Below are 113,780 nucleotides of genomic sequence, written 5' to 3' on the forward strand. Positions count from 1 at the left end.
GCCGCTGCCCGAGGTCGACAAGTTCGTGACCGATCGGGTTGTGGAGGGTGACTACACGCTGCCTCCGACATCGCTGCTGATCGACGGTGATCCACCGAAGAAGCGCAGTTCGGCCAACGACGCGATGATCGAGGCGATCACCGAGGTCCTCGACCAGTTCAAGATCGATGCCGCGGTCACCGGGTTCACCCGGGGCCCCACCGTCACCCGGTACGAGGTGGAACTCGGTCCCGGCGTCAAGGTCGAGAAGATCACCGCTTTGGCCCGCAATATCGCCTATGCCGTCGCCACCGACAATGTGCGCCTGCTGGCACCGATCCCCGGAAAGTCCGCCGTCGGTATCGAGGTGCCCAACTCAGACCGTGAGATGGTGCGCCTGGCCGACGTCCTCACCGCGCCCTCGACGCGGAAGGACCACCATCCGCTGGTGATCGGTCTCGGTAAGGACATCGAGGGCCACTTCGTCAGCGCGAACCTGGCAAAGATGCCGCACCTGCTCGTGGCAGGCTCGACCGGCTCCGGTAAGTCCAGCTTCGTCAACTCGATGCTGGTGTCGCTGCTCTCGCGTGCGACGCCCGATGAAGTGCGGATGATCCTCATCGACCCCAAGATGGTCGAACTGACGCCTTACGAGGGCATTCCGCACCTCATCACGCCCATCATCACCCAGCCCAAGAAGGCCGCTGCCGCGCTGGCCTGGCTGGTGGAAGAGATGGAACAGCGTTACCAGGACATGCAGGCCAATCGGGTGCGCCACATCGACGACTTCAACTCCAAGGTGAAGTCCGGGGAAATCACTGCCCCACTCGGAAGTGAACGGGTCTACCGTCCGTATCCGTACATTCTCGCCATCGTCGACGAGCTGGCGGACCTCATGATGACCGCACCGCGCGATGTCGAGGAAGCGATCGTGCGCATCACGCAGAAGGCGCGTGCAGCCGGCATCCACCTCGTGCTGGCCACGCAGCGGCCGTCGGTGGACGTCGTAACCGGGTTGATCAAGACCAATGTGCCCTCGCGGCTCGCCTTCGCGACGTCCTCGCTCACCGACTCCCGAGTCATCCTGGATCAACCCGGTGCCGAGAAGCTGATCGGTATGGGCGACGGGTTGTTCCTCCCGATGGGTGCGGGCAAGCCGACCCGTCTTCAGGGCGCCTTCATCACCGACGAAGAGATCTCGGCGGTGGTCGATTTCAGTAAGAACCAGGCGGAGCCGGAGTACACCGAGGGTGTCACCGCGGCGAAGGTCGGGGAGAAGAAGGATGTCGACCCCGATATCGGCGACGATATGGACGTGCTGCTGCAGGCGGTCGAACTCGTCGTGTCCAGCCAGTTCGGTTCCACGTCGATGCTGCAGCGCAAACTGCGTGTCGGGTTCGCGAAGGCCGGCCGGTTGATGGACCTGATGGAAACTCGGGGCGTGGTCGGACCCAGCGAAGGCTCCAAGGCGCGTGAGGTTCTGATCAAGCCCGATGAATTGGACGGCCTGTTGTGGTCGATCCGCGGTGGAGATCCGAACGAGGCCCCGTCCGACGAGTAGAGCGGACTCAGTGTCCGAAAACTCAGTGTCCGAAATGTGCGATTCCGGCGCGATGTGGTTGAATGGTCAGCGACTTGGAGGGGAGTATCCCCACCTCTGTGGCAGCATCGTCAGCACGATCGGCACCATTGCCGATCCGGGGCTGCCAGTCGGTCGGACCTCGGTCCGACTCGGCGGGAGAGACCTCCGGTACCCAACGAGGTCTACCGGAGGTCTGTCTACATGCATGTCTCGCCGCTGGTCTGGGTCATCACCTGTGTGGTGATTCTCGGACTGTTCGTCTTCGACTTCTTCGCCCACGTGCGCACCCCGCACGCCCCGAGCTTCCGGGAGTCGGCCTTCTGGTCGACGGTGTACATCGCCATCGCGATCCTGTTCGGATTGATCGTGATGTGGCTCTGGGGCAGCCAGTACGGAGGAGAATACTTCGCGGGTTACGTCACCGAGAAAGCGCTGTCGGTCGACAACCTCTTCGTCTTCGTGATCATCATGGCGACGTTCTCCGTGCCGCGGGAGTTCCAGCAGAAGGTACTGCTGATCGGCATCGTCATGGCATTGGTGATGCGCGGCATCTTCATTGCGGTCGGCGCGGCTGCCATCAACACCTACAGCTGGGTGTTCTACCTGTTCGGCGCCTTCCTCATCTACACCGCATACACGCTGGTCCGTGACCACGGGCACGAGAAAGAGGTCGAGGAGGAACGCGACAGCAAGATCGTCGCGCTGGTGAAGAAGGTTCTTCCCACCACGGATTCCTACGACGGCGACAAGCTCGTCACCAGGATTAACGGCAAGCGCGTGGTCACATCGCTGCTTCTGGCACTCGTCGCCATCGGATTCACCGACGTGCTGTTCGCCCTCGACTCGATCCCGGCGATTTACGGCCTCACTCAGGAGCCGTACTTGGTCTTCACCGCCAACGCGTTCGCGCTCATGGGACTGCGCCAGCTGTACTTCCTGATCGGTGGGCTGCTCGACCGGCTCGTGTACCTGTCTTACGGGCTGTCGATCATTCTGGCGTTCATCGGTGTCAAGCTGGTGTTGCACGCCCTCCACGAGAACACGCTGGGCTTCGTCAACGGCGGGGAACACGTCGCGGTCCCCGAGATCACGACGGGAACGTCTCTCGCCGTCATCGTCGGGGTACTGGCCGTCACGACCGTGGCCAGCCTCCTCAAGACGCGGAACATGAGCTCCGTCACGTAGCGTTCACTCGCGGAACGCCGGTGGGGGCCGGTACCCGGCGGGTCAGAGACTGAACTCGCCGAGTACCGGGATCCACTCCACGATCCGGGACGCCGTCACCAGGTCGTGGACGGCAAACGGGTCGTGGGTGAACAGCAACTCCACGGTCTCCGCGTCGGCGGCGTCGACGATGATGAAGGCACCACTGCCGTCGGCGAACGGACCCGAAGACAGTACGGTCTTGCGCTCGACGAGGTCACCGAGCCAGGCCCGGTGGGCGGCACGGTGTTCGTCGCGGCCGGCCGCGGTCTCGTCCGAATAGGTGTACTCCACTACGAACAGTGACATGTTTTTCGCTCTCTGTAGATATGGAAAATTCACTCCCGGCTGGGCCGATTTCGTCCCGGATGCCGGGATTCGTCAGAGTGTGAGGAGCATCCGGGTGTTCCCGAGGGTGTTCGGCTTGACATAGCTGAGGTCGAGAAACTCGGCGACACCGGTGTCGTACGAACGGCACATTTCGGCGTACACCTCCGCGGTGACGGGTGTGCCGTCGATTTCCACGAACCCGTGTTTGGCGAAGAAATCGACCTCGAAGGTGAGCACGAAGAGTCGTTCGAGTTCGAGTTCGCGTGCGACCTCGATCAGTTTTGCGACCACCTGGTGGCCCGCGCCCCGGCCCTTCGCCTGCGGATCGACTGCGATGGTGCGCACCTCGCCCAGGTCGGCCCACAGGACGTGCATTGCGCCGCAACCGATTACAGCGCCGTCACGCTCGGCGACCCAGAACTCCTGGATGGATTCGTACAGAGTGACGAGATTCTTTTCGAGCAGAATCTTGCCGGCGTAGATGTCGATCAGACGCTTGATCTCGGGCACGTCGGAGGTTCGTGCTCGCCGCACGATCAGCTGATTGTCGGCGGTGTTCGGCGTCCGAGATGTCATGGCGTGAACATTAGCCAACAGCCCTACCGATATTCTTAGGCACGTGCCGGTACCGCCTCTGACTTCTCCCCGATCCCCAGGACGTCCAGGGGCGCAGTTCGACGCCGTGGTGTGCCGATGAGTACGCAGCGTGAGGATCGGCCTGCGGCAGACGACCCGACGGCTCCGAACCCCGCTGTCGAGCCGGCGAGTGAGACGCAGGTGCCACTACTCAACATCGCCAACATTCTGACGATCCTGCGGATCTTGCTGGTGCCGGTCTTCCTGGTCGTACTGCTGATCGGCGACGGTCACGAGCTGGTGTGGCGGCTGGTGGCGACAGGCGTGTTCGCGGTGGCGGCCATCACGGACCGGATCGACGGTCAGCTGGCCCGCAAATACGGACTGGTCACCGATTTCGGCAAGCTCGCCGATCCGATCGCAGACAAGGCGCTGATCGGAGCCGCACTGGTCGGTCTCTCTGTGCTGGGCGATCTGCCCTGGTGGGTGACGGTCGTCATCGCGGTACGTGAACTGGGCATCACCCTGCTGAGGTTCGCCGTGTTGCGCCACGCCGTCATTCCGGCAGGCAGGGGAGGAAAGCTCAAGACACTCGTGCAGACGATCGCGATCGGTTTCTACCTCTTGCCTCTTCCCGACGCCTTCGATGTCGCCGGCTGGGTACTCATGGGCGCTGCCGTGGCACTGACGGTGATCACCGGGCTCGACTATGTCGTCCAGGCCGTTCGTCTACGTGCCGGGGTCCACCGAGTCGAGATGAGGGCGGGCACCGGCGCATGACCGACCCGTTGACCCCGGGCACCCGCGTGGGCGAACTGGTGGATCTGCTGACCCGGCGCGGTGAAACGGTCGCGACTGCGGAATCGCTGACAGCGGGACTTCTCGCGGCGACCATCGCGGGCGTTCCGGGCGCCAGTAAGATCCTCCGCGGCGGCCTCGTCGTCTATGCGACAGATCTCAAGGAGACCCTTGCAGGCGTGGATCCCGTGTCGCTGGCCGCGGACGGACCCGTCTCCGCGTCCACCGCCCGCGGACTTGCCGAGGCTGCACGCGTGCGCTGCACCGCCGACTGGGGGATCGGCCTGACCGGTGTCGCGGGCCCGGACACGCAGGACGGGCACCCCGTGGGCACGGTATTCCTGGGGATCTCCGGTGCCGGTGGGCACTCGGTGCTCGAACTGCGATTGGCGGGCGACAGATGGGGAATCCGTAAATCTGCGGTTTCTGCGGCCGTGTCGGAACTCCTCGATCGCGTGCAGGAAACATCCGCAGGCTAAGGTCGGGAACCAATCGGTCCTGTTCGCGCGTTGAGTAGGCGAGACAGGTGACGGATGAAGGAGGAGCGAGATGGCGCTGCTATTGCGTGAGGCAATCGGTGACAGTCTTCGGCGCACGCGCGTTTCGCAGAGCCGGACCCTGCGTGAGGTGTCGAACAGTGCGCGAGTGAGCCTCGGGTACCTGTCCGAGGTCGAGCGGGGGCGTAAAGAGGCCTCGAGCGAGCTTCTGGCGGCGATCTGCGATGCATTGGAGGTTCCACTCTCCGATGTCCTCGTCGACGTCAGCGAGTCGCTGTCCGACCGATCGTCGGCCGAGCGTACGGCTGACGGAGCTTCGGCCGAGGTGTCCGCACGGGCCGGTTCGACGACCATCGCCCGCGACACGAGGGTCGTGATTCCCGCGCCGACGGCGCAGGCACTCGCTGCTGCGTAGCACCGCGCCCGCCGAACCGATAGATTTCACGTAACGCCGATCTCGTCTTCGGTGGTCAGACAGGCAGTCGGGGCGCAGCCCTTGTTCCGGTGCGTGACGGTCGCGCATCGGGTCGCGCATCGCGCGGCGCAACAGATGGAGGCAGGATCAAACCCATGGCTAATCCTTTCGTCAAGGGATGGAAGTACCTGATGGCGCTCTTCAATTCCAAGATCGATGAGAAGGCTGACCCCAAGGTTCAGATTCAGCAGGCGATCGAGGATGCGCAGCGTCAGCACCAGGCCCTTTCACAGCAGGCCGCGTCTGTCATCGGCAACCAGCGCCAGCTCGAGATGAAGCTGAGCCGTCAACTCGACGAGGTCGAGAAGCTGAACGCCAATGCCCGGCAGGCCGTCAACCTGGCTGATCAGGCGCAAGCTGCCGGTGACACCGAGAAGGCGATCCAGTACACCAACGCCGCCGAGGCCTTCGCTGCTCAGCTGGTCACAGCAGAGCAGGGCGTCGAAGACCTCAAAGCTTTGCACGATCAGTCGCTCCAGGCCGCCGCGCAGGCAAAGAAGGCCGTGGAGCAGAACGCGATGGCACTGCAGTCCAAGGTTGCGGAACGCACCAAGCTGCTCAGTCAGCTCGAGCAGGCGAAGATGCAGGAGCGGGTCAGCGAGTCGCTGCGTTCGATGGACAGCACGCTGTCCGCGCCCGGCAATACACCCAGCCTCGACGCCGTGCGCGACAAGATCGAACGCCGCTACGCCGACGCACTGGGCTCCGCCGAACTCGCCCAGAACTCGGTCTCCGGTCGCATGATGGAAGTGCAGCAGGCCAGCATCCAGATGGCAGGCCACAGCCGCCTCGAGCAGATCCGGGCGTCGATGAAGGGTGATGCGCTCCCTTCCGGTGGGACCGCCGCCGCCCCGGCTACCCCAGCCGCCAACCAGCAGCCTCCCGCCGCGGGCCAGACCGGCACTGCGGGTCAGTAGCCGAACACTGATCCCCATGAGTCCCACCCGAGGTGGCCGACCCGGACGTGTCGTCCGGTCGGCCACTGTCGTATCCGGCCTCGTTGGAGTGCAGGGCGCCTTGCGGGACGCCGGTGAGTCGGTCGTCGAGGCTGCTCAGCGCTTGCGTGATCCGCGCGAACGTCTGTTACGGAAGAAGCGACGCGCTCGCCGGTGGGCGCAGCGCTACGGCATCGTGTCCGGATCCTCGGCGACCGGTGCTGCGGGCCTCGCCCTCGCCGCTGCCCCCGAATGGTCGATGGTGATGGCCGGCGGCGGCGCGGTCGTGTTCGCGGTGCCGGCCGTGATGGCGCTGAACCGTTACCGGAAGCTCGACGCCGTCGTGCCGCCGCCGGGCCGCCCTGACCGACGGTCCCTTCCGTCTCCCTCCTCGGCCGCCCGGGAGCCGATGGAGCGGCTCGTGCACAGCGAGCGCGCACTCCACGGAATTCTGGGGGTGCTCGGTCGTTCGGCGTCGATCAGTCCGGATGACATCGAGGACACCCACCGCACAGCGCGGTCCGCGGCGGCCGCTCTGCACGCGGTCGCCGTCGACATCGCGGAGATGGAGAGCGCCGCCGTCGGAAGCCGGGCAGCAGCGCCGTCGCTCCACCGGGCCATCGCGTCCGCCGCCGCCCAACTCGACGACGGCGTCGATCAATTCGAGGAACTGGTAGCGGCTGCCGCCGAAGTCACGGTTCCCGGCGCGTCCGGGGCAGTGGGCGGCCTGGCCACCGAACGTGCGGAGCTGGTGTCGGCTACCGAAAAGCTGGCCGGCCTCGCCGCGGCGCTCGGCGAGATCGACGACATCGTGCGCCGATACCGCTGAGCTCTGTCATGTCTTCCCATGGCGTCGTGACCGGCGCCGCCCGGGCTCGGGGGAGTGGGGGACAACCCTGAACTTTCCCTGATCTTTGCGATGACCTGGTGCTTTACGGGCAGCCACGTGCCAGGCTGGTGTGCGTACCCGACGAGTGGGGTCCATCGGATGTCGCGCAGGAATCGATCGGGGAGATGTGAGTGGAGGAAGTCATGTTCTGGAAAATCGTTCTGGCGATCGTGCTGATCTGGATCGCGCTGGCCGTCGTCGGTGCATTGATCGAGGGCCTGTTCTGGGTACTTGTCGTCAGTGCCGTCGTGTTCGGGGCATACCTCCTGTACAAGGCGATGTCCGGATCCGGCGAGAAGTCTGACATCACACGCCTCTGAGGTGCAGTCTCGAACTATGCAACCGGTACCTGAGGACTGGCATCGCGGGCTCGTCGTCGTCGCCCACCCCGATGACATCGAATACGGGGCGGCAGCGGCGATCGCCCGATGGACCGCACAGGGCAAGGACATCCGATATGTGCTCGCGACCAGTGGCGAAGCCGGAATCGCGGGACTGCACCCTCGTGAATCGGGTCCCATCCGCGAGGAGGAGGAGCGTCGCTCGGCGGCCGTCGTCGGGGTGTCGCAAGTGGAGTTTCTCGGCTACCCCGACGGGCGGCTCGTCGAAAGTCTGGATCTGCGCCGCGACCTCGCTGCGGCCATTCGGCGTCATCGCCCCGACCTGGTGGTGACCGCACACTTCGGCGATACCTGGGGTCCCGGGCAGCCCAACAGTGCCGACCATCGCGCCCTCGGACGCAGTGTCCTCGATGCCGCAGCGGATGCCGCGAACGAGTGGATCTTTCCCGAACTGGGGGAGAGGGGACTGCCGCCGTGGCGCGGAGTGCGCTGGGTCGCGGTCAACACCATGCAACCCACTCATGCGGTCGACGTCACGGACACCGTCGATCGAGCCGTTGTGTCACTCGCCGAGCATGCACGCTATCTCGAAGCGCTGTCCGACATCCCCGTGGGAAAACAGGCGCGCGCCCAGGTCGAGGCGGTCACCGCCCCACAGCCCGGATTCGAAGCCGACCGCGCCGTCGGCTTCGACCTCTACTACTTCGAGTGACTCGGTCTTCCTGAAGCGCTGTGGCGTAGCGCAACGTGGCGGGGCTGGCGGTGGCGATGGAGGCGCAAGACTCGGACCATGACGGAAACGCCGGGATTCCCGAACTAGCGTCCGCGCCTCTACTTGACGGCCGACGCCCACAGTCCCCGGCGCAGTTTCAGTACTGCGGGCGGTGCCGAGGTGTGAACATCGCCCATACGTTACGATGTTACACACGATGTCTATCCGTAATCCTCTGTCGCGTGACGACAGCACGCCGAGCGTCGACGACGCCATTCTCGACGCAGCACGTTCCTGCATCCTCGACTTCGGGTTGCGCAGAACCACCCTGGCCGAGGTCGCGCGCCGGGCGGGGGTCAGCCGACCGACGGTCTACCGCCGTTGGGCGGATACCCGGGCGGTGGTCGCCGACCTCATGACGCGCGAGATCGCCGATCTCACCCCGGCATTCACACTCGACGAGCCGGTATACGACCAACTCGTCGACGCTGTCGTCGACGTCTCCGCGGCGGTGCGACATCATCCCCTCTTCGTCAAGATTCTGCGCTCGGATCAGGAACTCTTCACGACATACGTCCTCGAGCGCCTGGGAACCAGCCAGAAAGCGATCATCGACCGGGTGGCCCTCGCCGTGGTTGCCGGCCAGCGACAGAACTCCGTGCGCGCCGGCGACAGTCGCCACATCGCCACCATGGTGCTGCTCATTGCACAGTCCGCGGTCCAGTCAGCGGCAATGGTCGCCGAGGAACTACCCGACGATGCGCTTACCGAAGAGCTGCACCGGGCGATCGGTGCCTACCTTGCACCACCGAACCACGAGAGCGCTGGAGGACTTCGGTGACCGACGGAATTGCGACTCACCCCTCGGCGCTCCATGCCGACCGCAGGACGCGCGAACTGCACCAGCTGGCAGACGACGGGCGCGTCGACGTACTCGTGATCGGTGGCGGCGTGACCGGCGCCGGTGTGGCCCTCGATGCCGCGACGCGGGGGTTGAATGTCGTGCTCGTCGAGAAACGCGACCTCGCGTTCGGAACCAGCAGGTGGAGTTCCAAGCTCGTGCACGGGGGATTGCGCTACCTGGCTTCGGGCAACGTCGGTATCGCACGGGAAAGTGCGATCGAACGGGGGATTCTGATGACCCGGACGGCCCCGCACCTCGTCCGGGCACTGCCGCAGCTGGTTCCCGTCCTCGACTCCACCACCGTGTTCGGCAAGACCCTGGTTCGCGCGGGTTTCCTCGCGGGCGACATCTTGCGGGCCGGGGCACACACGTCGCCGACCGTCCTGCCGAGGTCGCGGACGGTGCGTCCCGACCGTGTGGCCGAGCTCGCCCCAGCAGTGCGCAGGCGGGGGTTGCGAGGCGGTCTCATCGCGTTCGACGGCCAGCTCGTCGACGACGCCCGACTCGTGATCGGTCTCGCCCGTACGGCGGCGATGCACGGCGCGAAAATTCTCACACGGACGGGCGCGTACAGGGTGACCGGCACGTCGGCCACACTGCGTGACGAGTTGACCGGGTCGGAAATGGTGATCGAGGCGCGCACGGTGATCAACGCGGCGGGGGTCTGGTCGGGGGAGATCGACCCCGACATCAGTCTCAGGCCTAGTCGTGGCACGCATCTCGTGCTGTCCGCAGGCCGCCTCGGCAATCCCACCGCCGCGCTGACCGTGCCCATCCCGGGGGCGTCCAATCGTTTCGTCTTCGCGTTGCCGGCCCAATTGGGCAGGGTGTACCTCGGTTTGACGGACGAGGCGGCACCCGGGCCTGTGCCCGACATCCCGGCCGCATCCGAGGAGGAGATCGACTTCCTGCTGGCCACGGTCAACACTGCTTTGGAGAACCCGCTGGGACGCTCGGATGTTCTGGGTACCTTCGCAGGTCTGCGCCCCCTCCTCCACACCGGCGACGGCTCGACGGCCGACCTGTCTCGCAACCACGCAGTCCTGCATTCCAGGACGGGACTCGTCAGCGTGGTCGGTGGCAAACTGACCACCTACCGCAAGATGGCGGAAGACGCGGTCGACGCCGTCGTCGAGCTCGCAGGACTGCCGGCGGGTCCCTGCCGCACTCGCGCTCTGCCGCTCGTCGGTGCGGCCTCCCCGGACGCCCTGCGAAACGTGGCCGCGCCGCCGTCGCTGATCGCCCGCTACGGGACCGAAGCCGCGCTCGTCGCCGCCGACCCGGCCATGCTGGCGCCGATTGCGGACGGGCTGGACGTCAGCCGTGCCGAACTCGACTTCGGGGTCTCGCACGAGGGCGCGCTCGACGTGGATGATCTCCTCGACCGGCGTACCCGGATCGGGCTCGTCGCCGCCGACCGGGCGCGGGCGCTGGGCGCTGCCGAATCGGCGTTCGAGACTCGGTGACAACGGCCGTGTGACACCCTGTGCTCGTGCGAGTCGCTGTGGTCGCCGGGCCGGATCCCGGACATGCCTTTCCCGCCCTTGCCTTGTGCCTGGCATTCATCGAGGCGGGCGAGGAACCGGTCCTGTTCACAGGCGCCCGCTGGATCGAGCCGGCACGGGCAGCCGGAGTGCCCACCGAACTGCTGAGGGGCCTCGCACCGCGGCCCATCGATGACGACCTCGACGCAGGTGCGCGCATCCACGGACGGGCCGCGCACATCTCCACCGAACTCTTGCCCGACCTGCGCGCGATGAACCCCGACCTGGTGGTCTCCGACATCCTCACCGCGGGCGGAGGAATGGCCGCCGAGAGGTTGGGGATCCCCTGGATCGAACTGTCACCCCATCCGCTCTACGCACCGTCGAAGGGATTGCCGCCCATCGGTAGTGGTCTCGCTCCCGGGACCGGTGTCCGCGGCCGGATTCGCGATACCCTCATGCGGGCCGCGACGGCACGATCGATCCGGCAGGGTGAGCGGCAGCGCGCGCAGGCGCGCGTCAGTGTCGGACTGCCGAACGAGGACCCGGGCCCTGTGCGCCGACTTATCGCCACCCTCCCTGCGCTCGAGGTGCCGCGACCCGATTGGCCTGCGGAGACGTATGTGGTCGGCCCGCTGTTGTGGGAACCCACCGACGAGGTGCTACCGGTCCCCGACGGCAGCGATCCGCTGGTCATGGTTGCGCCGTCCACCGCCTTCACCGGCGCCGAAGGCATGCTCGAAACCACCCTCAGCGGACTCGAGGGAGCCGGAGTGCGGGTGATCGCCTCGATCCTGGAGGGAGCGCCGACGACGGTCCCGGCCTGGGCGCGCGCCGGGCTCGGACGGCAGGACGTCATGTTGCAGCAGGCAGACGTCGTCGTCTGCGGGGGTGGCCACGGGATGCTCGCAAAGGCGCTGCTTGCAGGAGTCCCGGTGGTGGTAGTGCCCGGAGGCGGCGATCAGTGGGAACTGGCCAACCGTGCCGTCCGGCAGGGGAGCGCCGTCATCGTCCGACCACCGAGCCCGGATGCTCTTCGTGCCGCGGTGGAACAGGTGCTGTCCCACGCGGCATTCGCCGAGGCGGCACAACGGGCCGCGAAAACCATCGCCGAAGTCGATGATCCCGTCGAAGTGTGCCGCGGAGCACTGCGATGACAACCCGCCCCGCGCGCGTCCGCTAGCGTGGAAACGTGCGACTGACCGAATTTCACCAACTGGTCCGCGACGAGTTCGGACAGATGCGCGGCGACGCACTGCTCGTCGACCACGTCCTCCTCGGCCTCGGTGGCAAAACCGCCGCCGAAGCCATCGAAGAAGGCCGCGAACCGCGGGAAGTGTGGCGAGAACTTTGCGCCGAATTCGACGTCCCCCCGCAGCGTAGATGAGCGGCACCGCCGCAGTGCAGATGAGCGGCACCAGATGAGCAGCACCGCCGCCTGATCAGACGACCGGCAATCCGGGCGGCGTGTCGAACCCCGATCGCGACAATCGAACACACGTTCCCCTATGCTGGAGATGTTCGGTGGTCACGGTTCTTGTCGGTACCTGGATCTAACCTGACCGCAGAGCACAGACGAACTCGAGAATGGGGACCGACGATGGCACCACAAGCACACGATCGCGACAAGGCGCTCGACCTGGCGCTTGCGCAGATCGACAAGAACTTCGGCAAGGGCTCGGTGATGCGCCTGGGCGAAGGTGTGCGTCAGCCCATCGCTGTCATCCCGACCGGTTCCATCGCGTTGGACGTGGCCCTCGGCATCGGCGGCCTGCCCCGGGGCCGAGTCATCGAGATCTACGGCCCGGAGTCGTCGGGTAAGACCACGGTCGCTCTGCATGCGGTCGCCAATGCCCAGGCTGCCGGCGGCATCGCCGCCTTCATCGACGCCGAGCACGCTCTCGATCCCGACTATGCGCAGAAGCTCGGTGTCGATACCGATGCCCTGCTGGTGTCGCAGCCCGACACCGGTGAGCAGGCGCTCGAAATCGCCGACATGCTGATCCGTTCCGGCGCCCTCGACATTCTCGTGATCGACTCGGTGGCGGCGCTCGTCCCCCGTGCCGAGATCGAAGGCGAAATGGGCGACAGCCACGTGGGTTTGCAGGCCCGTCTGATGAGCCAGGCACTGCGCAAGATGACTGGTGCGCTCAGCAATTCGGGCACCACCGCCATCTTCATCAACCAGCTGCGCGAGAAGATCGGCGTCATGTTCGGTTCCCCCGAAACGACCACGGGTGGTAAAGCGCTGAAGTTCTACTCCTCGGTGCGCCTGGACGTTCGGCGTATCGAGACCCTCAAGGACGGCACGGACGCGGTCGGTAACCGCACGCGCGTCAAGGTCGTCAAGAACAAGGTGGCCCCGCCGTTCAAGCAGGCAGAGTTCGACATCCTCTACGGGCTCGGAATCAGCAAGGAAGGCTCGCTGATCGACATGGGCGTCGAGCACGGGTTCATCCGCAAGTCCGGATCCTGGTACACGTACGAAGGCGACCAGTTGGGCCAGGGTAAGGAAAATGCCCGAAAATTCTTGCTGGAGAACACCGACATCCGGGACGAGATCGAGAAGAAGATCAAGGAGAAGCTCGGGATCGGGGCCGACGTGACCGCTGTGACGGACGACGCTGCCCCGGTCGACTTCTAGGGAAGCGATCGTGCGTCCGACGGGCGAAGGTGGGACGGAGACGCAGGCCAAGGAATTGTGCCTGCGTCTCCTCACGGATCGTGCCCGAAGCAGAGCAGAACTGTCCGAGCGGCTCGCGAAGAAGGGCTACTCGGCCGATATCTCCGAACGTGTACTCGATCGCCTCAGCGAAGTCGGATTGGTCAATGACGCCGACTTCGCCCAGCAATGGGTCCAGTCGCGGCACACCTACTCCGGTAAAGGCAAGCGGGCGCTTGCCATGGAATTACGTCGCAAAGGCATCGGCCAGGAGCACGCCAGCGAGGCGCTCGCACAGATCGACAGCGAAGACGAACGCGAACGGGCCACCGAACTGGTCGCGAAGAAGCTGCGGACGCTTTCCGTCGACGACCGCGACCGGGCAGTTCGACGCCTCGTGTCGATGCTTGCCCGCCGGGGCTTTTCACAAGGAATGGCATTCGAGGTGGTCAAAGAACAGCTCGAGCACCTCGGCGACGATACCGACGGAATGTTCGACGACGAGTGAGCCCCGCAGCATTCCGGGAGCAGCGGCAGGGTGGGACGGCGTTCCGCCCTGCCGCTCCACATCACAGTCTCTTGTCGGTGATGTCCAGTCCCGGAACCGAGACCGCAGGGACGACCCCGATGTCCGCAGGGGGGATCGCTCCACCCTTGCGGCCGGAACGCAGTCGCTTCTCCACTCGGGTCGCCACCACGGTCAGTGTCGAGTTGAGCGCAATCATGATGATGGCCACGACGATCAACGCGGGCAGGTAGTTGCCGTAGAAGGCGCCGAGTTGCTGCCCCGAGCGCACCACCTCCACGTACCCGATGAGGTAACCGAGAGCGGAGTCCTTCAAAGCCACCACCATCTGCGAGATGATGGCCGGCAGCATCGCGGTGACGGCCTGCGGAAGAAGAATCGTCCGCATGATCTGGCCTTTGCGCATACCCAGGGCCATCGCCGCCTCACTTTGCCCCTTGGGGAGTGAGTTGATCCCTGCGCGCACGATTTCGGCGATCACCGAACCGTTGTAGAGAGTGAGACCCACGATGACGGCGGCGAGGGCCAGATACTTCGACTTGAAGACCTCGTATTCGGCGAAGAGCTGGTACGAGAAGATCATCAGAATCAGCACCGGGATGGAACGGAAAAGTTCCACGATCCCGCCGGCAATCCACCGAATCGGGCGATGATCCGACAGTCGGCCGATACCGAGAATCGCGCCGAGAATCAACGCCAACACGATCGACACGGCTGCAGCCACGAGCGTTCCGCGGATGCCGGGAATCAGATACGTGGTCCACGATGTCGACTCGACGAAGGGATTCCACTTCGCGGACGTCAGCTGTCCCTTGTCGTCGAGCGCCACGAAGACGAGGTAACCGATGCCGAGGAGGAGGACGGCCACCGCCACGGAGATCAAGCGGTAGGTGTTCCGCGCGCGGGGTCCGGGGGCGTCGTAGAGGACAGTGGCCGAATTGCTCATCGTGCAACCTCGAATCGCTTGCTCAGGTAGCCGAACAGAAGGCCCATCGGCAGTGTGAGAACCACGAATCCGAGGGCGAAGATGCCACCGACGACGAAGATTGCGGCCTCGTTCTCGATCATCTCCTTCATGAGCAGTGACGCCTCGGCGACGCCGATCACCGAGGCGATCGTGGTGTTCTTGGTCAAGGCGATGAGGACGCTACCCAGGGGTGCGGTCACGGCTCGGAAAGCCTGGGGCAGCACGATCAGGCGCAGATTCTGGGAGAACGTGAGGCCGAGCGACCGTCCGGCCTCGGCCTGCCCGACGTGCACGGTGTTGATACCGGACCGGAGCGACTCGCAGACGAAGGCTGCGGTGTAGATGCTCAAACCCAGAACGGCGAGACGAAAGTTGTTCTCGGTGAAGAAAGTCGGTGACTGTTCGGGGGCGAGAGTGACGCCCATCGTCTGGAAGAGCCCGAACGAACAGAAGATGATGATGAGCGTCAGGGGAGTGTTCCGGAAGATTGTCACGTACGCGGCGCCGACGCCGCGTGCGACGGGAATCGGCGACACCCGCATCGCGGCGAGGATGGTGCCGAGTATCAGCGCGCCGATGGCCGAGAAGGCGGTGAGTTGCACCGTCGTCCAGAAGGCGTCGATCAGCTGATCGCTGTACTTGCTCAGTAGGTCCACTTACCGTCTCCCGAGATCCCGGTGGTTGGAGTCGAACCGTGTCGGACGGCCCGCCGAAGCGAGGCCGTCCGACACGGAGAGAAAAAATACTCAGTAACGATCGACGGTCGGCGGTGCAGGCAGCGGGTAGCCGGAAGCTCCGACGGTGTCGTTGAACGCGGTCTGCCACGAACCGTCCGCGATCATGGCGTCGATGGCGTCGTTGATCTTGCCGCGGGTCTCGTCGTCGCCCTTGGCGAGGCCGATTCCGTACCGCTCCTCGGTGAAGGGTTCACCGACCACCTTCAGCTCACCCGGGTACTGGGCGGCGTAACCGGCCAGGATGATGTCGTCGGTGGTCACGGCGTCGACCGCGCCGTTACGCAGGGCCTCGACACAGGCGGAGTAGGTGTCGAACTCCTGCAGCTGCACATCCTGGGCGTACTGGTCCTTGACCTTCTGCGCAGGAGTGGAACCCGTGACCGAGCACAGCTTCTTTCCACCGCGCAGCGAATCGGGGCCCGTGATGTCGGTGTTCTCCGACTTCACCAGAAGTGACTGTCCCGCAACGAAGTACGGTCCCGCGAAGTCGACCTTTTCCTTGCGGGCGTCCGTGATCGAGTAGGTGGCGACGATGTAGTCGACCTCACCGTTCTGGATCAGGGTCTCGCGCTGCGCGGACGGCGACTCCTTGAACTCGATGTTCTCGGGTGCGACGCCCAGCTTGCCGGCCACATATTCGGCCACCTCGACGTCGAAGCCGCTGAAGCTTCCGTCGGGGTTACGCAGGCCGAGACCGGGCTGGTCGAACTTGATGCCCACGGTCAACTTGCCCTCGGATGCACTCTGAGAAGCGCTCTTCTCCTCACCTCCGCCGCAGCCGGACGCGACGACGGCGACTGCCATGACGCCGATTCCCCAACGAATCGCGCGATTGATCCTCATCGAGTTCCTCTCCATAGAAATAACGGGTTGAGACAGGGGAAGTCCACCGAAGCCCGCGAGCGGATGACCGCCCGCGGCCCTCGACTGGATCAGTGGCTGAGAATCTTGCCGAGAAAGTCCTTCGCGCGCTCCGATTCCGGAGCGGTGAAGAAGGTGCTGGGATCGGAGTCTTCGACGATCTGGCCGTCGGCCATGAACAGGACGCGATCACCGGCCTTGCGGGCGAACCCCATCTCGTGGGTGACCACGAGCATCGTCATGCCTTCCTTGGCGAGCGAGGTCATGACGTCGAGGACCTCGTTGACCATTTCCGGGTCGAGTGCGGAGGTCGGCTCGTCGAACAGCATCACCTTCGGATTCATGGCGAGCGCACGCGCTATTGCTACGCGCTGCTGCTGTCCACCCGACAGCTGAGCGGGGTACTTGTCCGCCTGATTCGCAATACCGACCCGTTCGAGCAGTTGGCGAGCGGTGGCCTTCGCATCCGCGGTGCTCTTCTTCCGGACCTTCATCGGAGCGAGCATCACGTTCTCGAGAATTGTCTTGTGGGCGAACAGATTGAAGGATTGGAACACCATGCCCACGTCCGCGCGGAGCGCTGCCAGAGCCTTGCCCTCGGCGGGCAGGACCTTGCCGTCCACTGCGATGACCCCGGAGTCGATCGGCTCGAGGCGGTTGATGGTGCGGCAGAGCGTCGACTTTCCGGAACCCGAGGGCCCGAGGACGATCACGACCTGCCCGCGCGGAACTTCGAGGTCGATGTCCTGAAGAACATGGAGGGCGCCGAAGTGCTTGTTCACCGATTGCATCGAGATCATGGACGTGGCCGTACCCGTCGGGGGTGTCGGCGTCGCATCGTCGGCTTGCGTCATAGTCGAAGACCCTATGTGGTGGAAGCGGCAGTCTCGACATTTACTCCGAGAATCCTCGGGATGTCACGGAAACTTTACTGCCGGGTGCCGACGGTGTGTCGTGGTGCACAGCGGCCCCGACGAGGCGATTTGTCGAGGCCCGTACCCTGGGAACGTGGACACGATCGACCAGAACTCTCAGCGCAGCTACGAGGTGCGCACCTACGGCTGCCAGATGAACGTGCACGACTCCGAGCGCCTGTCGGGTCTGCTCGAGGACGCCGGGTACACCAAGGCGGCCACCGGGCAGACGCCCGACCTCGTGGTGTTCAACACGTGCGCGGTGCGCGAGAACGCCGACAACAAGCTGTACGGCAATCTGAGTCATCTCGCGCCTGCGAAAGAGAAGAACCCCGACATGCAGATCGCGGTCGGTGGTTGCCTGGCCCAGAAGGACCGCGATGTCGTCGTGAAGAAGGCGCCGTGGGTGGACGTCGTGTTCGGAACCCACAACATCGGGTCGCTGCCTGCGCTGCTGGACCGTGCGCGTCACAACCAGCGAGCCGAGGTCGAGATCCTCGACGCCCTCGAGGCGTTCCCGTCCACGCTGCCCGCGAAGCGAGAGTCGGCGTATGCCGGGTGGGTGTCCATCTCGGTGGGCTGCAACAACACCTGCACGTTCTGCATCGTGCCCGCCCTGCGTGGCAAGGAAGTCGACCGCAGGCCTGGCGACATTCTTGCCGAGGTTCAGGCTCTCGTGAACGAGGGCGTCCTCGAAGTGACCCTCCTCGGCCAGAACGTCAACGCCTATGGCGTGTCATTCGCCGACCCGGAGCAGCCGCGCGATCGGGGGGCGTTCGCCTCACTGCTCCGCGCATGCGGCGAGATCGACGGACTCGAGCGGATCCGGTTCACGTCGCCGCACCCGGCCGAGTTCACCGACGACGTCATCGAGGCCATGGCGGAAACTCCGGCGGTCTGCCCGCAACTGCACATGCCGCTGCAGTCCGGCTCCGACCGCGTGCTGAAGGCGATGCGGCGTTCGTACCGGACGACGCGGTTTCTTGGCATCATCGAGAAGGTCCGCACTGCGATGCCGCACGCGGCGATCACCACCGACATCATCGTCGGTTTCCCCGGTGAGACCGAGGAAGACTTCCAGGGCACACTCGACGTCGTCCGGCAGGCCCGGTTCACCAGTGCCTTCACCTTCCAGTACTCCAAGCGTCCGGGCACGCCCGCCGCCGACATGGAGGGTCAGCTCCCCAAAGCCGTCGTTCAAGAACGGTACGAGCGTCTCATTGCACTTCAGGAGGAGATCACGCTCGAGGAGAATCGGAAGCTGGTCGGTGCCGAGGTGGAACTCCTCGTCGCTGCCGGTGAGGGTCGCAAGAACGCGGAAACGTTGCGGATGAGCGGACGCGCCCGCGACGGCAGGCTCGTCCATTTCCGTCCCGAGGGCAACATCGACGGCAACATCCGGCCCGGCGATGTCGTCACCCTGGTGGTGAGCGCGGCGGCCCCGCACCACTTGGTCGCCGACACGCCGGTCCTCACCCACCGTCGCACCCGCGCCGGTGACTCCTTCGAGAAGGGCGTCACCCCCAAGACTCCGCCTATCGGTGTCGGGCTCGGACTCCCGCAGATCGGTGCACCGGCACCACTACCCGCTCAGATGGGATGCAGCGCATGACCTCCTCGCACGACGACGATCGCACCAGCGGGGACAACGGTCCGAGCGGCGAGAGCGATCCGATCGAGAGCTATCTGAAAGATTTCGACGCGGCCGAGAAGAAGGTCGCCGGTGAGATCGACCCGGGAGTGCGGGCGCTGGTCGTCGCGATCGCTGTCGTGATTCTGCTGGGGTCCCTGACCTTGCCGCATTCCGGTGTCGCGAACGGCTGGGAGGTGTTGGTCTACGGGGACGATGCCCGCGCAGAAGTCATCACTTTGCCGTCGCGACTGTTCGTCTGGTTCGAAGTGGTGTTCGGCGTCGTCGCGTCGATGCTGGCGCTGATCACGCGCCGTTGGGCACTGGCCTGGGTTGCGCTCGCGGGAACGGCCGTGTCGATCGTCTTCGGGATGCTCGCCATCTGGACCCGACAGACTCCGGCGCCGGGTGTCGAGGCGGCGGGTCCGGGTATCGGCCTGATCATCGGCTGGCTGACCGTGATCGTACTGACCTTCCACTGGCTGAAAGTCGTGTGGAGCAGGACGGCGTTGCAGCTGGCCGCAGAAGAGGAACGCCGCGCCGCTGCCGCCGAAGCGGAGCGACGCGGCGACTGGAACGTCTGAAGACGCCGTTCTCGCGACTTACTGTCCGCTGACGGCGCCTTCCGCGGCCTCGGCCCATTCACGCCACTGCTGCGCCTGAGCGAGCGCACTTTCGGCGTCCTTGGTCTTGCCCGCCGCGGTCGCCTTGGCGGCCTGTTCCTCGAACTGGCTGACGCGTTCGCGGAACTGCGCTGCCCGGGCGAGAGCCTCGGGATCGGTGCGGCGCCACTGTTCGTCGGCGGCGTCGCGCACGCGCTTCTCGATGGCCCGTAACTTGCCCTCGAGGTCGTGCATCCGCTCGCGGGGCACCTTGCCGATGGCATCCCACTTCTCTTGCAAGTCGCGTAGCGCGGCTCGGGCAGCGTCGATGTCCTTGGTGGGATCGATGTGTCCGGCGGACTTCAGCAGCTCCTCCTTCGCGACCGCATTCTCCTCGAACTCGGCGTCGCGTTCGGAGGAGGCGGCGTTGCGCGCGGCGAAGAACATGTCCTGAGCGCCCTTGAACCGCTTCCACAGTGCGTCATCGGCTTCGCGGGGAGCGCGGCCGGCGGCCTTCCATTCGGCGAGGAGATCACGGAACGCCCCGGCGGTGGGTCCCCACTCGGTGGAGTCGGCAAGGGCCTCGGCGCGGGCGACGAGCTCTTCCTTCTTCGTCTTCGCCGCCGCCCGTTCGCGATCGAGTTCGGCGAAGTGCGCGCCGCGGCGTCGGTTGAATGCCTCGCGCGCCTTGGAGTAACGCTTCCACAGCGCATCGTCGACCTTCCGGTCGATTCCGCGAATGGTTTTCCACTCTTCCAGGATTTCGCGGAGGCGATCTCCCGCGGCCTTCCACTGTGTGGATTCCGCGCCGATCCGCTCGGCCTCGGCGGCCAGCTCCTCCTTGCGTTCGGTATGTGCCTGCCGCGACTTTTCCTTCTCGTGTTTCGCGTGCGCGGCGGCTTCGTCCGAGCCGGCGATGACGGCATCGAGTCGGGCAGCGAGCGATTCGATGTCACCGATCACCGCTGCGGTCGGCAACGATTCGGCGAGGGCGATCGCCGCGGCCTTGGTTTTCTTCGCGTCTCCGGCTCCGGAGTTGAGCCGGGCCTCGAGGAGGGCCACCTCGGTGGCGAGGTCGTCGAATCGCCGACCGAAATGTGCCAGCCCCTCGGCAGCGTCACCGGCCTGCCACGAACCGATCTGCCGTTCACCGTCGGCGGTCTTGACCCACGCGGTGCCGTCGTCGTCCACCCGGCCGAACTTGCTGGGGTCGCTCCCGGGCGGGGCTGCGACGGCGGGGGCGGAGAGTGCATGCTTCGGCGTGGGGCCCGGTTTGGGTGCACCCGGTTTCGCGGCGCCGCCCGGTTTAGGGACACTCGGCTTCGGCGTGTCGTGCTGCTCGGCGGCAGGCTCCACGGCGGGCTGTGCGTCGCTACTGTCGGTCATCGCTTCCTCATCTCTGCCGCGCGTCACGGCTGCCTGAACGCATTACCGGCTCCATACCGACCCGGCAGGGCTGGTTCCATTGAACCCGGTACGGGCTCTGGGGACTATTGAATCAGGTCAGACTGGCACCGTTGGTACCGAACGAGTGCAGGCGCCGAATCGGATGTCGGGTCCGTTCGGGCGGTCGACTAGCGTGACGCGTGTGTTCACCGCCGCAATTCTCGTGCCCTCACCGCCGCTTCTGGTCCCTGAACTGGCGGGCGCAGCGGCAGCAGAGACGGCATCGTTGAGGGACGCGGTGGCGGTGGCCGCCAAGGCGTTGTCGGCGCTCTCCTCCGAGTGGGTTGCGGTAGGTGCGGGCGCCACCACCGTCGATGTGCCTTCCGAGGCGCAGGGCACGTACCTGGGCTACGGGGTCGACGTTCGGGTCACGCTGCGGCCCGGACACGCCGAGAATCCGGACCCGGAGCTACCGCTCGCGGCACTGACAGCCGGATGGATACGCGGAACCTGGGCGCCGGACGCGGTGGTCGACGCCCGCATATTAGCCGCCGACCTGCCGGTCGAGCGGTGCGCCGAGTACGGCGCGGCACTGCGGGACTTCCTCGACCGAGATGACGAGCCCCGCGGCCTCGTGATTGTCGCGGACGGGGCCAACACCCTTACCGCGAAGGCGCCGGGTGCGTTCGACCCGCGAGCGGAGGGAGTACAGGCCCGAGTCGATGCGGCGCTGGAATCAGGCGACCGCGATGCTCTTCTCGCCCTCGAACCGGGGCTGTGCAACCAACTGGGGCTCGGTGGACGGGTTCCGTGGCAAGTGCTCGCCGGCGTGTTCGACGCGCCCCCTTCCTCCTGCCGGACGCTCTACAGCGCGGCGCCGTACGGAGTGGCGTACCACGTGGGGGAGTGGCGTCCATGACGTCGCCGGTTCCAGTGGCGGTCGTCGGGCCCACGGCCACCGGGAAATCGGAGCTTGCCCTCGACCTTGCCGAACGGTGGGGCGGGGAGATCGTCAACATCGACGCGATGCAGCTCTATCGCGGCATGGACATCGGAACCGCGAAACTGGCACCCGACGAGCGACGCGGCATCGTGCACCACCAACTCGACGTGCTCGACGTGACCGAGACCGCCACGGTGGCGAACTACCAACGGGCTGCGGTCCGTGACGTGGAGGCGATCGCGGCGCGTGGCGTCGTCCCCATCATCGTCGGCGGATCGATGATGTATGTGCAGTCCCTGCTCGACGAGTGGAGCTTCCCGGCCACCGACCCTTCGGTGCGCGCCCGGTGGGAAGCCGTCCTCGCCGAGCACGGTGTCGCCGCAGTACATGCGGAGCTGAGCCGGGTGGATCCTGATGCCGCCGCATCCATCCTTCCGACCGACGGCAGACGTCTGGTGCGGGCCCTCGAGGTCGTCGAGATCACCGGTCGGCCGTTCTCGGCGTCTGCGCCCCGCATCGGTGAACCACGCTGGGGCACACGCATTGTCGGTGTCGACAGGGAGACCGCGGAGCTCGATAAACGCATCGGACTCCGGACCGAGCTGATGTTCGATCGCGGTCTCGTGGAGGAGGTGCGCGGTCTGATCGACGTGGGCCTGCGGGAAGGGGTGACCGCACCGCGCGCCATCGGCTACGCGCAGGTACTCGCGTGGATCGACGGGGAATACGACTTGGACGAGGCCCGGGAGCGCACGTTCATCGGGACTCGTCGCTATGTGCGCCGTCAGCGGTCGTGGTTCCGCCGGGACACGCGTATCCGCTGGGTCGACGGCAGCGATCCACACCTCGCCGACACGACCGTCCGAATGCTGCAACAACCGCCGACACCGGGAGAACGATGAGCCGCACGCCGTCCGGACGGAACCGCCCGACCTCGAATCTCCTGGTCACCGCTCGCAATGCCCGCTTCCAGCAGTGGCAGTCCTACCTCACCAACCGCAGCAAACGCTCGAAAGCGGGGCGCTTCTTGATTCAGGGTGTGCGCCCCCTCACGCTGGCGCTCGACTACGAGTGGCCGATCGAATCGCTGCTGTACCGCGTCGACGGCCCACCCCTGTCGGAGTGGGCCCGCGACGTACGCGGCGCCCGGTCGATCGAACAGATCGGTGTCAGTGCCGAACTGATGGGGGAGTTGGGCGAGAAGGCCGACACCGCCCCGGAACTGATCGCCGTGGCGAAGATCCGCGCACCGCGACTGAAAGATCTGCAGCTGCAGGCGAGTCCGCTGATCGTGGTCTTCGACCGGCCGAGCTCGCCGGGCAACCTCGGCACCCTTGTCCGGTCCGCCAACGCATTCGGTGCCGACGCGGTCGTCGTGGTAGGGCACGGCGCCGACCCGTTCGACCCGCAGAGCGTGCGCGCCTCCACCGGTTCGCTCTTCGCGATGCCGGTCGTCACCGTGTCCTCGGTCGACGACATCCTCGCCTTCCGGGACGCACGTCGAGCGGCCGGCACCGATCTGCACATCGTGGGAACGGATGAGACAGGTTCCGTCACGATCGACGCCCACGACTTCACCGGAGGCACACTTCTGGTGATCGGCAACGAGACTCGCGGCATGAGCGCCGCGTGGCGAGCGGCCTGCGACACCGTGGTCAACATTCCCATCGGCGGCGCCGCCAGTTCGCTCGGTGCACCGTCGGCCGGTGCCGTGGCTCTCTATGAAATCGCCCGGCAGCGACGATGAGCGGCCGCGGACAAGCGCGGTCCGGGTGGGCGCGCACCCCGGTTGGATAAGGTGGGACCCATGGACTTCAGCAAGGGGCACGGAACCGAGAACGACTTCGTCGTCCTTCCCGATCTCGACGTGCGCCTCGACCTGACGGTGCCGCGGGTGAAGGCACTGTGCGATCGCCGGCGCGGACTCGGCGCCGACGGCGTCCTGCGGGTCGCCAAGGCGGGCGCGCTCGCCGAGGCCGGTGTCCTCGCCGACCTGCCCGACGGAACGTCCGCCGACGACTGGTTCATGGACTACCGCAACGCGGACGGTTCTCTCGCCGAGATGTGTGGCAACGGCGTCCGGGTTTTCGCCCACTACCTTCTGTCCACCGGACTCGAGACACGCGACGAGTTCGTGGTCGGCAGCCGTGCCGGGGGTAAGCCTGTCGTCGTCCACTCGGCCGCGGGTCCGCTCGGTGAGGTGACCGTCGACATGGGAAAGGTTCGCGACCTCGGATCGAGCGCTGCCACCCTCGACGGCAAAGTGTTCAACGGAATCGGCATCGACGTCGGAAATCCGCATCTGGCGTGCGTCGACCCCCACCTCACCGCCGCATCACTCTCCGCGCTCGACCTGACCGCCGCGCCCGGTTTCGACCCCGGCTTCTTCCCGCACGGCGTCAACGTCGAGATCCTAACCCGCATCGATTCGGGTGCAGTCGACATGCGGGTCCACGAGCGTGGGGTCGGGGAGACACGCTCCTGCGGGACCGGAACGGTCGCCGCGGCAACAGCTGCTTTGCGTCACGAGGGCGCCGACTCGGGGGAAGTCATCGTCCGCATTCCCGGTGGTCAGGTCACTGTTTCGCTGTCCAACGGACGGGCGACCCTACGCGGGCCGTCCGTCCTGGTGGCGTCGGGCACTGTCGACGATTCGTGGTGGAACGCGCTCACCTGATCGCCCTGCGCGAAATGGACGTGCGCACCCTCGACATTCCGTGGGATCATGAGGGTGTATGACGAAATCACATCGCACAGAAGAATCGCCGATCTCGGACTCCGGTGAGTTCGCCCACGACGATGGGCGGCCCTCGGTCGGCGAGATGCAACTCGAGGATCGCAGCGCGCTGCGCCGAGTTGCCGGCCTGTCCACCGAACTCACCGACGTCACCGAGGTCGAGTACCGACAACTCCGACTCGAACGCGTGGTCCTGGTCGGTGTCTGGACTCAGGGCACCGCAGCGCAGGCCGAGTCGAGCATGGCCGAACTGGCCGCTCTCGCCGAGACCGCGGGATCCGAGGTCCTCGAAGGCCTCGTGCAGCGGCGGGACAAGCCTGATGCCGCCACCTACATCGGCTCGGGTAAAGCGCAGGAGCTACGCGAGGTCGTCTTGTCCACCGGGGCGGACACCGTCATCTGCGACGGTGAACTCACTCCTGCGCAGCTCACCGCACTGGAGAAGGTCGTCAAGGTCAAGGTCATCGACAGGACGGCCCTGATCCTCGACATCTTCGCCCAGCACGCCACCTCCCGAGAGGGCAAGGCCCAGGTGGCGCTGGCCCAGATGGAATACATGTTGCCGCGTCTGCGCGGCTGGGGTGAGTCCATGTCCCGGCAGGCCGGTGGTCGCGCCGGCAGCAACGGTGGTGTGGGTCTGCGCGGACCGGGTGAGACCAAGATCGAGACCGACCGGCGTCGCATCCGTGAGCGGATGGCGAAGCTGCGGCGCGAGATCAAGGGTATGAAGGCCGCCCGCGACACCAAGCGCACCCGGCGCCTGCGCAGTGAGGTGCCGTCGATCGCCATCGTCGGTTACACCAACGCCGGAAAGTCGAGTTTGCTCAACGCGCTCACCGGCTCCGGGGTGCTCGTGCAGAACGCCCTGTTCGCCACCCTCGACCCGACCACCCGTCGGGCTGCGCTCGACGACGGCCGCGAGTACATCCTCACCGACACCGTCGGTTTCGTGCGGCACCTGCCCACGCAGTTGATCGAGGCCTTCCGGTCCACACTCGAGGAGGTGACGGATGCGGATCTTCTGCTGCACGTGGTGGACGGGTCCGACCCGTTGCCGCTCGATCAGATCCGCGCCGTCCATGCCGTGATCACCGAGGTGATCCGGGAGAACGACGCGCCGGCGCCGCCCGAACTCATCGTGGTGAACAAGATCGACGCAGCCGATCCGGTCACGTTGACCCAGCTCCGCGGACTGTTGCCCGGTGCGGCGTTCGTCTCCGCCCGCACGGGTGAGGGAATCGCCGAACTGCGGACACAGCTCGACGAGGTGCTGCTCAGACCCGAGATCGAGGTCAACGTGCGTCTCCCGTATTCGCGGGGCGATCTCATGGCCCGGATCCACTCCGACGGACAGATCCTCGAATCCTCGCACGAGGAGGACGGCACGTTGATCCACGCGCGTGTGCCGCAGGCCCTGGCGTCGGCGCTGCTGCAGTACGCCGGCAGTGCCTGAGCGGTCCCGGTGGTTGACTGCGGGAGTGGTCGCAGTCGTGGCCGTCTGTGCACCCCTGGTGACTACCGGGTCGGGTTCGGCGCAGCCGATCCTGGGTGATCAGATCACCGTGGAAGCGTCCGACTTCGAACCGTTCTGCATCCCGCACACAGTCGATCCGGGATCGATCCCCGACGAAGCGTCGCTCGACGAGTTGTCCGGACTGGTGTCGGTGGGGGGCCGGTCCTACGCGGTCGGTGACAGCGGCTCCGATCGTGCTGTCGCGGACCTGGACGGCTCCTGCGGCGTCACCGGCTGGCTGTCGGTGCCCGTCGATCCCTACGACGTCGAGGATCTGGCAACCGGCCCGGACGGGCGTCTGTGGCTGGCCGACATCGGCGACAACGGTCGCAAGCGGGAGACGGTCGCGCTGATCGGAATGGACCGCGCGACCGGGGCGGGGCAATTGCACCGGCTCACGTATCCGGATGGCCCGCACGACGCCGAGACGGTGCTGGTCCAGCGTGACGGCACACCGCTGATCGTGACGAAGGAGGTCTTCGGGCCGGGCATCGTGTACCGGCCTGCGGGAGGACTTTCTGTCGACGCCTTGGCCAGTCCCGGGCCGACCCCGCTCGAGAGGGTGGGGTCACTCGACGTCGCGGAACCGAACGGGGCCGGCAATGCGACCACGGGCGCAGGCACCACGGCCCCGGCGATGTATTCCACCATGCTCACCGGAGGTGCGGTATCCGCGGACGGAACCGTTGCGGCGGTGCGCAGTTACTCCGACGTGTTCCTGTTCGCCGCCCCGGATGGTGATGTCGCGGCGGCTTTGGCCGCGGGTCCCACCGTCCGGGTGCACCTGCCTGCGCAGCCGCAAGGTGAGGCGGTGGCGTTCACCGAGGACGGGGATCTTCTCATTGCCTCCGAGGCGCGGGACGGTCCCATACCCCCGGTTCAGGTGCTCCGAGGGGCGGTGGCGATGGCGCAGGGTCACGCCTCTTCCGCAGCGGTGCCCGATGAGGAGAAGAGTTCCTCCGCCGGGCTGTCGATCGGAGTGGGGGCAGTCGCGTTGTGCGGGCTCATCGCGGTCGTGGCCTACGCGTGCCTTCGGCGCCCCCGCTGAATAGGTGCGGCGTGAGGGCCGATCGCCCAAAATAGCCCCGATCGCAACAATGTTCTGAAGGGCGTGTCGATTCTGCTGCGTCCCGTTCGTCGTCATGGTGTACGGCAACCGTGCCGGAACGACAAGAGGAGTCGAACATGAAATACATGATGCTGATCAACGCCGCTTCGGCGGATGCGACCTCCCAGTGCACCGTCGAAGACTGGATGGTCTACGACAAGCAGGTCACCGAGGCAGGCATCGTGGTCGCGAGCGAGTCGCTGGCCGACCTGACCACCGCTACGACGGTGCGCGTCGGGCCCGACGGTGACCGGTCGATCACCACGGACGGGCCCTTCGCCGAGACCCGCGAGGTGCTGGGCGGCTTCTATGTCATCGACGTGCCGGACCTCGACGTCGCACTCGATTGGGCGGCCCGCTGTCCCGGCGCACGCGGGGGCGGTTCCGTAGTGGTGCGACCGATCGCGGACTTCGGGGCCTGACCGTGAGGGACGAGGGGACGCCTGGGATCGAACGGACAGTCGAGTCTGTGTTCCGCGAGGAACGCGGTCGGTTGCTGGCGTCGCTCGTCCGTCGCTTCGGCGATCTCGACCTGGCCGAAGAGGTGTCTTCCGAAGCGATCGAGGCCGCGCTCGTTCATTGGCCGGTGCAAGGTGTGCCTGCCAAGCCGGGGGCGTGGCTTCTGACCACGGCGCGGCGACGGGCGGTCGACCGGTTGCGGCGCGACAAGTCCTATGCCGCCCGGCTCGCAGTCCTCCAAGTCGAGGCTGATCGGGCCGATCCCGTCGCACCCGTGGAGGTCGGCAGCGACCTGCCGGACGAGCGGCTGCAGCTCTTCTTCACCTGTGCCCATCCGGCCCTTCCCGCCGAAGATCGGGGTGCCCTGACGCTGCGTTGCCTCGCTGGCCTGACGACGCCGGAGGTTGCGCGGGCATACCTCGTTCCGACCGCGACGATGGCCCAGCGGATCGTGCGGGCGAAGAAGAAGATTCGTGACGCTCGGATTCCGTTCCGTGTTCCCGGCGCCGACGAGCTCCAGGAACGCCTCCCGGGAGTGCTTCAGGTCATCTATTCGATCTTCACCGAGGGTTACGCAGCGAGTTCGGGCCCGGACCTGCAACGGCTCGATCTCGCCGAGGAAGCGATCCGGCTGGGGTGCATCCTTCGTAGGTTGTTACCCGCCGAACGAGAGGTCGCCGGGCTCCTCGGACTGATGCTGTTGATTCATGCTCGGCGCGCGGCCCGAACTGGCCCGGATGGAGAAATTGTGCTGCTCGAGGACCAGGACCGCGGACGCTGGGATCGCGCGTCGATCGAGGAGGGCAGCGCGCTGGTGCTGACCGCGCTGACCGGTGGCCCGCCCGGGCCTTACGGAGTGCAGGCGGCGATCGCTGCACTCCACGACGAGGCGGCGGACGTGGCGACCACCGATTGGCCGCAGGTCGTGGCGCTGTACGACGTCCTGTTCGCGATCGCACCGTCGCCGGTGGTGGCCCTCAACCGGGCGGCCGCGGTGGCGATGCGCGACGGAGCCGAAGCAGGATTGGCGTTGGTGGAGGAGCTGGACCACGAGCCTCGGCTGCGCGGCTATTACCCCTACCCGGCCACCCGGGGTGAGCTGCTGCGCCGCCTCGGTCGGTTTTCCGAGGCCGCGGCGGCGTACCGGGAGGCGCTCGCCCTCGTCGGCACGGAACCCGAACGCCTGCATCTGCAGCGGAGACTGACCGCTGTCGAAGCCGGCGGCGCGGGGTAGCAACGCGAACGGGGCCCTGCCCGGCCGGGTGTGGTGGCGCGTGGCGCGTGCAGGGCTCCGGACGCGGAACGAGGTGGCTTCGTGTGTCCTATGCGTCGAGATCTGCCGCCACCAGTTGAGCCACTTTCTCGACGGCATCCGCATCGTCGCTGGTCACTGTCACATCGGTGCCCTTGGTGGCGCCGAGCGTCATGATGAGGAGTGCGGAGCCGGCATCGACCGGTTCGCCGTCCGCGACCGAGAGGGTGACGGGGACTCCGGCAGCGGCCACCGCTTCGGCGATGACGGCGGCGGGGCGGGCGTGCAGTCCGATGGACGAACCAACGGCGACTGTGGTGCTGGGCATGGATCTCTCCTTGGTCTGTTCGGGTTGTCTCGCGGTGGTATTTCCTATGCTGCGACTGTCGCAACGTCGGGGTCGAGTTCGGCGTCGGACGCGCCGGGTTTGATGAATTCTTTGGCTCCGACGACACAGAGAGCGGCGACGACCACGCCGGCGGCCAGGGCGACCAGGAACCACAGCAGGTTGCCGATGGCGAAGAACACGAAGATGCCGCCGTGGGGTGCGCTCAGGGTCACGTCGAACGCCATGATCAGGCCGCCCGTGACAGCGCCCCCGGCCATCATCGACGGGATCACGCGTAGGGGATCGGCGGCGGCGAACGGGATGGCGCCCTCGGAGATGAACGCCGAACCCAGGAGCCAGGCGGCCTTACCGTTCTCCCGTTCCGCCTCACTGAACAAGCTCGGCCGCAGAACGGTGGAGGCGAGTGCCATGGCCAGCGGCGGAACCATTCCGGCCGCCATGACGGCCGCCATGATGCGGAGTGAGGCGGGATCGTTGACGTTGAGTCCTGCCACCGCGAAGGCATAGGCGGCCTTGTTCACCGGACCACCGAGGTCGAAGCACATCATCAGTCCGAGGATGATGCCGAGGAAGATGACCGAAGTACCGGACAGCCCGTTGAGCCAATTGGTCAGGCCGGACGTGATGGCGGCGAGGGGACGGCCGAGCACCAGGAACATCAGCGCACCCACGATGAGGGTCGCGAAGAGCGGAATGATGACCACCGGCATGAGGCCGCGTAACCACTGAGGAACGGCGATCCGGCTGATCCACAGGGCGACGACACCCGCGATGAGCCCACCGACCAGGCCACCGATGAAGCCGGCTCCGACGAATACTGCTACCGCGCCGGCGGTGAAACCGGGTGCGATGCCGGGTCGGTCGGCTATCGCGAAGGCGATGTAACCGGCCAAGGCCGGAACGAGGAAGCTGAAAGCCAGCGAACCGAGCTGGAACAGCACTGCACCCAGATAGGTGGTGAGACCGCCCTCGGGCAGGCTGCCGAGGGAGTTGTTCAGCACGATGTCCTCGGCGGGTCCGGAGATTTCGTACCCGCCGAGCAGGAAACCGAGGGCGATCAGCAGGCCGCCCGCGGCGACGAAGGGGATCATGTAGCTGACACCGGTCAGCAGGACCTGACGTAGATGGGTGCCCCAGCCGATCGAGCCGGCGGGTTCCGCGGGCTCGGCGGATGCGCTGCCCCCCACCGTCGCGGCCGACGGGTTCATCCCTGCGCGCAGAGCCTCGGTGATCATGACGTCGGGCTCGTTGATTGCGCGCTTGACGCCGGAGGCGACCACGGGCTTGCCCGCGAACCGCTCCTTGCCTTTCACGCCGACATCCGTGGCGAAAATGACAGCGGAGGCGCCTGCGATCAGTCCGGGGGCTAGTGGAGTGCTGCCACTCGAACCCTGGGTTTCCACGTGCACCTTCACGCCCGCACGCTCACCGGCGGCGACGAGGGAGTCGGCGGCCATGTAGGTATGCGCGATTCCGGTGGGGCACGCCGTGACCGCGACGATGTGGCGGGACGCATCCTCGGCGGCCGGTTCAGGTGCGGCGGCGGGTTCGGGTGCGGCGGCGGCCCGTTCGGGTGTGGCGGCAGCGGGCGTCGAGGCCGCGGCAGTGGCCGGCGCCGGGGACAGCACGTCCTGGACGAGGGTGACCACGTCGGCCGGGGCGGACGCCTCGCGCAGTGCACCGACGAAGTCGGGACGCACCAGCGCCCGGGCGAGTGAGGACAGCAACTTCATGTGCTCGGCGCCGGCGCCCTCCGGGGCGGCGATGAGGAACACCAGGTCGGCGGGGCCGTCCGGGGCGCCGAAGTCGACCTTGGGTGCGAGCCGGGCGAAGCCGAGGGAGGCAGCCGACACGGCCTCCGCTCGGCAGTGGGGAATGGCGATTCCACCGGGAAGGCCTGTCGCGGATTGTGATTCGCGTGCCAGCGCGGCGTCGCGAAGAGCGTCCGAATCGGTGGCCCGGCCGGCGTCGGCCAACCGGGTGGAGAGCGCGGCTATCACGTCCTCCTTGGATGCTCCGAGGTCGGAATCCAGGGAGATCAGATCTTCGCTGATGATCTGCGGCCCCGAATCGCGGTCGGGAGTGGAGTGAGACATGGGGTGTCCTTCGGGTCAGGCCGGATCGGGGGCGGGGGAGGTGAGGGCGGTCACAGTGACGGCGTCCCTGTGCACGTGTTCGGGACTCGGCAGGGTGGTACCGGGGAGGGCCGCCGCCGCGCTGCCGTAGGCGACGGCGGATCGTAGGCACTCCGGAGGGGCTGCACCGGCGACGTGCGCCGCCAGGTAACCGGCCAGCGAGGAATCGCCGGCCCCGACGGTGCTTCGCGCGACGATGGGTGGCGGCGTCGCCCACCAGGAACCGTCGTTCGTCACCAGAACGGCACCGGCCGCTCCCAGGGTGACGAGTACCGTCTCGACGCCGCGATCGAGGAGCAGCCTTCCTGCGTGGGCGGCCGCAGTCGGATCGCCCTGCAGCGCGGCCTCTTCGAGTAGGCGACCGTCGTAGCCGGTGAGCTGGGCGAGTTCCTCGCTGTTCGGTTTGACGAGGTCCGGTGCGGCGGCGGGAAAGCGTTCCGCCAAGGCCAGCAGGGGAGCGTCGGAGGTGTCGACCGCCACTTTGCAGGACGCCGAGCGCAGCGACTCGACAAGCGTGGCGTACCAGTCGGTCGGAACACCGGGCGGCAGGGAACCAGCCAGCACGACCCAGTCGGCACGCGCACCGAACTCGGAAAGCGCGGTGTGCAGATCGGCGAGGGACTGAGCCGTCATCGGGACACCGGGTTCGTTGATCTTCGTGGTGGTGCCGTCGGGTTCGGTGATCGTGATGTTGGTGCGGGCCGAGCCGGACATGGCCACGGTGACGTGCTCGATTTTGTTGTCCCTGAGGGTGGACGGCAACGGATCGCCGGCGTTGGCGGGGAGGATCGCCACCGTGGCGACGCCGGCGGAGGTCAGGGCGCGCGCCACGTTGACACCCTTGCCACCCGGATCGTTATGGGTGGCGACAGCGCGAAGGACGGAGCCGCGTTCGAGCCGTCCCCCGAGGGTCACGGTGCGGTCGATACTCGGATTTGCGGTCAGCGTGACGATCATGCGATCACCACCTCGATTCCCTGGTCGTGGAAATGGGCTCGGTCTGCGGGGCTGATGTCGGAATCGGTGACGAGAATGTCGACGCTGTGGATGGGTGCGAAACTCACCAGGTGCTCGCGCCCCACCTTGGACGAGTCGGCCACCACCACGACGTGGTTGGCGCATCGGACCATGGCCCGCTTCACCGCCGCCTCGTCGGTGTCCGGTGTGGACAGACCGTGGCCGACGCTCAGGGCGTTGGTGCCGATGAATGCGACGTCCACCCGAAGAACGTCGAGAATGCGTAATGCCTCCTCGCCGACTGCAGCCTGGGTGACACCCCGCACCCGGCCGCCGAGCAGATGAAGGGTGACCGAGTTCAGTCCGGCAAGCCGGGCGGCAATGGGCACGGAGTTCGTGATCACTGTGAGGTCGGCGTCGGACGGCAGTTCCGGGATGATCCGGCCGGTGGTCGTTCCCGCATCGAACAGCACACTTCCCCCGGAGGGAGGCAGGAACGAGGCCGCGCGCTTGGCGATCCGGTCCTTCTGCTCGGCGCGGGTGTGGTCCCGCTCCGTCATGCCCGGTTCGGTGACCGTGAGAGATCCTGCGGGCACCGCGCCACCATGCACGCGTCGGACGTGTCCCAGCCGCTCGAGCAGGGCGAGATCCCGCCGGACCGTCTCGGTGGTGACGCCGAAGGTGTCGGAGAGATCCGCGACCGACATGCGGCCGCGTTGCGAGATCAGTGTGGTGACTGCCTGCTGACGTTCTTCCGGGTACACCGTCTCCCCGTTCCTTGTCTCGAAGAAGTTCGGTGAGGAAGTCCGATCGGGGCGAAGTCCGATATGGTCCGCATCACACGAAATGTTGTGTCATGTTGTTTTACGCCCGACTGTGTTGACATGTCAAGAGTTGAGAGTAATCTCCGTCACAGAGTTGATGCGTGTGCGAACCACGCGATGACTGAACCGACCGGCCAGGAGGACCCGATGACCGAGAACCGTGAAATCGTGCGAGGTACCCCGGTGGTGCCGGGCATCGCCTATGCGCCGGTCATCTGGCCCGCCGCTCGACCTGAGGTCACCAGCGGACTGCCGAGGGTGGACGAATCCGGGCGCGACCAGGAGAAAGTTCGCTTCGAGGAAGCTGCAGCGGTGGTCGCTCAGCGCCTGCGCGATCGGGCAGCCACCGTATCGGGAGCTGCTGCGGAGGTCCTTCAGGCCAACGCGGCCATGGCGGCAGACAGGGGATGGCTGGGCGCAGCTCAGAAGCTGATTGCCGGCGGGGCGCCCGCCGAAGAAGCAGCCTCTGAAGCAACCGAGCAGTTTGCGGCGCTGTTCACCAAGATGGGTGGGCTGATGGCCGAACGCGTGACCGATCTGCGCGACATCCGCGATCGGGTCGTGTCGGAACTCCGGGGTCTACCCGAACCAGGCATTCCCGTTCCCGACGCGCCGTCGATCCTGTGCGCGCGGGATCTGGCTCCAGCAGACACCGCAGGTCTCGACCCCGCGTCGATCGTCGGACTCGTCACCCTGCTCGGGGGGCCGACCAGCCACACCGCGATCATCGCGCGGCAGCTCGGCATTCCGTGCGTGGTGGCAGTACACGATCTCGAGTCGGTTCCGGCAGGCACTCCCGTGCTGCTCGACGGTGCGGCAGGCGAAGTGGTGGTGGAGCCGGATCCGGCCGAAGCGCGGGCCGCGGTCGAGCACGGCCGAGCGGAGCGGGCGAGGATTTCGACGTGGTCGGGTCCGGGGCAGACCAGCGACGGCCGACCCGTATCGATCCTCGCCAACGTGCAGGATGGCGCCGGCGCCAGATCCGCACGGGAGACCGCCGCCGAAGGCGTCGGCCTCTTCCGCACCGAACTGTGCTTCCTCGACCGTGATTCCGAACCCGGTGTCGACGAGCAGGCGGACATCTACGCGGAGGTGCTCGAGGCGTTTTCCGGTCGGAAGGTAGTGATCCGCACCTTGGATGCCGGTTCGGACAAGCCGCTGCGCTTCGCCACTACGGCAGACGAGGCCAACCCGGCGCTCGGCGTCCGGGGAATCCGCATCGCGGTTCAGAACCCGGGCATTCTCGGTAGGCAACTCGACGCCATCGCTGCTGCGGCGAAACAGACTCAGTCACAGCCGTGGGTGATGGCACCGATGATCGCCACCACCGCGGAGGCCGAGAACTTTGCGGCCGAGGTCCGGGCGCGGGGTCTGACCCCCGGCGTGATGATCGAGGTACCGGCCGCGGCGCTGCTCGCGGACCGCCTGCTCCGGCACGTCGACTTCCTGTCCATCGGTACGAATGACCTTGCGCAGTACACGATGGCTGCCGACCGCATGTCCTCCGAACTCGCGGCGCTCACCGATCCGTGGCAGCCTGCGGTCCTCGACCTCGTCGCGCGCACCGCTGCGGCGGGACTCGCGGCCGGGAAGCCCGTGGGAGTGTGCGGCGAGGCAGCAGCCGATCCTCTTCTCGCATGCGTGCTGGTGGGGCTCGGGGTGACGTCGCTGTCCTGCGCAGGTGCTGCGGTGTCCGGCGTTGGCGCCAAGATAGGCACGGTGTCCCAGGAACAGTGCCGTCGCGCCGCCGAGGAGGTACTGGCCACCAGCGATCCCATGGAGGCGCGGAACGTCGCGGCTCGGGTCTTGGGCTGACGACGCTTGCCGTGTCGTTTCGGGCCCCACGGCGCGAAATTTGCAGATCGTCCCTACTATTGGCCAACTGTGACGAGAAGAGAAACCGACGCCTCCGACGGCCCTGTCGGAGGGGGTTCCGACCGGGCCGCCCCCGCGAAGGCCTTCGGGTGGACCCTGCACGGTGACGGTAGGCGGATTGCCGATGGAGAGGTCGTTGCACCTGCCGAGCGTTTGACCTGGCCCCGTACGGTCGGGATCGGGATGCAACACGTCATCGCGATGTTCGGTGCCACCCTCTTGGTGCCGACGATTACCGGCTTCCCGGTCACCACCACGCTGTTGTTCTCGGGGATCGGAACGGCGCTCTTCCTGCTCCTGACCCGCGGCCGCATTCCCAGCTACCTCGGTTCCTCCTTCGCATTCATCGCCCCGTTGACGGCATCCCAGGCATCCGGTCCCGCCGCCCAGCTCGGCGGGGTGGCGGCGGCGGGTGTGCTCCTCTTGCTGGTCGGCGTGGCCGTGAAACTGGCGGGCTCCCGGGTGATCGACGCGGTCATGCCGCCCGTCGTCACGGGCGCTGTCGTGGCGCTGATCGGGCTCAATCTCGCTCCGACAGCGGTCGATTCGTTCGAGTCACAACCCCTCATCGCGGGCGTGACCCTGCTCGCGATTCTTGTCGTCACCGTTCTCGGACCCGGATTGCTCGGCCGCCTCGGGATCCTGGTCGGCGTTGTCCTCGGCTGGATCTTCGCGGCGATCACCGGGGGCCTCGCCGACGAACGCGTGACCGCCCTGCGCGATGCAGCCTGGTTCGGAATGCCCGAGTTGCGGGGGCCCACGTTCGAATGGTCGGTGATCGCGCTGACATTGCCCGTCGTCATCGTCCTCGTCGCCGAGAACGTCGGCCACGTGAAAGCGGTGTCCGCGATGACCGGCCGATCACTCGACGACGTTGCCGGCGACGCACTCGTCGCGGACGGACTCGCCACCACCCTGGCGGGATTCGGCGGTGGCTCCGGCACCACCACCTACGCCGAGAACATCGGGGTCATGGCCGCGACACGGGTCTATTCGACCGCGGCGTACTGGGTTGCTGCCGCCACGGCCGTGGTCCTGGCATTTTCCCCCAAGTTCGGTGCCCTGGTCTTCACCGTCCCGAGCGGTGTCATCGGCGGCGCGACTGTGGTGCTGTACGGGCTCATCGGCGTCCTGGGTGTCCGCATCTGGATGGAGGCGAAGGTCGATTTCACCGACCCGGTAAATCTGACCGTCGTTGCGGCGGCGCTTGTTGCCGGCATCGGGGACCTCACGCTGACGATGGGCTCGGTGGAGCTCGGCGGAATCGCCTGGGGTTCGATCGGCATCCTCGTCGCCTATCCCGTCATGCGGTCGCTCGCGAGGTTCCGCAGGTCCTGACCGAACCGGATGGGTCACGAATCGCGATCACCTGGGTCATTCTCCGCTGCGTCCGCCACCTCTACCGTCGAACGAGACGTACCCGAACATGTTTGATATGAGGAGTCGGCGTGGAGCGCACCCTGTTCGAACCGGAGCACGAACTGTTCCGGGAGTCGTACCGAAAGTTTCTCGCCCAGCACGCCGAACCCAACCATGCCAAGTGGGAAGAACAGAACATTGTCGACCGCAGCGTGTGGGTCGAGGCCGGTAAGCAGGGCTTTCTCGGTATGGCGGTGCCGGAGGAGTTCGGCGGCGGCGGTGTCCGCGACTTCAGGTACAACGCGATCATCACCGAAGAGACCACGCGCGGGGGATACAGCGGCATCGGCTTCACACTGCACAACGACGTGGTGGCCCCCTACCTGCTCGAGCTCTCCAACGAGGAGCAGAAGCAGCGCTGGTTGCCCGGGTTCGCCTCCGGTGAGCTGATCACGGCGATCGCCATGACCGAACCCGGTACCGGCAGTGATCTGCAGGGAATCAAGACCCGTGCGGTTCGTGACGGCGACGACTGGGTTCTCAACGGTTCCAAGACCTTCATCACCAACGGCATTAACGCAGACCTCGTGATCGTCGTCGCGTGTACCGATCCCGACAAGGGCGCGCAGGGATTCAGCCTCCTCGTCGTCGAACGGGGCATGGAGGGTTTCGAACGCGGCCGCAACCTGGACAAAATCGGCATGAAGGCCCAGGACACCGCGGAATTGAGCTTCACCGACGTGCGTGTTCCGGCGGCGAATCTGCTCGGTGAGGAGGGAATGGGCTTCCTCTACCTCATGAAGAATCTCCCGCAGGAGCGTCTGTCGATTGCCGTGGTGGCCGCGGCGGCCATGGAGTCGGCGCTGGAGATGACGATCCAGTACTGCCGCGACCGGAAGGCCTTCGGCAAGTCCATCGGCAGTTTCCAGAACACGCGCTTCGTACTCGCCGAGCTCGCTACGGAGACAACAGCTGTACGCGTGCTCGTCGACAAGTTCATCGAACTGCTCAACGACGAGAAGCTCTCCGTCCAGGAAGCCGCCATGGCCAAGTGGTGGACCACCGAAGCCCAGGTCCGGCTCATCGACCGGTGCCTGCAGCTGCACGGTGGGTACGGGTACATGAAGGAGTACCCGATTGCCAAGGCCTACATGGATTCCCGTGTGCAGACGATCTACGGCGGAACCACGGAGATCATGAAAGAGATCATCGGTCGGGGGCTCAACCTCTGACCCGGTCAGCGACATCTCGAGGACACGGAAGAGCCCGCGGCGTGTGCCGCGGGCTCTTCCGTGTGAGGACTGCCCTCTAGATCTTGCGCATCACGGTGACGACCTTGCCCAGGATCACTGCCTCGTTGCCGGGGATCGGCTCGAACAACGCGTTGTGGGGCATCAGCCACACCTCGTTCTTCGTGCGCTTGAAGGTTTTTACCGTGGCCTCGCCGTCGATCATCGCGGCGACGATGTCACCGTTCTCCGCCACGTTCTGCTGACGCACCACCACCCAGTCGCCGTCGCAGATCGCCGCGTCGATCATCGACTCACCGACCACCTTCAACAGGAACAACGACCCTTGGCCCACGAGTTCGCGGGGAAGCGGGAAGACGTCCTCGACAGCCTCCTCCGCGAGGATCGGGCCACCTGCGGCGATTCGGCCGAGAACCGGCACGAAGGTCGGCTCCGGTAGCGGTGCGCCCTCGACACCGGTAGGAACCGCGGCCAAGGGGGCGGTGGTGGCGCGGGCAGCATTGCCCGCATTGGCAGCGTTCGCGGCGGCGCCTGCGGCGACCTCGTCCACACCGCGCACGTCGACGGCGCGTGGACGATTGGGGTCGCGGCGGAGAAAGCCCTTGCGTTCGAGCGTGCGGAGTTGGTGGGCGACCGACGACGTAGAGGTGAGGCCCACCGCGTCGCCGATCTCCCGGATGCTCGGCGGGTAACCCCGTTCGTTCACGGACGTCCGAATCACCTCGAGGACGCGGCGCTGCCGATCGGTCAACCCGGCGGCGGTGCCGCCGCTCACCTGTGGAGCCGAACCGTCGGTCGAGCTGTCGTCCTTCATGGCGAGGGGCCTCCGTTTGTCGTGTCGATCTTCTGCCGTGCGGATGTGGATCGTGTGGTGTGGGTCGTGCGGATCCACTCGAAAATGGGTCGTATGTGACTGTTGTTTCGTTGCCTCGAATCTATCTCGGTTCCGCCGCAGTATCAAACACCTGTTCGACCGTGTCGTGCACGTGTTCGACCGCGAAGGGAAGACTTTGTCGGACCCGCGTGGTAGAAATCGAACATGTGTTCTTTCGAACGCGTGATCGAACACCCGGCAGACTCCCACGCCTGGCGGGACGGAATCGGATTCGAGCAGCGGAGGTCCCGATGAGCAACGCAGTTCTCCATCGGCAATCAGTTCTCCATCGGCAATCAGTACTGAACGGCCGAAACGTGGATGGCCAGGCCGTCCTGGATCGGCAGGCACTCGGCCCGCGCGCGGTTCGGTCGGGCGCCGGGTCACGCGTCGTCCGCTCGCGTGGGGGGCGGTCGTACCGGACACGGCCCCGCCGACGTTTCGTCGAGGGTGACCGGCGTTTCGTCGAGGGTGACCTTCGCCGTCCCGCAGCCGGAACGGTCGCCTACGGCACCCGGTCACCCATGTCTCGGGCCGAGCACGCGCATCGGGGAAGCGACGTGGGTTGGCGGATGGTCCTGGCAAGCATCGCGATCACGGCCGCAGTTCTGTTGGGGCTCGTGGGAGTGGCGCAGTTTGCCACCGTCGACGACATGGGGTCGTCGGGCGCGACCGAGGTCGTTCAGGTCCGGGAGGGCGACACTCTCGCTGCCGTGGCCGCGACTGTCTTACCGGACCGTCCTGTGGCGCGGGTCGTCGAACAGATCATGGAACTCAATGCCATGTCGGACTCCGTCGTGCATCCGGGGCAGACGTTGATCGTTCCTGCGTCCGGCACCCGGTGATCGTGGTGGCTCTGCATGCCTCCGCCGATCGACAGACGAGTAGTCTCGAATGCTGTCAGTCCCACCACTTCGTGTGGTCGCGTCGAGATCGTGCATCCGCTGCGTGAATCCGTATTCGTCGGTTCGCCATCGGGGGAGGCGAAAAGCCGCGGCCACGACGGCTACGACGAAGGAATCGCCATGCACTGCCCGTTCTGCCGGCACCCCGATTCACGTGTGGTCGATTCCCGGGAAGCCGACGAAGGTCAGGCCATCCGCAGGCGACGCTCGTGCCCCGAGTGCGGCCGCCGGTTCACCACCGTGGAAACCGCGGTCCTCTCGGTCGTCAAGCGCAGCGGTGTCACCGAACCGTTCAGTCGGGAGAAGGTGGTGCGCGGCGTTCGGCGCGCCTGCCAGGGCCGCCAGGTCGACAACGACGCACTGAATCTTCTTGCCCAGCAAGTCGAAGATGCCGTGCGGGCCTCGGGTTCCGCGGAGATTCCCAGCAACGAGGTCGGGCTCGCCATCCTGGGTCCCCTCCGGGATCTGGACGAGGTCGCGTATCTGCGTTTCGCGTCCGTGTACCGCTCGTTCAGTTCGGCGGAAGATTTCGCGCGCGAAATCAAAGAACTACGCGCTCATCGCGAGTCCCGCGAAAGCGAATGACACCCGATTCGGCCATCAGCGCACCTTCTGCATCGCGCTGAGAACCCGCTTTTCGGACACCGGTATCGGTGTCCCGATCGTCTGGGCGAACAAGCTGACTCGGAGTTCCTCGATCATCCAGTGGATCGCGTCGATGTCGGGCGAATGGTGCCGCTCCTCCGGCAGCGTTGCCAGCATGCGTTCATATGCTGCATATACGCGGTCGAGGACGTCCATTCCCTTCCGATCGCGGGGTGCACTGCCGGGGAGCGATTCGAGGCGTGCGGCGGCGGCGGAGAGATACCGAGGTAGCTCACGGAGCCGCGCGGATCCGGTCTCGGCAACGAATCGAGGAAAGAGCAGCGCCGCGCGCTGTTCCCGCACATCGTCGGCAGCCTCCCCGGTGGCCCGTTCGAGAACCACGGCCAGTCGGTGATCAGATTCCAGAATCGGCAGGACGAGGCGTAGCAGAATTGCGACCTCGCGGGCCATCGCCGCTCGCGCCTCGGCGACGAGCGCGTCGAAGTCACGGGGAGTGCGGATCGGCGCCCCGTGGGCGGCGATCAACTGGTCAGCCGCGGCATTGCGGCAGTCGTCGATCAATGCGTCGAGGCTGCCGTCCGGATTCTGGCCGAGGGTCAGCCGCTGGGTGTTGCTCAGCCCGGAGACGACCGTCTTGGCCTGGGTCGGTACGGCGGCCAGGAGGAGCCTGCGGGTTCCGGCGCGCATCGCCGCCCGTTGCTCGGACGGTGTGCTCAGGACACGGACGGCGACACCGTCGCCCTCGGGAACGAGGGCGGGATAGCCGGTGACTTTTTGCCCGCCCAGTTCGCGGGTCACCGTCGGCTCGAGGGAACCGAGCGTGTCCGGCGTCCAGGTGAGCGCAGGGGGCCGCTCGGAAGCGGAGGCCGCCTTCGCGACTTCCTTCTGCACGCGGGGAGCGAGGGACGTGCGGAGCGCCACCAGATCCTTGTCGCGGCCCAGAACGGTGCCCTTCTCGTCCACGGCCGCGAACGTCATGCGTAGGTGGTCGGGGAGTGCCGCGACATCGAAGTCCTTCGGATCGATGCGGCATGCCCCGAGTCGCGACAACTCCCGAGCCATCGCTGTGACGAGCGGTTCGGAACGCGGTTTCACCGCCGCGAGGGCCGCTGCCGCGAAGTCGGGGGCCGGAACCACCTGCCGGCGTAGGGTTTTGGGGAGAGTCTTGATCAGGGCCGTCACCAACTCGACGCGCATGCCGGGGACGAGCCAATCGAAGCCCACCGGCCGGAGACCGGCGAGCAGGGCGATCGGGATGCGAGCGGTGACGCCGTCGTCCTGGTTCCCGGGCTCGAACTGGTAGGTGAGCGGGAACTGCATGTCTCCCTGACGCCAGGCGTCGGGGTAGTCGCCGCCCAGCACGACGGCCGAATCGGCGTTGACGACCGTCGACTGGGTGAAGGTGAGGAGGTCCGGCGTGGCGCGGCGGGCCACCTTCCACCAGGAGTCGAAGTGGCGGGCTGACACTGCCTCGGCGCCCACACGCCGATCGTAGAATTCGAACAACGTGTCGTCGTCGACGAGGATGTCGCGGCGACGCGCGCGATGCTCGAGTTCCTCGACATCTTCGAGCAGTGCGCGGTTGGCGTGGAAGAATGTGTGCTGAGTTTGCCATTCGCCCTGGACTAGTGCATGGCGGATGAACAGTTCGCGGGACGTTTCGGGGTCGATGGCAGCGTAGTTCACCGCGCGCCGGGCGACGAGGGGGATTCCGTACAACGTCACGCGTTCGTACGCCATGGCGGATCCGCGCTTGGACGACCAGTGCGGTTCGGAGTAGGTGCGTTTCACGAGGTGCGGCGCGAGCTTCTCGGCCCACTCGGGTTCGATCCTCGCGGACATGCGCGCCCACAACCGAGAGGTCTCGACGAGTTCTGCGGCCATCACCCACCGCGGGGGCTTCTTGAACAGGCTCGAACCGGGGAAGATGGCGAATCGGCTTCCACGCGCACCGAGGAAGTCGCGCTTGTCGCCCTCGCGAAGTCCGATGTGCGACAACAGTCCCGCCAGCAGCGATTGGTGAATCGCCGCCTCCCCGGCGGTGGAGGTACTGCTCACCTCCCAGCCCAGTCCGCGGGTGATCTGGCGGAGCTGACCATGGAGGTCCTGCCATTCGCGGATGCGGAGCCAGTGAAGAAATTCGTTGCGGCACATCTTCCGGAACTGGTTGGAGGACAGTTCGTTCCGTTGTTCACCGAGGTACTTCCACAGCTCGAGAAAGGCCAGGAAGTCCGAGTTCTCCACGGCGAAACGGGCATGTTTCTCGTCGGCCGCCTGCTGAAATTCGGCGGGACGTTCGCGCACGTCCTGGATCGACAGGGCGGAGACGATCACGAGGACTTCGGCGAGGCAGCCGTTCCGGTGCGCCTCGACGAGCATGCGGGCCATGCGAGGGTCCACAGGAATCTGGGCGAGTTCGCGTCCGACCGGGGTCAGGACGGGCTGCTCCTTCTGGGTGGACTGCTCGATCGCGCCCAGCTCTTCGAGCAGGCCGATGCCGTCCCGGATCGCGCGCGGATCGGGCGGTTGGACGAACGGAAACGCGGCGATGTCACCGAGACCGAGGGCGGTCATCTGCAAAATGACGGATGCGAGATTGGTGCGAAGAATCTCCGGCTCGGTGAACGGGGGCCTGGACTCGAAGTCTTCTTCCGAGTACAGCCGAATGCAGATGCCGTCCGCGACGCGTCCACAGCGACCGGAGCGCTGGCGGGCGGAGGCCTGGGAGATCGGCTCGATCGGAAGACGCTGCACTTTCGTGCGCACCGAATAGCGCGAGATGCGGGCAGTTCCCGGATCCACGACGTAACGGATGCCGGGCACGGTCAGGGACGTCTCGGCGACGTTCGTCGACAGGACGACCCGACGTCCCGTGTGGGGAGTGAACACCTTGTGCTGTTCCGCCGCGGAGAGTCGCGCATACAACGGAACGATGTCGGTACCCCACAGTCGTCTGTCCCGCAGCGCGTCCGCGGTGTCGCGGATCTCCCGCTCGCCGGACAGGAAGACGAGGATGTCGCCGTCCCCTTCCGCCGACAGTTCTTCGACGGCTTCACACACCGCGTCGACGGGATCACGATCGAAGGTCTGATCGCCCACTTCGACGGTGAGAGGGCGGTAACGCATCTCGACAGGGAAGGTCCGCCCCGACACCTCCACGATCGGTGCGGGCACGCCGTCGACGGCGAAGTGCTCGGCGAACCGCTGAGGGTCGATCGTGGCCGAGGTGATGACGACCTTGAGGTCGGGTCGCCGGGGGAGTAGCTGGCGTAGGTACCCCAGGATGAAGTCGATGTTCAGGCTGCGCTCATGAGCCTCGTCGATGATGAGGGTGTCGTACCGGCGGAGCATCTTGTCGCGCTGAATCTCGGCGAGGAGGATGCCGTCGGTCATCAGTTTGACGAGTGTGCCGTCCGACACCTGGTCGGTGAACCGCACCGTATAGCCGACGGTCTCCCCGAGTTCGCTGTGTACCTCTTCGGCGATCCGTTCGGCTACCGTCCGTGCTGCGAGCCGGCGGGGCTGCGTATGCCCGATGAGCCCGCGTACCCCGCGGCCGAGTTCGAGGCAGATCTTCGGAATCTGCGTGGTCTTGCCCGAGCCGGTCTCACCCGCGACGATTACCACCTGGTGCTCCGAGATGGCGTGCGCGATGTCGTCACGGCGCTGGCTGACCGGAAGCGCGTCGGGGTAGTCGATGCGGGGAACGCTCGCCCGTCGGCGCTCGAGGCGGGCGCGGGCGGTCGCGATCTCGTCCGAGACGCCGGCGAGCGCCTGGGGCGTGCGCGCTCGGTCCAGTCGCCTGCGGAGCCGGTGCTCGTCGCGCAAAGTGAGTTCGCCGAGGGAGTTCTTCAGATCTCGCCGGCTCGGTGCTGTGATGGACATGCTGAGCTACAGCCTAGCCAACGCGGTCGACGAGCCGACGGCTCGGGCGTAGCGGCAGGGGCAGGTCGTCACCACGCGCTATTCTCCAGGACGACCAACGTCAGACGCGTACCCCGATATCGGCAACGGCTGGGAGACTATGTTCGACGAGTTCGCAGGTGAGAACTTCGACCTGCTCAGCCGCGACCGCGGCAGCGTCGTCGCGGCCGACGATGGCGTTCCGCTGGCCGTCCGCGAGGTCGGTCCCGAATATGCGCCGCTCACCGTGGTCTTCGTGCACGGTTTCTGCAACCGGATGACCGGCTGGCATTTCCAGCGCGTACACCTCGAAGAGGTGTGGGGACCGACGATACGCATGGTGTTCTTCGATCTGCGTGGGCACGGCAATTCAGGTGTGCCGCGACGTGAGACCTGCACGATTCCGCACCTCGCCCGGGACATCGACGCCGTGATCCGGGCACTCGTCCCCGAGGGGCCGATCGTGCTGGTCGGGCACTCCATGGGCGGAATGGCGGTGCTCTCCTATGTCGGCCGGCATCCCGACCTGATCGGTTCCCGGGTGGTGGGGGTCGGACTGATCGCGACCGCGGCGGGTGCACTGGGGGACGTCGGCCTCGCGCGGACCCTCAACACGCCGGTGGTCGCCGGATTCAGCACGGCGGCACGTGCCCTGCCTCGCGTAGTCCAGGGTGGCCGGGGCGCGAGCAAGCGCGTGCTGGCGCCGATTCTGCGGTCGGCGTCGTTCGGTGATCGTCGTATCAGCCCGGCCATCGTCTGGCACTCCGAACAGATGATCAACGACACACCCCTGAAGACGCTCGTCGATTTTCTGCCCTCGTTCAAGAACCACGACGAAACCGCCGCGGTGCCGCTCCTCGAACCGGTTCCGACTCTGGTGCTGTGCGGCGACAGGGACCTCCTGACGCCGTTCCGGTATTCGAAGGCGATCGCCGAGCAATTGCCGGAGGCAGAACTCGTCAGGGTGCCCGGCGCAGGACACATGGTGCACTTGGAACGGGCGTCACTGGTCTCGGAGGCGCTCGATCGTCTCGTCACGAGGTCGGTGGAATCGCTGCCCGCACCCAGTGCCTGGCGGGACGCCGTGCTGCTGGTCACCGAGCATCCGTGGATCGACACCGCTCGTCGCCGGGTGGCGGCATGGGGGCGGGTGGTCCGGCAGCGGGTGTCGCGGTCTCTTCGCTGATCGAAGGGCGTCGCTATCCGCCCACATCGTCGCCCTCCGGGTGCGGGGGAAGAACGCAGAACTCGTTGCCCTCCGGATCGGCGAGCACCACCCACGGCACCCTCGAATCGTTGCTCAGCAGCCGGGCCCCGAGCGCGAGGAGTCGTTGCACCTCGGCGTCCTGCGTGCGCGACGACGGGGCGATGTCGAGGTGCAGTCGATTCTTGGCCGCTTTCTCCTCCGCGACGGGTTGGAAGAGCAGCGTCGGAAATCCCGGTCGATTCGCCTCGACGTAGGTGCGGCCGTACGCGTCGTTCCACTGGCGGGTCGACGGATAGTCCAGAGCCTCACACCAGAATTGGGCCAGTGAGTGCGCGTCGCGGCAGTCGACGGCCACGGCGATGATGCGACTGTTCATCCCGGTCGACTACCCGTCGATGAGTCGGCGCACACTGCCGCTGGTCGAAGCTATCGGCGTCCGCGGACACGGTGGCAATCGGCAAAGTGGCGACAACATCCGCCACTCGGGACACAATGGATTCACCTGACAGCGGCCTCGAGGGGGCGGAACATGGCATACGAGAATCCACCAGCCGACCAGGATGCCCTGCCGCCAGGAGTTCTTCGACGCGCAATCGCGGCTTCGGCAATGGGCAACGCCACCGAATGGTTCGACTACGGCGTGTATGCGTTCACGGTGTCGTATATTTCGGCGTCCTTCTTTCCCGGCGACACCGGCTCTGCCACGTTGTATGCCCTGCTGGTGTTCGCTGTCTCCTTCGTCGTGCGACCCCTCGGCGGGCTCGTCTGGGGCCCGCTCGGTGACCGTCTCGGCCGCCGTCAGGTTCTGGCGCTCACCATCCTGCTGATGGCGGGAGCGACGTTCTGTGTGGGACTTGTTCCCGGATACGACGTCATCGGATTCTGGGCACCCTTGTTGCTGGTGCTTCTTCGCATGATCCAGGGTTTCTCCACCGGAGGTGAGTACGGCGGCGCGGCAACCTTCATGGCCGAGTATTCGCCCGACCGGAAGCGAGGATTCTGCGGTAGTTTCCTCGAATTCGGCACGCTCGGGGGCTACGCGCTGGGCGCCATCGTGGTTCTGACGGTGGAGCTGGCGTCCACCGAACCGTTCATGGAGACCTGGGGATGGCGCATTCCCTTCCTGATCGCGGGCCCGATGGGTCTGATCGGCCTGTACCTGCGCACCAAACTCGAGGAAACACCCGTCTTCCGCGAACTCGACGAGGAAGGGGCGATCGAGGAGGGGGCCGCGACGGAGTTCAAGGATCTGGTGACGGAGTACTGGCGGCCGATGTTGCTGCTCGCCGGTCTCGTCGTCGCTCTGAACGTCACCAACTACACCTTGCTCAGCTATATGCCGACGTATCTGGAAACCCAGATCGGTTTGTCGTCCACCGCGTCGTTGACGCTGTTCATCGTCGGGCAACTCGTGATGATGGCGGTGATCCCGTTCGCGGGCGGGTTGTCGGACCGATTCGGACGAAAACCGTTGTGGTACGTCTCGCTCGTCGGTCTCATCGTGCTGGCGGTGCCGATGTATCTGCTGATGCGCCAGGGATTCGCCTGGGCAATCTTGGCTTTCGCCGTCCTGGGGTTGTTGTATGTGCTGCAGCTGTCGACGATCTCCGCAACGTTCCCGGCGATGTTTCTCACGCACGTGCGCTTCGCCGGATTCGCCATCGCCTACAACGTGTCCACCTCGCTGTTCGGGGGAACGGCGCCTGCCGTCAACGAACTGCTGATCGAGTGGACGGACAACACGCTGATGCCCGCGTTCTACATGATGATCGCGTGCGGGATCGGTCTCGTGGCGCTCTACTTCGTGGCCGAAACGGCAGGAGCCTCCATCCGAGGCCGGGGGCTGCCGGGAATCGACACGGAACCGCATCCCACCGCCTACGCCGAGAAGTAGGCGGGCGAGATCCCTGCCCGGCGACATGGCATAGTCGCCTCGGAGTGGGGTTCACGAAGGGATGATCATGGCGTCGGCACTGTGGCACGGCTTCGCGGATATGGGCGCGGTGGAGGAGAACGGCGCGTTCGTCGTCTCCCGCGGCGACGGCGCGTACATCTGGGACGATCAGGGTAACCGCTACCTCGACGCCACCGCAGGTCTGTGGTTCACCAACGTCGGCCACGGGCGCTCGGAGATCGCGGACGCTGTGGCGGACCAACTTCGGACCGTCGCGCACTTCTCGAATTTCGGCGATTTCGTCCCCGCAACCACGGCAGCACTCGCCGACCGGCTGGCCGCGCTGGCTCCCGTGCCGGGCAGCAAGATCTTCTTCACCTCCGGTGGATCCGACTCCGTGGACACGGCAGCCAAACTGGCGCGCCGCTACTGGCACGAAATGGGCAGGCCCGACAAGACGATCGTGGTCGGCAGGCAGAAGGCGTACCACGGCATGCATGTCGCGGGTACCGCTCTGGCAGGAATCCCCGTCAACCGGGAGGGCTACGGCGAGTTGATGGCCGACGCCGCGACCGTGGCATGGGACGACGCCAAAAGTCTCCTCGAGCTCGTCGAGAAGGTCGGCGCCGACCGGATCGCGGCGTTCTTCTGCGAGCCGATCATCGGCGCGGGTGGCGTGTACCTGCCGCCGGACGGTTACCTCACCGAGGTCCGGGACATCTGCCGTGAACACGACATCCTGTTCGTCGTCGACGAGGTGGTCACGGGCTTCGGGCGAATCGGCGGCGACTGGTTCGCGTCCACGCGGTTCGGTCTCGAACCCGACATGATGACCACGGCGAAGGGCTTGACCTCCGGCTACGTCCCCATGGGAGCGGTCTTCATCGCACCCCGGGTGGCGGAGCCCTTCTTCGCGGGCGGTGTCTGGTGGCGTCACGGATACACCTACGGTGGTCACGCGGGCGCGGCGGCCGCTGCACTTGCCAACCTCGACATCATCGAGCGGGAGAACCTTCTCGCGGAGTCGAAGCGCCTCGAGGCTTCGTTACATCGGCACCTCGCACCGCTCGCCGACCACCCGCGGGTCGCGGAGATCCGCAGCGGCCTCGGTGCTGTCGCCGCCGTGCAACTCGCCGACCCCGCGGAGGCCTTGCCCTTCGTAAAGACTCTTCGCGAGCACGGAATTTCGAGCCGTGCCGCCGGTCAAGGTGCGATGCAGATCTCACCCGCGTTCGTCATGACGGACGAGCAGGTGGGCGCGCTCGCCGACGGATTCGGACGCGCACTCGGCTAGTGCGATCCGGGTAGCCGGCTGAGGAGTCGGTGCAGGGCGGCGGCCGAGCGAGCCCGCCAGGTAGGCGGTGTCAACGGAATCTCCTGCTTCCCGTCGCGTGCTGCGTAGGCGCGGGTGTAGCGCTCGTGGAGCCGGGCGCGGACCTCGTCCGGCGTGTATGCCTTGCGTTGCCGGTCTGCGCGGGCCGCAACGACACCGGTCGCTGCCACGCCCACCACACCGGCGAGCCCGACGAGTTTCCACCACTGTCTGCCTCGGGGTCTCATCGCCTTAGGCTAGAGCCCATGCACGCGCCCTCGCACACCGACGCTCGATCGGCCGGCTCCCGTATCGACCTCGACACCGCGGTGAACGTCACCCGCACCGGAGACATCTGGATCTTCCGCGGAGAATCGCCGGCGGACCGGGCCATTCAGACGCTGACCAACAGCCCCGTCAACCACGTGGGCATGTCGGTGGTGCTCGAAGATCTGCCGCCGCTGATGTGGCACGCGGAACTCGGGCACTCGTTGCAGGACATGTGGACCGGGCGTTTTCAACGCGGCGTGCAGTTGCACGATCTACGCGCCGCCGTCCAGGTGTGGGGTGCCCGTTACGGACAGCGCGGGTGGTTGCGGCAGCTCGCGGAGCCCGCGACGAAGGAACAGGAAGACGCGCTGATGCGGACCATTGCGCGACTCGACGGAACTCCGTTCCCCTCGACCGCGAAACTCGCTTCTCGCTGGTTCGGTGGACGGCTCCCTCTCGGCCGTCGTACGAGGAGGCGTTCAGGGAGTCTCGAAAGTGCCTACTGTGCCGAGGTGGTCGCCACGACCTACGAAGAGATGGGCCTTCTCGCCGGGGATCACCGCACGAGTTGGTACGACCCCGGAAAGTTCTGGAGTGGCGACCGGCTTCCCCTTGTCCCCGGTGTCACGCTGGGCCGCGAGATCGAGGTCGTCCTCAGCGACGCCGATCTCGCCGCGGGGCGCGGCCGCCGCCCGTCAGAGGGTTCGTGACTTTTCGGCACGCACACGCCCGCCGACCTCGACCCAGCCTGCGGGGTCGTACGTGGTGCGCAGTTCGGAGCCGCGGCCCTGCGTGATCAGCAGGGCGTGCCGGAGGTGAGCGGTGATACGGACGGCGGCGGCTCCAGTCGCCTCGTCCTCCACGATGCCCATGTCGGGCGCAAACATTCGTGAACGAATCGAGTGCTCCACCTTGTCGGTCCAGGCCCACAGGTAGTGGTGGCCCTTGCCGAACTTCTTCGGATCGGCATTCTCGACGTCCCTGACGCTGTTCATCGGGTACAGCGAGAATTCGGGCGCCCACTCCGGCTTTGCCCGCACCCAGGTGATCGCACCCGAGTGCCGGGTGGTCACAGGTCCGGCTGGTACGTCCAGCGTCTTCACTGCGGTACCGCGTTCACGCAGCCACCAGGACAGCCCGACGGTGGGGTGTCCTGCGAAGGGAAGCTCGGTTCCGGGTGTGAAAATTACCGCGCGGGTGGAGTCGTCGCCCGGGGCGGGGAGATCGACGAAGATCGTCTCGCTGTATCCGAGGGCAGCGGCGACTTTCTGCCGGTCGCCGGGCGGGACGGTCGACGCATCGACGATGCCGAGCGGATTGCCGTGGCGTCCGTTCTCGTCCGTGAATACCCGGACGACGTCTACGTGAAGAGGCATTGACGCACTCTATCGCTCCGATGAGCGACGAAGGGCCCCGCATGCGCAGTACGCGAGCGGGGCCCTTCGGGAGTACCTCTGCGAGGTGTCAGACGCTCGCGGTGGCGAGGGTCTCGTTGGCCTCGACGGCCTGAGCGACACCCGCGACGATCGAACCGGCGCGGATCGCTTCGAAGATCACCTCACGGTCGACGCCTTCCTGCCGGAGGGTGTTCTCGTGGGCTTCGAGGCAGTGGTTGCAGCCGTTGATCGCGGAGACCGCGAGCGACCACAGCTCGAAATCGGCCTTGTCGACACCCGGGTTGCCGATGATGTTCATCCGCAGGCCCGCACGGAGATCGTCGTACTTACCGTCAAGGTAGCCCTTGGTGCGGTAGAAGACGTTGTTCATGCCCATGATCGACGCGGCACCCAGAGCTGCGTTGTAGGCCTCGGCCGACAGCGAGTCGGCCGCCTCTTCGGCGATCTCCTTCAAGGTGGTCGCCGACTTGGTGGCAGCTGCGGTGGCGAGGAGGGTGCCCCACAGCTGCTGCTCGTTCAGCACGGTACTGCGCGCGATGGAACTCAGGTTGAGCTTGAGGTCCTTGGCGTATTCGGGGAGTGAGTTCTTCAGATTCTCTACAGTCATGACTCAGACGCTCGCAGTCAGCAGTTCGCCGGCGTCGATCGTCGGATCGCCCTTCTTCCAGTTGCAGGCGCACAGCTCGTCGGACTGCAGGGCGTCGAGGACACGAAGGACCTCGTCTACGTTGCGGCCCACGGAACCGGCGGTGACGGAGACGAACTGGACCTCGTTGTTGGGGTCGACGATGAAGGTGGCGCGGTCGGCGACACCGTCGGCGTTGAGAACGCCGGTGGCCTCGACCAGTTCACGCTTGAGGTCCGAAAGGATCGGGAAGGGAAGGGTCTTCAGGTCCTCGTGCTGGGCACGCCACTGGAAGTGGACGAACTCGTTGTCGACGGACGCACCGAGCACCTGCGCGTCGCGGTCGGCGAACTCGTCGTTCAGCTTGCCGAATGCGGCGATCTCGGTGGGGCACACGAACGTGAAGTCCTTGGGCCAGAAGAAGACGATCCGCCACTTGCCGGCGTGGTCGTCGCTGGTGATCGTGGTGAAGTAGTCGTCGGGCTGCTGGGCGTCGACCTTGGAGAGGTCACCGCCGATGACGGCTTTCAGGTTGTACGCGGGGAACTGATCGCCGATGGTGAGCAGAGCCATATTCGTCCTCCTACTTGTCTTGTGAACACGTCGAACGCAGTGCAACCACACCCGAAGGCGCAGTTGAGGGTTTCGGTACCGGAAGCGGGTGGCACGAAGGTCGTGCACCCGCGTTTTCTGGTGTGATTCCATTCTGCACGAAACTGGCTGAAAGGTAAAGCCGATAGATGTCTCTACACTGATAGGCATGGCTGATCAGAGTTATCAACCCACACTGTCGCAGCTGCGTGCGTTCGTCGCGGTGGCCGAACATCGCCATTTCGGCACTGCGGCTACACGTTTGAGTGTGAGCCAACCCACACTCTCCCAGTCCCTCGCCGCCCTCGAAAGCGGCCTCGGCGTACAGCTGATCGAGCGAAGTACTCGCCGCGTCCTCGTGACCACAGCCGGTGAGAGACTGCTCGGCCAGGCGAAGGTCATCCTCGAAGCCACCGATGGTTTCGTCGCGACGGCGGCGGGCGTGGGGGAGCGACTCACCGGACCGCTGCGGATCGGACTGATCCCCACTGTGGCTCCGTACGTGTTGCCCGCATTGCTGCCGGCCCTCCGGCAGGACATGCCCGCTCTGGAACCACAGGTGATCGAGGATCAGACTGCGCGCCTTCTCGAATCACTGCGCACCGGCACGCTCGACGTCGCGGTGATGGCACTGCCCAGCGGCGCGGCCGGGCTCACCGAAATACCGCTGTACACAGAAGACTTCGTGATGGTCGTGCCCGAAGGGCATGAGCTGGCCGGACATACGGGTATCTCGCCCTCGGTGCTGGGCGCGTTGCCGCTCCTGCTCCTCGACGAAGGTCACTGTTTGCGGGACCAGACCCTCGATCTCTGCAGATCGGCGGATGTCCAGCCCATGGCGGGCGACACCCGCGCGACGTCGCTGTCGACGGTGGTCCAGTGCGTTGCAGGCGGGCTCGGCGTGACGCTGGTCCCCGAGTGTGCCGTGCGGGTAGAGATCGGGCGCGGCCCCTTGGCCACCGCACGCTTTGCCGCCCCGGCTCCGGGCCGGATGATCGGACTCGTCTTCCGCTCGTCGAGTGCGCGCGCCGAAGATTACGGGCAGCTGGCGGCCCTGCTCACGAACTCGGCCCCGGTCACTACTTCGCACTGAGCCGCCGGCGGCGGCTCACAGCTCGGGACTGAGCCCGCGCCGCGAACTCACGACCGGCGGCGAGGTTTCCCGCGGCTGCCACCGCGCTTCCCCGAACCTCCACGGGCATTCTTGTTCCCGGCTGCCCGCTGCTGCCGCGTAGCGCCGGGTTCCGGACGTTTCTTCTTCACCGGCTCGGCCGGTGGACGCCCTCGCGAACTGTTGACCGTGCGCCCGCGCACGATTCCGATGAACTCCTCGACCAGTTCCGTTTTCCGATCCTCGGGCCACGACAGTGCGATCCGCGACTCGGGGCCGTCGGTCACCGGCCGGAACGTCAGATCCTTACGGTGATGAAGCCGGGCCAGCGACTGCGGTACGACCACGAGGCCCACTCCGGCCGCCACCAGCTCGATCGCATCCGCCGTCGTGGCCGGACGCTCCTTCGCCGGTACTCCGGGCAATTCTGCCCATTCGAGAATGTCGTCGAGGGGATGCAGCACGACGTCGTCCGCAAGGTCCTCCACGGCGATCTCGTCCACCGCTGCCACCACATGCTCTCGGGGGATGACGACGACGGGGGTCTCGGCATAGAGGGGGATGGCGCTGAGGCCTTCCCCGTCGATCGGCACCCGGACGAGCCCGGCGTCGACCTCGCCGTCTCGCAGAGCTGCCGGCGCGTCGGCCGCGGACAGCGCAATCAGGGTGAGGGGTACGTCCGGCATCCGCTCGTTCCAGATCCGGATCCACTTGGTGGGTGTCACCCCCGGGACGTACGCAAGGCGGAACGAAGGGGGCACTACCGCGTCTGTCACTCCGTCAGGCTACCGGCCGTGGTCGGAACCACTGCGCATCCTCGTTACTCTTGGCACCATGACGTCGCACAAGAGCACTCAGACGATGAAGCCGGCAACCGCGGCGAAGAAGCTGGGTGTGTACCTCGAAGCCACACCTGCCGAGTTCCAGGAGGGTGTCGTGTCCCGCGACGAGCTCACCGCGCTGCAGTCCGATCCGCCCGAGTGGTTGCTCGAACTGCGGCGCAACGGCCCGCACCCGCGTTCCGTGGTCGCGGCGAAGCTGGGGGTCTCCATCGCGGGCCTGGCGCGTGGCGGGGTCACCGAGGCCCTCACCACCGAGGAGATCGACAGCCTCATGGCGGATCGGCCGGAGTGGTTGCAACAGGAGCGCGCCACCCAGGCCGAGGTTCGGCAGGAGGCCGTGCGTATCAAGGAGAAGAAGGCGGCACGACGCGATCAGCCCCGGAAACAACGTTCGTGAACCGCTAGCCCTCGACGATGCTGAGTTCGTCGAACACCACTTCTCCGGCGGCATCGGACTCGGGGAGATCGACGACGGCGGTCAAGGCCCAGCCGTGATCGCCCTGCGGGTCCTCGAGGACCTGACGCACGCGCCAGAACTCGGGGGCCACCTCTACCTGGAAGAGCTGGGGTCCACGCGCGGAGGGTCCGGTGCCCACGGTGGAGTACTCGTCGAAGTAGGGGAGGAGCTGTTCTTCCCACTCGTACGCGTCGATGCCGTCGCCGAGCGCCTCGAGCTCGGACCACCGTCGCCGTGACGCCAGCTCGATGCGCCGGAACATCGCATTGCGCACCATCACTCGGAAGGCACGTTCGTTGGCAGAAATGGGTCGTGGGACGTCGGCGCCGAACGCGACCTGCTGAACGTCACCTTCCGCGCCCGGATCGGTAAGTGATTCCCACTCGTCGAGCAGGCTGGAATCCACCTGGCGGATGAGTTCACCCAGCCACTCGATGAGATCGTCGAGTTCTTCCGTCCGGGCTTCCGTCGGAACCGTCTGCCGCAAGGCGCGATAGGCGTCGGCGAGGTAGCGCAGGACCAGTCCCTCGGACCGTGCCAGTCCGTAGTGGCTGACGAGCTCGGCGAAGGTCATTGCCCGCTCGACCATATCGCGGACCACCGACTTGGGTGACAGCGCAAACTCCGAAATCCACGGATGCCCACCGCGATACATCTCGAACGCCGGGAACAGTACATCGGACAACGGCTTCGGCCACGTGACCTCCTCGAGGAGTTCCATGCGCTCGTCGTACTCGATTCCGTCCGCCTTCATCTGCGCCACAGCCTCGCCGCGGGCGGCATGCTGCTGCGCCATGAGTACCTGCCGCGGGTCGTCGAGGGTCGACTCGATGACCGAGACAACGTCGAGCGCATAGGATTCCGACTCCGCGTCGAGTAGTTCCAGCGCCGCGAGCGCGAATGTCGACAACGGTTGGTTGAGAGCGAAGTCCCGTTGCAGTTCCATCGTGAGGCGGGCCATCCGCCCATCGGCATCAGGTTCGTCCAGCCGCTGCACGATGCCGGCGTCGATCAACCCGCGATACAGCGACAGTGCCTTCAAGATGTGCTTACGCTGCGCGGGCCGCGACTCGTGGTTGTCCTCGAGGAGATGCCGCATCGAGGCGAAACAATTGCCGGGTCGCGCGATGACATTGAGCAGCATGGAGTTCGATACCGAGAGCCGTGAGATCAACGGCTCGGGGGAGGCTGCGACGAGGCGGTCGAACGTGGCCTCGCTCCACGACACGAATCCGTCCGGCGCCTTCTTACGCTGGACCTTCCTACGTTTCTTCGGGTCGTCGCCGGCCTTGGCAAGTGCCCGCAGGTTCTCGACCTCGTGCTCGGGGGCCTGGACCACGACGGTGCCGAGGGTGTCGTACCCGGCGCGGCCGGCACGTCCCGCGATCTGATGGAATTCGCGCGCACGCAGGTGACGCGTGCGGCTGCCGTCGAACTTGGTCAGGCCGGTGAGGAGCACGGTACGGATGGGCACGTTGATGCCCACCCCCAGTGTGTCGGTGCCACAGATCACTTTGAGCAGTCCGTCCTGGGCCAGCTTCTCGATCAACCTGCGGTACTTGGGCAGCATCCCCGCATGGTGCACACCGATACCGTGCCGCACGAGGCGGGAGAGGGTCTTGCCGAAGCCGGTGGTGAATCGGAAGCCGCCCAGTGCCTCGGCGATGGCATCTTTTTCGGCGCGGGAGCAGAAGTTCACACTGGTCAGCGCTTGGGCACGTTCGAGCGCCGCGGCCTGGGTGAAGTGCACGACGTATACCGGAGCCTGATTGGTGGTCACCAGTTCTTCGATGGTCTCGCTCACCGGGGTGGTCGCATACGAGAACATCAGCGGGACGGGTCGCTCTGTACCGGCGACGACGGTGGTGGGCCTGCCCGTGCGCCTCGTGAGGTCGGTGGAGAAGAAGTCGACCTCACCTAAGGTGGCCGACATCAACAGGAACTGGGCGTGGGGCAGTTCGATGAGGGGCACCTGCCACGCCCAGCCACGATCCGGCTCGGAATAGAAATGGAACTCGTCCATCACGACTTGCCCGATGTCGGAGTCGGGTCCCTCCCGTAGCGCGAGATTCGCGACGATTTCTGCAGTCGCGCAGATGATGGGCGCCCGGGAGTTGACGGCGGCGTCACCGGTCATCATTCCGACATTCTCCGCGCCGAACACCTCACAGAGCGCGAAGAACTTCTCGCTCACCAGGGCCTTGATGGGGGCGGTGTAGAAGGTGCGCTTCCCGGTGGCCATGGCGAAGAAGTGCGCACCGACCGCGACCATCGACTTGCCGGATCCGGTGGGCGTCGCCAGGATCACATTGGCGCCGGAGACGAGCTCCATGATCGACTCTTCTTGGGCGGGATAGAGCCGCAGACCTCGATCCTCGGTCCACGAGGTGAAGGCGTCGAAAACGGAATCAGGATCCGCGTCTTCGGGGAGAAGGTCGGGAAGAAGCACTGCTACAGGCTAGCCGTACAGCAGTGCGCCGCTCTCGCGCCTATGTCGCGCTGCGTTCGTCGGAACCCATGGCGTCGAGAACAGCCATTCGGGTGGACGCACTGCCGGTGATCGTTCCCTCGCCGACACCAGAAATCAACATCTGCCGCCATCTGGCCTCGTCGAATGCCAGCGGACGAGTGCCGGCGAGGAACTTCTCGATGGTGCGCAGAAAGCGCATCGGGTCGTCCCGGAACGGGAAGTGACCGGCACCTCGAAAGATCTCGAGGTGTGAACCCGGCATGGCGGCATGAGCGAGGTGGGCGTGAGCGACCGGGATGACCGCATCCTGGTCGCCCCAGATGAGTTGCACCGGGAGGTTCTCGGTCAGGTAACACCTGTCGAGCATGGTGACCACCTGACCACGCCAGTCGACGACCGCGCGCAGCGTGCGTAGGTATGCCTCGTACGCCGTGGGGTCGTAGAGCTCGGCGAGCACGCGGACGAGGTCCGGGGTGTCGTGCAGGATCGCGCCGGGGCGGAGCCTGGTTCCGTTGAGCTGGCCGATCGCATTGCCGAGCAGCCGGACCGTCGGCATTGCCCCGGGAATGCGCAGCAGTTTGAGTGCCTCGTTCAGGATCGGGACCGACGCGAGGCGGAGCAGAGGATGGACGTCCTTGGTGACGCCGCCGGCAGAGACCAGGACCAATCGGTCGACCATCTGCGGGAACTGGTAGGAGAACTGCATGGCGACTCCGCCACCGAGTGAGTGCCCGATGACGGTGACGTTGTCGATGCCGAGGGTCGAGAGCAAATCGCGCATGCCGTTGGCGTAGGCCGCCACGGAGTAGTCGGCGCGGGGCTTGTCGGAGCGTCCGTGACCGAGAAGGTCCGGTGCGATCACTGTGTAGTTGCGGGCCAGATGCGGGATGATCTCGGTCCAGGTGGACGAGTTGTCCCCGATTCCATGGATCAGTAGGAGGGCTGGGCCCTCACCGGCCATGCGGAACGCGCGACGGTATCCGTGGATGGTGCGAAACATCATGCGGGTTTCGGCGTCGGGAACAGGCCTGAGCTTACGAATGCGAGTGTCGCTCATGTCGCCTCCTGAACTAGGTGAACTTCCCGAATGTTGACCTCTCAATCATCCGCTTCGGTTCGACGCTATTGCACGGGCGTCCGGTGAACAACTGATCAGGGCGGTCGCACAGCCACCGGGTGGCGGCCGCACAGCCGCGTTTCCGTCAGGCTCCGCCCGCTGTTCCGGAATCGCCATCGGAGCGCTCTCCATGGCCGTCCTGCTGCGCTTGCTCGGCAAGGAAACGCTCGAATTCGGCCCCCAATTCGTCCCCGCTCGGAAGGTCTTCCTCGCTGGCCAGGAGGCTCGACTGCTGCTCCTGAGCCGTTACGTAGGCATCGTACTGACGCTCGAGGGCATGAACCACGGTTTGGACCTCTTCGTTACCCGCGATGTGCTCGTCGACCTGTTCCTTCACCCGTGCGGCTGCCTCGCCGAGCGCGTTGAGGGGCAGCTGAAGATCTGTGACCTCACTAACATTCTCCAGGAGGGTTTCCGCCGCCCCCGGGTAGTCGGTCTGCGCAAGGTAGTGCGGAACGTGAACGGAAAACCCGATCGATTCGTGACCGTGCTGCGCCATCCGTAACTCGATCAACGACGACGCGCTGCCGGGTACCTGAAGTTCGCCGGCCCAGCGCTGGTGGTCCTTGATCAATTCCTTGTTGGTCGAATGAGCAGTCACTCCCAGCGGCCGAGTATGCGGAATCGCCATCGGGATCGCATTGATACCCACCGTGCGCCGGACACCGAGTTGTTCCGCCAGCAGGCGCACCGCCGTGGTGAAGCGTTCCCACCGCAGGTCGGGCTCCATTCCGGCCAGCAGAAGGAAGGGGGTTCCCGCGGTGTCCTTCAGGGCATACAGATTCAGTTCCGGCTGGTCGTAGTCCGAGAAGTGGTCGGACTTGAAAGTCATGGTCGGGCGACGTGAGCGATAGTCGACCAGTTCGTCCACCGCGAAGGAGGCGACCAATTCGCTCTCGAGGCTCTCCCGGAGGTGCGTCGTGGCGAGTTTGACGGCGTGGCCCGCGTCGGAGAAACCTTCGAGTCCGTGGATCAGCACCGGTCCCTGCCCGTCCGCGGAGGACAGCTGCGGCGCGGGAAACTCGAGCTCGTACATCTTCGACTGTTCGTCCATCACAGACCTCATCTCCTTCGTGCGTGACCTCCAGTGTCCCCTATCGTCTCCGGCATCGATACGTCGGACATTCTTCGCGGAGGTCTGCTTCGGGGGAACGCCTCGAAGGCAACAGATAATTCCCGGGTACCCCGTTTCCGTGTTCGCCCACAGCGAGATCCCATGCCCAGCGTGGTGTGGGCAGGTCGCCGCGAACGGCATCCGCGCACCTGGGCGGATGGGCGGCACTCAGTGCTCGACGTGCCCCAGCGAAGCGATTTCGGTGGACAACTCGTGAAGTCGGCGCTGTGCTCGTGCGAGCCGACCCTCGAGTTCGAGGATGTCGACGTTCAGTTGATCCCGCTCGGCCAATCGCCGGGCGAGCTCGTATTGAACCGATTTGGTCTTCATCTTTTCACGATACGCCCAGGACAAACGCAGCTCCTCTCGGAAAAAGGCGTGGACGCGAATACCGAGGTGCCGAATCCGCGGGCACATCGCCCGCGCGAGGTTGAACGCTCTGCCTCCCCGAGGGCACTGCGGGCTTCTGGCAGAGTGGCGGAAAAGGCTCGGTTGACGAGCCGCCAGCAGCGGTACGGGAGGTCGACGGTGAGTTCTCGGCGTACGACGAGTCGAAGCGCGGTCCTCGTTCCTGTCGCTGCGGCGGCCGCGGTAGCCGGGGCACTCGCGTCGTGCGCGTCCGAGGTCCCGGGTGTGGCTCAACCCTCCAGCAGCATCGCGGCCGGGGTGCCCTCCGGCAAGGGTTTGTCGGCACTGTTGTTGGAGCCGTCCGACTTCCCGTCCCAATATCAGGCGATCGTGCTGCCGCCGCACGCTGTGTCGATGGCAGCACCGGATCTCACGGGTGTGCCCCAGGACGCCGTCGTCGATCCGTCGGAGTGTGCTCCGCCGACCCAGGACTACGGGCCGACCGGAACGGTGATGGCCGTGGGCACCGACAACGCGAGCCGGTCGACGATCACGGTGGAGCTCGCCAAGACAGACACACCGCTCGACGAACTCGAGCAGCAGACGGCGAATTGCGGTGAGATGACCGTAGCGGCCAGCGGTGCCGAATCGACCGTCGCCACCGACATCATGCCTGCCCCGCCGATTCGAGCGGACGACACGCTGGCCCTGCGCCGCACGGTTCGATCCGGCAGTGACGGCGACAAGGTCACGCAGTCGATGCTCACGTTGATCGCGCAGGTAGGAGACGTCCGTGTGTCGGCAACATTCATGTCCTTCGGACACGCCACGGCGGACACCTCGGCGCTCGACGACGTGTTCACGAAAGCGGTGCAGAAGGTTCGGTCAGGCTGAGCGCGGCAGATAGCACACGGCTCCGACACCCTGCGCGGATCCACAGCGCATTCGCCCGGCTCGGCTGCCCGTTTGTCCACAACCTGCCGCTCATCCACAGCCCGACCCATTGTCGCTGGTCGGTGAATTCAGGGGCTCCGGTGCGCGTTCAGAGTCAAGTGCATGACGACGTCCGCGTTTCCACACAGGTCCGGTTCCGACCCCACCGGCCGACACTTCTTGCCACCCGAGCAACTCCGCCTGTGCGATCCCGGTGATCTCCTCGCCGCGATCCCCGCGCTCCTCGGCTTCCGTCCGGAACGGTCCATTGTGGCCGTGTGTTTGACGGATGATTCGACGGTCGGGGCCGTGATGAGGCACGATCTCGTGCTCGGAGGCGGTGATACGCCGACTGCACCCATGTACGCGGCCGTGGATCAATTCGCTGTGGTATGCGAGCGTGAACAGGCCACGGGCGTGCTGGTCGTCCTCGTCGACGACCGATTCGCGGATCCTACGGACACGTCACGGGCCGAAGTGGCAAGTATCGTGTCGGAATTCGAGGACCTCCTGGATCGGACGTCCACCGAACTGCTCGATGTCTTCGTGACCGCCGACATCGGCGCCGGCAACCGGTGGTTCGGACTGCTGGGTGGGGGACGATACGGTGTGCAGTCGGATCCGGCGGCCTCTCATGTCGCCGTGGCGCAGGTCGTCAGTGGCCGGGCAATCCGGTCGTCCCGTGAGGATCTGGAAGCGACCGTAGAGGCAGGTCCGGCTGGCGAGCGGGTCCGCATCGCCGAACTCCTCGAAGATGTTCGCGAATCCGCCGCGCCGAGAGGCCAATTCGCGGGACGCACCGACAGACTAGGTGATCGTCGCGAATTGGAATTCGTGCTGGCCCACATCGCACGGTTGCATTCGGGGCAGGGAGTGGCCGCGCACGAGTATGTCGAGCTGGCCCTGGCACTGGACAATCTGGTGGTTCGCGACAGTCTTCTCGCACTCGCCGTCAGCGCATATGCCGACGACGCCGAACAGCTGTGGATTCTGCTGGCACGTCATCTTCCCGATCCCGAACGGGCCACCGCAGCAGCCCTTCTCGGGTACAGCGCGTACGTACGCGGCGACGGACCACTGGCCGGTGTTGCCTTCTGCGCGGCACTGGAATCCGATCCCGATCATGCATTGGCCGCGCTCCTGGACAACGCCTTGCAATCGGGACTTCGGCCGGCCGCGGTTCGTGAACTGGCCGGTCTCGGCTACGACTCAGCGCGGAAGATCGGCGTCACCCTGCCGCCGCCGATCGACACCTGAGAACAGCATCATCGCCGCGCCGCGTGGGACCTGTCGCCGAGTTGTTGCAGATAGGCCCACGCGTCGGCGACGATCTCATCGAGATCGGTGTGTTCCGGCCGCCATCCGAGTTCCGCGATGGCGCGGTCACTGGACGCGACGAGAATCGCTGGGTCGCCGGCTCGGCGCGGCGCGTCCTCCACCGGGATGGGCAGTCCGGTGACCCGGGCACATGCCGAGATCACCTCGCGAACACTGAATCCCGCACCGCTGCCGAGGTTGTAGATTTTGTGACGGCCTTCGATGGACGACTCGAGCGCGAGCAGATGCGCCTCGGCCAAATCCAGAACGTGAATGTAGTCGCGCACCGCCGTCCCGTCCGGCGTGGGCCAGTCGGTTCCGAACATCGAAATCTTCTCGCGTTGGCCGAGCGCGACCTGAAGCACAAGAGGGATCAAATGCGTTTCCACGACCCGGTTTTCGCCGACCGACTTGTACGCGCCCGCCACGTTGAAATAGCGCAGGCTCGTCGCGGCGAACGAATGTGCCACTGCGTAGGACGTGATGGCATGGTCGATGGCGAGTTTGGTGGCTCCGTACGGATTCGTGGGACGGGTCGGATCCGCTTCGGTGATCGGCGAATGCTCCGGCTCACCGTACGTGGCGGCCGTCGAGGAGAAGACGAGCCGCCGCGTTCCCGAATGTCGCATGGCTTCGAGGAGTTCGAGAGTGGTGACGACGTTGCCGCGCCAATACTTCTCCGGGTACTCCACGGACTCTCCGACGAGCGACTGCGCCGCGAAGTGCAGCACACCGTCGAACCGGGGAGTTCCGCTGGTCCCGAGGACATCCACGGCGACGTCGGCGACATCACCTTCGATGAACTCGGCACCGAGCGGCACCGCGTCGGCATTGCCCGTGGACAGGTCGTCGATGATGACGACCTCGTGTCCCCGCTCGAGCAACACGGTGCTGCACACACTGCCGACATAACCGGCGCCGCCGGTGACGAGAAGTTTCATCGACTATCCCTGGACCTTCACCTGGACGGCGTGCGCCATCTCTTCGGAAAGGTCGAACCCGCTGTGACCGGGCACGGTGATCGTCACCGATCCCGGTTTGGTCTCGACCGTCACGCGGGCGTCCGGAACCACGCCTGCCTCACGCAGTTGACCGATGACATCGGGATCCGACTGAACGTGCTCGGCGAGGCGCCGCACGACCACAGCTGTCGGCTTACCGGGAGGAACGTCCGTGAGACGGATGAGTGTCTCCGGCGCGTCCACCGGGCGTTCGAGGCCGAGCAGGGCGAGTCCGGGAATCGGATTTCCGTACGGCGACGTGGTGGGGTTGTTGAGCACCTCCACGAGCCGCCGTTCGACCTCTTCGCTCATGACGTGCTCCCAGCGGCACGCCTCGGCATGGACCTCTTCCCACTTCAGGCCGATGATGTCGACCAGAAGGCGCTCCGCCAGTCGGTGCTTGCGCATGACCGACACCGCAAGTTCGCGCCCCTTCTCCGTCAGTTCCAGATGGCGGTCACCGGCGACCAGGAGAAGGCCGTCGCGTTCCATCCGGGCGACGGTCTGGCTCACCGTCGGGCCGCTCTGCTCCAGTCGTTCGGCAATCCGTGCTCGAAGTGGGACGACGCCCTCTTCTTCCAAGTCGTAGATCGTCCGGAGGTACATCTCCGTGGTGTCGACCAGATCCTTCACACTCACACCCCTTCGTCCTTGCCGATTCTACCGGTCATCGGCCCTCACCGGCGCGCTCCCTCCCGGAGCGCGCCCGGCCGGGCCCCGGAAAGGTCTGTTCGCGCCGTCCCCGGGCCGCGGGAGGGGTCTGCTCGCACGGTCTGCGGAGGACCAGTAGCGTGAGTTCATGACCGCGTCGTTCAGTTCCGGAGAGGATTCGGCTGCAGTGGTATCGAACCGTGTAGTCGTGTGGAGTCCGGACTATCTCAGCTACCGGTGGAGTGCGGACCACCCGATGAATCCCACTCGGCTCGAGCTCACCATGTCGCTCGCGCGTGCGCTGGGAACGCTCGAGGGTGTGGAGTTGGTTCGCCCCGACGCGGCCGCCGACGCAGATCTGCTGCGCATCCACACCCCCGGATACGTCGAGGCGGTCAAGCAGGCCGGGCGCTCGCAAGCGTCGGGCGTGCTCGGCGCGGACGCGCCGTACGGGCTCGGTACCGAGGACAATCCGGTGTTTCCGCAGATGCACGAGGCGAGCGCCATCCTCGCCGGCGGCTCTCTCGCTGCGGCCAAGGAAATCGCATCGGGGCGCACCCGCAGGGCTGTGAGCATCGGCGGGGGAATGCACCACGCGATGCCCGGCTGGGCGTCCGGCTTCTGTGTGTACAACGATGTCGCCATCGCCATTTCCTGGTTGCTGGACAACGGGTTCGACCGCATCGCCTACATCGACGTGGACGCGCACCACGGGGACGGTGTCCAGCACGCGTTTGCCGGCGATCCACGTGTACTGACCATTTCGTTGCATCAGCATCCTGCGACGTTGTGGCCCAACACCGGGTGGTCGAGCGAAGTCGGCGAGGGGGCGGGGGAGGGTACCTCGATCAACCTTCCGGTTCTTCCGGGCACGGTGGATGCACTGTGGCTCAGAGGGTTTCACGCCATCGTTCCGGGGGCGATCGCGGCGTTCCGCCCGCAGATCGTGATCAGCCAATGTGGCGTCGACAGCCACCGTGAGGATCCGCTCGCCGACCTGTCACTGACGGTCGACGGTCAGCGTGCAGCGTTCCTCGCGATGCGTGACCTTGCGGATCGGTACTCGGAGGGTCGCTGGCTGGCTGTGGGCGGCGGCGGCTACGGGCTCGTGCGGGTGGTTCCGCGGTCGTGGACACACCTCATCGCCGCGGCCCTGGACCGCGAGATCGACACCGGCACCGCAGTACCGGAGGTGTGGCGCGAGCAAGCGTCCGCGCTCGCACCCAGTGTCGATCTACCCGAGACGATGGGTGACGGTGGCGAGGTCGCCTACCTGCCCTGGGATGGACCGGGGGGCACACCCGAAACAGGAAACGCTTCGGTCGACCGCGCACTGACCCGCATCGACTCCGCAGTCATCGCCACCCGCCGGGCCTGCTTCCCGCTACTCGGCCTCGACCCGGAGGATCCTCGTGACTGAATCGACGGACGGCGCTCCCGATTCTGCGCACGACTACCCGCATCATTGGGTGGTCGATGTGCTGGCAGCGGACGGCGGCGCGGTGGCGCTGCGGCCGATCGTGCCGGAGGACGCCGAGAAGCTCGTCGCGTTTCACGCGAAGTTGTCTGAACGTACCCGCTACCTACGCTATTTCGGCCCGTACCCCACCATGTCCCAACGCGACATCGTGCACTTCACCACCGTCGACCACAAGAATCGGGTGGCGTTCGTGGTGGTGCTCGGCGACGAGATCATCGCCGTCGGGCGGTACGAACGGCTCGTCGGTGAGGGGGACGGCAAGTCGGCGGAAGTGGCATTCGTCGTCGCCGACGCGCACCAGGGACGGGGACTCGGGCCGATCCTCCTCGAGCATCTCGCCGGGGCCGCAGCAGAAAACGGGCTCACCATGTTCGTCGCCGAGGTCCTCGCGGAGAACCGCAACATGGTCACGGTGTTCCGCGAAGCGGGTTATCAGGTCAGTCGCAGCTACGAGGGCGGAGTGCTCAAACTCGAGTTCGCGATCGACCCCACCGAAGCCATGGTCTCGGTGCGTAATTCCCGGGAGCGGGCGGCCGAGGCGCGCAGTATGCGGAACGTGCTCAGTCCGCGGTCGGTTGCAGTGATCGGTGCCTCCACCGACAGTGCCAAGGTCGGGCACGCCGTGCTCACCAACCTGCTGCGGGCCGGGTTCACCGGCCCCGTGTACCCGGTCAATGCCGAGCATCGTTCCGTCCAGGGTGTGCGGGCCTACCCGACCGTCCGCGACATTCCCGACGAGGTGGATCTCGGCGTGGTCGCCGTCCCTGCAGAGTCGATCAGCGCAGTTCTGGACGACTGCCTCGACAAAGGCGTCAAAGCGCTCGTCGTGGTCTCGTCCGGATTCAGCGAAACCGGGCTCGACGGAAAGCAGTCCGAGAGGCGTCTCGTGCACGCGGCGCGGGCGCACGGGATGCGACTCATCGGGCCCAACGCACTCGGAGTGGCCAACAACGACACCGCGGTGTCCCTCAACGCCACGCTGGCGCCCGTGCTCCCGAGCCCTGGCAACGTCGGATTCTTCTGCCAGTCCGGTGCGCTCGGAATCGCCATCCTCGACGAGGCCGCCCGCAGTCGAATCGGCTTGTCTGCGTTCGTCTCGGCCGGCAACCGGGCCGACGTCTCGGGTAACGATCTCCTGCAGTATTGGGATTCCGATCCTGCTACCGAGGTGGTCCTGCTCTACCTCGAAAGTTTCGGCAACCCACGGAAGTTTTCGCGCATCGCTCGCCGCGTCGCCCGCAACAAGCCGATCGTCGCGGTGAAGAGTGGCCGGCACGCGGTTCCCCCGGCCCTGGCGGCCACGGGCGTCGAAATGGACGATTCGATCGTGCGGGCACTGTTCGAGCAGGCCGGTGTCGTGCAGGTGGGGTCGATTTCCCAGTTGTTCGACTGCGCCCTCCTGTTCGGATATCAACCGCTGCCTGCGGGGCCGCGGCTCGCTGTGGTCGGAAATTCCACTGCCTTGGGGGTACTGGCAGCTGACGCGGCGCGCAGTGAGGGCCTGCACGTCGGCGACCCGGTCGACCTCGGACCGCAGGCCGGGCCGGACGAGTTCGCCAGTGCCGTGCGCACGGCGCTGTCCTCGGCCGACGTCGACGCGGTCATCGCGGTCTTCGTTCCGCCCGTTGCCATACCGGTCGAGCCGTTCGCCCAGGCGCTGAAGGAAGCTGTCCGCGATGCCGACAAGCCGGTTCTGACCACGTTCCTCGCAGCGGAGGGCGTCCCGGACGTCCTCGCGGTGCGGGGCGAGGACGGGCATCCCACCCGTGGCTCGGTTCCGTCCTATCCGGGACCGGAACGGGCCGCGCTGGCGCTTGCGCGCGCCTGGCGGTATGCCGCGTGGAAGAGCAAACCCGCATCCAAGGTTGTGCGACCCGCGGGGATCGACCCCGAGAAGGCGAAAGAGATGGTGGACACCTGGCTGTCCACGTCGTCGGGGCGGTGGCTGTCCGATTACGAGGCGGCGCAACTACTCGCGTGTTACGGAGTCGAGGTGGTGGAGTTCCGCTCGGCCACCACCGAGGAAGAAGCTGTTGCCGCGGCCGACGAACTCGGCTACCCGGTGGCGGTGAAAGCGACCGGTGAGCAGTGGCGCCACCGTCCCGACCTCGGGGGTGTACGGCTCGACCTCGTCGGCCCCGACTCCGTTCGGCTGGCGTACCGAGACCTGGCCGCGGCGTCCGGTGAACCCCTCCTTCACGTGCAGCGAATGGCGACGAAGGGAATCGGCTGCGTGGTCGGCGTGCAGGACGACCCGTCGTTCGGCTCACTCATCTCGTTCGGGCTCGCCGGCGTGATTTCCGACCTTCTCGGGGACCGCGCGTACCGGGTGCTGCCGCTCACCGAAGACGCGGCTACCGAACTGATCGATGCGCCGAAGGCTGCACCGCTGCTGTCGGGGTACCGGAGTGCGGTGCCGGTGAACAAGTCGGCGCTCGTCGATCTGGTCCAGCGGATCTCCGCGCTCGCCGACGACCTCCCCGAGGTACGGGAACTGGCCTGCGAACCCGTACTCGCGTCCGCCGAGGGAGCTCAGGTCACCGACTCACGGGTGCGCATCGGTCCGGAACCGAGTTTCGCCGACCTGGGGCCACGCAGGCTCCGGTAGATGCGACGCTGCCGGCGCCGGTCTCGAAGACCGGCACCGGCGGCGGGTAGACACAAATCAGTCGGTTCAGAGTGAAGGATCAGCTGGCGTAGGAACGCAGCCGCTCCGCGCGATCACCCTGACGAAGCTTGCCCATCACTTCACGCTCGATCTGGCGGACCCGCTCGCGTGAGAGCCCGAAGAGCTTGCCGATCTGATCGAGGGTGCGCGGCTGACCGTCGTCGAGTCCGTACCGCAGGCGGATCACCTGCTGCTCGCGTTCGTCGAGAGTGGCCAGAACGCTGCGAACGTCGCTGTGCAGAAGACCGGCGATGACCGCGTTCTCCGCCGACGTGGCTTCCGAATCCTCGATGAAGTCGCCCAGAGGAGCCTCTTCGTCGTTGCCGACCGGCATATCCAGGCTTACCGGGTCGCGGCTGTGGTCGAGGAGATCCGCGATCTTGTGGGCCGGAATGCCCGACTCCTCCGCCAGTTCGTCGTCGGTGGCCTCACGGCCGAGTTGCTGGTGCAGCTCACGCTTGATGCGGGCGAGTTTGTTCACCTGCTCGACGAGGTGCACTGGCAGCCGGATGGTGCGGCTCTGATCGGCCATGCCCCGGGTGATGGCCTGACGGATCCACCACGTGGCATACGTCGAGAACTTGAAACCCTTGGAATAGTCGAACTTCTCCATCGCCCGGATCAAGCCCAGGTTGCCTTCCTGGATGAGGTCGAGCAAGGGCATGCCGCGGCCCGTGTAGCGCTTGGCCAGCGACACGACGAGGCGAAGGTTCGCCTCGAGCAGATGCGCCCTGGCCGACTGTCCGTCGCGGACGATGGTCGCAAGGTCTCGCTTCTTCGCGGGGGACAGTCGCTTGCCGGTCTCGAGAACATGCGCGGCGTACAGCCCAGCCTCGATTCGCTTGGACAGCTCCACCTCGTCTGCGGCAGTCAGCAGAGCGGTGCGGCCGATCCCGTTCAAGTAGACGCGGACCAGGTCGGCAGCCGGGCTCTGGGCGTCCAGATCGGCGGCGCTGGGGCGAATGCGAGTAGTGGTGCTGGGGCTTGTCATGACTTGCCTCCTCATCGGTGGTGTCTCATAGGGAACAACGCTCCGACGGGCACGGAAAGTTCCCGGACACTTTTCGGTAGGAGGGCTCTGACCTGCGACTTCGTGCGTTCGGTCCTGAGAAGTTGCTGAGAACACGTATAAGGGAAACCGCACGGAACCCCAGCGGCTACACCGGCAGCACCAAACCGTGCCGCACGAGAGAGTGCACGAGCGGTATCGCCGACTCGGCGAGGTCGGCGGCGACCATGTCGTGGGCGGCAGCCAGGAGATCGATCAGTTCTCCCAGAACGAGACCGTCGCTCCGCATTCCCGCGACCAGGGAGGCGACCAGGTCGTCGATCTCGTGCTGCCATGCGGGACCGTTCCCGCGATGCAGTCGTGCGACCACCTGAGTCCACCCCTCCTCACCGGGGAGGAAGACTTGCTCGAGCGCTGTGCTCTCCTGCACGTGGAAGCGGGCCGTGAGCACGTCGTTCTCGCGCAACCACGCCACCCGGTCGAAGTAGGCGAGCGCCTCCGCCCCCAGCGGATCGTCGAAACCGTGCGTGAGATCCTCGGCCAGGAGGTCGCTCGGCGCGTCGGTCCGACGCAGGTAGACGAACCCGAATCCGACTCCCTCGACATCGGCGCTCTCGAGGTGATCGAGCCACTGCTCGGCCGTCGCAGCGGCAGAGGGATCCTTCGTGTCCAGACCACCGTCGCGCATCCAGGTGCCCACGTAGAGGGCGGGGTCGGCCACGTCCCGCTGGACCACCCACGCGTCGATGCCGTGTGCGGGCAACCATGACGCCACCCGGCTCCGCCAGTCCTCTCCCGCCACGTGGACCCAGGACGCGAGGAGCGCGGCGGTGCCGCCGGGAGCCAGGTAGTCGGGGGACCGGGAGATCATCAGTTGGCTCGCACCGTCGAGGTCGAGGCCGGAATCGCGATACGTGTGGCCCACTGTCGCTCGGCTGACGACGAACGGCGGATTCGCGACGACCTGGTCGAAAGTGCGGCCCTCCACCGGCTCGAACCACGACCCGGTCAGCAGTTCGACCTCCTCTTCGTTGAGGGCCATCGTGACGGCTGCCAGATCCACCGCCCTGACGTTCAGGTCGGTCGCGGTGACGGACTGCGCATAGGTCGTTCCGTGCAGGGCCTGGATGCCACACCCCGTTCCCACGTCGAGGAGAGATCCGACGGGCGCACCCGGGGTGGCCTGCAACAAGGACAGAGACGCGTGGCCCACCCCGATGACGTGATCGACCGCAGTCTCGCGGGGGCGCATCGACCCGTCGAGGTCCGATAGCACCCACCGATTCCCGGAGCCGGTATCGATGGGCCGGAGGTCCAGTGCCGCGCGGACGACACCGGCATCGCTCTCGAGGAGACCCGCGTCGACCGCCGTCTCGACGGTCAGCGGGTGGAGTGCTGCCGCGACCTCGGCGGTCGGGCAGTCGTCGCCGAGCAGGAACAACCGGATCAGTGTTCCGAGTTCACCGCAGCTCGCGCTTGCCCGCCGGACCGGGACGGGCTCGTTGCGGCCCAGTGCGGCATGGATGTCCGGACCCAGTGTGTCGAGCAGGGTGTCGGTGTCATACCGGTTGCGAAGGAGAGCTTCTCGCAGGGGAGCGCAGATCGACAGCAGCGTGTTGCGGTTCACCGGTGCATTGTTGCAGGTCGCGCTCCGGTGTCAGCCTTCGATCGTTCGGTGCGGCGGGGCAGGCAGAGCGGTCGTGTCTCGATGGTCGTACCGACTCGGTTCGTCCTTGGTGCGCGGGGGCCGGTCGTTCGCGATGAGGACTGCGATCCACGGCAACGGGATGGACAGACCGATGATCGCCATGGAGATCCAGGCGTTGCCCCAGATGCCGTAGGCCGCCGCCGAGAAAATGAGTGCGGGGAAGCGGAACGACATGATGATCAGGTACTTGCGGACACGCGCGCGGTGCTGATCCTCGATGGATCGCGCCGCTTCGGTGATGAGAACCGGGTTGTTCGGTGAGCCGGCTTCGCCTGATGCGCCGAACCCTGCACTTCGGGCCATGCCTCCACTGTTCCACTGTCGGGGAGCAAATGCACACGGTGGGTCGTGGGGGTGGGATCCTCGGGCCGTTGCGGCATTATTGAGGGGTGAGCACTCAAACAAAGGAACGGCCCGACGTCACCACTGACGAGTCGACCGATGACGACACCCCGAAGTTTTTCCATTACGTGAAGAAGAACAAGATCGCCGAGAGCGCTGTGATGGGCACGCACGTCGTCGCGCTGTGCGGTGAGGTCTTCCCGGTCACCAAGTCCGCGAAGCCGGGATCACCCGTCTGCCCCGATTGCAAGAAGATCTACGAGGGGTTGCGCAAGGGCGACTGAGGCGTCGACGGTTCACGCAGACCGGGGGACGCGGGGGTTTTGTCCCGTAGGACCCCGTCTTCCGGGCCGGCGCTCTCAGGGCTGCCGTCTTCCGGGCTGCCGTCTCGGGGACGGTCCGGTGTGGCGTCCCCGTCGGAGGCCTCATGTCTTCCGGCTGGCCGTTTGCGGTCGCCGATGATGTTGATCGGTCCCGTGGCGATGCGGCGGGTGAGGTTGGTCACCGGACCCGCCGAGGGGCTATCGGCTTGGGCGGCGATCCAGTCCCGCATCTGATCGATGCGAGTCGCGCGGGCCGGCCAGAACTCCTGAATCGTTGCGTTGAACTCGGCGCCCAGAACCACGGCGAAACCGAGGAAGAACGTGAAGAGCAAGAACGCGATCGGGGCGGCGAGCGCCCCGTACGTGTATCCGGTACCGGTCGCCCAGCTCAGGTACCGCCGCAGGCCCGTGCTGGCACCCAGGAAGAAGACTCCCGCCACGAGTGCGCCGCCGAGCAGGCGGTGCCAGGGCAGCGACTTCGGCAGCGCCACCTTGTACAGGGTGGTCAGGCCGATGATCATGAGCAATCCGACACCCGGGTAGTAGAACGTGTCCACGATTTCCGTTCCGATGGTGCGCCACGCCTCGGGCAGGACCTGGCCGACCAGGGTAGGTCCCAGCGCCACCAGCGGCAGGGTGAACACCGCGAGGACGAGAAAAGCAACGTAGAGCAACAACGCGAACACCCGCTGCCAGACGGGGTGGCGTGCCTCCTGCTGCCCGTGTGCCTCCACGATCGAGTCCACGAACGTCGAGATCGCGGACGATCCGGCCCACAGCGACAGCAGGAAACTCAGGGAGACGATCTCCGGGCGACCTTGACGCAGCACGTCGCCGACGGTGGGGCGGATGATCTCCTCGACCACACTGTCGCTGAATACGGTTCCACTGAAGGTGATGATCTTGGACTGGATGATGTCGACAGTGTCCGGCCCGAACCATCCCCCCACGTAACCGAGCATCCCGAGCAGTCCCAGCAGGAGCGGGGGCAGCGAGAGCGTCTGCCAGAACGCCGCGGTCGCCGCCTTGGCGAAGATCGAGTCGTCCCACGCCTGGCTCGCTGTGTGCGTGATCACGCTCAGCGTCCGGCGTAGCGGATGCCACCGCGCTCGGTGTCGGGCGGCGCCCCTGTCCGACGCCTTCGCGCGCGTTTCGCTCATGATTCCTCCAGCATCCCTGACGACACGCCCGGTTGCCCACCGCTGCCTTCCTCGTGTCGCAAAGAATCTGCCGCTGCCGGGCGCCGCGAATGCGGTTCGAGTCGGACTCGGGCGCTAGGCTCCTTGACGGACAGCGCCCGCGGGGCTGGACCGGAACACGTCGGACGGACACACGAGGAGTGCAGCAAACAGTGCCATGTCAGCGGAGGGCCGCCAGTGAGTGCTGAGACCGTGGGTCCCGGGGCGGCGCAGATAGTGGGCACCGAGGCATATCTCGCTCAGACCGAACCAGCTCGACCGGCAGCGGGGTCACTGCGGGCTTGGCAGCGTCGTGCCCTGGCGAAATACCTGTCCACCGGTCCGCGCGATTTCCTCGCTGTCGCAACACCGGGTGCCGGTAAGACGACGTTCGCGCTACGGGTGGCGTCGGAACTGCTGCGGGACCGCACGGTCGACCAGGTGACGGTGGTCGCACCCACCGAACACCTCAAACACCAGTGGGCCGAGTCGGCAACCCGTAACGGGATCGCCCTGGACTCGTACTTCTCCAACTCGACCGGGCAGACCTCGAGTGATTACCAGGGTGTGGTGGTCACCTACGCGCAGGTGGCTTCCCACCCGTTCAAGCACCGGGTGCGCACCGAGAGCCGGCGCACGCTGGTGATCCTCGACGAGATCCACCACGGCGGTGACGCGAAGAGCTGGGGAGATGCGATCCGTGAGGCGTTCGGTGATGCCACGCGCCGCCTTGCGCTGACCGGAACGCCCTTTCGAAGCGACGACAGCGCGATTCCCTTCGTCACGTACGAACCCGACCGAGAAGGGCTTCTCCGGTCGAAGGCCGATCACTCGTACGGATATTCCGATGCGCTCGCCGACGGAGTCGTCCGGCCGGTGGTGTTCCTCGCATATTCCGGTGAGGCCCGGTGGCGGAACAACGCGGGCGAGGAATTCTCGGCTCGACTGGGCGAGCCCCTCAGCGCGGAACAGACTGCGCGTGCCTGGCGGACCGCGCTCGACCCTGCCGGTGACTGGATTCCGGCTGTGCTGCACGCCGCCGACACCCGGCTCGGACAGCTACGTGCGGGTGGCATGCCCGACGCGGGCGGACTCGTCATCGCCACCGATCAGACGGTTGCGCGCGCGTATGCCCAGACGTTGACGGCCGTGACCGGCGAAGAACCGGTCGTCGTGCTCTCGGACGACCCGACGGCCTCCAAACGGATCGCGGAATTCGGCGCAAGCACCCAAAAATGGATGGTCGCCGTCCGCATGGTGTCCGAGGGTGTCGACGTTCCCCGCTTGGCCGTCGGCGTCTACGCCACCAGTGCGTCAACCCCGCTTTATTTCGCGCAGGCGATCGGACGGTTCGTGCGGTCGCGGCGCAAGGGTGAGACCGCCAGCGTCTTCCTTCCGTCGGTCCCGGTTCTCCTCGACCTTGCCAGCCAGCTCGAGGCGCAGCGAGATCACGTACTGGGTAAGCCGCATCGGGAGAAGGAAGGGTTCGACGACGACCTCCTCGCCGACGCGAACAAGCAGAAGGACGAGCTCGGGGAGGACGAGAAGGCGTTCACCTCGATCGGCGCCGACGCGGAACTCGATCAGGTGATCTACGACGGTTCGTCCTTCGGGACGGCGACCTTCTCCGGGTCGGACGAGGAGGCGGATTACCTGGGATTGCCGGGGCTGCTCGACGCCGAGCAGATGCGTGCGCTACTTCGTCAACGCCAGCAGGAGCAGATCAGCAAGCCGGAGGCCCCGCCCGTCGTTCCGCCACCGGTCCCGCAGGTCGTCGAGCGGGTGGCAGCAGCGGGGCAGCTCGCCCAGCTCCGGCGCGAGTTGAACAGTCTCGTCGCAATGCACCACCACAGGACCGGCAAGCCGCACGGCACCATCCACGGGGAACTGCGCCGCGTCTGTGGTGGACCGCCGACGGCCATTGCCACCGTCGAGCAGCTGACCGATCGGATTGCCACCCTGCGCCAGTGGTAGCTCGTGCAAAAGTGGGTGACACAGAAGAGACCGGCGAGTGCAGGCACTCGCCGGTCTCTCGGTCTGAGGAGGTGAGCCTGGGACGGGTCACCCGGGCTGACGTATCAGATTGCAGCTTCGGCTTCGGACACGATCGTGGCGTTCATCTCGCGAAGACGGTCTGCGTGCTCGTTGGCGTGGTGACCGCAGAAGAGCAACTCTCCTCCGGTCGGAAGTACCGCGCGAACGCGGGCTCCCGCACCGCACCGGTCGCACCGGTCGGCTGCGGTCAACGGGGGGCTGGTCAGTGTTCCGGGCATGACTCCTCCGTACTGGCTTTCGACTGGTGCCGAGTGCCTGGGGCCTTGGTCCGCCGCGTCGGGGTGGCGCGGTGGATCTACTCTCTCAGACGTTTGCGGTTTACGCGTTGTTCCCGTAGGCGTTTCTCAGTGTTGCATCACACACGAAACAGCTCGGACACCTGCGCTACACCCCGTGACGAGGGCGAATATGAACAGACTTCGCGGTATGAGTTCGCTGACAGCTGATTCGCCCTCCGGCGTCGGAACGCTATTCTCGCCGAGTGAATTCGGAACAGGCGCTCGTGCACATCTGTAGCCGCGACGAGTGGAATGAGGCGCTCGGAAGCGGCCGACGCGTACCGGAGTCGTTCGGCGCCGACGGATTCATTCATCTGTCGACGCCGGCGCAGGTGCACCTGCCGGCCAACCGGCTCTTCGCGGGGCGCTCGGATCTGGTGATTCTGTGGCTCGATCCGACCGCTCTCGGCTCGCCGGTGCTCTGGGAGCCCGGTGTGCCGACCGACCCGTCCTCGATGCTCTTTCCCCACCTCTACGGGCCACTGCCGTTGGCTGCGGTCACCTCGATCGAGGACTACCGTCCCGGCGCCGACGGCCGGTTTCCCGCTCTGATGTGACGGAACCGAAAGGCCGCGCGGGTCGCCGAACACCCTCTCGCGCGGCCGACACCGCCGTGTCGCCCCGCGGGACTACCGTGGAGGCATGAACGTAGAAGTGACGCCTCTACCCGGAATCGGCGTACGCAAAGACTTCGTACTCGCCTCCGGCCGTCGTATCGGTGTCGTCAGCCATCGTGACGGTCGCACAGACCTGATCGTGTCGAAACAGGACGACCCCGACGCGTGCGCGGCGTCCCTGCCGTTGAGTACCGAGGAGGCGGCGGTCCTCAGTAATCTGCTGGGTGCGCCGCAACTGGTGGCCCAATTGGAAGAGGAGCACCGCGACCTCCCCGGAATCCGCACCAAGCAGCTCTACATCAAGGAAGATTCCCGGTTCGACGGGCGTCCGCTCGGGGACACGGCGATGCGTACCCGCACCGGGGTCTCGATCGTCGCGGTAATGCGGGCGGGCGAGGTGTACCCTTCGCCGAAGCCGGATTTCATGCTCACGTCAGGCGATCTTCTGGTTACCGTCGGAACCACAGAGGGACTGGACGCAGCGGCCAAGCTCCTGGCCAACGGCTGACAGTCCCGTGAACACCACCACGCTCGCGCTCATCGAACTGGGCGCGGTGTTCTTCGCGCTCGGGCTTCTCGGCCGCCTCGCCGCGCGATTCGGCATGTCGCCGATCCCGTTCTACCTGCTGGGCGGGCTGTGCTTCGGCAGTGGCGGCTTCGTCCAGCTCGGAGACATCAGTGAGTTCAGCCATATCGCCAGTGAGATCGGTGTCGTACTGCTTCTGCTGCTTCTCGGTCTCGAATACACGGCCTCGGAGCTCGTCACCGGTTTACGCAGATCGTGGATGGCCGGTGTCGTCGATCTGGTTCTGAACGCCGCGCCGGGCGCGGCCGTCGCGTTTTTCCTCGGCTGGGGGACCACCGGGGCGGTGGTGCTGGGCGGCGTCACCTACATCTCGTCCTCCGGCATCATCGCGAAGGTCCTCACCGATCTCGGCCGCCTCGGCAACCGGGAAACTCCGGTCGTGCTGTCCATCCTGGTGTTCGAGGACCTCGCGATGGCCGTCTACCTTCCGATCCTCACCGCGTTGCTCGCCGGGGTCAGTATCGCCGGTGGCCTCGAGGCGGTCGGCATCTCGCTGATAGTGATTTCGGTCGTCCTGGTGATCGCCCTGCGGTACGGACGCTACGTCTCCGCTGTGCTGGACAGCCCGGACAGTGAGACGTTGTTGTTGAAGTTGCTCGGCGCAGCCCTTCTGATCGCCGGGATCAGTTCTGCGATGCAGGTGTCGGCCGCGGTGGGGGCCTTCCTGCTGGGCATCGCGATTTCCGGTTCGACCGCGCACAACGCGAGCCGTGTCCTCGAACCCCTCCGCGATCTCTTCGCCGCCATGTTCTTCGTCGTGTTCGGTCTCAACACTGATCCGACGGCAATTCCCCCGGTCCTCGGCTGGGCCGTCCTCCTGGCGGTTACCACAGCGCTCACCAAGATGATCACCGGTGCGTGGGCGGCCAAGCAACAGGGTGTCGGCCGCCTGGGCCGTGCCAGGGCCGGGGTGGCGCTGATTGCGCGGGGGGAATTTTCGATCGTCATCGCCGGACTCGCCGTGGCGGCCGGTGCAGTCGAAAGCCAACTCATCGCCCTCGCCACGGCCTACGTTCTCCTGATGGCGGTCATCGGACCCATCGCGGCGCGTGTGGTCGAACCGGTCGCCGAAGCCTGGCTGCGGGTGCGCGCGAGCGCCTGAGGGCCCGACACCGGTCCCTGCGACACGACGATGCCCCGGACTCGGAAGTCCGGGGCATCGAGTGTGATCTGTGCGTCTAGTCCAGGTAGTCGCGCAGCACCTGGGACCGGGACGGGTGCCGCAGCTTCGACATCGTCTTGGATTCGATCTGACGGATGCGCTCGCGCGTGACGCCGTACACCTGTCCGATCTCGTCGAGCGTGCGCGGCTGCCCGTCGGTGAGTCCGAAGCGGAGGCGGACGACACCTGCTTCGCGCTCGGACAGCGTCTCGAGTACCGACTGCAGCTGGTCCTGCAACAACGTGAACGACACGGCGTCGACGGCCACGACGGCTTCGGAGTCCTCGATGAAGTCACCGAGCTGGCTGTCGCCCTCGTCGCCGATGGTCTGGTCGAGGGAGATGGGCTCACGGGCGTACTGCTGGATTTCCAGCACCTTCTCCGGCGTGATGTCCATTTCCTTCGCGAGCTCTTCGGGAGTGGGTTCGCGACCCAGGTCCTGGAGCAGTTCACGCTGGATGCGGCCGAGCTTGTTGATGACCTCGACCATGTGCACCGGGATACGGATGGTGCGTGCCTGGTCCGCCATGGCGCGGGTGATGGCCTGTCGGATCCACCACGTTGCGTAGGTCGAGAACTTGTAGCCCTTGGTGTAGTCGAACTTCTCGACTGCACGGATGAGGCCCAGGTTGCCTTCCTGGATGAGATCGAGGAAAGCCATGCCGCGGCCGGTGTAGCGCTTGGCCAACGACACCACGAGGCGAAGGTTCGCCTCGAGCAGGTGGTTCTTGGCGCGGTTGCCGTCACGGCAGATCCAGCTCATGTCGCGACGCTGGGCGGCGGGAAGCTTCTCGCCCGCGTCGGCGAGTTCCTGCATGATCTGGGTGGCGTACAAGCCCGCCTCGATCCGCTTGGCGAGTTCCACCTCCTCCTCGGCGTTCAGGAGGGCGACCTTGCCGATCTGCTTGAGGTAGGCGCGGACCGAGTCGGCCGAGGCCGTCAGTTCGGCGTCCTTGCGGGCCTGCCGGAGCGCCTCCGACTCTTCCTCGTCCCACACGAAGTCGCCGGATGCCTTGTCCTTGTCGGACGGCTCTTCGGCTTCGTCCTCCTCGCCGACTGCAACGACCTCGACGACATCGGACTCGACCTCCGCGAGGTCGCCCTCGGTGATGTCGATGTCCTCGATGTCCGCGACATCCTCGTCGGGGCCGTCCTCACCGTCGCCGGCCTTGCCGGACGTGGCCTTCTTGCCGCCCGCCTTCTTTGCTGCTGCCTTCTTCGCAGGAGCCTTCTTTGCCGCCGCTTTCTTGGCGGGAGCCTTCTTGGCCGGAGCCTTCTTCACGGGAGCTTCCTCGACTGCCGAAGCAGTTCCGTCGGCGGCCTGTGCGACTGGTGCTTCCGGTCCTGACTCTGAAGTCGAATCAGCAGTCTGACGTGTATCGGTGGCTGCCACGTACGCCCTTTCGTGACGGTGTCGTGCGGCGTCACGCCAGAGTGGTCATCCGGCGGAGAGGTCTACTGGTTTTGCCGGCGCGCAGCCGGGCTCTTCCATTGTAACGACCTATCCGAAACAGTTACGGAGCGATGCCCGTTTCGGCCGCCAGAGCAGCACCGACGATGCCCGCCGAGTTCAGGAGTGCAGCAGGTACGACGGTGGTCCGGTTGGTGAGATGCGGAATCCACTTCTCGTGTTTGCGGCTGATTCCGCCCCCGGCGATGAACAGATCCGGCCACAGGAGGTCCTCGAAGCGGGTGAGCACCCGGGACACCTCCACCGCCCACTCCTTGTAGGAGAGATCCTTGTCGTCCTTGACCGAGGACGCCGCACGATGCTCGGCTTCCTTCCCGTCCACTTCCATGTGCCCGAACTCGGTGTTGGGAAGCAGGACGCCGTTGTGGAGGATCGCCGATCCGATCCCCGTACCGAAGGTGAGGAGGATGATGACCCCCTTGGCGTCCCTGCCGGCGCCGAGGGCGTCCTCGGCGATCCCGGCGGCGTCGGCGTCGTTGAGGACGGTGACGCTCCGTCCGCCGAGCGCCTCGCTGAACAGTGCACGGGCGTCCGTACCGATCCACTTCTTGTCGATGTTCGCCGCAGACCGGGCGACGCCGCCGGTGACGACGCTCGGCAAGGCGATCCCCACCGGCCCGTCCCACGACGCCTGACGAACGATTTCGGCGACGGTGTCGGCGACAGCCTCCGGCGTGGACGGTTGTGGAGTGAGAATCTTGATGCGATCCCCGACCAGCTTGCCGGTCTCGAGGTCCACCACACCGCCCTTGACGCCACTGCCTCCGACGTCGACGCCGAACCCGGTCCTGGTCATCGCGTGTACTCCTCCGTGTCGACTGTGGCGTGCTCGGAAACGCTGCTGCTGATCGTCACACTAATGGGTCGTGCCGAGTTGGGTGGTGGTTGACACGGAGCCTCCAGCGGTGGTGGGAGGCAGGGGAAGTGTGATCCGATGGGTGTGTGCATGCACCCCAGAGTCGAGACACTGTCCGAGGCCACACGGCCCCCGATCCCCAGCATCTCCGCGAGGTTGCCGTGGCGGTGGCGCAGGAGGCTGCAGCTCATGTCCGCGCCCGGCGGCCCGAGGTGTTCGGGATCGTCGGGAGCCGACTCGGTTCCGGCGAGTCGGTGGCGTCGAAGAGTAGTCCGACCGATCCGGTGACGGTGGTCGACACCGAAGCCGAACTCGTCATCCGGGAGCGCCTCGCGCAGTGGCGTCCGGACGATGCGATCCTCGGGGAAGAAGGTGGGGGAGAGGGGGATTCGCTCGACGGCGTGCGGTGGGTGGTGGATCCGATCGATGGCACGGTGAACTTCTTGTACGGCGTACCGGCCTACGCCGTGTCGGTGGCGGCGCAGATCGACGGGGTCTCGGTCGCCGGGGCGGTCGTCGACGTGGCGGCGCAGTCGACCTACTCCGCCGCGTCGGGCCGCGGTGCCACGATGACCGATGTGGACGGCCGGGTGAGCGAATTACGCTGCAACCCTGTCCGCGAGCTGTCGATGACTCTGCTCGCCACAGGATTCGGATACGGCGCAGGCAGGCGCGCCGTACAGGGCGCACTGATCGGCGACATTCTGCCGCGCGTGCGGGACATTCGACGCATCGGCTCAGCGGCCCTCGACCTGTGCATGGTCGCTGCGGGCCGGGTGGATGCCCACTTCGAACACGGTTTGAGCCCCTGGGATTGGGCCGCCGGATCGCTGATCGCCGCGGAGGCGGGCGCCCGCGTACGCGTCCCGTCACCGCACACCTCCAGCGCCGACGGGGAGATCACCGTCGCTGCCGCCCCCGGCATCGCCGACGCCCTCGACGCATTGTTCGCGGAGGTCGGGTGCGACCGGCCCATCCCGGAGTAACGGCCGCGGGATCAGCAGCGGGCGGTGCGAGCGGCCTTCAGCAGGTCGATGTCGAGTGGGGCGGGCTGCGTTCCCGGAGGAGGATCCTTCAGGGACCGCAACACCTCCTCGGCGTCGGTGTTCGGTGAGATCTTCCGGAAGTAGGTGCCGAGCGCGAAATCGACGGTGTCGTCGGTGCGTGCATCCTGGATCAGTTCCGCGCACGGTGCCACCAGCCAGACGGCGCTCGCGGCAGCGAGACCCTGGGGACCGAACCGCAGCTGCCCCTGGCACTGCATGTTCTGGTCGAGGTAGATCGGGTCGTTGCCGGCTTGCACGTCGGGTGCGCTCGCGAATCCGTAGTCGCTCAGCTGGGCGGCGACCTGGGCTGCCTGGCCGTGCTCACCGTTCGCGTTGAACACCCGCACCTTCGTGGCGGACAGGGCGGCCGGCTCGACGTCCCGGAGCGTCGACGGGTCTACCTTCTCGCCGAGAGTCTGTTGCGGCGGTGCCCCCGGATCCGCCGGTTGCGACGCCGGCCCAGGAGCGTTGCAATCCACGGTGGTGGCGAGGTTTTCGTCCTCGCCCAGAATTCCCGCCCACACCACCGCGCCGAGTAGGGCGAGAACCGCGAACACCACGAGAATGGGCAACGCTCGCCGTCGCCGGAACGGACGACCGTTCTCGTCGCGCGAACTGCCTTCGGTGATCAGTGAAACCACAGTGTGCCTCGACCTCTCCTACGAACAGCGCTGGCTACGTCCACCCCGTACAGCGCATCGATACAGGGCCCGGCCACACGTTGTGGCGCAGGTTCGGCACCTACCTTAGATCCCACCGGTGTCATATCTCCGTACCCGTCCCTGTTGTCGAATGTCACAGCTTGCTGTGGGGTTGGTGACGATTAGCAGACAATTTGCGCGATCCGTTGATTCGGTTACGACTTTTGTACTCCCTTCGGCTACTGTCTGGCGGCCCCAGTCGTTAAATGCACGTACGACGAGGGCGGACAGAAGAGACGAAGTGAGGCGCACATCATGTCCCCGGGAGCTGGATCCGGGCACGTGGGCGGCCGCTGCAACGTTGTGCAGCCGCGGGTGTGATCTGCGCCGAGGCGGTTTTCGTGTGGACGATCGACCGACTTCCGTTCGACGGGCCCCGCGAGGCCGGGATACATGAAAGAAGATGAGGGGAAGACGACATGGCAACTGACTACGACGCACCGCGGCGAACGGAGTCCGACGAGGTTTCGGAGGATTCGCTGGAGGAGCTCAAGGCGCGACGCAACGAGGCTCAGTCGGCTGTTGTCGACGTAGACGAATCCGACACCGCGGAATCGTTCGAACTTCCGGGCGCCGACCTGTCCGGCGAGGAACTCTCGGTGCGGGTCATCCCCAAGCAGGCCGACGAGTTCACTTGTTCGAGCTGCTTCCTCGTGCACCACCGCAGCCGCCTTGCCACCGATGCAGGCGGAGTGCTTGTGTGCAGGGACTGCGCAGCCTGACGTACGAGCGCATGCGACGGACGGTGGAATACCACCGTCCGTTTTATGTGCCCGGGGACTGATCCGTCCCTTGTGTCTGCGGAGCGGACCGTGCCTTGTGTCTGCGAAGCCGACCGTGCCTTGTGTCTGCGGAGCAAACCGTGCCGGTACCGCCGGTACAGGACCCGGTTCAGCGTCCCTTGGGACGCACCCGGTTGAGAGCGGCCAGCAATTCGGCCGGCCGTCGGGTGCTGATCAACCAGTACGGAGTCGGATCCTCGGGATCGTCCAGGACGATCAGCACCATCGTCTTCACCCACACCCGGTGCTGCACGAAGGCGGCCGGGTCGAGCTGCCGTCCGAGTGCTGCGCTCTTCGCGGTGGCCGGAACCTCGGCAACCCGCGCGATGACATCGACCGGCAGGTGAGCCTGTCCGACCCGGAGGTGGAAGCCGTCCGCCTCGTCGACGAGTTCGACTCTCGTTCTGCTGAGCCACACCATTCCCCAGATCGGGAGGGGAAGTAGCAGGACATAGGGCAACCAGGCACGAAGGCCGGGCGCACCCATGTGTACCTCTGCAGCCAGCAGTCCCGCGACGAAGAGACCCGCGATCCACCACCACACGGGTACCCAGAGGCGTTCCGAGTACAGCGTCGGCGAGGTGTGGTCGGTGGGCGCGGCTTCGGGCCTGGACGTTTCTGACACGCCACCAGGATAGTCGCTGCCTACGAGTAGGCTCGGTGCACGTGAGCGACCTATCTCCCGGCCTTCCTCTCGGAGGAACTGCAGCCCTTCCCCCCGTTGCCCTCCAGCGGTTGGATCCAGCCATTCCGGTACCGCGACGCGCGCACGACGGCGACGCCGGTGTCGACCTGTGCAGCACTTCCGATCTCACCCTCGAACCGGGTCAGCGCGCCCTCGTCGGTACCGGCATCGCGATCGCCCTGCCCTTGGGCACCGTCGGGCTGATTCACCCCCGGTCCGGTCTGGCCGCGAAGTCGGGACTGTCGGTGGTCAACACGCCCGGCACCATCGACGCCGGATACCGCGGCGAGATCAAGGTCTGCCTGATCAACCACGATCGTGAGACACCGATCGAGATCCGCCGCGGCGACCGCATCGCACAGCTGCTGGTTCAGCGTGTGGAATTGGTGTCCTTCGTCGAGGTGGAGTCGCTCGACGACACCACCCGCGGCACCGACGGACACGGGTCGAGCGGAGGCCATGCCAGCCTCGTCGGCAACGCCAGAGAAGGAGCGTGATCATGTTCGGACGCCGCAAGAAGAACGAATCCGAGGAGGACCGTCCCGGTTTCTTCGACGACGCCGACGCGGCAACCCCCGCTGACGACTACGACGATGCAGAGGGTGACTACGACGCGATCAGCGACGTGGACGGCGGCCCCTACGACGCCGACGACCTCGAATCGGACGCCGACCTCACGGTGGGCGAGGTGGGAACCCGGCTCGATCTCGGGTCGGTGCTCGTCCCGATGCCTCAGGGCGCTCAGTTGCAGGTCGAGATGGCGCCCGACGGTTCTCCGCAGGCTGTTCATCTGGTCACCCAGCTCGGACGGATCACGGTCGCGGCGTACGCCGCACCCAAGTCACCCGGCCAGTGGCGGGAAGTGGCCGGCGACCTCGCCGAGTCCCTGAGGGGTGACAACGCCTCCGTCAGCATCGAGAACGGGCCGTGGGGACGTGAGGTCTTCGCCGTGACGCCCAACGCAGACCTTCGCTTCATCGGAGTGGACGGTTACCGGTGGATGGTGCGGTGCGTCGTCGCCGGTCCCAGTGGCGGAAACACGGCCGACTCCGACCTCGTCGCCACAGCCCGGGCCATTCTGCGGGACACCGTGGTCAAGCGGGGAACCGAACCACACCCGGTCCGGACCCCGCTCCCGGTCGTCCTGCCGCAGGCTCTCGCCCAGCAACTCGCGGCGGCCCACCAGCAGCAGCTGGCTCAGCAGCAAGCCGCCGCCCAGCCTGCTCCGCAGCAATCCACGCAACCCGCGACGGCTCCCGCGCAACCCCAGGACGGGCAGCCGGCACCGGCTCCGCCACCACAACGGCGCGGCGAATCCGGCTCCGCGATGCAGCAGCTGGGCCGCTGACGCACTCAGGGCCGGCGCAGCACCGAGTCCAGCCCACGCAGGCTCGCGTATCCGAGTACCGCCGGGTCCACGCCGATGTCGTCGAGTGACACGGTCACCAGGCCCGCGTGCGGTAGTAGAGCGGCCCACGTCCGGGCCACCTCGATCGGGTGAACGGCGTCGTCGGTGGCCGCGGCGATGCCTACCGGCACGTCGATCCGTTCCAAATCGTCCTCGGCGGGACCGTGATACCGCGACGCCTCGTCCAGGGCAGCCGGAAGATGCGGCCACTGCGACCGCCACGACTTCGCAAGTTCGCGGCCGAGCCAGGGCGGACTGGATGCGACCATCTCGGCGGTCACCTGTTCGAGGCCGTCTGCGCGCAGTCGGGCCGCCGTAAAGCGTGCGCTCGCAGCCGCTGGCGCATCCTCGGCCGTTCCGGTCCAGGCCGGGAGAGCCGCCAGCACACCGGCCGTGTGTTCGTGGTGGGTCGCAGCCCACTGCAACGCAACCGCGGCGCCGATGGAGACTCCACCGACCAGAATCGGTTCACCGGCCGCGGCGGCGGTGTTCAGTGCGTCCACGTAGCTTCCGACGACCCTCCGGGGGTCCGGGTCGACGGCCAGCGTCCGAACTCCGCGCCGGGCAAGTGGCTCCGTAAAGGCCCGTGCGACGAAGTCCGCGTCGGATCCCGTTCCTGGCAGGACCACGGCCGTGCGTGGCCCGCATGTCGAAGGCATGAGGTGATCTTGCCTGGTCCGTCGTGAAGCCACTGTGGTCGTGTGGTTGCCGCGAAGCATTGGGTCTACAGTGGCGATTACACAGCCCTACGAGCGGCGCGAAGATCTCGCGCCGCACATGCTCCAGGAGCGCGCAATGGCACCCGCCACGGCAGGATATTTTCGTCGGCTCACTCGCAGGCTCACCGAAGACCTCGATCAGCTGGACGCCGAGGAAATGGCCGAGACGTCTCAGGCGTCCGGCGCGCAGCGGGCCTGCGACTGCAGCCGCGGCGAGGAAGTAACCATGCTGGGCCGGCTCCGCAGCGTCGAGGCGTGTCCCAAGTCCGGCAATGCCAGCATCGAAGCGGAGTTCTTCGACGGCACCGAACAGGTCAAGCTGGTCTGGATCGGGCGACGCAGGATTCCGGGGATCGAACCCGGTAAAACCCTGTTGGTCCGGGGTCGTGTCGGTGATCGTGACGGCCAGAAGGTGATCTTCAACCCGTATTACGAGTTGCGGGGCGAATCGTAGGTCCCGGTTCGTGTGGCACTCTCGTCGAGTGACCGAAACGAAGCAGCAGTCCGTTCTCGAGCAGCTCGGTGGGTTCAGCGGACTGATCTATTCCACCCTGCCCATTCTCGTCTTCGTGCCGGTCAACGGAGTATGGGGTCTCGGTCCGGCGATCTGGGCCGCCCTGGGGGTTGCCGCGTCGATCCTTGTGTGGCGCATCATTCGCCGCAGTCCCGTCCAACCGGCCATCTCCGGCTTCTTCGGGGTCGGAATTTCTGCCTTCATTGCCTATCGCACCGGTGATGCGAAGGGCTACTTCCTCTTCGGGATCTACACCAGCCTCGCGTACGCGGCGGTGTTTCTCGGCTCGATCCTCGTGCGCTGGCCGATCGTCGGTATCATCTGGGGGTTCCTGAACGGCCACGGGAATTTGTGGCGTCGCCACCGGGGCGCCGTGCGGGCCTATGACGTGGCGACCGGGGCGTGGGCGCTGGTGTTCGGTGCCCGGTACCTCGTGCAGTCCCAGTTGTACGATTCCGACCAGACCGGCTGGCTCGCCGTCGCCCGCATAGCGATGGGGTGGCCGCTCGCCGGATTGGCTCTGCTGGTGACCATCTGGGCCGTGCGGCGCGCCGATCGGATCGTCGAGCCGCGGCCACCGGAGGCCGCCGAGCCCACCGATCATCTGGAGGCGGCCGAGCCCACCGATCATCCGGAGGGCGCGGTCATGCCGACCGACGACACGGAGGCGGGTGGACCCCGCGAGGATCCACGGTCGTCGTAGGCGGTCGCCCCGACCGCCTCATCCGCTTCTCCGCGAGCCTACGAGAGGCCGACAGCGGTCCGGAGAGCGTCTTCGACGTCGACTCCGGCGACGAAGAGAAGCTCGTCGCCGCCCTCGAGCGGGTCGTCCGGCTGAGGCACGATCACTCGACCACCGCGAAGAATGGTGACCAGCGCTGCGTCACGCGGCAACTGGAGCTTGCGCACGGCTTTGCCTGCAAGTGGGGTGTTGTCGGGCAGCGTGACCTCGACCAGGTTGGCCTGCCCTTGACGGAGGGTCATGAGGCGAACCAGGTCGCCGACCGACACCGCCTCCTCGACGAGTGACGCCAGCATCCGTGGCGTCGACACCGCCACGTCGACGCCCCACGACTCGTCGAACAGCCATTCGTTGCGGGGGTCGTTGACCCGGGCGACGACGCGGCGAACCCCGAACTCGGTTTTGGCGAGCAGACTGAGGACGAGATTCGCCTTGTCGTCGCCGGTGGCAGCGATCACCACTTCGTACGTTTCCAGGGTGGCGGCCTCGAGGCTGCTCAGTTCACAGGCGTCGGCGTGAACCCAGGTGGCCTCGGGTACGGACTCCTGCTCGATGTGTTCGAGCTTGCGCTCGATCAGCATGACGTCGTGTTCGCTGCGCACTAATTCCCGCGCGATGGAGCGTCCTACGGCACCCGCGCCTGCGATTGCGACTCTCATCGGCTGCTTCCGTTCGGGTGTTCGATCGTGAAATTTCTCACTGACACTCAGTTCTCCGAGGGTGGGGGATTGCCCGCGAGAGCGACGGCTTCGGCGACGGTTCCGGACACTGCCGCGATGTACACCTGATCGTCAGCCTGGAAGATCGTCTTGCGGTCGGGGAGGATGCCCGTTCCGAAACGGATGATGAAGGCCACCCGTGACGAGGTGGCGGCCTCGAGTTCGGTGATCGGCCTGCCAATCCAGTCCTCGTGGAGCGACAACTCGGTGACGGCAACGGTTCCCGAGGGGTCACGCCATTTGGCCGTCTGGCTGTCACGAGTCAGGGTGTGCAGGAAACGATCCGTCGACCACGGGACCGTCGCTACGGTGGGGATTCCGAGCCGCTCGTAGACGGCGGCGCGCTTCGCGTCGTAGATGCGGGCGACTACGCGCTCGACTCCGAACGTCTCCCGCGCCACACGTGCCGAGATGATGTTCGAGTTGTCGCCGGAAGACACGGCCGCGAACGCCTCGGCCCGTTCGATACCGGACTTCACCAGTACGTCGCGGTCGAAGCCCATCCCGACGACCGTGCGTCCGGGAAAGTCGGGATCGAGTCGCAGAAATGCGGCCGGATCGCGGTCGATGACCGCGACGTCATGTCCGATGCGGGTCAGCGATCCGGCGAGGGACGAGCCGACTCGGCCGCATCCCATGATGACCACATACACCTGTTACTCCGTTCATGGACTTGTGGTGTCACGTCCCGAGCACGTGCATACCGAATCGAACCGTACAGTGCCCAGGCGAAAGAGCAACCGAGACACAGATCGCAATCCGGACACTTCGGTGGGCGACGGTCCAGTTTCTTCGCGGACGGCTTACGCTTTGCCAGTGTCAAAGCTCTCGACCGCCACCAAGCGGCTACTGCTCGGCAGACCCTTCCGGAGCGACAAGCTCGGGCACACGCTGCTTCCCAAAAGAATCGCACTACCGGTCTTCGCGTCCGACGCGATGTCCTCGGTCGCGTACGCGCCTGAGGAAATCTTCCTGGTGCTGTCGGTGGCAGGCATCTCCGCGTACGCGTACACGCCGTGGATCGGACTTGCCGTCGCCGCCGTGATGGCGGTGGTGGTGGCGAGCTATCGGCAGAACGTTCACGCCTATCCGTCGGGCGGCGGCGACTACGAGGTCGCCACGGTCAATCTGGGTCCCACTGCCGGTCTCACCGTGGGCAGCGCGCTGCTGGTCGACTACGTGCTGACCGTCGCGGTGTCCATCTCGTCGGCAGCGTCCAACATCGGCTCGGCTGTGCCGTTCGTGGCTCAGCACAAGGTTCTCTTCGCCGTGGCGGCCATCGTCCTGCTCACCGCGATCAACCTTCGCGGCATCCGCGAATCAGGTACCGCGTTCGCGATTCCGACGTATGCCTTCATCTTCGGCATGGTGCTGATGCTGTCCTGGGGGCTGTTCCGGATCTACGTCCTCGGCGAGGACCTACAGGCGGAATCCGCGGGGTTCGAACTCGCCGCCGAGGACTCCCACCTGTACGGCATCGCCTTCGCCTTCCTCATCGCGCGCGCGTTCTCCTCGGGGTGCGCGGCGCTCACCGGTGTGGAGGCCATCAGCAACGGTGTTCCCGCGTTCCGTAAACCGAAGTCCCGGAACGCGGCCACGACGCTGCTCCTGCTAGGCACGATCGCGATCGTCCTCCTGATGGGCATCATCATCCTGGCGCAGAAGATCGGAATCGTCTACGCACACAATCCCGCTGCACAGTTGATCGGCGCGCCGAGCGGCTACGAGCAGAAGACACTGATCGCTCAGGTGGCCGAGACGGTCTTCGGCGGATTTCCCATCGGCTTCTACTTCATTGCCATCGTCACGGCGCTCATCCTCGTGCTGGCGGCCAACACGGCATTCAACGGGTTCCCGGTCCTGGGTTCCATCTTGGCGCAGGACAGGTATCTGCCGCGGCAGCTGCACACCCGTGGTGACCGGCTCGCCTTCAGCAACGGCATCCTGTTCCTCTCCGGTGCGGCCATTGCGTTCGTCGTCCTCTTCGACGCCGAGGTCACCAAGCTGATCCAGCTCTACATCGTCGGGGTGTTCGTCTCGTTCGTCCTGAGCCAGACCGGGATGATCCGGCACTGGACCCGGCATCTCGCGTCGGAGACCGATCCGCGGCAACGCCGCCGGATGCAGCGTTCGCGGGTGATCAACACGATCGGTCTCACCATGACCGGCGCGGTCCTGATCATCGTGTTGATCACCAAGTTCGCGGCCGGGGCATGGATCGCCATCGTCGCCATGGTGGCCATCTTCGTGGTGATGAAGATGATCCGGAAGCATTACGACAGTGTCACTGCCGAGCTCGAAGAGCAGGAATGGGACGGTGTGCTGCCGAGCCGGACCCACTCGATCGTCCTGGTGTCCAAGCTCCACATGCCGACCATGCGAGCACTCGCGTACGCCCGGGCCACTCGCCCCGACACCCTCGAGGCGATCACCGTCAACGTCGACGAACCGGATACGCGGGCGCTGGTGCGGCAGTGGGAGAAGAGCGACATCGCGGTGCCCCTGAAGGTCATCGAATCGCCCTACCGTGAGATCACCAAACCGGTCCTCGACTACGTGCGGCGGGTCCGCAAGGATGCTCCGCGTGACGTCGTCACCGTATTCATTCCCGAGTATGTCGTCGGGCACTGGTGGGAGCAGATCCTGCACAACCAGAGCGCGCTGAGATTGAAGAGCAGGCTGTTGTTCCAACCAGGTGTGATGGTGACCAGCGTTCCCTGGCAGCTGAACTCGTCGGAGAAGGCGAAGACGCTCGGAGTCGAGTACACCGCCGGCGCCACCCGGCGTGGGTACGACCCCGAAGAGAAGTGACGAATGGCAGTGTTGGACGGATGGCAGTGTGGGACGGATGGCAGTGTTGAGTGAGAACTGGACCGGCCGGCGCCTCGAGCTGACCCTCGGCAATCCGGGGCACGGTGGATTCATCGTCGCACGGCACGAGGGGCGGGTGGTGTTCGTGCGTCATGGCCTGCCGGGGGAGCGGGTCATCGCGATCGTCACGGAAGATCGCGGCGGATCGTTTTGCCGCGCGGAGGCCGTCGACATTCTCGAGGGGTCGCCGGAGCGAATCGCGCCGCTCTGCCCGATATCGGGACCGGGAGGCGCGGGGTGCTGTGACATGTCTCATGCCCGCCTCGCCTTTCAGCGACAGATGAAGTCGCAGATCGTGTCCGAGCAGCTGCTGCGGCTCGCGCGGGTGGACCGGAACGTGGACGTGGAGGAACTGCCCGGCACCGGTGACGGAACCGGCTGGCGCACCCGGGTGCGGTTGGCTGTCGATGGCAACGGGCTGCCGGGATATCACCGGTACCGGAGTTCGGGCATCGTCACCGACCTCGAGTGCCCGCAGATCGAGACTGCAGCGTATGACGGCATAGCCGAGTACGAGTGGACGCCGGGCAGCGAGGTTCAGATCGTTCTCGACGGGGCCGGAGAGCGCCACGTCGTCGAGATCGCGCCCCCGAAGGTGTCGAAGACGGGACGAACGAGTCCCGGTCGACGGGGTGCCGCAGCGCGACGGGCGGCTGTCGCGGCGCCGCGAGTCGAGCGGCTGTTCGAGGGGTCCGGGCGGTCGCGGGAACGGGTACACCACCGAGAATGGACGCTGGCTGCCACCGGTTTCTGGCAGGCGCATCGCGGAGCGGCGCAGACGTATTCGACCGTGGTAGCGGAGTGGGCCGGTGTGACCGCGAGTGATACGGCGTGGGACCTCTACGGAGGGGTGGGTGTGTTCGCGGCAGCACTGGCAGGCGCGGGGCTCGTGGAGTCGGTGGAGTCCTCGAAGCAGGCTGTCGCCGATGGAAGAGCAGCACTGGCGGATCTACCGCAGGTCCGTTTCCACCCGGAGCGGGTCGAACGTGCGCTGCCCGAATTGGCGAGGCCGCCCCGGGTGGTGGTGCTCGACCCGCCGCGCACCGGCGCGGGACGAGACGTGATCGCGGCGGTGTCGTCGGCAGGCGCCGAACGCATCGTGCACGTCGGATGTGATCCGGCGTCCTTCGCCCGGGACGTCGGTCTCTACCTCGTTGAGGGCTACCGGCTCGATACCGTCCGGGCCTTCGATGCATTCCCGTTGACTCACCACGTGGAGTGCATCGCCCTGCTCACGCGCTGACCGGACTGCATCGGCGTGCCGCACCCCGACCTCCGTATAGTTTTCCCTGCAACAGCGGGACTAGGACGGGGATCGGATGTCGGTACAGCCAGATACAGCGCGGGCGCTCGCCGATGCGGTACTCGCACTGGGGCGCTCCCTGCGTGCAGTGGTCTTCACGAGCGGTGAGACGGTGATCGCGCCCGCTCTGACGAGCGTGTTGTTCGTGCTGTCCACCCGTGGTGAGTGCCGGCAGAACGAACTCGCCGCCGACCTCTGCGTCAGTCAGTCGTCCCTGAGCCGGCAGATCGCCGAACTCGCCGATGCGGGATACGTCCTGCGCACGGCAGACCCGCACGACAAACGCGCTTCGCGTATCCAGGTGTCACCCAAGGGATTCGACGTCCTCCGCGAGACAACCGAACGTCGCGCGGAACGACTGCGGGCCATGTTGGACGGCTGGTCCCAGGAGCAGGCATCGGCCGCGGTGACGTCGCTGCTGCAACTCAACGAGACGTTTACCGCGTCTGTGCAACAGCGAAACGGTCGCGTGCAGAGTGCTGCGCCGCCTCAGCGCCCGGTCCGGACCGAGAAGGACTAGACACCCGCTTCCGGCCGGTGCCGGGCACTAGGACTTCCGGTTGTAGAGGCGCATCGTCAGGGGTCCGAAGATGACGATGAAACCGGCACACCAGCCGAAGACCACGATGAGGTCAGCCGACTGCACCGATCCGGCCATCAGTCCGCGAATGGCCGTCACCAGCTTGCTGATCGGATTGACCCCCACGAACGCCTGAAGCCAGCCGGGCATCGTGGCGGGATCGACGAAGATGTTGCTGGCGAATGTCAGCGGAAACAGGATGAACATCGACACCCCCATCACCGCCTGCTCGGTTCGCATGAGCATCGCGAACATCGTCCAGATCCAGGACAGGCTGAAGGAGAACAGCAACAGCAGTCCTATCGACGCCGCCACTCCGACGATCCCGCCATCCGGCCGGAAACCCAGGACCAGACCGAGGATCAGGACGATGATCGAGGCGATCGTGTAGCGCACCACGTCACCGAGCAGGGCGCCGACGAGGGGCGACGGACGCCAGATCGGAAGCGAACGGAAGCGGTCGAAGACACCCTTCTCGATGTCCTTGTTCAGCGTCAGACCGGTGTACATGGTGATCATGACGACGGTTTGAACGAGGATGCCGGGCAGCAGGAACTGGACGTAGGCGTCGGTCGATCCGGCGAGTGCCCCACCGAACAGGTACGTGAACATCAACGTGAACATGATCGGGAACATGGTGACGTCGAAGAGTTGCTCGGGAACGTGCTTGATCTTCAGCAATGCACGCCACCCGAACGACAGGGAGGTCGACCACGCAGTGGGACGCGAAGGGCGCGGTCCGGGCATCTTCAGGACGTCGGCGACCGCCTTCGTGGTGTCGGTGGTCCGGTCGGCGGTGGAGGTCATGACGCAGGCTCCTCGGTGGGTCGGCCGGTCAGGGAAAGGAATACTTCGTCGAGGCTCGGCTGCCCCAACGCAAATGTGCTGACGGCGATTCCGGCGTCGTGGAGGGCCGGGAGTGCCTGCGCGACCCTGCGCGGATCGTCGATGCGGGCAGTCAGCGCCACGGGGTCGTTCTCCTCGGTCACCGGGACACCGAGTACGTCACGGAGCAACCTCGCTGCGGCCGGCCGGGTGCCCGCATCGGTGACGCGCACATGCAGAGACCCGGATCCGACGGACGCCTTGAGTTCGCCGGTGGTGCCCTCCGCGATCACCTTGCCGTGATCGATCACGGCCACCCGGTCGGCCAACTGGTCTGCCTCGTCGAGGTACTGCGTGGTCAGCAGCACTGTCGTCCCCCCGGCCACGAGGGCGCGCACGATGTCCCAGACTTGGTTGCGGCTGCGGGGATCGAGTCCGGTGGTGGGTTCGTCGAGGAAGATCATCTCGGGTGTGACGATGATGCTCGCCGCGATGTCGAGCTTGCGACGCATCCCGCCCGAGTAATTCTTCACCTGTCGATTACCGGCCTCCTCGAGGCCGAACGCCGCGAGCAGCCGCTCGCATCGCGATCGCGCTGCCGCGCGGGAGTAGCCGAAGAGGCGGCCGAGGAGCAGGAGGTTTTCGGTCCCCGTCAGATCCTCGTCGAGCGAAGCGAATTGACCCGTCAGCGACACCTTGCCGCGGACGGCGTCCGGTTCGGTGGCGACGTCGTGTCCGAGTACCGTGGCCGATCCGCCGTCGAGGGGCAGCAGCGTGGCGAGCATGCGGATCGCGGTGGTCTTGCCCGCACCGTTGGGACCCAGGACGCCGTAGACTCCGCCGACAGGTACGCAGAGGTCGAGTCCGTCGACGGCACGGGTGGAACCGAAAGTCTTGACGAGTCCTGTCGTCTCGATGGCCAGCTTCGTGGCTGTCAGCATTGCATCCTGCTTTCGCGTTCGAATGGCGTCGAATCCCGAGACCCCGAGCCTGTCCGATTTTCCCGATTCCGGCAAGCGGATTTCGGTATGCCGCTCAGCTGCCGTTCCCTTGCCTCAGCAGCGACCGCAGCATGAGGTCGAGCTGTTCGTAGGCGCCCGACGCCAGTCGCTCGAGCAGCGCGACTTTCAGTGCGGGTTCCTTCGACGCCATGTCGGCATACCGCTCGGGAGTCAGCACCGCGACGGTCACCGCGGTGTCGGCCCGGACGTCGTTGAGGAAGCGGGAATCGAGCATCATCGGCATCTCACCGAAACTCATCCCGGCTGACAAGGTGATGATGCGGTACGTCGACCCCGCCTGATCGGTGATCGTGGTGCTCACCTTCCCCGAGAGAATGAGGAAGAGCCCGGAGGCGGGATCCCCCCGGTGAACGATGTGCTCGCCGCGGTCGAAGGTTCGGATCTCGAGGTCGCGGGTGAGCCGATCGAGCTGTTCGGGGTCGAGTGCGGACAGGACCGGATGTTCGGTGACGGCGAGGGAGGCCGGCTGGCGAGCCGACCGGCAGTGCCGATCGAGGAGAACGTCTTCACACCATTGCACGGCGGCGTCGAGGTCGGCGAATACCCGTCCGGTGTCTCCCGTGAGATCCGAGCGGGAGTTGCCGAGCAATCCGCCGGGGTCGACGAACGCCACGGCGCACCCGCGCTGGGCGAGCGTGCCGCGCAGGGTGGCAATCATCCGGCACGCCACCCCGCTCACATCGTCGACTCGCCGGACGTCGACCACCACTACCTCGAGGTCCTCGTCGACCCCGCCGATCTCACGGACGGCGGTCTCCGCGCCGGCGAACAACAGATCGCCGTGCAGTTCGTAGATGCGGCTGCGTTTGCCGACATCGTCGAGGGTGGCCCGCTCGACCGGGGTGCGCCGCATGCGCGACGGGGCATCCGACACGGAATAGCGGGCGCGGATCGCGGCACGTGCCGCCCGGGTGACGTGGAGGAAATGCAACTCGAGTTCGGCTGACAGTGCCCTGCACGCCTCGACTCCGCGGACGCTGTTGCCGTGGGCATCGAGCCTCGGCGAGTAGATGGCGATGCCGATCTGGCCCGGCAGAACCGCCACGATCCCGCCTCCGACGCCGCTCTTGGCGGGCAGACCCACCTCGTAGAGCCACTTACCGGCGCCGTCGTACATGCCGCAAGTGGACATCACACTCAGCACCCGCTCGACCAGGACGGGCGCGAGCACCGTGTCGTGCGTGACGGGATTGACCCCGTTGTTGGCCATCGTCGCGGCCATCAGGCTCAGGTCTCGACAGGTCACGTCGATCGAGCACTGCCGGAAGTAGAGGTCTACCGCCTCGTCGGGGTCGCCCGTGATGATGTCGAACGAGCGCAGCATGTGCCCGATGGCGCGGTTCCGGTGGCCCGTGTGCGACTCGGACGCGTACACCGCCTCGTTGAAGGTGAGCTCGCGCCCTGCATACCGCGAGTAGGCCTCGCGGATTCGTTCGAATCGCGAGTCCACGTCGGGCCCGGCCACCAACGACGCAGCAGTGATGGCACCGGCGTTGATCATCGGATTGCGCGGCCGCTCGGTCGTCGGGTCGAGGCTGATCTCGTTGAAGGGTTCCCCCGACGGTTCGACGTCGATCTTCTCCGCGACGGCCTCCGCGCCTCGGTCGGCGAGCGCGAGGGCATAGGTGAACGGTTTCGAAATCGACTGGATGGTGAACGGCAGGCGCGTGTCGCCCACCTCGTATACGTATCCGTCGACCGTGGCGATGCAGATACCGAACGAATCAGGGGCCACGGCCGCCAGCTCCGGAATGTAGTCGGCCAGCTCGCCGCCGCGGTTGCTGGAGGTCTCGGAGAAGATCTTCCCGATCAACGCGTCGACGACGGTGCTCATGAGACGACCCTAGAGCCTGACGACGGCGAAGTCGGGGGTTCCGAGGGGTGCCGGTGTGGCCGCAGTCGTGTGAACCCGGTCACGGCCGGTCACGCGGCTGTCGAGGATGCGGGCGTGTTCGGAGGACGCCTGTGTGCACATGGTGTGTCGCCCGGTCCCGCGGCTCCGTAGACTGGGTGCACTGTGACGTGACACGAAGCCACGACGCAGAGGCACGTAATGCGGCGTGCATCACGGAGGGAGCGATCTCGTTGGGTGTTCTTGCCCGTATCCAGACGCCTGACGATCTGCGTCAGCTGAACCCCGCGGAGATGAAGCAACTCGCCGCGGAGATCCGTGAGTTCCTGGTCCAGAAGGTATCGGCGACCGGCGGCCACCTCGGACCGAACCTCGGTGTCGTCGAGCTGACGCTCGCCTTGCACCGCACGTTCGTCTCGCCCGCCGACCCGATCATCTTCGACACCGGTCACCAGGCGTACGTCCACAAGATCCTCACCGGTCGCAAGGGCGACTTCGAATCGCTCCGCAAGCAGGGCGGACTGTCGGGGTACCCCTGCCGCGCCGAGAGTGAACACGACTGGGTCGAGTCCTCGCACGCCTCCGCATCCCTGTCCTATGCGGACGGTCTCGCGAAGGCATTCGAGTTGACCGGCCAGGCCCGCCACGTGGTCGCCGTCGTCGGTGACGGCGCACTGACCGGCGGTATGTGCTGGGAGGCGCTCAACAACATCGCGGCGGGCAAGAGCCGATCGGTGATCATCGTCGTCAACGACAACGGCAGGTCGTACGCACCGACGATTGGGGGTCTCGCCGATCACCTCGCCACCCTCCGGCTGCAGCCCGCCTATGAGCGGGTGCTCGACAACGGCCGCAGAATCGTCAAGAAACTGCCGTGGGTGGGCCGTACCGCCTACTCCGTCCTGCACGGGATGAAAGCCGGTCTCAAGGACGCGGTCGCCCCGCAGGTCATGTTCACGGATCTGGGAATCAAGTACCTCGGTCCCGTCGACGGGCACGACGAAGCTGCTCTCGAGTCTGCGCTGCGCCGTGCCAAGGCGTTCGGGGGACCGGTCATCGTGCACGCCGTCACCCGCAAGGGCATGGGGTACGCACCCGCGGAGAATCACGTCGCCGACCAGATGCATTCGACCGGTGTGATCGACCCCCTGACCGGGAAGTCGACGGCGACGGCGTCCGCCGACTGGACCTCCGTGTTCTCGGCTGAGCTCATCGAGCAGGCCGGTCGCCGCGAGGACATCGTTGCGATCACTGCCGCGATGGCGGGTCCGACGGGTTTGGCAGCGTTCGGTGACGCCTATCCCGACCGGATGTTCGATGTCGGCATCGCCGAGCAGCACGCCGTCACCTCGGCGGCGGGGCTGGCACTCGGAGGCCTGCACCCGGTGGTCGCGGTGTATTCAACCTTCCTCAATCGTGCATTCGACCAGCTGTTGATGGATGTCGCCCTGCTGAAATTGCCGGTCACCCTGGTGCTGGACCGCGCGGGAATCACCGGAAACGACGGGGCCAGCCACAACGGCATGTGGGACATGTCGCTGCTGGGCATCGTGCCCGGCATGAGGGTCGCGGCTCCGCGCGACGCCGCGACTCTGCGCGAAGAACTGGACGAGGCACTGGCTGTCGACGACGGGCCCACGGCGGTGCGCTTCCCCAAGGGCACCGTGGGTGACGACGTGCCCGCGCTGAGCCGAATCGACGGTGTCGTCGACGTCCTGCGGGACTCCTCCGGCCGAAAGGACGTCCTGCTCGTGTCGGTCGGGGCGTTCGCCGGACTCACTCTGGCCGCGGCCGATCGTCTCGAGCAGCAAGGTATTTCTGCGACGGTCGTCGACCCGCGTTGGGTCCTCCCGGTGCCGGAATCTCTGGTCAAGCTCGCCGAGGACTACAGCATGGTGGTCACGGTCGAGGACAGTGGGCTGCATGGAGGGGTCGGTTCCACCGTGTCGGCGGCCCTGCGCTCTGCCGGCGTCGATGTCCCGTGCCGGGATCTCGGCGTTCCGCAACGGTTCCTCGACCACGCCTCCCGTACCCAGGTTCACGCCGAACTGGGGTTGACTGCGCAGGATGTCGCCCGCCGGATCACCGGCTGGGTGGCGAGTCTGGGAAACCAGCCCCCGTCGGCGGCCAACGGGGTGGTTGCGCACGAGAGCGCCGAACACATCGAGAACAGCGGCCGGCAGAGCTGACACACCCGTGAAAAACAGATCCGGCCGAATCGGAACGATTCGGCCGGATCTGTATGTAGACCACGTCAGGTCGTCATCTCCTCGAGTTCCATCCCCTTCGTCTCCCGGACCTTCGACCGGACGAAGAAGAACGACAGCAGCGCGAAGAACGCGAACAGGCCGTACAAGAACCACAGGCCCACCGAACGGGTCAGCGGCGGGAACGACAGCGTGACGGTGAAGTTGGCGATCCAGTTCGCCGCCGTGCTGATGCCGAGTGCGTAGGCGCGCATGTTGTTGGGGAACATTTCGCCGAGCATCACCCACATGATCGGGCCCCACGTGGCGGCGAAGAAGATCACGAACAGGTTGGCGCCGACCAGGGCCAGCGCGCCCCACGGGCTCGGCAACTGGACGTCGTCACCGCTACCGGTTGCCTGAGAGAAGGCGATCGAGGCCAACAGCAGGCTGGCGAACATTCCCAGCGAACCGACCATGAGAAGTATCCGGCGACCGATCCGGTCGACGAACAGGATGGCGACGAACGTCATGGCCACATTGATCACCGCTGTGATGACCGAGGTGGTGAACGACTCGTTCTCGGTAAACCCGACCGACTTCCAGAGGGTTGTCGAATAGTAGAAGATCGCGTTGATGCCGACGAACTGCTGGAAGACGGCCATCGTGATGCCTACCCATACCAGAGGCTGCAGACCGAACTTGGGGCCACGGATGTCGTCGAACGATGCCGTCGACTCCCGGCGGAGGGTGAGCCGGATCTCGGAGACCCGCTCGTGTGGGTCCAGTTCACCAGTGATGTTCGCGAGGACGTCCGCCGCTTCCTGATCGAGGTGCTTACCCACGAGGTATCGCGGCGACTCGGGAATGAGCAGTGCGAGAAGGCCATACACCAGCGCCGGCACAACTCCCACGAGGAACATCCACCGCCACGCCTCGAGATTGAGCCAGAGCTCGTTCGACGCTCCACCGGCCGCGTTCTGCAACACGGCGTCCGACAGCAGCGCGGTGAAGATGCCGAGGGTGATCGCGAGCTGTTGAAGAGAGGCCAGGCCGCCCCGGTAGCGTGCCGGTGCGATCTCCGAGATGTAGGTCGGCGCAATGACGGACGCGATACCGATTCCCAGGCCGCCGAGAATGCGCCAGAGCATCAGGTCGGGGACGCTGAAAGCGAGTCCGGAGCCGATCGACGAGACTACGAACAACACCGAACCCAGCAGCATCACCTTCTTGCGGCCCCACCGGTCTGCGAGGCGGCCCGCAAACCACGCGCCCACAGCGCATCCGAGCAAGGCGATGGCCACGGCGAAGCCGGTGAAGAACGAACTCAGTTCGAAGTGCCCCTGGATGGAATCGACGGCTCCGTTGATGACCGAGCTGTCGAATCCGAACAGAAAACCCCCGACCGCTGCGGCGACCGTGACCCCGATGACCTTGGCGGTGTGTCTTTCGGACATCTGCGTCATCGCATACCTGCTTTCGGCGAGCGTGGCTGTGAGCCGGCTACGAGATTTCGTGTGGAATCACGCTACGCCCGCGACGCCTGATCAGGCGGGACTTCACGCACCGGCCTTGTTCGCCGCCTCGCTCAATTGCGGCGTCAGCCTCTCGAGCGCCCAGGGAGTAGCCAGCACGCTGGTCTGGCTGAGTCCCGCGATCACCTTCGTATCCGACAATGTCACCGCGGTTCCCCGGCCGAGGGCGCCGAGATTCGCGTAGGCAGGGTTGGCCGCGACGGTGCTGTCGTCGGCGACGAACGCGACCACGACATCGGCGTCGATATCGGCGATGTTCTCCACCGAGATGTCGGCGAAGAACTTGTCCGGATTCGACTCGGCGAGCTTCGACACACCGGGTGCGACCGTGAATCCGAGCTCGGTGAGCACCTGCACGCGGGGGTCGGAGGGCATGTAGACGTTCACCGTGGCAGCGTCGGTATCGAAGTTCACCACCGACACCGTCTTTCCGGCGAACTCCGGGTGTTCGGCAGCGGTGTGCGCGAGCCGGTCGTCGAGGCCGGTGACGAGAGCCTCCGCCTCGGCGGTCTTACCGAGCGCCTGACCGATCAGGGTGGTCTGGTCCTGCCAGCTGGTCTGCCACGCCTTGTCCGGGTAGGCGACGGTGGGGGCGAGTGCGGAGAGTTTTTCGTAGGTGCCCTGGTCGAATCCCTCGTAGGGTGCGAGGACGACATCGGGTGCCAGGGAGGCCACTTGCTCGACGGGAATGGTGGTTGCGGTGTCGAGGAGGGTGGTCCGGCTCGGGTCGTAGCGGTCCTGGAGCCAGGGCATCACTTCGTTCGCCTCGGCGCCGTAGGAGTACTTGGGCATGCCGACGGGGGTCTCGCCGAGCGCGTAGACGACGTCCTGGGCGTTCCAGCCCAGGGTGACGATGCGCTCCGGGGCGGCGTCGATCGTGGTGGATCCGAAGGTGTTCTCGATCGTGACCGGAAAGCCGGCTCCGCCGCCTTCCGCGCTCGTGCCGCCGTCGCCGGACGAGCAGGCGGCGACGAGCAGCGCGGTGCCGGCCACGGCGAGTGCGACAGCGATCGGGCGTGGGGGTGTGCACACGGCAACGACTCCTTCGACGAGCGAGTAAAAGGTAAGCCTAACCTAGATATCGGGCCGGGGCCGGGTTCTGTGGTCGACTTCGGATCACCGTGATTCGAACTCTGCTTCCGGTTCAGTGGTGGCGTAATGGGGCGCCGTATTCGCGTTTACGCAGGTGAGCGGGGCAGTCCACGGGGTCCAACCGGCAGATTCGAGGAGGCCGCGCCGGGTGGTCCGCAGGCGCGACTTCCGGTGGTCGCACAGCAGTTAGCGTCTCTTGTCGTTCAGCACACTGCACAATCGACGGAGGAAAAGCATGGCGCTCGCCGCGGATGATGCAGAGGCGGTGGTGGCTCCGACTGCCCTGCACGGCCAGCCCTCTGCCCGCAGATCTCGCGCCGACGAGGCTCGCCGATTCGCCGACCTCTTGCGGCAGCAGATCCACGCGGACTCTTTCGCCGACCGCGGACTGCCTCCGGAATCGGAGTTGGCGCACGAATTCGGGGTGTCTCGGAACGCGGTGCGGGACGGGCTCGCGCTCCTCAAACAGGAGGGCCTGATCGACCGTGCGCCCCGGGTGGGCACTCACGTGGCGCGGCGCAAGTACGACCACGGGCTCGACGCCCTGCTCGGACTGAGGGAGACCTTGAAGGGACACGGTGAGGTGCGCAACGACGTGCGCGTGGCGAGGGAGATCACGCCACCACCGGCTGTGGTGCGCCGATTGCAGCTGGCAGCAGGGGAATCCGCGGTCTACATCGAACGTGTCCGCTATCTCGGTGACCTCCCGCTCAGTCTCGACCTCACCTATCTGGTGCCCGACATCGGGCGTAACATCCTCGGCCGCGACCTCGAGCGCAACGACGTCTTCACGCTGATCGAGGAGGTCTGTGGGCAACCACTCGGTTCCGCGGATGTGGCGATCGAATCGGTGAATGCGGATGCGCACTCGGCGGCGAACCTACAGACCCCGGACGGGGCCGCGCTCCTGTTGCTCGAGCGTCTCACCCGACTCGTCGACGGACGTCCCGTCGACCTCGAATACATCCGCATGCGCGGTGATCGAATCACCATGCGCAGCAACCTCATCCGACGTCCCGAAATATCGAACTGGGAGCTCACATGACACTTGTCAACGCACGCGCCGACGTACCGGTCACCATCGACGAGTCACTGTGCATCGAGGGGTGCACGCTGTGCGTCGAAATCTGTCCTCTCGACTCGCTGGCCATCAACCCGGACAACGGCAAGGCCTTCATGCACGTCGACGAATGCTGGTACTGCGGCCCGTGCGCAGCCCGCTGTCCCACCGGCGCCGTCACCGTGAACATGCCGTACCTCCTCCGCTGAGCGAAAGACTTCGAAAACATGTTGCGTCCCTACTCCTCTCTCGTGCTGACCGCTGCGGTCGCACTGCTCGCGACCGGCTGCTCGCTGGAAGACACCACCGCCGGGAGCGACGATGCAGTGCCCGTGGTGATCGGTTACCAATCGAAGACGATCAACACGGTCACCGCCGGAACACTGTTGCGAGCCCAGGGCTACCTCGAACAGCGTCTGCAAGAACTGACCGAGGAGACGGGGACGAAGTACTCCGTCGAATGGCAGGATTACGACACCGGCGCGCCGATCACCGCGCAGATGGTGGCCGAGAAGATCGACATCGGCTCGATGGGTGATTATCCCATGTTGATCAACGGCTCACGCACACAGGCGAATCCGCGATCGAAAACCGAGATCGTCTCGGTCACCGGGTACAACCCGGAGGGTGCACTGAACATGGTGGTCGTCCCTCCGAACTCTCCCGCCACCACGCTCGCCGATCTCGCGGGCCGGAAAGTGTCCGCCAGCGTCGGTTCTGCCGGGCACGGCACCCTCGTCCGTGCACTCGACCGCGCCGGAATCGACCCGAGCACCGGCGTCGAGGTTCTCAACCAGCAACCGCCGGTCGGATCCTCCGCCCTCGAATCCGGTCAGGTCGAGGCATTGTCACAGTTCGTGGCCTGGCCCGGGCTTCTCGTGTTCCAGGACAAGGCGAAATTGCTCTACGACGGCGCCGAGCTGAACACACCCACCCTGCACGGGGTCGTCGTGCGGGAGGCCTACGCGGACGAGCACCCCGAAGTCGTCGATGCGTTCCTCCGTGCACAACTCGACGCCACGCACTTCATCCGGACCGAGCCACTCGAGGCTGCACGCATCGTCGCCGAAGACAGCGGACTGCCGCAGGAGGTGGTCTACCTGTACAACGGGCCCGGTGGTACGACGTTCGACACCACGCTCCGACCCGAACTGGTCGAAGCGTTGAAGGCAGACGTCCCGTATCTGAAATCGATCGGTGACTTCGCGGATCTCGACGTCGAGGGGTTCGTCGACGATGCGCCTCTGCGCGCGGCGTTCGATGCCGAGGGGCAGAACTACGATGCCACTGTCACGACCCCCGGCAGCCCCGCAGCGGTGACCGGCACCGATCCTGTGTGCGGCACGCCTGCGACCGATCCGGCTCTGGCCGGGGAAGTCTGGTTCGCCGATGCGGCGCAGACCCAGCCTGCGGCGAGCCCGACCTGCCTGCTCCGGGCGGTCAAACAGGCACGCGCCGAGGGTCGTGACGTCCGCAGCGCGTACGTTCCCGATGCCGAACTGGGCACCCGCTGGTTTGCGGACAAGGCGGTGTGGGTGCGCGACGGTGACACCTTCCTGCCCTTCACCACCGTCGCCGCCGCCGGCCGCTACCTGCGCGCCCACCCGGCGGGAACGGTTGTCACGTACGACCGCGCTGTGGAGGAGGTTCGGCAGTGACCACCCTGCAGCCGTCGATCGTATCGATCGAATCCGAGGTTTCGGTACTGCAGCCCGATCCGGCACCGCTGCCCGCGTCGGCATCGTCGTGGCGATCCCGCCTTCTGCGCATCACGTCCGTCGTCGCCGCCATCGCAGCGTGGCAGCTGCTGACGGCCAACGACGTGCGGCTGTGGTTGCGATTCGACACCCTTCCCACCGTCACCGACGTCGTGTCCGCGTTCGGCACCCAGCTGCGCAACGACCTCTTCTACCTCGACCTGGGCCAGTCCCTGATCCGTATTCTCAGCGGGTTCGGACTCGCCACCGTGATCGGTGTCGCCGCCGGGATCGCGCTCGGGAGGTCGACGCTGTTCGCCGACGTCCTCGGACCGTTGACCGAACTGGCCCGGCCGATTCCGGCGATCGCCGTGGTCCCCGTTGCGATCCTGTTGTTTCCGAGCGACGAGGCAGGGATCGTCTTCATCACCTTCGTGGCCGCATTCTTTCCGATCATGGTCAGCACCCGGCACGCGGTCCGGGCGTTGCCCACGCTGTGGGAAGACTCGGTGCGCACCCTCGGGGGTGGGCGCTGGGATGTGCTGGCCCGGGTGGTGCTTCCGGGGATCCTGCCCGGAGTGTTCGGAGGCTTGTCGGTCGGGATCGGTGTCGCGTGGATCTGCGTCATCTCCGCGGAGATGATCTCCGGCCGGCTCGGCGTCGGCTACCGCACCTGGCAGGCCTACACGATCGTCGACTATCCCGGTGTATTCGTCGGCATGATCACCATCGGCATCCTGGGCTTCGCCACATCGGCAGCGGTGGAGCTGCTCGGCAGGCGTGTCACCCGCTGGCTGCCCCGAGGGGAGCGCGCATGACCGCCACCACGCTCGCGACCGGAATGTCCCTCATACTCGACGACGTCACACTGTCGTACACCGGAGCCCCGGTCATCCGCTCGCTGTCGCTGACCGTGGTGCCGGGTGAGATCCTCGTCCTCACGGGGCCGTCCGGCTGCGGTAAATCGACAGTGCTCCGGGCTCTGGCCGGGTTGCTGGCACCCACCGCCGGCCGGGTGGTCGCGGACGGTGAGTCGGTGGTGTCGACGTCCCGGGACAGGGCTGTGGTGTTTCAGGACAACGCTCTGCTGCCGTGGCGCAGCGTGCGCTCGAACATCGAGCTTGCTCTGGCGCTTCGTGGTGAGCCGAGGAAGGGTCGCCGGGCCACTGCCGATCGCTGGATCGACGAAGTCGGTCTCACCGGGTTCGGAGACTTTCTCCCGAAGAACCTCTCCGGCGGCATGCGACAACGTGTGCAGTTGGCGCGTGGTCTCGCCGGCGCACCCCGCGCCGTGATGATGGACGAGCCGTTCGGCGCTCTCGACACGCAGACCCGCGGCGTGATGCAGCGGCTTCTCGTCGACACCTGGAGCACCCACCCCACGACGGTGGTCTTCGTGACCCACGACGTGGACGAGGCGGTCCTGCTCGGAGACCGGGTGGCGGTCCTGGGGGGCGCGGGCAGACCACTGCGGGCGCTCGTGGACATTCCCCACCCGCGCAAGCGGGAGTTCCTCGGCCACGCCGAAACCCGAGCCGCACGCGGCGAGGTACTGGCGGCGCTGGAACAGACCGATGACGCCCCGACGACGAACGATCCGGAGAACCGATGAACATCCCCGACCTTGCCGAGACCGTGCGTCTCGACTGCGATGTACTGGTCATCGGCGGTGGCACAGCCGGCACGATGGCTGCCCTGACAGCAGCCGAGAACGGGGCGAACGTCCTGCTGCTGGAAAAGGCACACGTGCGGCACTCAGGGGCCCTCGCCATGGGCATGGACGGCGTCAACAACGCGGTCATTCCCGGCAAGGCCGAACCCGAGGACTACGTCGCGGAGATCACCCGGGCCAACGACGGAATCGTCAATCAGCGCACGGTCTATCAAACCGCAACCCGCGGCTTCGCCATGGTGCAGCGCCTCGAAAAGTACGGAGTGAAATTCGAGAAGGACGAGTACGGGGAGTACGCGGTGCGGCGCGTGCATCGCTCCGGTTCCTATGTGCTGCCGATGCCCGAGGGCAAGGACGTGAAAAAGGCTCTGTACCGGGTGCTGCGGCAGCGGAAGATGCGGGAGAAGATCCGCATCGAAAACCGGTTGATGCCCGTGCGCGTCCTCACGGAGAACGGCCGGGCCGTCGGGGCTGCTGCGCTGAACACCCGCACGGGGGAGTTCGTGGCAGTCGGCGCGAAAGCGGTGATCCTGGCGACCGGTCCCTGCGGCCGACTGGGACTACCGGCCTCCGGATACCTGTACGGCACCTACGAGAATCCGACGAACGCCGGCGACGGCTACTCGATGGCCTACCACGCCGGCGCAGAACTCAGCGGCATCGAGTGCTTCCAGATCAATCCGCTCATCAAGGACTACAACGGGCCTGCCTGCGCCTACGTCGCCAACCCGTTCGGCGGCTATCAGGTCAACGCGCACGGTGAACGGTTCGTCGATTCCGACTACTGGTCGGGGCAGATGATGAGCGAGGTCAAGAGCGAGATCGAGTCGGCCCGTGGGCCCATTTATCTCAAGGTGAGCCACCTTCCGGAGGAAACGCTCGACACCCTGGAATCGATCCTCCACACCACCGAGCGTCCCACCCGCGGCACCTTCCACGCGGGCCGCGGTCACGACTACCGCAGTCACGACATCGAGATGCACATCTCCGAGATCGGACTCTGCAGCGGGCATTCCGCGTCCGGAGTGTGGGTGGACGAGCACGGCGCCACCACCGTTCCCGGGTTGTACGCCGCCGGCGACCTCGCCTGCGTTCCGCACAATTACATGATCGGCGCGTTCGTCTACGGTGACCTCGCCGGGGCGCACGCGACCGGCACGCTGCCCGGTATCCCCGCGCCCACCCTGCTGCCCGAAGACCAGTTGAAGGAGGCGCACGAGCTGATCTACCGGCCGCTGCGCAACCCCGACGGCCCCCCGCAGCCGCAGGTGGAATACAAGTTGCGCCGATTCGTCAACGACTACGTCGCGCCGCCGAAGACGGCCACCAAGCTGTCCATTGCCGTGGAAACCTTCGAACGGATGGAGCGCGAGATCGCCGGGATGGGCGCCACCACCCCGCACGAGTTGATGCGCTGCGCGGAGGTCACGTTCATTCGCGACTGCGCCGAGATGGCCTCCCGCAGTTCCCTCACCAGAACCGAGAGCCGTTGGGGGCTCTACCACGAGCGCGCCGACCTACCGGAGTCGAGCGACGAGGAATGGGGGTATCACCTGAACCTGCGTCGCGGGGCGAACGGGGAGATGGAGTTCTTCAAGAGGCCGGTCGCACCCTACTTCGTTTCGGTTCCGGGCCTCGATTCCCTTCCGCCGCAGGACCAAACGGTGATCGCGGTGGCTCAGCCGCCGCTGGTCGGAGGACGCGCGCCGGTCGAGGAGCGTTCGCGTATCGCCGCGCCGGTCCGGCAAGAACCGTCGTCGCCCGCCCTCGTCGCGCTGCTCGGCCTCGATGCACCCAGCATCGGCGAGCTGGAGCCGTACCTCCGAAATAACGACCCCCAGGTCCGGGTGACCGCACTGTCGGTGCTGACCGAGGGAACTCCCGACGGCTTCACGGGAGCACTCTTCGCGGCGCTCGCCGACGAGGCCGTCACCGTTCGCCGCGCCGCCGCTGAAGGGCTGCGCGAACTGGTCGAGGTGCTCACCTCCGCCGCTGGGCTCGAGGCGTATCTGGAGTCGAGTGACGCCGTGGTCCGGGCCGCGGTGATCGACGTGCTGCGCGCACTGCACGCGGGGTCGGCGGAGCAGTTCCTGACGGCGTTGTCCGACTCCGATCACCACGTTCGGATCGAAGCGGTGCGAGGCCTGGTGTCGCTGGACAAGTGGGAGTCGGTGGCGTCAGGGGCGCACGACGAGAACCGGGAAGTGCGGATCACCGTGGCGCACGGGCTCGCCACCATCGGTCTCGGTGGACTCGACGCAGTGCGAGAGTTGGCCGGTGACCGCGACCCGCTGGTGCGTGCAGCGGCGCTGACGGCATTCGCCGGATTGGGGTGCCGCGACGACGATGTCGCCCTCGTCGTCACGGCACTGCGCGAATCCGCCTGGCAGATACGGCAGGGGGCAGCACGCGGACTGGCCGGAGCGGACCCGGGCATTGCCGTGCCCGCTCTCGCGGAAACATTGGAGGATCCGCACCTCGATGTGCGGAAGGCAGCCGTGCTCTCACTCGGACGGTGGGCCGGCGATCGGACTGCGGCTCAGGCTTTGACCGAGGCCCTCGGCGACACCGATGCCGACGTACGGGCCTACGCCCGACAGGCGTTGAACGCGGCGAACAGCGTCCCGGTCGCCTGATACAGGTGGGGGCGAAGGACGCCGTGGCGTCCTTCGCCCCCACCAGGAAATCAGACGCTTGCGACGCCCGGTGCCAGGAACCGCTTCCCGTTGACTGCCTCGGAGGTGCCCGTGCGGTCCAGGTACGGCGTGATGCCACCGTTCCAGAAACCGAACCCGCCGCCCAGGATCAGGCAGAGATCGATGTCCTCGGCCGCGGCGACGACACCCTCGTCGAGCATGATCTGGATCTCTTCGGCGAACGCGCGACGAGTGCGCTCCAGTACCTCTTCGGACGTGGACGCCTTGTCGCCCTGCTTCCACAATTCGGCGACCTCGGGGTCGACGACCTGCTTGCCGTCGGCGCCGTAGCTCCACACCGCGGGTTTCTTGGCCTCGACCAAGGCCTCGAGCCCGGGGGAGTTGTGGAACCGCTCGGGGTACGCCTCGGCGAGCGTCTCGCCGGTGTGCAGCGCGACCGCCGGTCCGACGAGTGCGAGCAGCGTGAAGGGCGTCATCGGCATGCCCAGTTCGGCGATGGCGTTGTCGGCCACCTCGAACGGGGTACCCTCGTCCACCGCGTTCATCACCTCACCGAGGGTGCGGATCAGAAGCCGGTTGAAGACGAAGCCGGGCAGGTCGGCGGAACCGACGGCCGACTTCTTCAGCGCCTTCGCGGTCGCGAATGCCGTTGCCAGAGTGGCGTCGTCGGTCTTCTCACCCTTGATCACCTCGAGAAGCGGGAGGACCGCAACAGGATTGAAGAAGTGGAAGCCGACGACCCGCTCGGGGTGCTTCAGGTCCGCGGCCATCTTGGTGATCGACAGCGAAGACGTGTTGGTCGCCAGGATCGTCTCGGGAGCGATGTACTCCTCGAGTTCCGCGAAGATCTTCTTCTTCAGATCGAGATTTTCGAACACGGCCTCGATCACGAAGTCGGTCTTCGCGAAGGCGGACTTGTCCAGCGATCCCGATACCAGGCCCTTGAGGCGGTTCGCGGCGTCGGGAGACAGCCGCCCCTTGCCCTGGAGCTTGTCGATCTCACCGTGGACGTAGCCGACACCCTTGTCGATGCGCTCCTGGTCGATGTCGGTGAGGATCACCGGAACCCTCAGCTGCCGGACGAACAGCATGGCGAGCTGGCTGGCCATCAGGCCCGCGCCGACGATGCCGACGCCGGTGACCTTGCGTGCGAGCGACTTGTCCGGCGCACCCGCGGGCCGCTTCGCCCGCTTGTTCACCAGGTCGAATGCGTACAGCCCGGCGCGGAGCTCGTCCGCCAGCAGAAGGTCGGCGAGAGCTTCGTCTTCGGCGGCGAAACCCTTGTCGAGCGACGCCGGATCGGTGAGGTCGGTGTTGCGAGCCAATTCCAGCAGCTCGACGGCCTTGACCGGTCCGGGAGCGTTGTTCTTCGTCTTGCCTTCGACGATGGCCTTCGCGCGCGAGATTGCCTCGTCCCAGCCCTGACCCCGATCGATCTCGGGACGGGACGGAGTGATCTCACCCGCGAGAACCTGTGCCGCCCAGGCGAAGGACTGCTCGAGGAAGTCGGCCGAACCGAACACGGCATCGACGACACCGAGCTCGAGAGCCTTCTTCGGGTTGAGAATCTTGTTCTGGTTCAGCGCATTCTCGAGGACGACGGTCACCGCGTTCGAGGGCCCGATCAGGTTGGGCAGCAACTGCGTTCCGCCCCAGCCGGGGACCAGACCGAGGAACGTCTCGGGCAGACCCAGCGCGCCGGCGCTCTCGGATGCCGTGCGGTAGTGGCTGTGCAGCGCGACCTCGAGACCGCCGCCGAGCGCGACCCCGTTGACGAAGGCGAAGGTCGGCACGGAGGACTCACGCAGGCGACGGAACACCCTGTGACCCAACCGGCCGAGCTCGAGCGCCTGCTCGCGGTCGGTAATGCTCGGGACGCCCTTGAGGTCGGCGCCGGCAGCGAAGATGAACGGCTTGCCGGTGATCGCGACCGCAACCGGGTTCGCCGCGAACGCCTCGTCCAGGGCTGCGTCGAGGGCAGCGAGGCCGCCCGGGCCGAACGACGACGGCTTGGTGTGGTCGAAACCGTTGTCGAGCGTGATCAGGGCGACCGGACCCTCGATGCCCGGGACTGCCACGATCTTGGTGTACGCGTTCGTCACGACCTCGTCGGCGAATGCTGTGGTGATAGAAGTCATTTACTTCGCTCCGTCGAAAATCGGGTTCTCCCAGATCACCGTTCCACCCATGCCCAGACCGATGCACATCGTGGTCAGGCCGTAGCGGACGTCGGGACGCTGGGCGAACTGGCGGGAAAGCTGAGTCATCAGGCGCACGCCGGAGGACGCGAGCGGGTGACCGCAGGCGATGGCGCCACCCCACTGGTTGACCCGCGGATCGTCGTCGGCGATGCCGTAGTGCTCGAGGAAGGCGAGCACCTGCACGGCGAATGCCTCGTTGATCTCGAACAGGCCGATGTCCTCGATCTTCAGACCGGTACGGGCGAGCAGCTTCTCGGTGGCAGGGACGGGACCGATGCCCATCACGGCGGGGTCGACACCCTGAAACGCGAATCCGACCATGCGCATGCCGATCGGCAGTCCGAGCTCGTGTGCCGTGTCCTCACCCGCGAGGATCGCCGCGGTGGCGCCGTCGTTGAGACCGGCGGCGTTGCCGGCAGTGATGCGGCCCGCCGGACGGAACGGAGTCTTCAGCTTGGCGAGGTCTTCGATCGTGGTGCCTGGGCGCGGCGGCTCGTCCTCGGTAGCGAGTCCCCACCCCGCGGCGGAGCGGGTGGCCACCGGAACGAGGGTGTCGGCGATGAAGCCGGCCTTCTTGGCGGCGTCGTACTTGTTCTGGCTGGCGACGGCGTACGCGTCGGTGCGGTCCTTGGTGATGCTGGGGAACCGGTCGTGCAGGTTCTCGGCGGTGTTGCCCATCACCAGGGCGCTGGGGTCGACGAGGCGGTCGGCGAGGAATCGCGGGTTCGGGTCGGCACCCTCACCCATCGGATGGTGACCCATGTGCTCGACGCCTCCGGCGATCACCACGTCGTACTGGCCGAAACCGATGCCGGACGCGGTGGTGGTGACCGACGTCATGGCGCCGGCGCACATTCGGTCGATCGCGAAACCGGGCACCGTTTCGGGCAGGCCGGCGAGGATGCCGGCGGTGCGACCGATGGTCAGACCCTGATCACCGGTCTGCGTGGTCGCGGCGATGGCGACCTCGTCGATCCGCGCGGGATCGAGCTGCGGATTGCGGCGGAGTAGTTCACGAATGGTTTTGACGACGAGGTCGTCTGCCCGGGTCTCGGCGTACATGCCCTTGGGGCCGGCCTTGCCGAACGGGGTCCGGATCCCGTCGACGAACACGACGTTGCGTTGCGATGTGGTGGATGGAGCCACGCGAATTCCTCCTGATGGAGCAGTCTGGTGCCGGATCACGGCCAAGCGTCCGGCCTCGGGCACAGACTACCCCTATCGTTACTCGCGGGTAACTTAATGGGTACTTCATCAGGATTTTCCCAGTAGAACCGGGCGATCGTGCCGGTCAGGCGCTGGGCGGCTCATCGCCGGGGGTCGCCGACAGTGCCGCGCCGAGCACCGGCACCGTCAACTCCCGCTGCCACGGACGCGCGCCACCCGCTGCGAGGATGCGGTCGACGGCAGCCCCGACGTCCCCGTCCACGGGCGGCGTCCAGTCCCAGCACAGTCGGCGCACGAGATCCGGAGTCAGCAAATTCTCCACCGGAACCGACACCTCCTCACCGAGAGTGGCCAGTGCAGCACGAGCCGCCGTCAACCGGTCGGCAGCGGCCGGGTCGTGCCGCGCCCACCGACTCGGCGGAGGTGGCCCCGTGAAGGGCTGAGTCTTGGGAGGCAGCTCGGCGTCCGGCAACGCCCGCGCCTCCTCCAGCGCCGCCAACCAGATTCGCGTGTGCCGCCGCTGACGCGGACCGCCGAACACCGGAAGGGCGCGCAGAGTGTCGATGCTCCGCGGACTCTTCACCGACGCCTCGATGATCGCCGAGTCGGGCAGCACCCGGCTGGGGGAGACGTCACGAGTGCGGGCAAGGTCCTCCCTCGCCTGCCAGAGGGAGCGCGCCGCGGCGAGCTGGCGTTGCGTCTTCAACGACGTGATGTGCGAGGTTCGCCGCCAGCGGTCGGGCTTGGGCTTCGGCGGACCGGCCAGCCGAATGTGCTCGAACTCCTGCGCCGCCCACTCGGTCTTACCCTGCTTCTCGAGTTCCGCCGCCATGACCTCGCGCAACTCGATGAGAACCTCGACGTCGAGTGCGGCGTAATTCAGCCACGAGTTGGGAAGAGGCCGCTTCGACCAATCCGCGGCACCGTGCCCCTTTCTCAGCTCGAGGCCCAAGGTCCGCTCCACGATGGCGGCAAGTCCCACCCGCTCGAAGCCCGCGAGACGACCGGCGAGTTCGGTGTCGAACAAGGCCGCCGGTGCCAGCCCCAGCTCGGCCAGCCCCGGCAGATCCTGATCAGCGGAATGCAGAATCCACTCCAGCGGATTGATCGCCTCCGCGAGCGGTGCGAGGTCGGCCGCCGTCGGAATCGGATCGAGCAGCACCGTCCCCGCGCCTTCCCGGCGCAGCTGCACCAGATACGCCCGAGCCGAATACCGGAAACCGGAAGCACGTTCGGCGTCCACAGCCAAGGGCCCGGTGCCCTCACCCAAGGCGGCAGCCGCCTTCGCCACGCCCTCCGCTGTGGTCACGACCTGCGGTACCCCATCACGCGGGGCAAGAAGCGGCACTACCTGCCGGGCGGTCTGCTCGTCGGCAACAGGGGACGAGGTCTCGTCGGCAACAGTGGACGAGGTCTCGTCGTTGACAGGGGACGAGGTCTCGTCGGTGACTTCGGACATGAGACCTGACTCTACGTCGCCGCCCGGGTCCTGCAGCGATTCGGCGGTGTCAGGCACGGGTGGCCGCGGCCTTGGCGAGTTCGTCCAGAGCGTCGGGGAAGGCGTCGGCAAGGTCCCAGAGCTGTGGAGCGAGCTCCGGGCAGCTCATCAAGCCGATGTCGAGTTGCCCGTTCAGGGACATCACCGTCACATTGAGGCCGGCCCCGTGGAAGATCGGTCCCATCGGATACATCGCCTTGATCAGGGCGCCCAGGAAGTAGAGCGGATCTGTTGGTCCCGGCACGTTCGAGATCACCAGGTTGTGCACGACGGGATGGCGTTCGGCCAGTCCGAGTGTCGAGTACAGGCGCATGGCAGCTCCGAACACGGACTGCCCGATGAACTGGGACCAGTCCTGCAGAAGGGTCGCGCCCAACGTCTCGTTGTGCTCTTTCGACGTGGAGTTGTGTTCGGCGATGGCGAGCAGTCGTTCCACCGGATCCTCGATATCGCTGCCCAGTTCGGTGAACATCCCGCTCACCTGATTGGTGCCGGGCCGGTCCGACCTGCCGCGCACCGACACCGGCACGATGGCGACGAGCGACTTGTCGGGTAGTTCCCGACGCATATCGAGGTAGGTCCGCAGTGCCCCCGAGCAGAGGGCGAGGACCACATCGTTCACCTTGACCCCGAATGCGTTCTTCACCTGCTTGACGAGGTCGAAATCGAGCTGGGTGAAGGCAATGGTGCGGTGGCTGGTCAGCGTGCCGTTGAGCGAAGTTCGGGGCGCGGTGAACGGCGCGGGCATCGCGTCTCCACGCCGTGCACGGTCGATCCAGCGGGGGAGCAGGCCGACGCTCCGGGGAATGATCTGCAACAGCTTCACCGGCCGTGACGCGACGGACAGCAATCCACCGACGGCGATCTCGAGTGAGCTGGCCCCGCCGGCGCCCTGGGCGGAGTCTGCAGGATCGGGCCTCGGCGAGTCGGGTTCGAGGCCGCACAGCTGGGCGATCATGCTCGCGCCGGTAACTCCGTCGACTCCTGCGTGATGCATCTTGGACATGACCGCGACGGACCCGTCGTCCAGGCCCTCGATGACCCACATCTCCCACAGTGGCCGCGCGCGATCGAGGGGTTGCCCTGCGATGTTCCCGCACAGTTCGGCGAGCTCCTCCCGTCCGCCGGGGGCAGGAACGGCCACCCGATGACAGTGCCGGTCGATGTCGAAATCGGCGTCGTCCACCCAGACGGGGTGATCCAGATTGAAGCGCGAATCCTGCAGCTTCCGCCGGAACGACGGGATGGCTTCGGTCCGGATGCCGAGTTCCTCCTTCAGCCGGCCATAGGAGTAGCCGCCGGGGACCGTCGACGTATCCAGCACGATGAGCCCGCAGACGTGCAGGAGCTGCGTCGAGGTTTCGAGGTACAGGAAGGAGGCATCGAGCCCGCTGAGTCGCTGCATCTTCCAATAGTAGAACACGTTCTAGTAATCGGTCCATGTAAGGGAAAGAATGCGAGATGGGCGGCCTCCGGGCGCGATGGAGGTGCGCACTCATCTGTTCAGCTCGGTGCTCGATCGCGCCTGACGTCGATCGATAGAACATGTTCTACGATGTCGGGATGACTCGAGGCTTCGTTCTCCGGCACGGCGTGGGGGCCGCGCTCGCCGCCAACGCGCTGCGTCCCCTGCCCGGCGCACCGACGTCGGTGTTCGCCTTCTTCTCCGGATGGCTCACCACCGAATTGGCGCCGCACCTCCTCGCGGCGACTGCTGCGGACACGGCCGTCCACGTCGCGCGACACGGACTCCGTTCGCGCACCGACCGCATCGGGGTCGCACTCGCAATCGCCTCGATGAGCGGACTGGCCGCCGCGATCGCCACCGGCCGTGGAGCAGGTGAGGAAGCCGAAAGCGCGCTGGTCGAGGCGCTCGGCGAAAACTACACCGATCGCGACGACGCCATCGAACGTTCGGGACGGCCGGTATGGCGTCAACTGCTCAATCCGTTCCGGATGGCCAACGAAGACGTCACCCGCATCCGCAACCTCGCGTACGGCCCGGGCGGTCGTCGTGCGCAACTCGACATCTACCACCACAAGGACCGCCCTGCGAGCAGCCCCATCCTGCTGCAAATCCACGGCGGCGGGTGGGTCATCGGCAACAAGGACCAGCAGGGTCTGCCGCTGATGTTCGAGATGGCGTCGCGCGGATGGGTGTGCGTGGCGGTGAACTATCCGCTCTCGCCGCGGGCCAAGTGGCCCGAACACCTTGTCGCGATCAAGCAGGCGCTGGCCTGGATGAGGAAGAATATCGAGAACTACGGCGGCAACCCCGACTTCATTGCTGTCACGGGTGGGTCCGCGGGCGGTCACCTGGCTGCCATGGTGGGTCTTACCGCCAACGACCCACGGTTTCAGCCCGGTTTCGAGGACGCTGACACTTCCGTACACGCCTGCGTCCCGTATTACGGCGTCTATGACTTCGCCGGTGACTCCGGGATCAGGGCCGTCCTGCAGCGTGTCCATTCCGGACTGATGCCGTTGATCCTCGGCAGGCACGCCACGTTCCCCGACGACTACCGGGCCGCGTCACCGTTGGCACAGGTGCGGGCCGACGCGCCGCCGTTCTTCATCATCCACGGTGCGAGCGACTCCCTCGTGCCGGTCGCGGAGGCACGGTTCTTCGTCGACGAGTTACGCAAGGTGTCCCGCAATCCTGTCGCCTATGCCGAACTGCGGGGCGCCCAACATGCCTTCGACGTCTTTCCGTCGATTCGCAGCATCTCGGTGACCCAGGCGGTCGGGCGGTTCCTGGAATGGTCGCGGAGCGCCACCACCGACGTTCCGGCGGCTGAGGAACCGGCGTAGCGGCTA

At 66.2% G+C, this 113,780-nt stretch carries 109 protein-coding genes (2 of these 109 only partly in view); 62 read left to right on the forward strand and 47 right to left on the reverse strand.

The window, feature by feature from the left end; genetic code table 11:
- Together ACH49N_RS01690 and ACH49N_RS01695 are read left to right on the forward strand one after the other, a co-directional pair.
- A protein-coding gene (locus ACH49N_RS01690) for a DNA translocase FtsK (RefSeq protein ID WP_358270433.1) crosses the window boundary here: on the forward strand, window positions 1-1,540 show its 3' portion. Its footprint begins 1,097 nt before the window's first position; the window shows 1,540 of its 2,637 coding nt (coding positions 1,098-2,637); the start codon falls outside the window, past its left edge; it ends in the stop codon at window positions 1,538-1,540.
- A 222-nt stretch (window positions 1,541-1,762) separates the two neighbouring features.
- Complete coding sequence (locus ACH49N_RS01695) at window positions 1,763-2,746, forward strand: TerC family protein (RefSeq protein ID WP_358270431.1); 984 nt, start codon at window positions 1,763-1,765, stop codon at window positions 2,744-2,746.
- Between the two features lie 42 nt (window positions 2,747-2,788).
- Here ACH49N_RS01695 and ACH49N_RS01700 read toward each other — a convergent pair whose 3' ends face one another.
- Together ACH49N_RS01700 and ACH49N_RS01705 are read right to left on the reverse strand one after the other, a co-directional pair.
- A complete protein-coding gene (locus tag ACH49N_RS01700) occupies window positions 2,789-3,073 on the reverse strand; it encodes a YciI family protein (protein WP_358270429.1) in 285 nt (94 codons plus the stop codon).
- A 72-nt stretch (window positions 3,074-3,145) separates the two neighbouring features.
- Complete coding sequence (locus ACH49N_RS01705) at window positions 3,146-3,670, reverse strand: amino-acid N-acetyltransferase (protein ID WP_159926295.1); 525 nt, start codon at window positions 3,668-3,670, stop codon at window positions 3,146-3,148.
- Window positions 3,671-3,787: 117 nt separating this feature from the next.
- Between ACH49N_RS01705 and pgsA the strand changes: the two genes are divergently transcribed.
- From pgsA to recX, 13 genes are all read left to right on the forward strand, one after another.
- A complete protein-coding gene (gene pgsA, locus ACH49N_RS01710) occupies window positions 3,788-4,450 on the forward strand; it encodes a CDP-diacylglycerol--glycerol-3-phosphate 3-phosphatidyltransferase (RefSeq protein WP_159926297.1) in 663 nt (220 codons plus the stop codon).
- Entirely contained in the window at window positions 4,447-4,947 is a 501-nt protein-coding gene (locus ACH49N_RS01715) for a nicotinamide-nucleotide amidohydrolase family protein (RefSeq protein ID WP_358270427.1), read from the forward strand. Before pgsA ends, ACH49N_RS01715 begins: the two co-directional genes overlap by 4 nt.
- 70 nt (window positions 4,948-5,017) lie before the next feature.
- Window positions 5,018-5,380: a helix-turn-helix domain-containing protein gene (locus tag ACH49N_RS01720; protein WP_159926301.1), complete on the forward strand. Its 363-nt coding sequence runs from the start codon at window positions 5,018-5,020 to the stop codon at window positions 5,378-5,380.
- A 155-nt stretch (window positions 5,381-5,535) separates the two neighbouring features.
- On the forward strand, window positions 5,536-6,357 hold the full coding sequence (gene pspA / locus ACH49N_RS01725) for a phage shock protein PspA (protein ID WP_159926303.1): 822 nt from the start codon (window positions 5,536-5,538) through the stop codon (window positions 6,355-6,357).
- Between the two features lie 16 nt (window positions 6,358-6,373).
- Window positions 6,374-7,204: a hypothetical protein gene (locus ACH49N_RS01730; protein WP_358270424.1), complete on the forward strand. Its 831-nt coding sequence runs from the start codon at window positions 6,374-6,376 to the stop codon at window positions 7,202-7,204.
- Between the two features lie 203 nt (window positions 7,205-7,407).
- Window positions 7,408-7,584: a hypothetical protein gene (locus tag ACH49N_RS01735; protein ID WP_201453468.1), complete on the forward strand. Its 177-nt coding sequence runs from the start codon at window positions 7,408-7,410 to the stop codon at window positions 7,582-7,584.
- A gap of 16 nt (window positions 7,585-7,600) precedes the next feature.
- The gene (locus ACH49N_RS01740; protein WP_250764047.1) at window positions 7,601-8,317 is read left to right on the forward strand and encodes a PIG-L deacetylase family protein; all 717 of its coding nucleotides are present in this window, start codon (window positions 7,601-7,603) and stop codon (window positions 8,315-8,317) included.
- Between the two features lie 217 nt (window positions 8,318-8,534).
- On the forward strand, window positions 8,535-9,158 hold the full coding sequence (locus tag ACH49N_RS01745) for a helix-turn-helix domain-containing protein (protein ID WP_358270421.1): 624 nt from the start codon (window positions 8,535-8,537) through the stop codon (window positions 9,156-9,158).
- Complete coding sequence (locus ACH49N_RS01750) at window positions 9,155-10,687, forward strand: glycerol-3-phosphate dehydrogenase/oxidase (protein WP_397504359.1); 1,533 nt, start codon at window positions 9,155-9,157, stop codon at window positions 10,685-10,687. Before ACH49N_RS01745 ends, ACH49N_RS01750 begins: the two co-directional genes overlap by 4 nt.
- A gap of 26 nt (window positions 10,688-10,713) precedes the next feature.
- Window positions 10,714-11,862: a nucleotide disphospho-sugar-binding domain-containing protein gene (locus ACH49N_RS01755; protein WP_358270419.1), complete on the forward strand. Its 1,149-nt coding sequence runs from the start codon at window positions 10,714-10,716 to the stop codon at window positions 11,860-11,862.
- A gap of 35 nt (window positions 11,863-11,897) precedes the next feature.
- Complete coding sequence (locus ACH49N_RS01760; protein WP_109330762.1) at window positions 11,898-12,092, forward strand: DUF3046 domain-containing protein; 195 nt, start codon at window positions 11,898-11,900, stop codon at window positions 12,090-12,092.
- A 213-nt stretch (window positions 12,093-12,305) separates the two neighbouring features.
- Window positions 12,306-13,349, forward strand: coding sequence for a recombinase RecA (gene recA, locus ACH49N_RS01765; RefSeq protein ID WP_109330760.1), 1,044 nt, complete (start codon window positions 12,306-12,308; stop codon window positions 13,347-13,349).
- 10 nt (window positions 13,350-13,359) lie between these two features.
- Window positions 13,360-13,875: a recombination regulator RecX gene (gene recX / locus ACH49N_RS01770; RefSeq protein WP_358270417.1), complete on the forward strand. Its 516-nt coding sequence runs from the start codon at window positions 13,360-13,362 to the stop codon at window positions 13,873-13,875.
- Between the two features lie 61 nt (window positions 13,876-13,936).
- Here recX and ACH49N_RS01775 read toward each other — a convergent pair whose 3' ends face one another.
- From ACH49N_RS01775 to ACH49N_RS01790, 4 genes are all read right to left on the reverse strand, one after another.
- Entirely contained in the window at window positions 13,937-14,839 is a 903-nt protein-coding gene (locus ACH49N_RS01775) for an amino acid ABC transporter permease (RefSeq protein WP_159926313.1), read from the reverse strand.
- Entirely contained in the window at window positions 14,836-15,516 is a 681-nt protein-coding gene (locus tag ACH49N_RS01780; RefSeq protein ID WP_109330755.1) for an amino acid ABC transporter permease, read from the reverse strand. Before ACH49N_RS01780 ends, ACH49N_RS01775 begins: the two co-directional genes overlap by 4 nt.
- 90 nt (window positions 15,517-15,606) lie before the next feature.
- Window positions 15,607-16,440, reverse strand: a complete 834-nt coding sequence (locus tag ACH49N_RS01785; RefSeq protein WP_159926315.1) for a glutamate ABC transporter substrate-binding protein — start codon at window positions 16,438-16,440, stop codon at window positions 15,607-15,609.
- 89 nt (window positions 16,441-16,529) lie between these two features.
- A complete protein-coding gene (locus ACH49N_RS01790; protein WP_109335165.1) occupies window positions 16,530-17,258 on the reverse strand; it encodes an amino acid ABC transporter ATP-binding protein in 729 nt (242 codons plus the stop codon).
- A gap of 208 nt (window positions 17,259-17,466) precedes the next feature.
- On the opposite strand from ACH49N_RS01790, the gene miaB reads away from it, so the two are divergent.
- Complete coding sequence (gene miaB, locus ACH49N_RS01795) at window positions 17,467-18,984, forward strand: tRNA (N6-isopentenyl adenosine(37)-C2)-methylthiotransferase MiaB (RefSeq protein ID WP_358270414.1); 1,518 nt, start codon at window positions 17,467-17,469, stop codon at window positions 18,982-18,984.
- The gene (locus ACH49N_RS01800; RefSeq protein ID WP_213571737.1) at window positions 18,981-19,586 is read left to right on the forward strand and encodes a hypothetical protein; all 606 of its coding nucleotides are present in this window, start codon (window positions 18,981-18,983) and stop codon (window positions 19,584-19,586) included. Before miaB ends, ACH49N_RS01800 begins: the two co-directional genes overlap by 4 nt.
- Before the next feature lie 18 nt (window positions 19,587-19,604).
- Here the strand turns inward: ACH49N_RS01800 and ACH49N_RS01805 are convergent, their stop codons facing one another.
- Entirely contained in the window at window positions 19,605-20,990 is a 1,386-nt protein-coding gene (locus ACH49N_RS01805; RefSeq protein ID WP_159926321.1) for a DUF349 domain-containing protein, read from the reverse strand.
- A 202-nt stretch (window positions 20,991-21,192) separates the two neighbouring features.
- Between ACH49N_RS01805 and ACH49N_RS01810 the strand changes: the two genes are divergently transcribed.
- The 8 genes from ACH49N_RS01810 (at window position 21,193) to ACH49N_RS01845 (ending at window position 28,984) form a co-directional block, all read left to right on the forward strand.
- Window positions 21,193-21,909, forward strand: coding sequence for a class III extradiol dioxygenase subunit B-like domain-containing protein (locus ACH49N_RS01810; protein ID WP_358270413.1), 717 nt, complete (start codon window positions 21,193-21,195; stop codon window positions 21,907-21,909).
- Entirely contained in the window at window positions 21,906-22,835 is a 930-nt protein-coding gene (gene miaA, locus ACH49N_RS01815) for a tRNA (adenosine(37)-N6)-dimethylallyltransferase MiaA (RefSeq protein WP_358270411.1), read from the forward strand. The genes ACH49N_RS01810 and miaA overlap by 4 nt, the downstream gene beginning before the upstream one ends.
- Window positions 22,832-23,680 carry an RNA methyltransferase gene (locus tag ACH49N_RS01820; RefSeq protein WP_250763904.1) on the forward strand — a complete coding sequence of 283 codons (849 nt, stop codon included), beginning with the start codon at window positions 22,832-22,834 and terminating at the stop codon, window positions 23,678-23,680. The genes miaA and ACH49N_RS01820 overlap by 4 nt, the downstream gene beginning before the upstream one ends.
- A gap of 60 nt (window positions 23,681-23,740) precedes the next feature.
- A complete protein-coding gene (gene dapF, locus ACH49N_RS01825) occupies window positions 23,741-24,610 on the forward strand; it encodes a diaminopimelate epimerase (RefSeq protein ID WP_358270408.1) in 870 nt (289 codons plus the stop codon).
- A gap of 58 nt (window positions 24,611-24,668) precedes the next feature.
- Complete coding sequence (hflX, locus tag ACH49N_RS01830) at window positions 24,669-26,123, forward strand: GTPase HflX (protein WP_213571743.1); 1,455 nt, start codon at window positions 24,669-24,671, stop codon at window positions 26,121-26,123.
- Entirely contained in the window at window positions 26,116-27,231 is a 1,116-nt protein-coding gene (locus tag ACH49N_RS01835) for a hypothetical protein (protein ID WP_358270406.1), read from the forward strand. The genes hflX and ACH49N_RS01835 overlap by 8 nt, the downstream gene beginning before the upstream one ends.
- Before the next feature lie 137 nt (window positions 27,232-27,368).
- Window positions 27,369-27,713 (forward strand): YciI family protein, encoded by a 345-nt coding sequence (locus tag ACH49N_RS01840; protein ID WP_159926331.1) that lies wholly within the window; start codon window positions 27,369-27,371, stop codon window positions 27,711-27,713.
- Complete coding sequence (locus tag ACH49N_RS01845; protein ID WP_397504408.1) at window positions 27,710-28,984, forward strand: RNA polymerase sigma factor; 1,275 nt, start codon at window positions 27,710-27,712, stop codon at window positions 28,982-28,984. The genes ACH49N_RS01840 and ACH49N_RS01845 overlap by 4 nt, the downstream gene beginning before the upstream one ends.
- Window positions 28,985-29,072: 88 nt before the next feature.
- Here ACH49N_RS01845 and ACH49N_RS01850 read toward each other — a convergent pair whose 3' ends face one another.
- From ACH49N_RS01850 to ACH49N_RS01865, 4 genes are read right to left on the reverse strand one after another with little or no spacing between them, the layout of a single operon-like run.
- A complete protein-coding gene (locus ACH49N_RS01850) occupies window positions 29,073-29,330 on the reverse strand; it encodes an HPr family phosphocarrier protein (protein WP_109330731.1) in 258 nt (85 codons plus the stop codon).
- A 44-nt stretch (window positions 29,331-29,374) separates the two neighbouring features.
- Window positions 29,375-31,447, reverse strand: a complete 2,073-nt coding sequence (locus ACH49N_RS01855; protein WP_358270402.1) for a fructose-specific PTS transporter subunit EIIC — start codon at window positions 31,445-31,447, stop codon at window positions 29,375-29,377.
- Window positions 31,448-31,462: 15 nt separating this feature from the next.
- Window positions 31,463-32,443, reverse strand: a complete 981-nt coding sequence (gene pfkB, locus ACH49N_RS01860; RefSeq protein ID WP_159926333.1) for a 1-phosphofructokinase — start codon at window positions 32,441-32,443, stop codon at window positions 31,463-31,465.
- Entirely contained in the window at window positions 32,440-33,207 is a 768-nt protein-coding gene (locus tag ACH49N_RS01865; RefSeq protein ID WP_159926334.1) for a DeoR/GlpR family DNA-binding transcription regulator, read from the reverse strand. Before ACH49N_RS01865 ends, pfkB begins: the two co-directional genes overlap by 4 nt.
- A gap of 207 nt (window positions 33,208-33,414) precedes the next feature.
- On the opposite strand from ACH49N_RS01865, the gene ptsP reads away from it, so the two are divergent.
- The 3 genes from ptsP (at window position 33,415) to ACH49N_RS01880 (ending at window position 37,733) form a co-directional block, all read left to right on the forward strand.
- On the forward strand, window positions 33,415-35,082 hold the full coding sequence (gene ptsP / locus ACH49N_RS01870; RefSeq protein WP_317764603.1) for a phosphoenolpyruvate--protein phosphotransferase: 1,668 nt from the start codon (window positions 33,415-33,417) through the stop codon (window positions 35,080-35,082).
- Between the two features lie 69 nt (window positions 35,083-35,151).
- Window positions 35,152-36,480, forward strand: a complete 1,329-nt coding sequence (locus ACH49N_RS01875) for a solute carrier family 23 protein (protein WP_358270399.1) — start codon at window positions 35,152-35,154, stop codon at window positions 36,478-36,480.
- A 110-nt stretch (window positions 36,481-36,590) separates the two neighbouring features.
- Window positions 36,591-37,733 carry an acyl-CoA dehydrogenase family protein gene (locus ACH49N_RS01880; protein ID WP_250763847.1) on the forward strand — a complete coding sequence of 381 codons (1,143 nt, stop codon included), beginning with the start codon at window positions 36,591-36,593 and terminating at the stop codon, window positions 37,731-37,733.
- A gap of 76 nt (window positions 37,734-37,809) precedes the next feature.
- Here the strand turns inward: ACH49N_RS01880 and lexA are convergent, their stop codons facing one another.
- Window positions 37,810-38,565, reverse strand: a complete 756-nt coding sequence (lexA, locus tag ACH49N_RS01885) for a transcriptional repressor LexA (RefSeq protein ID WP_159926339.1) — start codon at window positions 38,563-38,565, stop codon at window positions 37,810-37,812.
- A gap of 311 nt (window positions 38,566-38,876) precedes the next feature.
- Here lexA and ACH49N_RS01890 point away from each other — a divergent pair, with 311 nt between their 5' ends.
- On the forward strand, window positions 38,877-39,470 hold the full coding sequence (locus ACH49N_RS01890; RefSeq protein ID WP_358270397.1) for a LysM peptidoglycan-binding domain-containing protein: 594 nt from the start codon (window positions 38,877-38,879) through the stop codon (window positions 39,468-39,470).
- Between the two features lie 180 nt (window positions 39,471-39,650).
- Window positions 39,651-40,115, forward strand: coding sequence for a transcriptional regulator NrdR (gene nrdR / locus ACH49N_RS01895; RefSeq protein ID WP_109335162.1), 465 nt, complete (start codon window positions 39,651-39,653; stop codon window positions 40,113-40,115).
- A gap of 15 nt (window positions 40,116-40,130) precedes the next feature.
- Here nrdR and hrpA read toward each other — a convergent pair whose 3' ends face one another.
- On the reverse strand, window positions 40,131-44,021 hold the full coding sequence (gene hrpA, locus ACH49N_RS01900) for an ATP-dependent RNA helicase HrpA (RefSeq protein WP_358270396.1): 3,891 nt from the start codon (window positions 44,019-44,021) through the stop codon (window positions 40,131-40,133).
- 139 nt (window positions 44,022-44,160) lie between these two features.
- On the opposite strand from hrpA, the gene ACH49N_RS01905 reads away from it, so the two are divergent.
- The gene (locus ACH49N_RS01905) at window positions 44,161-45,225 is read left to right on the forward strand and encodes an alpha/beta fold hydrolase (RefSeq protein ID WP_159926342.1); all 1,065 of its coding nucleotides are present in this window, start codon (window positions 44,161-44,163) and stop codon (window positions 45,223-45,225) included.
- A 13-nt stretch (window positions 45,226-45,238) separates the two neighbouring features.
- Here the strand turns inward: ACH49N_RS01905 and ACH49N_RS01910 are convergent, their stop codons facing one another.
- Window positions 45,239-45,622 carry a VOC family protein gene (locus tag ACH49N_RS01910; RefSeq protein WP_358270394.1) on the reverse strand — a complete coding sequence of 128 codons (384 nt, stop codon included), beginning with the start codon at window positions 45,620-45,622 and terminating at the stop codon, window positions 45,239-45,241.
- Between the two features lie 153 nt (window positions 45,623-45,775).
- On the opposite strand from ACH49N_RS01910, the gene ACH49N_RS01915 reads away from it, so the two are divergent.
- Window positions 45,776-47,140: an MFS transporter gene (locus ACH49N_RS01915; protein ID WP_358270392.1), complete on the forward strand. Its 1,365-nt coding sequence runs from the start codon at window positions 45,776-45,778 to the stop codon at window positions 47,138-47,140.
- A gap of 61 nt (window positions 47,141-47,201) precedes the next feature.
- The gene (locus tag ACH49N_RS01920; RefSeq protein WP_208961388.1) at window positions 47,202-48,434 is read left to right on the forward strand and encodes an aspartate aminotransferase family protein; all 1,233 of its coding nucleotides are present in this window, start codon (window positions 47,202-47,204) and stop codon (window positions 48,432-48,434) included.
- Here ACH49N_RS01920 and ACH49N_RS01925 read toward each other — a convergent pair.
- On the reverse strand, window positions 48,431-48,700 hold the full coding sequence (locus tag ACH49N_RS01925) for a hypothetical protein (protein WP_201453470.1): 270 nt from the start codon (window positions 48,698-48,700) through the stop codon (window positions 48,431-48,433). The two genes, ACH49N_RS01920 and ACH49N_RS01925, sit on opposite strands and share 4 nt — an antisense overlap.
- An 18-nt stretch (window positions 48,701-48,718) precedes the next feature.
- On the opposite strand from ACH49N_RS01925, the gene ACH49N_RS01930 reads away from it, so the two are divergent.
- The gene (locus ACH49N_RS01930) at window positions 48,719-49,432 is read left to right on the forward strand and encodes a hypothetical protein (RefSeq protein ID WP_358270390.1); all 714 of its coding nucleotides are present in this window, start codon (window positions 48,719-48,721) and stop codon (window positions 49,430-49,432) included.
- Here ACH49N_RS01930 and ACH49N_RS01935 read toward each other — a convergent pair.
- The 3 genes from ACH49N_RS01935 to ACH49N_RS01945 form a co-directional block, all read right to left on the reverse strand.
- Window positions 49,418-50,098: a PhzF family phenazine biosynthesis protein gene (locus ACH49N_RS01935; protein ID WP_358270388.1), complete on the reverse strand. Its 681-nt coding sequence runs from the start codon at window positions 50,096-50,098 to the stop codon at window positions 49,418-49,420. The two genes, ACH49N_RS01930 and ACH49N_RS01935, sit on opposite strands and share 15 nt — an antisense overlap.
- Window positions 50,099-50,186: 88 nt before the next feature.
- Window positions 50,187-50,726, reverse strand: coding sequence for a carboxymuconolactone decarboxylase family protein (locus ACH49N_RS01940; protein WP_109330704.1), 540 nt, complete (start codon window positions 50,724-50,726; stop codon window positions 50,187-50,189).
- Window positions 50,727-50,729: 3 nt separating this feature from the next.
- Entirely contained in the window at window positions 50,730-51,317 is a 588-nt protein-coding gene (locus ACH49N_RS01945; protein ID WP_109330702.1) for a peroxiredoxin, read from the reverse strand.
- A 187-nt stretch (window positions 51,318-51,504) separates the two neighbouring features.
- On the opposite strand from ACH49N_RS01945, the gene ACH49N_RS01950 reads away from it, so the two are divergent.
- Window positions 51,505-52,428 carry a hydrogen peroxide-inducible genes activator gene (locus tag ACH49N_RS01950; protein WP_358270387.1) on the forward strand — a complete coding sequence of 308 codons (924 nt, stop codon included), beginning with the start codon at window positions 51,505-51,507 and terminating at the stop codon, window positions 52,426-52,428.
- Window positions 52,429-52,475: 47 nt separating this feature from the next.
- On the opposite strand, the gene ACH49N_RS01955 is transcribed toward ACH49N_RS01950, so the two are convergent.
- Window positions 52,476-53,222: a LysR substrate-binding domain-containing protein gene (locus ACH49N_RS01955; protein WP_159926352.1), complete on the reverse strand. Its 747-nt coding sequence runs from the start codon at window positions 53,220-53,222 to the stop codon at window positions 52,476-52,478.
- A 58-nt stretch (window positions 53,223-53,280) separates the two neighbouring features.
- Here ACH49N_RS01955 and ACH49N_RS01960 point away from each other — a divergent pair, with 58 nt between their 5' ends.
- On the forward strand, window positions 53,281-53,685 hold the full coding sequence (locus tag ACH49N_RS01960) for a DUF5997 family protein (RefSeq protein ID WP_358270385.1): 405 nt from the start codon (window positions 53,281-53,283) through the stop codon (window positions 53,683-53,685).
- A gap of 4 nt (window positions 53,686-53,689) precedes the next feature.
- Here the strand turns inward: ACH49N_RS01960 and ACH49N_RS01965 are convergent, their stop codons facing one another.
- From ACH49N_RS01965 to ACH49N_RS01980, 4 genes are all read right to left on the reverse strand, one after another.
- A complete protein-coding gene (locus tag ACH49N_RS01965; protein ID WP_358270383.1) occupies window positions 53,690-56,194 on the reverse strand; it encodes a DUF3516 domain-containing protein in 2,505 nt (834 codons plus the stop codon).
- A 40-nt stretch (window positions 56,195-56,234) separates the two neighbouring features.
- Window positions 56,235-57,272 carry an alpha/beta hydrolase gene (locus tag ACH49N_RS01970; protein WP_358270381.1) on the reverse strand — a complete coding sequence of 346 codons (1,038 nt, stop codon included), beginning with the start codon at window positions 57,270-57,272 and terminating at the stop codon, window positions 56,235-56,237.
- 145 nt (window positions 57,273-57,417) lie between these two features.
- The gene (locus tag ACH49N_RS01975; protein WP_250763766.1) at window positions 57,418-58,386 is read right to left on the reverse strand and encodes a proteasome assembly chaperone family protein; all 969 of its coding nucleotides are present in this window, start codon (window positions 58,384-58,386) and stop codon (window positions 57,418-57,420) included.
- A 228-nt stretch (window positions 58,387-58,614) separates the two neighbouring features.
- Window positions 58,615-58,776: a hypothetical protein gene (locus ACH49N_RS01980; protein ID WP_159926358.1), complete on the reverse strand. Its 162-nt coding sequence runs from the start codon at window positions 58,774-58,776 to the stop codon at window positions 58,615-58,617.
- A 198-nt stretch (window positions 58,777-58,974) separates the two neighbouring features.
- Between ACH49N_RS01980 and ACH49N_RS01985 the strand changes: the two genes are divergently transcribed.
- The gene (locus ACH49N_RS01985) at window positions 58,975-59,688 is read left to right on the forward strand and encodes a DUF5642 family protein (protein WP_358270378.1); all 714 of its coding nucleotides are present in this window, start codon (window positions 58,975-58,977) and stop codon (window positions 59,686-59,688) included.
- 162 nt (window positions 59,689-59,850) lie between these two features.
- The gene (locus ACH49N_RS01990; protein ID WP_358270376.1) at window positions 59,851-60,984 is read left to right on the forward strand and encodes a DUF4192 domain-containing protein; all 1,134 of its coding nucleotides are present in this window, start codon (window positions 59,851-59,853) and stop codon (window positions 60,982-60,984) included.
- Window positions 60,985-60,992: 8 nt separating this feature from the next.
- Here ACH49N_RS01990 and galE read toward each other — a convergent pair whose 3' ends face one another.
- Both galE and ACH49N_RS02000 read right to left on the reverse strand, forming a co-directional pair.
- Entirely contained in the window at window positions 60,993-61,985 is a 993-nt protein-coding gene (galE, locus tag ACH49N_RS01995; RefSeq protein WP_358270374.1) for a UDP-glucose 4-epimerase GalE, read from the reverse strand.
- Window positions 61,986-61,988: 3 nt separating this feature from the next.
- Entirely contained in the window at window positions 61,989-62,678 is a 690-nt protein-coding gene (locus ACH49N_RS02000) for a metal-dependent transcriptional regulator (RefSeq protein ID WP_109335161.1), read from the reverse strand.
- A 166-nt stretch (window positions 62,679-62,844) separates the two neighbouring features.
- On the opposite strand from ACH49N_RS02000, the gene ACH49N_RS02005 reads away from it, so the two are divergent.
- Together ACH49N_RS02005 and ACH49N_RS02010 are read left to right on the forward strand one after the other, a co-directional pair.
- A complete protein-coding gene (locus tag ACH49N_RS02005; RefSeq protein WP_358270372.1) occupies window positions 62,845-64,116 on the forward strand; it encodes an acetoin utilization protein AcuC in 1,272 nt (423 codons plus the stop codon).
- Window positions 64,109-66,784: a GNAT family N-acetyltransferase gene (locus tag ACH49N_RS02010; RefSeq protein ID WP_317764598.1), complete on the forward strand. Its 2,676-nt coding sequence runs from the start codon at window positions 64,109-64,111 to the stop codon at window positions 66,782-66,784. Before ACH49N_RS02005 ends, ACH49N_RS02010 begins: the two co-directional genes overlap by 8 nt.
- A 79-nt stretch (window positions 66,785-66,863) precedes the next feature.
- On the opposite strand, the gene ACH49N_RS02015 is transcribed toward ACH49N_RS02010, so the two are convergent.
- The 3 genes from ACH49N_RS02015 to ACH49N_RS02025 form a co-directional block, all read right to left on the reverse strand.
- Window positions 66,864-67,835, reverse strand: coding sequence for a sigma-70 family RNA polymerase sigma factor (locus ACH49N_RS02015; protein WP_109330679.1), 972 nt, complete (start codon window positions 67,833-67,835; stop codon window positions 66,864-66,866).
- Window positions 67,836-68,001: 166 nt separating this feature from the next.
- Window positions 68,002-69,480 carry a methyltransferase gene (locus ACH49N_RS02020; RefSeq protein ID WP_358270369.1) on the reverse strand — a complete coding sequence of 493 codons (1,479 nt, stop codon included), beginning with the start codon at window positions 69,478-69,480 and terminating at the stop codon, window positions 68,002-68,004.
- Window positions 69,481-69,510: 30 nt separating this feature from the next.
- Entirely contained in the window at window positions 69,511-69,864 is a 354-nt protein-coding gene (locus tag ACH49N_RS02025; protein ID WP_109330675.1) for a DUF3099 domain-containing protein, read from the reverse strand.
- A gap of 86 nt (window positions 69,865-69,950) precedes the next feature.
- Here ACH49N_RS02025 and ACH49N_RS02030 point away from each other — a divergent pair, with 86 nt between their 5' ends.
- A complete protein-coding gene (locus ACH49N_RS02030; RefSeq protein WP_005240826.1) occupies window positions 69,951-70,187 on the forward strand; it encodes a DUF3039 domain-containing protein in 237 nt (78 codons plus the stop codon).
- Here ACH49N_RS02030 and ACH49N_RS02035 read toward each other — a convergent pair.
- Window positions 70,160-71,386, reverse strand: coding sequence for a YihY/virulence factor BrkB family protein (locus tag ACH49N_RS02035; protein WP_358270366.1), 1,227 nt, complete (start codon window positions 71,384-71,386; stop codon window positions 70,160-70,162). The genes ACH49N_RS02030 and ACH49N_RS02035 overlap by 28 nt on opposite strands.
- A 216-nt stretch (window positions 71,387-71,602) precedes the next feature.
- Here ACH49N_RS02035 and ACH49N_RS02040 point away from each other — a divergent pair, with 216 nt between their 5' ends.
- Window positions 71,603-73,378 carry a DEAD/DEAH box helicase gene (locus ACH49N_RS02040; RefSeq protein ID WP_397504361.1) on the forward strand — a complete coding sequence of 592 codons (1,776 nt, stop codon included), beginning with the start codon at window positions 71,603-71,605 and terminating at the stop codon, window positions 73,376-73,378.
- 104 nt (window positions 73,379-73,482) lie between these two features.
- Here the strand turns inward: ACH49N_RS02040 and ACH49N_RS02045 are convergent, their stop codons facing one another.
- Complete coding sequence (locus tag ACH49N_RS02045; protein WP_005240831.1) at window positions 73,483-73,677, reverse strand: hypothetical protein; 195 nt, start codon at window positions 73,675-73,677, stop codon at window positions 73,483-73,485.
- 263 nt (window positions 73,678-73,940) lie between these two features.
- On the opposite strand from ACH49N_RS02045, the gene ACH49N_RS02050 reads away from it, so the two are divergent.
- From ACH49N_RS02050 to ACH49N_RS02060, 3 genes are all read left to right on the forward strand, one after another.
- Window positions 73,941-74,294 (forward strand): DUF952 domain-containing protein, encoded by a 354-nt coding sequence (locus tag ACH49N_RS02050; protein ID WP_358270364.1) that lies wholly within the window; start codon window positions 73,941-73,943, stop codon window positions 74,292-74,294.
- A gap of 85 nt (window positions 74,295-74,379) precedes the next feature.
- Window positions 74,380-74,862 (forward strand): cation:proton antiporter regulatory subunit, encoded by a 483-nt coding sequence (locus ACH49N_RS02055; RefSeq protein WP_109330669.1) that lies wholly within the window; start codon window positions 74,380-74,382, stop codon window positions 74,860-74,862.
- A gap of 7 nt (window positions 74,863-74,869) precedes the next feature.
- Window positions 74,870-76,042, forward strand: a complete 1,173-nt coding sequence (locus ACH49N_RS02060; RefSeq protein ID WP_358270362.1) for a cation:proton antiporter — start codon at window positions 74,870-74,872, stop codon at window positions 76,040-76,042.
- 76 nt (window positions 76,043-76,118) lie between these two features.
- Here the strand turns inward: ACH49N_RS02060 and ACH49N_RS02065 are convergent, their stop codons facing one another.
- Together ACH49N_RS02065 and ppgK are read right to left on the reverse strand one after the other, a co-directional pair.
- Complete coding sequence (locus ACH49N_RS02065) at window positions 76,119-77,495, reverse strand: RNA polymerase sigma factor (RefSeq protein WP_358270361.1); 1,377 nt, start codon at window positions 77,493-77,495, stop codon at window positions 76,119-76,121.
- A gap of 121 nt (window positions 77,496-77,616) precedes the next feature.
- A complete protein-coding gene (ppgK, locus tag ACH49N_RS02070) occupies window positions 77,617-78,369 on the reverse strand; it encodes a polyphosphate--glucose phosphotransferase (protein ID WP_159926373.1) in 753 nt (250 codons plus the stop codon).
- 146 nt (window positions 78,370-78,515) lie between these two features.
- Here ppgK and ACH49N_RS02075 point away from each other — a divergent pair, with 146 nt between their 5' ends.
- Complete coding sequence (locus ACH49N_RS02075) at window positions 78,516-79,415, forward strand: inositol monophosphatase family protein (RefSeq protein ID WP_358270359.1); 900 nt, start codon at window positions 78,516-78,518, stop codon at window positions 79,413-79,415.
- A gap of 11 nt (window positions 79,416-79,426) precedes the next feature.
- Here ACH49N_RS02075 and cei read toward each other — a convergent pair whose 3' ends face one another.
- Entirely contained in the window at window positions 79,427-80,116 is a 690-nt protein-coding gene (gene cei, locus ACH49N_RS02080) for an envelope integrity protein Cei (protein ID WP_358270357.1), read from the reverse strand.
- Between the two features lie 479 nt (window positions 80,117-80,595).
- Here cei and ACH49N_RS02085 point away from each other — a divergent pair, with 479 nt between their 5' ends.
- The gene (locus tag ACH49N_RS02085; protein WP_109330657.1) at window positions 80,596-80,898 is read left to right on the forward strand and encodes a DUF4193 domain-containing protein; all 303 of its coding nucleotides are present in this window, start codon (window positions 80,596-80,598) and stop codon (window positions 80,896-80,898) included.
- A 169-nt stretch (window positions 80,899-81,067) separates the two neighbouring features.
- On the opposite strand, the gene ACH49N_RS02090 is transcribed toward ACH49N_RS02085, so the two are convergent.
- Window positions 81,068-81,583, reverse strand: coding sequence for a DUF3093 domain-containing protein (locus ACH49N_RS02090; RefSeq protein WP_358270355.1), 516 nt, complete (start codon window positions 81,581-81,583; stop codon window positions 81,068-81,070).
- Between the two features lie 35 nt (window positions 81,584-81,618).
- Here ACH49N_RS02090 and dut point away from each other — a divergent pair, with 35 nt between their 5' ends.
- Window positions 81,619-82,140 carry a dUTP diphosphatase gene (gene dut, locus ACH49N_RS02095; protein ID WP_201453471.1) on the forward strand — a complete coding sequence of 174 codons (522 nt, stop codon included), beginning with the start codon at window positions 81,619-81,621 and terminating at the stop codon, window positions 82,138-82,140.
- 2 nt (window positions 82,141-82,142) lie between these two features.
- Window positions 82,143-82,991 carry a DUF3710 domain-containing protein gene (locus ACH49N_RS02100; RefSeq protein ID WP_358270353.1) on the forward strand — a complete coding sequence of 283 codons (849 nt, stop codon included), beginning with the start codon at window positions 82,143-82,145 and terminating at the stop codon, window positions 82,989-82,991.
- A gap of 5 nt (window positions 82,992-82,996) precedes the next feature.
- On the opposite strand, the gene ACH49N_RS02105 is transcribed toward ACH49N_RS02100, so the two are convergent.
- Window positions 82,997-83,710, reverse strand: a complete 714-nt coding sequence (locus ACH49N_RS02105) for an alpha/beta hydrolase (protein WP_358270352.1) — start codon at window positions 83,708-83,710, stop codon at window positions 82,997-82,999.
- Window positions 83,711-83,846: 136 nt separating this feature from the next.
- Here ACH49N_RS02105 and ACH49N_RS02110 point away from each other — a divergent pair, with 136 nt between their 5' ends.
- Window positions 83,847-84,224, forward strand: coding sequence for an OB-fold nucleic acid binding domain-containing protein (locus ACH49N_RS02110; protein WP_109330649.1), 378 nt, complete (start codon window positions 83,847-83,849; stop codon window positions 84,222-84,224).
- Window positions 84,225-84,252: 28 nt separating this feature from the next.
- Window positions 84,253-84,987, forward strand: coding sequence for a DUF3159 domain-containing protein (locus ACH49N_RS02115; protein ID WP_358270351.1), 735 nt, complete (start codon window positions 84,253-84,255; stop codon window positions 84,985-84,987).
- 38 nt (window positions 84,988-85,025) lie between these two features.
- On the opposite strand, the gene ACH49N_RS02120 is transcribed toward ACH49N_RS02115, so the two are convergent.
- Both ACH49N_RS02120 and ACH49N_RS02125 read right to left on the reverse strand, forming a co-directional pair.
- Window positions 85,026-85,685, reverse strand: a complete 660-nt coding sequence (locus ACH49N_RS02120) for a TrkA family potassium uptake protein (protein WP_109330645.1) — start codon at window positions 85,683-85,685, stop codon at window positions 85,026-85,028.
- A 47-nt stretch (window positions 85,686-85,732) separates the two neighbouring features.
- The gene (locus ACH49N_RS02125) at window positions 85,733-86,398 is read right to left on the reverse strand and encodes a TrkA family potassium uptake protein (protein WP_358270349.1); all 666 of its coding nucleotides are present in this window, start codon (window positions 86,396-86,398) and stop codon (window positions 85,733-85,735) included.
- A gap of 163 nt (window positions 86,399-86,561) precedes the next feature.
- Between ACH49N_RS02125 and ACH49N_RS02130 the strand changes: the two genes are divergently transcribed.
- The 3 genes from ACH49N_RS02130 (at window position 86,562) to ACH49N_RS02140 (ending at window position 90,439) form a co-directional block, all read left to right on the forward strand.
- Window positions 86,562-88,556, forward strand: a complete 1,995-nt coding sequence (locus tag ACH49N_RS02130) for an APC family permease (protein WP_159926389.1) — start codon at window positions 86,562-86,564, stop codon at window positions 88,554-88,556.
- Between the two features lie 46 nt (window positions 88,557-88,602).
- Window positions 88,603-89,859 (forward strand): TRAM domain-containing protein, encoded by a 1,257-nt coding sequence (locus ACH49N_RS02135; protein WP_358270744.1) that lies wholly within the window; start codon window positions 88,603-88,605, stop codon window positions 89,857-89,859.
- 76 nt (window positions 89,860-89,935) lie between these two features.
- On the forward strand, window positions 89,936-90,439 hold the full coding sequence (locus ACH49N_RS02140; protein ID WP_358270348.1) for a MarR family transcriptional regulator: 504 nt from the start codon (window positions 89,936-89,938) through the stop codon (window positions 90,437-90,439).
- 27 nt (window positions 90,440-90,466) lie between these two features.
- Here ACH49N_RS02140 and ACH49N_RS02145 read toward each other — a convergent pair whose 3' ends face one another.
- The 3 genes from ACH49N_RS02145 to glsA all read right to left on the reverse strand — a co-directional run bounded on the left by ACH49N_RS02145 (window position 90,467) and on the right by glsA (window position 94,180).
- Window positions 90,467-91,306 (reverse strand): ABC transporter permease, encoded by an 840-nt coding sequence (locus ACH49N_RS02145; RefSeq protein WP_159926393.1) that lies wholly within the window; start codon window positions 91,304-91,306, stop codon window positions 90,467-90,469.
- Window positions 91,303-92,265 (reverse strand): ATP-binding cassette domain-containing protein, encoded by a 963-nt coding sequence (locus ACH49N_RS02150; RefSeq protein WP_250763726.1) that lies wholly within the window; start codon window positions 92,263-92,265, stop codon window positions 91,303-91,305. Before ACH49N_RS02150 ends, ACH49N_RS02145 begins: the two co-directional genes overlap by 4 nt.
- Window positions 92,266-92,359: 94 nt before the next feature.
- Entirely contained in the window at window positions 92,360-94,180 is a 1,821-nt protein-coding gene (glsA, locus tag ACH49N_RS02155; protein ID WP_358270347.1) for a glutaminase A, read from the reverse strand.
- A gap of 251 nt (window positions 94,181-94,431) precedes the next feature.
- On the opposite strand from glsA, the gene dxs reads away from it, so the two are divergent.
- Complete coding sequence (gene dxs, locus ACH49N_RS02160) at window positions 94,432-96,387, forward strand: 1-deoxy-D-xylulose-5-phosphate synthase (RefSeq protein ID WP_358270743.1); 1,956 nt, start codon at window positions 94,432-94,434, stop codon at window positions 96,385-96,387.
- A gap of 65 nt (window positions 96,388-96,452) precedes the next feature.
- Here dxs and ACH49N_RS02165 read toward each other — a convergent pair whose 3' ends face one another.
- Both ACH49N_RS02165 and ACH49N_RS02170 read right to left on the reverse strand, forming a co-directional pair.
- On the reverse strand, window positions 96,453-97,850 hold the full coding sequence (locus ACH49N_RS02165) for a sugar porter family MFS transporter (protein ID WP_358270345.1): 1,398 nt from the start codon (window positions 97,848-97,850) through the stop codon (window positions 96,453-96,455).
- A 93-nt stretch (window positions 97,851-97,943) separates the two neighbouring features.
- Window positions 97,944-98,951 carry an iron-siderophore ABC transporter substrate-binding protein gene (locus ACH49N_RS02170; protein WP_358270344.1) on the reverse strand — a complete coding sequence of 336 codons (1,008 nt, stop codon included), beginning with the start codon at window positions 98,949-98,951 and terminating at the stop codon, window positions 97,944-97,946.
- A 295-nt stretch (window positions 98,952-99,246) separates the two neighbouring features.
- On the opposite strand from ACH49N_RS02170, the gene ACH49N_RS02175 reads away from it, so the two are divergent.
- The 6 genes from ACH49N_RS02175 to ACH49N_RS02200 are packed head-to-tail and all read left to right on the forward strand — an operon-like array spanning window position 99,247 to window position 106,076.
- Window positions 99,247-100,056: a GntR family transcriptional regulator gene (locus ACH49N_RS02175; protein WP_159926403.1), complete on the forward strand. Its 810-nt coding sequence runs from the start codon at window positions 99,247-99,249 to the stop codon at window positions 100,054-100,056.
- Window positions 100,053-100,280, forward strand: a complete 228-nt coding sequence (locus ACH49N_RS02180) for a ferredoxin family protein (protein ID WP_109330625.1) — start codon at window positions 100,053-100,055, stop codon at window positions 100,278-100,280. The genes ACH49N_RS02175 and ACH49N_RS02180 overlap by 4 nt, the downstream gene beginning before the upstream one ends.
- A gap of 18 nt (window positions 100,281-100,298) precedes the next feature.
- Complete coding sequence (locus ACH49N_RS02185; protein WP_159926405.1) at window positions 100,299-101,729, forward strand: ABC transporter substrate-binding protein; 1,431 nt, start codon at window positions 100,299-100,301, stop codon at window positions 101,727-101,729.
- Window positions 101,726-102,586 carry an ABC transporter permease gene (locus ACH49N_RS02190; RefSeq protein ID WP_159926407.1) on the forward strand — a complete coding sequence of 287 codons (861 nt, stop codon included), beginning with the start codon at window positions 101,726-101,728 and terminating at the stop codon, window positions 102,584-102,586. The genes ACH49N_RS02185 and ACH49N_RS02190 overlap by 4 nt, the downstream gene beginning before the upstream one ends.
- Window positions 102,583-103,380: an ABC transporter ATP-binding protein gene (locus ACH49N_RS02195; RefSeq protein WP_358270342.1), complete on the forward strand. Its 798-nt coding sequence runs from the start codon at window positions 102,583-102,585 to the stop codon at window positions 103,378-103,380. The genes ACH49N_RS02190 and ACH49N_RS02195 overlap by 4 nt, the downstream gene beginning before the upstream one ends.
- Window positions 103,377-106,076 carry a fumarate reductase/succinate dehydrogenase flavoprotein subunit gene (locus ACH49N_RS02200; protein WP_358270340.1) on the forward strand — a complete coding sequence of 900 codons (2,700 nt, stop codon included), beginning with the start codon at window positions 103,377-103,379 and terminating at the stop codon, window positions 106,074-106,076. The genes ACH49N_RS02195 and ACH49N_RS02200 overlap by 4 nt, the downstream gene beginning before the upstream one ends.
- Window positions 106,077-106,126: 50 nt before the next feature.
- Here the strand turns inward: ACH49N_RS02200 and ACH49N_RS02205 are convergent, their stop codons facing one another.
- The 4 genes from ACH49N_RS02205 to ACH49N_RS02220 form a co-directional block, all read right to left on the reverse strand.
- A complete protein-coding gene (locus tag ACH49N_RS02205) occupies window positions 106,127-108,235 on the reverse strand; it encodes a 3-hydroxyacyl-CoA dehydrogenase NAD-binding domain-containing protein (RefSeq protein WP_358270338.1) in 2,109 nt (702 codons plus the stop codon).
- Entirely contained in the window at window positions 108,236-109,444 is a 1,209-nt protein-coding gene (locus ACH49N_RS02210) for a thiolase family protein (protein ID WP_109330614.1), read from the reverse strand.
- A gap of 145 nt (window positions 109,445-109,589) precedes the next feature.
- Entirely contained in the window at window positions 109,590-110,924 is a 1,335-nt protein-coding gene (locus ACH49N_RS02215) for a ribonuclease D (RefSeq protein ID WP_358270337.1), read from the reverse strand.
- 49 nt (window positions 110,925-110,973) lie between these two features.
- Complete coding sequence (locus ACH49N_RS02220) at window positions 110,974-112,368, reverse strand: wax ester/triacylglycerol synthase family O-acyltransferase (protein WP_358270336.1); 1,395 nt, start codon at window positions 112,366-112,368, stop codon at window positions 110,974-110,976.
- Window positions 112,369-112,526: 158 nt separating this feature from the next.
- Between ACH49N_RS02220 and ACH49N_RS02225 the strand changes: the two genes are divergently transcribed.
- Complete coding sequence (locus tag ACH49N_RS02225; RefSeq protein WP_358270334.1) at window positions 112,527-113,774, forward strand: alpha/beta hydrolase; 1,248 nt, start codon at window positions 112,527-112,529, stop codon at window positions 113,772-113,774.
- A 3-nt stretch (window positions 113,775-113,777) separates the two neighbouring features.
- Here the strand turns inward: ACH49N_RS02225 and ACH49N_RS02230 are convergent, their stop codons facing one another.
- Window positions 113,778-113,780 carry the final stretch of a DUF3000 domain-containing protein gene (locus tag ACH49N_RS02230; RefSeq protein WP_109330612.1) on the reverse strand. Its footprint extends 591 nt past the window's final position, so the window shows 3 of its 594 coding nt (coding positions 592-594); the start codon falls outside the window, past its right edge — the gene reads right to left on this strand; its stop codon occupies window positions 113,778-113,780.

It is taken from the genome of Rhodococcus sp. NPDC019647 (assembly GCF_044389235.1).
GTDB classification, from domain to species: Bacteria; Actinomycetota; Actinomycetes; order Mycobacteriales; family Mycobacteriaceae; genus Rhodococcus_F; species Rhodococcus_F oxybenzonivorans.

Excerpts from the sequence above, each read along its gene's own strand:
- ACH49N_RS01820 (WP_250763904.1), top strand. The coding sequence starts at position 22,832 with ATGAGCCGCACGCCGTCCGGACGGAACCGCCCGACCTCGAATCTCCTG.
- ACH49N_RS02055 (WP_109330669.1), top strand. The coding sequence starts at position 74,380 with ATGAACGTAGAAGTGACGCCTCTACCCGGAATCGGCGTACGCAAAGAC.
- ACH49N_RS02035 (WP_358270366.1), bottom strand. The coding sequence starts at position 71,386 with ATGAGCGAAACGCGCGCGAAGGCGTCGGACAGGGGCGCCGCCCGACAC.
- pspA (WP_159926303.1), top strand. The coding sequence starts at position 5,536 with ATGGCTAATCCTTTCGTCAAGGGATGGAAGTACCTGATGGCGCTCTTC.
- ACH49N_RS01945 (WP_109330702.1), bottom strand. The coding sequence starts at position 51,317 with ATGGCTCTGCTCACCATCGGCGATCAGTTCCCCGCGTACAACCTGAAA.
- ACH49N_RS02150 (WP_250763726.1), bottom strand. The coding sequence starts at position 92,265 with ATGCTGACAGCCACGAAGCTGGCCATCGAGACGACAGGACTCGTCAAG.
- ACH49N_RS01785 (WP_159926315.1), bottom strand. The coding sequence starts at position 16,440 with ATGAGGATCAATCGCGCGATTCGTTGGGGAATCGGCGTCATGGCAGTC.
- ACH49N_RS01930 (WP_358270390.1), top strand. The coding sequence starts at position 48,719 with ATGCACGCGCCCTCGCACACCGACGCTCGATCGGCCGGCTCCCGTATC.
- ACH49N_RS01745 (WP_358270421.1), top strand. The coding sequence starts at position 8,535 with ATGTCTATCCGTAATCCTCTGTCGCGTGACGACAGCACGCCGAGCGTC.
- ACH49N_RS02005 (WP_358270372.1), top strand. The coding sequence starts at position 62,845 with ATGACCGCGTCGTTCAGTTCCGGAGAGGATTCGGCTGCAGTGGTATCG.
- ACH49N_RS02045 (WP_005240831.1), bottom strand. The coding sequence starts at position 73,677 with ATGCCCGGAACACTGACCAGCCCCCCGTTGACCGCAGCCGACCGGTGC.
- ACH49N_RS02205 (WP_358270338.1), bottom strand. The coding sequence starts at position 108,235 with ATGACTTCTATCACCACAGCATTCGCCGACGAGGTCGTGACGAACGCG.
- ACH49N_RS01855 (WP_358270402.1), bottom strand. The coding sequence starts at position 31,447 with ATGTCTCACTCCACTCCCGACCGCGATTCGGGGCCGCAGATCATCAGC.
- ACH49N_RS02225 (WP_358270334.1), top strand. The coding sequence starts at position 112,527 with ATGACTCGAGGCTTCGTTCTCCGGCACGGCGTGGGGGCCGCGCTCGCC.
- ACH49N_RS01960 (WP_358270385.1), top strand. The coding sequence starts at position 53,281 with ATGACGTCGCACAAGAGCACTCAGACGATGAAGCCGGCAACCGCGGCG.
- ACH49N_RS01790 (WP_109335165.1), bottom strand. The coding sequence starts at position 17,258 with ATGATCTCGATGCAATCGGTGAACAAGCACTTCGGCGCCCTCCATGTT.
- ACH49N_RS01840 (WP_159926331.1), top strand. The coding sequence starts at position 27,369 with ATGAAATACATGATGCTGATCAACGCCGCTTCGGCGGATGCGACCTCC.
- glsA (WP_358270347.1), bottom strand. The coding sequence starts at position 94,180 with ATGAGCACCGTCGTCGACGCGTTGATCGGGAAGATCTTCTCCGAGACC.
- ACH49N_RS01805 (WP_159926321.1), bottom strand. The coding sequence starts at position 20,990 with ATGACCGACAGTAGCGACGCACAGCCCGCCGTGGAGCCTGCCGCCGAG.
- hrpA (WP_358270396.1), bottom strand. The coding sequence starts at position 44,021 with ATGTCCATCACAGCACCGAGCCGGCGAGATCTGAAGAACTCCCTCGGC.
- ACH49N_RS01695 (WP_358270431.1), top strand. The coding sequence starts at position 1,763 with ATGCATGTCTCGCCGCTGGTCTGGGTCATCACCTGTGTGGTGATTCTC.
- ACH49N_RS01700 (WP_358270429.1), bottom strand. The coding sequence starts at position 3,073 with ATGTCACTGTTCGTAGTGGAGTACACCTATTCGGACGAGACCGCGGCC.
- ACH49N_RS02145 (WP_159926393.1), bottom strand. The coding sequence starts at position 91,306 with ATGACCTCCACCGCCGACCGGACCACCGACACCACGAAGGCGGTCGCC.
- ACH49N_RS02215 (WP_358270337.1), bottom strand. The coding sequence starts at position 110,924 with ATGTCCGAAGTCACCGACGAGACCTCGTCCCCTGTCAACGACGAGACC.
- ACH49N_RS02105 (WP_358270352.1), bottom strand. The coding sequence starts at position 83,710 with ATGCCTTCGACATGCGGGCCACGCACGGCCGTGGTCCTGCCAGGAACG.
- miaA (WP_358270411.1), top strand. The coding sequence starts at position 21,906 with ATGACGTCGCCGGTTCCAGTGGCGGTCGTCGGGCCCACGGCCACCGGG.
- ACH49N_RS02200 (WP_358270340.1), top strand. The coding sequence starts at position 103,377 with ATGAACATCCCCGACCTTGCCGAGACCGTGCGTCTCGACTGCGATGTA.
- ACH49N_RS01980 (WP_159926358.1), bottom strand. The coding sequence starts at position 58,776 with ATGAAGACCAAATCGGTTCAATACGAGCTCGCCCGGCGATTGGCCGAG.
- ACH49N_RS01890 (WP_358270397.1), top strand. The coding sequence starts at position 38,877 with ATGAGCAACGCAGTTCTCCATCGGCAATCAGTTCTCCATCGGCAATCA.
- ptsP (WP_317764603.1), top strand. The coding sequence starts at position 33,415 with ATGACCGAGAACCGTGAAATCGTGCGAGGTACCCCGGTGGTGCCGGGC.
- ACH49N_RS02100 (WP_358270353.1), top strand. The coding sequence starts at position 82,143 with ATGTTCGGACGCCGCAAGAAGAACGAATCCGAGGAGGACCGTCCCGGT.
- ACH49N_RS01740 (WP_250764047.1), top strand. The coding sequence starts at position 7,601 with ATGCAACCGGTACCTGAGGACTGGCATCGCGGGCTCGTCGTCGTCGCC.
- ACH49N_RS01925 (WP_201453470.1), bottom strand. The coding sequence starts at position 48,700 with ATGAGACCCCGAGGCAGACAGTGGTGGAAACTCGTCGGGCTCGCCGGT.
- hflX (WP_213571743.1), top strand. The coding sequence starts at position 24,669 with ATGACGAAATCACATCGCACAGAAGAATCGCCGATCTCGGACTCCGGT.
- ACH49N_RS01935 (WP_358270388.1), bottom strand. The coding sequence starts at position 50,098 with ATGCCTCTTCACGTAGACGTCGTCCGGGTATTCACGGACGAGAACGGA.
- ACH49N_RS02165 (WP_358270345.1), bottom strand. The coding sequence starts at position 97,850 with ATGACGCAGATGTCCGAAAGACACACCGCCAAGGTCATCGGGGTCACG.
- ACH49N_RS02185 (WP_159926405.1), top strand. The coding sequence starts at position 100,299 with ATGTTGCGTCCCTACTCCTCTCTCGTGCTGACCGCTGCGGTCGCACTG.
- ACH49N_RS02120 (WP_109330645.1), bottom strand. The coding sequence starts at position 85,685 with ATGAGAGTCGCAATCGCAGGCGCGGGTGCCGTAGGACGCTCCATCGCG.
- ACH49N_RS01975 (WP_250763766.1), bottom strand. The coding sequence starts at position 58,386 with ATGGACGAACAGTCGAAGATGTACGAGCTCGAGTTTCCCGCGCCGCAG.
- ACH49N_RS01920 (WP_208961388.1), top strand. The coding sequence starts at position 47,202 with ATGATCATGGCGTCGGCACTGTGGCACGGCTTCGCGGATATGGGCGCG.
- pgsA (WP_159926297.1), top strand. The coding sequence starts at position 3,788 with ATGAGTACGCAGCGTGAGGATCGGCCTGCGGCAGACGACCCGACGGCT.
- ACH49N_RS01730 (WP_358270424.1), top strand. The coding sequence starts at position 6,374 with ATGAGTCCCACCCGAGGTGGCCGACCCGGACGTGTCGTCCGGTCGGCC.
- ACH49N_RS02140 (WP_358270348.1), top strand. The coding sequence starts at position 89,936 with ATGTCGGTACAGCCAGATACAGCGCGGGCGCTCGCCGATGCGGTACTC.
- ACH49N_RS01950 (WP_358270387.1), top strand. The coding sequence starts at position 51,505 with ATGGCTGATCAGAGTTATCAACCCACACTGTCGCAGCTGCGTGCGTTC.
- ACH49N_RS02015 (WP_109330679.1), bottom strand. The coding sequence starts at position 67,835 with ATGACAAGCCCCAGCACCACTACTCGCATTCGCCCCAGCGCCGCCGAT.
- ACH49N_RS01850 (WP_109330731.1), bottom strand. The coding sequence starts at position 29,330 with ATGCCCAGCACCACAGTCGCCGTTGGTTCGTCCATCGGACTGCACGCC.
- ACH49N_RS01990 (WP_358270376.1), top strand. The coding sequence starts at position 59,851 with ATGACGACGTCCGCGTTTCCACACAGGTCCGGTTCCGACCCCACCGGC.
- ACH49N_RS01775 (WP_159926313.1), bottom strand. The coding sequence starts at position 14,839 with ATGAGCAATTCGGCCACTGTCCTCTACGACGCCCCCGGACCCCGCGCG.
- nrdR (WP_109335162.1), top strand. The coding sequence starts at position 39,651 with ATGCACTGCCCGTTCTGCCGGCACCCCGATTCACGTGTGGTCGATTCC.
- ACH49N_RS01910 (WP_358270394.1), bottom strand. The coding sequence starts at position 45,622 with ATGAACAGTCGCATCATCGCCGTGGCCGTCGACTGCCGCGACGCGCAC.
- ACH49N_RS02110 (WP_109330649.1), top strand. The coding sequence starts at position 83,847 with ATGGCACCCGCCACGGCAGGATATTTTCGTCGGCTCACTCGCAGGCTC.
- galE (WP_358270374.1), bottom strand. The coding sequence starts at position 61,985 with ATGAAACTTCTCGTCACCGGCGGCGCCGGTTATGTCGGCAGTGTGTGC.
- ACH49N_RS02025 (WP_109330675.1), bottom strand. The coding sequence starts at position 69,864 with ATGGCCCGAAGTGCAGGGTTCGGCGCATCAGGCGAAGCCGGCTCACCG.
- ACH49N_RS02195 (WP_358270342.1), top strand. The coding sequence starts at position 102,583 with ATGACCGCCACCACGCTCGCGACCGGAATGTCCCTCATACTCGACGAC.
- lexA (WP_159926339.1), bottom strand. The coding sequence starts at position 38,565 with ATGAAGGACGACAGCTCGACCGACGGTTCGGCTCCACAGGTGAGCGGC.
- recA (WP_109330760.1), top strand. The coding sequence starts at position 12,306 with ATGGCACCACAAGCACACGATCGCGACAAGGCGCTCGACCTGGCGCTT.
- pfkB (WP_159926333.1), bottom strand. The coding sequence starts at position 32,443 with ATGATCGTCACGCTGACCGCAAATCCGAGTATCGACCGCACCGTGACC.
- ppgK (WP_159926373.1), bottom strand. The coding sequence starts at position 78,369 with ATGACCAGGACCGGGTTCGGCGTCGACGTCGGAGGCAGTGGCGTCAAG.
- ACH49N_RS01915 (WP_358270392.1), top strand. The coding sequence starts at position 45,776 with ATGGCATACGAGAATCCACCAGCCGACCAGGATGCCCTGCCGCCAGGA.
- ACH49N_RS01940 (WP_109330704.1), bottom strand. The coding sequence starts at position 50,726 with ATGACTGTAGAGAATCTGAAGAACTCACTCCCCGAATACGCCAAGGAC.
- ACH49N_RS02180 (WP_109330625.1), top strand. The coding sequence starts at position 100,053 with ATGACACTTGTCAACGCACGCGCCGACGTACCGGTCACCATCGACGAG.
- ACH49N_RS01705 (WP_159926295.1), bottom strand. The coding sequence starts at position 3,670 with ATGACATCTCGGACGCCGAACACCGCCGACAATCAGCTGATCGTGCGG.
- ACH49N_RS01720 (WP_159926301.1), top strand. The coding sequence starts at position 5,018 with ATGGCGCTGCTATTGCGTGAGGCAATCGGTGACAGTCTTCGGCGCACG.
- ACH49N_RS01715 (WP_358270427.1), top strand. The coding sequence starts at position 4,447 with ATGACCGACCCGTTGACCCCGGGCACCCGCGTGGGCGAACTGGTGGAT.
- ACH49N_RS01905 (WP_159926342.1), top strand. The coding sequence starts at position 44,161 with ATGTTCGACGAGTTCGCAGGTGAGAACTTCGACCTGCTCAGCCGCGAC.
- ACH49N_RS01970 (WP_358270381.1), bottom strand. The coding sequence starts at position 57,272 with ATGAGCGACACTCGCATTCGTAAGCTCAGGCCTGTTCCCGACGCCGAA.
- ACH49N_RS02085 (WP_109330657.1), top strand. The coding sequence starts at position 80,596 with ATGGCAACTGACTACGACGCACCGCGGCGAACGGAGTCCGACGAGGTT.
- ACH49N_RS02175 (WP_159926403.1), top strand. The coding sequence starts at position 99,247 with ATGGCGCTCGCCGCGGATGATGCAGAGGCGGTGGTGGCTCCGACTGCC.
- ACH49N_RS01735 (WP_201453468.1), top strand. The coding sequence starts at position 7,408 with ATGTTCTGGAAAATCGTTCTGGCGATCGTGCTGATCTGGATCGCGCTG.
- ACH49N_RS01800 (WP_213571737.1), top strand. The coding sequence starts at position 18,981 with ATGACCTCCTCGCACGACGACGATCGCACCAGCGGGGACAACGGTCCG.
- dapF (WP_358270408.1), top strand. The coding sequence starts at position 23,741 with ATGGACTTCAGCAAGGGGCACGGAACCGAGAACGACTTCGTCGTCCTT.
- ACH49N_RS02220 (WP_358270336.1), bottom strand. The coding sequence starts at position 112,368 with ATGCAGCGACTCAGCGGGCTCGATGCCTCCTTCCTGTACCTCGAAACC.